Annotated in this window: 112 protein-coding genes, 5 tRNA genes and 1 other RNA gene (2 of these 118 only partly in view); 59 read left to right on the forward strand and 59 right to left on the reverse strand. The window is 52.9% G+C overall.

Translation table 11 applies throughout. The features are described from left to right. Window positions 1-1192 carry the 5' portion of a molybdopterin oxidoreductase family protein gene (locus ABJV08_RS12110; protein ID WP_348038007.1) on the reverse strand. It extends 908 nt beyond the left edge of the window, so only the first 1192 of its 2100 coding nucleotides appear in the window; it begins with the start codon at window positions 1190-1192; the stop codon falls past the left edge of the window. 146 nt (window positions 1193-1338) lie between these two features. Between ABJV08_RS12110 and ABJV08_RS12115 the strand changes: the two genes are divergently transcribed. The 9 genes from ABJV08_RS12115 (at window position 1339) to ABJV08_RS12155 (ending at window position 9304) form a co-directional block, all read left to right on the forward strand. Further along, window positions 1339-2286 (forward strand): TraB/GumN family protein, encoded by a 948-nt coding sequence (locus tag ABJV08_RS12115; protein ID WP_348038005.1) that lies wholly within the window; start codon window positions 1339-1341, stop codon window positions 2284-2286. A 52-nt stretch (window positions 2287-2338) separates the two neighbouring features. Further along, entirely contained in the window at window positions 2339-3253 is a 915-nt protein-coding gene (locus tag ABJV08_RS12120; RefSeq protein ID WP_348038003.1) for a TraB/GumN family protein, read from the forward strand. 11 nt (window positions 3254-3264) lie between these two features. Beyond that, window positions 3265-4062 carry a thioesterase family protein gene (locus tag ABJV08_RS12125; RefSeq protein ID WP_348038001.1) on the forward strand — a complete coding sequence of 266 codons (798 nt, stop codon included), beginning with the start codon at window positions 3265-3267 and terminating at the stop codon, window positions 4060-4062. 136 nt (window positions 4063-4198) lie between these two features. Next, window positions 4199-4876: a 50S ribosomal protein L25/general stress protein Ctc gene (locus tag ABJV08_RS12130; protein ID WP_348037999.1), complete on the forward strand. Its 678-nt coding sequence runs from the start codon at window positions 4199-4201 to the stop codon at window positions 4874-4876. A 109-nt stretch (window positions 4877-4985) separates the two neighbouring features. After that, window positions 4986-5555, forward strand: coding sequence for an aminoacyl-tRNA hydrolase (gene pth / locus ABJV08_RS12135; protein WP_348037997.1), 570 nt, complete (start codon window positions 4986-4988; stop codon window positions 5553-5555). A gap of 80 nt (window positions 5556-5635) precedes the next feature. Next, the gene (locus ABJV08_RS12140; protein ID WP_348037995.1) at window positions 5636-6310 is read left to right on the forward strand and encodes a hypothetical protein; all 675 of its coding nucleotides are present in this window, start codon (window positions 5636-5638) and stop codon (window positions 6308-6310) included. A 121-nt stretch (window positions 6311-6431) separates the two neighbouring features. Beyond that, window positions 6432-7532, forward strand: coding sequence for a redox-regulated ATPase YchF (gene ychF, locus ABJV08_RS12145; protein WP_348037993.1), 1101 nt, complete (start codon window positions 6432-6434; stop codon window positions 7530-7532). A 47-nt stretch (window positions 7533-7579) separates the two neighbouring features. Beyond that, the gene (locus tag ABJV08_RS12150; RefSeq protein WP_348037991.1) at window positions 7580-8830 is read left to right on the forward strand and encodes an ectonucleotide pyrophosphatase/phosphodiesterase; all 1251 of its coding nucleotides are present in this window, start codon (window positions 7580-7582) and stop codon (window positions 8828-8830) included. 9 nt (window positions 8831-8839) lie between these two features. Further along, complete coding sequence (locus tag ABJV08_RS12155; RefSeq protein ID WP_348037989.1) at window positions 8840-9304, forward strand: MaoC family dehydratase; 465 nt, start codon at window positions 8840-8842, stop codon at window positions 9302-9304. A gap of 48 nt (window positions 9305-9352) precedes the next feature. On the opposite strand, the gene mutL is transcribed toward ABJV08_RS12155, so the two are convergent. After that, window positions 9353-11158, reverse strand: a complete 1806-nt coding sequence (gene mutL / locus ABJV08_RS12160; RefSeq protein WP_348037987.1) for a DNA mismatch repair endonuclease MutL — start codon at window positions 11156-11158, stop codon at window positions 9353-9355. Window positions 11159-11309: 151 nt separating this feature from the next. On the opposite strand from mutL, the gene ABJV08_RS12165 reads away from it, so the two are divergent. The 6 genes from ABJV08_RS12165 to ABJV08_RS12190 all read left to right on the forward strand — a co-directional run bounded on the left by ABJV08_RS12165 (window position 11310) and on the right by ABJV08_RS12190 (window position 17019). Further along, the gene (locus tag ABJV08_RS12165; protein WP_348037985.1) at window positions 11310-12347 is read left to right on the forward strand and encodes a rod shape-determining protein; all 1038 of its coding nucleotides are present in this window, start codon (window positions 11310-11312) and stop codon (window positions 12345-12347) included. Window positions 12348-12396: 49 nt separating this feature from the next. After that, window positions 12397-13299: a rod shape-determining protein MreC gene (mreC, locus tag ABJV08_RS12170; RefSeq protein ID WP_348037983.1), complete on the forward strand. Its 903-nt coding sequence runs from the start codon at window positions 12397-12399 to the stop codon at window positions 13297-13299. Next, window positions 13299-13814, forward strand: a complete 516-nt coding sequence (gene mreD, locus ABJV08_RS12175; protein ID WP_348037981.1) for a rod shape-determining protein MreD — start codon at window positions 13299-13301, stop codon at window positions 13812-13814. The genes mreC and mreD overlap by 1 nt, the downstream gene beginning before the upstream one ends. Then, window positions 13811-15766 carry a penicillin-binding protein 2 gene (gene mrdA, locus ABJV08_RS12180; protein WP_348037980.1) on the forward strand — a complete coding sequence of 652 codons (1956 nt, stop codon included), beginning with the start codon at window positions 13811-13813 and terminating at the stop codon, window positions 15764-15766. The genes mreD and mrdA overlap by 4 nt, the downstream gene beginning before the upstream one ends. A gap of 3 nt (window positions 15767-15769) precedes the next feature. Next, window positions 15770-16882 carry a rod shape-determining protein RodA gene (gene rodA, locus ABJV08_RS12185; protein ID WP_348037979.1) on the forward strand — a complete coding sequence of 371 codons (1113 nt, stop codon included), beginning with the start codon at window positions 15770-15772 and terminating at the stop codon, window positions 16880-16882. Window positions 16883-16943: 61 nt separating this feature from the next. Further along, a tRNA-Lys gene (locus tag ABJV08_RS12190) sits at window positions 16944-17019 on the forward strand. Between the two features lie 213 nt (window positions 17020-17232). Here the strand turns inward: ABJV08_RS12190 and ABJV08_RS12195 are convergent. The 8 genes from ABJV08_RS12195 to ABJV08_RS12230 all read right to left on the reverse strand — a co-directional run bounded on the left by ABJV08_RS12195 (window position 17233) and on the right by ABJV08_RS12230 (window position 25208). After that, window positions 17233-17505, reverse strand: coding sequence for an HU family DNA-binding protein (locus tag ABJV08_RS12195; RefSeq protein WP_176279529.1), 273 nt, complete (start codon window positions 17503-17505; stop codon window positions 17233-17235). Window positions 17506-17756: 251 nt separating this feature from the next. Continuing rightward, window positions 17757-20186: an endopeptidase La gene (gene lon / locus ABJV08_RS12200; RefSeq protein WP_348037977.1), complete on the reverse strand. Its 2430-nt coding sequence runs from the start codon at window positions 20184-20186 to the stop codon at window positions 17757-17759. A 98-nt stretch (window positions 20187-20284) separates the two neighbouring features. Then, the gene (locus ABJV08_RS12205) at window positions 20285-20620 is read right to left on the reverse strand and encodes a YbaB/EbfC family nucleoid-associated protein (protein ID WP_348037975.1); all 336 of its coding nucleotides are present in this window, start codon (window positions 20618-20620) and stop codon (window positions 20285-20287) included. Window positions 20621-20622: 2 nt separating this feature from the next. Next, window positions 20623-22371, reverse strand: a complete 1749-nt coding sequence (locus ABJV08_RS12210; RefSeq protein WP_348037973.1) for a DNA polymerase III subunit gamma/tau — start codon at window positions 22369-22371, stop codon at window positions 20623-20625. Between the two features lie 152 nt (window positions 22372-22523). Next, window positions 22524-22618: signal recognition particle sRNA small type (ffs, locus tag ABJV08_RS12215), an RNA gene on the reverse strand. A gap of 59 nt (window positions 22619-22677) precedes the next feature. Beyond that, on the reverse strand, window positions 22678-23019 hold the full coding sequence (locus ABJV08_RS12220; RefSeq protein WP_348037971.1) for a 2Fe-2S iron-sulfur cluster-binding protein: 342 nt from the start codon (window positions 23017-23019) through the stop codon (window positions 22678-22680). Then, entirely contained in the window at window positions 23016-24125 is a 1110-nt protein-coding gene (locus tag ABJV08_RS12225) for a cysteine desulfurase family protein (RefSeq protein ID WP_348037969.1), read from the reverse strand. Before ABJV08_RS12225 ends, ABJV08_RS12220 begins: the two co-directional genes overlap by 4 nt. Before the next feature lie 6 nt (window positions 24126-24131). Beyond that, window positions 24132-25208 carry an aminotransferase class V-fold PLP-dependent enzyme gene (locus ABJV08_RS12230; protein WP_348037967.1) on the reverse strand — a complete coding sequence of 359 codons (1077 nt, stop codon included), beginning with the start codon at window positions 25206-25208 and terminating at the stop codon, window positions 24132-24134. A 143-nt stretch (window positions 25209-25351) separates the two neighbouring features. On the opposite strand from ABJV08_RS12230, the gene ABJV08_RS12235 reads away from it, so the two are divergent. Next, on the forward strand, window positions 25352-26008 hold the full coding sequence (locus tag ABJV08_RS12235) for an alpha/beta hydrolase (RefSeq protein WP_348037965.1): 657 nt from the start codon (window positions 25352-25354) through the stop codon (window positions 26006-26008). A 2-nt stretch (window positions 26009-26010) separates the two neighbouring features. On the opposite strand, the gene ABJV08_RS12240 is transcribed toward ABJV08_RS12235, so the two are convergent. After that, complete coding sequence (locus tag ABJV08_RS12240) at window positions 26011-26187, reverse strand: hypothetical protein (RefSeq protein WP_348037963.1); 177 nt, start codon at window positions 26185-26187, stop codon at window positions 26011-26013. 210 nt (window positions 26188-26397) lie between these two features. Here ABJV08_RS12240 and ABJV08_RS12245 point away from each other — a divergent pair, with 210 nt between their 5' ends. Next, window positions 26398-27144, forward strand: coding sequence for a hypothetical protein (locus ABJV08_RS12245; RefSeq protein WP_348037961.1), 747 nt, complete (start codon window positions 26398-26400; stop codon window positions 27142-27144). Window positions 27145-27151: 7 nt separating this feature from the next. Here the strand turns inward: ABJV08_RS12245 and ABJV08_RS12250 are convergent, their stop codons facing one another. Beyond that, entirely contained in the window at window positions 27152-28747 is a 1596-nt protein-coding gene (locus ABJV08_RS12250) for a phosphoenolpyruvate carboxykinase (RefSeq protein WP_348037959.1), read from the reverse strand. A 242-nt stretch (window positions 28748-28989) separates the two neighbouring features. Between ABJV08_RS12250 and ABJV08_RS12255 the strand changes: the two genes are divergently transcribed. From ABJV08_RS12255 to ABJV08_RS12290, 8 genes are read left to right on the forward strand one after another with little or no spacing between them, the layout of a single operon-like run. After that, entirely contained in the window at window positions 28990-29694 is a 705-nt protein-coding gene (locus tag ABJV08_RS12255; protein ID WP_348037957.1) for a response regulator transcription factor, read from the forward strand. Further along, complete coding sequence (locus ABJV08_RS12260; RefSeq protein ID WP_348038218.1) at window positions 29678-31252, forward strand: ATP-binding protein; 1575 nt, start codon at window positions 29678-29680, stop codon at window positions 31250-31252. The genes ABJV08_RS12255 and ABJV08_RS12260 overlap by 17 nt, the downstream gene beginning before the upstream one ends. Further along, complete coding sequence (locus ABJV08_RS12265) at window positions 31249-31704, forward strand: HPr kinase/phosphatase C-terminal domain-containing protein (protein ID WP_348037955.1); 456 nt, start codon at window positions 31249-31251, stop codon at window positions 31702-31704. The genes ABJV08_RS12260 and ABJV08_RS12265 overlap by 4 nt, the downstream gene beginning before the upstream one ends. Further along, window positions 31701-32636 (forward strand): RNase adapter RapZ, encoded by a 936-nt coding sequence (rapZ, locus tag ABJV08_RS12270; RefSeq protein ID WP_348037953.1) that lies wholly within the window; start codon window positions 31701-31703, stop codon window positions 32634-32636. The genes ABJV08_RS12265 and rapZ overlap by 4 nt, the downstream gene beginning before the upstream one ends. A gap of 5 nt (window positions 32637-32641) precedes the next feature. Next, the gene (locus ABJV08_RS12275) at window positions 32642-33046 is read left to right on the forward strand and encodes a PTS sugar transporter subunit IIA (RefSeq protein WP_348037951.1); all 405 of its coding nucleotides are present in this window, start codon (window positions 32642-32644) and stop codon (window positions 33044-33046) included. Then, window positions 33043-33321: an HPr family phosphocarrier protein gene (locus ABJV08_RS12280; RefSeq protein WP_348037949.1), complete on the forward strand. Its 279-nt coding sequence runs from the start codon at window positions 33043-33045 to the stop codon at window positions 33319-33321. The genes ABJV08_RS12275 and ABJV08_RS12280 overlap by 4 nt, the downstream gene beginning before the upstream one ends. Window positions 33322-33325: 4 nt before the next feature. Then, a complete protein-coding gene (locus tag ABJV08_RS12285) occupies window positions 33326-34123 on the forward strand; it encodes an RNA methyltransferase (RefSeq protein WP_348037947.1) in 798 nt (265 codons plus the stop codon). A gap of 55 nt (window positions 34124-34178) precedes the next feature. Next, the gene (locus ABJV08_RS12290) at window positions 34179-34586 is read left to right on the forward strand and encodes a hypothetical protein (protein WP_348037945.1); all 408 of its coding nucleotides are present in this window, start codon (window positions 34179-34181) and stop codon (window positions 34584-34586) included. Between the two features lie 3 nt (window positions 34587-34589). Here the strand turns inward: ABJV08_RS12290 and rmuC are convergent, their stop codons facing one another. The 4 genes from rmuC to recR all read right to left on the reverse strand — a co-directional run bounded on the left by rmuC (window position 34590) and on the right by recR (window position 40654). Beyond that, a complete protein-coding gene (gene rmuC / locus ABJV08_RS12295) occupies window positions 34590-35969 on the reverse strand; it encodes a DNA recombination protein RmuC (RefSeq protein ID WP_348037943.1) in 1380 nt (459 codons plus the stop codon). A gap of 189 nt (window positions 35970-36158) precedes the next feature. Then, window positions 36159-36725 carry a peptide deformylase gene (def, locus tag ABJV08_RS12300; RefSeq protein WP_348037941.1) on the reverse strand — a complete coding sequence of 189 codons (567 nt, stop codon included), beginning with the start codon at window positions 36723-36725 and terminating at the stop codon, window positions 36159-36161. A gap of 115 nt (window positions 36726-36840) precedes the next feature. Further along, window positions 36841-39750, reverse strand: a complete 2910-nt coding sequence (locus ABJV08_RS12305; protein ID WP_348037939.1) for a TonB-dependent receptor — start codon at window positions 39748-39750, stop codon at window positions 36841-36843. 301 nt (window positions 39751-40051) lie between these two features. Beyond that, a complete protein-coding gene (recR, locus tag ABJV08_RS12310) occupies window positions 40052-40654 on the reverse strand; it encodes a recombination mediator RecR (protein ID WP_348037937.1) in 603 nt (200 codons plus the stop codon). Window positions 40655-40719: 65 nt separating this feature from the next. Between recR and fmt the strand changes: the two genes are divergently transcribed. Further along, a complete protein-coding gene (gene fmt, locus ABJV08_RS12315; protein WP_348037935.1) occupies window positions 40720-41670 on the forward strand; it encodes a methionyl-tRNA formyltransferase in 951 nt (316 codons plus the stop codon). Further along, on the forward strand, window positions 41667-42425 hold the full coding sequence (truA, locus tag ABJV08_RS12320) for a tRNA pseudouridine(38-40) synthase TruA (RefSeq protein ID WP_348037933.1): 759 nt from the start codon (window positions 41667-41669) through the stop codon (window positions 42423-42425). Before fmt ends, truA begins: the two co-directional genes overlap by 4 nt. Here the strand turns inward: truA and ABJV08_RS12325 are convergent. From ABJV08_RS12325 to ABJV08_RS12380, 12 genes are all read right to left on the reverse strand, one after another. Next, a complete protein-coding gene (locus tag ABJV08_RS12325) occupies window positions 42411-44306 on the reverse strand; it encodes an XrtA/PEP-CTERM system amidotransferase (RefSeq protein WP_348037931.1) in 1896 nt (631 codons plus the stop codon). The genes truA and ABJV08_RS12325 overlap by 15 nt on opposite strands. Before the next feature lie 10 nt (window positions 44307-44316). Continuing rightward, window positions 44317-45870, reverse strand: coding sequence for an exosortase A (xrtA, locus tag ABJV08_RS12330; protein WP_348037929.1), 1554 nt, complete (start codon window positions 45868-45870; stop codon window positions 44317-44319). Continuing rightward, window positions 45867-47090 (reverse strand): TIGR03087 family PEP-CTERM/XrtA system glycosyltransferase, encoded by a 1224-nt coding sequence (locus ABJV08_RS12335; RefSeq protein WP_348037927.1) that lies wholly within the window; start codon window positions 47088-47090, stop codon window positions 45867-45869. Before ABJV08_RS12335 ends, xrtA begins: the two co-directional genes overlap by 4 nt. Next, window positions 47090-48157: a FemAB family XrtA/PEP-CTERM system-associated protein gene (locus tag ABJV08_RS12340; protein WP_348038216.1), complete on the reverse strand. Its 1068-nt coding sequence runs from the start codon at window positions 48155-48157 to the stop codon at window positions 47090-47092. Before ABJV08_RS12340 ends, ABJV08_RS12335 begins: the two co-directional genes overlap by 1 nt. Before the next feature lie 2 nt (window positions 48158-48159). Next, window positions 48160-49062 carry an XrtA system polysaccharide deacetylase gene (locus tag ABJV08_RS12345; RefSeq protein WP_348037925.1) on the reverse strand — a complete coding sequence of 301 codons (903 nt, stop codon included), beginning with the start codon at window positions 49060-49062 and terminating at the stop codon, window positions 48160-48162. Beyond that, window positions 49037-50308: an XrtA/PEP-CTERM system-associated ATPase gene (locus ABJV08_RS12350; protein WP_348037923.1), complete on the reverse strand. Its 1272-nt coding sequence runs from the start codon at window positions 50306-50308 to the stop codon at window positions 49037-49039. Before ABJV08_RS12350 ends, ABJV08_RS12345 begins: the two co-directional genes overlap by 26 nt. Before the next feature lie 35 nt (window positions 50309-50343). After that, window positions 50344-51966 carry a hypothetical protein gene (locus ABJV08_RS12355; RefSeq protein ID WP_348037921.1) on the reverse strand — a complete coding sequence of 541 codons (1623 nt, stop codon included), beginning with the start codon at window positions 51964-51966 and terminating at the stop codon, window positions 50344-50346. 3 nt (window positions 51967-51969) lie between these two features. Continuing rightward, a complete protein-coding gene (locus tag ABJV08_RS12360) occupies window positions 51970-52887 on the reverse strand; it encodes an AAA family ATPase (protein WP_348037919.1) in 918 nt (305 codons plus the stop codon). A gap of 10 nt (window positions 52888-52897) precedes the next feature. Then, complete coding sequence (locus tag ABJV08_RS12365; RefSeq protein ID WP_348037917.1) at window positions 52898-54442, reverse strand: XrtA system polysaccharide chain length determinant; 1545 nt, start codon at window positions 54440-54442, stop codon at window positions 52898-52900. Between the two features lie 38 nt (window positions 54443-54480). Next, window positions 54481-55125, reverse strand: a complete 645-nt coding sequence (locus ABJV08_RS12370) for an XrtA/PEP-CTERM system exopolysaccharide export protein (protein ID WP_348038214.1) — start codon at window positions 55123-55125, stop codon at window positions 54481-54483. A 184-nt stretch (window positions 55126-55309) separates the two neighbouring features. Next, window positions 55310-56545 carry a pyridoxal-dependent decarboxylase, exosortase A system-associated gene (locus ABJV08_RS12375; protein ID WP_348037915.1) on the reverse strand — a complete coding sequence of 412 codons (1236 nt, stop codon included), beginning with the start codon at window positions 56543-56545 and terminating at the stop codon, window positions 55310-55312. Further along, a complete protein-coding gene (locus tag ABJV08_RS12380) occupies window positions 56542-58086 on the reverse strand; it encodes an acyl-CoA ligase (AMP-forming), exosortase A system-associated (RefSeq protein WP_348037913.1) in 1545 nt (514 codons plus the stop codon). Before ABJV08_RS12380 ends, ABJV08_RS12375 begins: the two co-directional genes overlap by 4 nt. A gap of 32 nt (window positions 58087-58118) precedes the next feature. Between ABJV08_RS12380 and ABJV08_RS12385 the strand changes: the two genes are divergently transcribed. The 4 genes from ABJV08_RS12385 to ABJV08_RS12400 are packed head-to-tail and all read left to right on the forward strand — an operon-like array spanning window position 58119 to window position 60998. Next, window positions 58119-59168: a GNAT family N-acetyltransferase gene (locus tag ABJV08_RS12385; RefSeq protein ID WP_348037911.1), complete on the forward strand. Its 1050-nt coding sequence runs from the start codon at window positions 58119-58121 to the stop codon at window positions 59166-59168. Window positions 59169-59203: 35 nt separating this feature from the next. Next, a complete protein-coding gene (locus ABJV08_RS12390; RefSeq protein WP_348037909.1) occupies window positions 59204-59476 on the forward strand; it encodes an acyl carrier protein in 273 nt (90 codons plus the stop codon). After that, window positions 59473-60180 (forward strand): hypothetical protein, encoded by a 708-nt coding sequence (locus ABJV08_RS12395; RefSeq protein WP_348052423.1) that lies wholly within the window; start codon window positions 59473-59475, stop codon window positions 60178-60180. The genes ABJV08_RS12390 and ABJV08_RS12395 overlap by 4 nt, the downstream gene beginning before the upstream one ends. Then, window positions 60165-60998: a hydrolase 1, exosortase A system-associated gene (locus ABJV08_RS12400; protein ID WP_348037905.1), complete on the forward strand. Its 834-nt coding sequence runs from the start codon at window positions 60165-60167 to the stop codon at window positions 60996-60998. Before ABJV08_RS12395 ends, ABJV08_RS12400 begins: the two co-directional genes overlap by 16 nt. On the opposite strand, the gene trxB is transcribed toward ABJV08_RS12400, so the two are convergent. Then, window positions 60999-61964, reverse strand: a complete 966-nt coding sequence (trxB, locus tag ABJV08_RS12405) for a thioredoxin-disulfide reductase (protein ID WP_348037903.1) — start codon at window positions 61962-61964, stop codon at window positions 60999-61001. Window positions 61965-62477: 513 nt separating this feature from the next. Between trxB and ABJV08_RS12410 the strand changes: the two genes are divergently transcribed. Next, window positions 62478-64409 carry an EAL domain-containing protein gene (locus tag ABJV08_RS12410; protein ID WP_348037901.1) on the forward strand — a complete coding sequence of 644 codons (1932 nt, stop codon included), beginning with the start codon at window positions 62478-62480 and terminating at the stop codon, window positions 64407-64409. A gap of 82 nt (window positions 64410-64491) precedes the next feature. Here the strand turns inward: ABJV08_RS12410 and ABJV08_RS12415 are convergent. Further along, window positions 64492-64568 (reverse strand) — tRNA-Met (locus ABJV08_RS12415). A 179-nt stretch (window positions 64569-64747) separates the two neighbouring features. Between ABJV08_RS12415 and ABJV08_RS12420 the strand changes: the two genes are divergently transcribed. Beyond that, entirely contained in the window at window positions 64748-65983 is a 1236-nt protein-coding gene (locus ABJV08_RS12420) for an FAD-dependent oxidoreductase (protein WP_348037899.1), read from the forward strand. Here ABJV08_RS12420 and ABJV08_RS12425 read toward each other — a convergent pair. Beyond that, window positions 65980-66498: a 2'-5' RNA ligase family protein gene (locus tag ABJV08_RS12425; protein ID WP_348037897.1), complete on the reverse strand. Its 519-nt coding sequence runs from the start codon at window positions 66496-66498 to the stop codon at window positions 65980-65982. The two genes, ABJV08_RS12420 and ABJV08_RS12425, sit on opposite strands and share 4 nt — an antisense overlap. A 76-nt stretch (window positions 66499-66574) precedes the next feature. Continuing rightward, window positions 66575-67114 carry a peroxiredoxin gene (locus tag ABJV08_RS12430; RefSeq protein ID WP_348038212.1) on the reverse strand — a complete coding sequence of 180 codons (540 nt, stop codon included), beginning with the start codon at window positions 67112-67114 and terminating at the stop codon, window positions 66575-66577. A 169-nt stretch (window positions 67115-67283) separates the two neighbouring features. Here ABJV08_RS12430 and ABJV08_RS12435 point away from each other — a divergent pair, with 169 nt between their 5' ends. Beyond that, window positions 67284-67715: a hypothetical protein gene (locus tag ABJV08_RS12435; RefSeq protein WP_348037895.1), complete on the forward strand. Its 432-nt coding sequence runs from the start codon at window positions 67284-67286 to the stop codon at window positions 67713-67715. Between the two features lies 1 nt (window position 67716). Here the strand turns inward: ABJV08_RS12435 and ABJV08_RS12440 are convergent, their stop codons facing one another. Continuing rightward, window positions 67717-68544, reverse strand: coding sequence for a queuosine precursor transporter (locus tag ABJV08_RS12440; protein ID WP_348037893.1), 828 nt, complete (start codon window positions 68542-68544; stop codon window positions 67717-67719). Between the two features lie 105 nt (window positions 68545-68649). Between ABJV08_RS12440 and ABJV08_RS12445 the strand changes: the two genes are divergently transcribed. Beyond that, a tRNA-Arg gene (locus ABJV08_RS12445) sits at window positions 68650-68726 on the forward strand. Window positions 68727-69199: 473 nt separating this feature from the next. Here ABJV08_RS12445 and ABJV08_RS12450 read toward each other — a convergent pair. Continuing rightward, window positions 69200-69760, reverse strand: coding sequence for an HD domain-containing protein (locus tag ABJV08_RS12450; RefSeq protein WP_348037891.1), 561 nt, complete (start codon window positions 69758-69760; stop codon window positions 69200-69202). A 93-nt stretch (window positions 69761-69853) separates the two neighbouring features. Next, window positions 69854-70702: an NUDIX hydrolase gene (locus ABJV08_RS12455; protein WP_348037889.1), complete on the reverse strand. Its 849-nt coding sequence runs from the start codon at window positions 70700-70702 to the stop codon at window positions 69854-69856. Between the two features lie 104 nt (window positions 70703-70806). On the opposite strand from ABJV08_RS12455, the gene ABJV08_RS12460 reads away from it, so the two are divergent. Beyond that, window positions 70807-71394 carry a DUF4126 domain-containing protein gene (locus ABJV08_RS12460; protein WP_348037887.1) on the forward strand — a complete coding sequence of 196 codons (588 nt, stop codon included), beginning with the start codon at window positions 70807-70809 and terminating at the stop codon, window positions 71392-71394. A gap of 54 nt (window positions 71395-71448) precedes the next feature. Here ABJV08_RS12460 and ABJV08_RS12465 read toward each other — a convergent pair. From ABJV08_RS12465 to ABJV08_RS12480, 4 genes are all read right to left on the reverse strand, one after another. Further along, window positions 71449-71525: transfer RNA gene (locus ABJV08_RS12465), tRNA-Pro, on the reverse strand. A gap of 105 nt (window positions 71526-71630) precedes the next feature. Further along, window positions 71631-71707: transfer RNA gene (locus tag ABJV08_RS12470), tRNA-Ile, on the reverse strand. A 109-nt stretch (window positions 71708-71816) separates the two neighbouring features. Then, window positions 71817-72803, reverse strand: a complete 987-nt coding sequence (locus ABJV08_RS12475; protein WP_348037885.1) for a polysaccharide deacetylase family protein — start codon at window positions 72801-72803, stop codon at window positions 71817-71819. 80 nt (window positions 72804-72883) lie between these two features. Further along, window positions 72884-74557 (reverse strand): histidine kinase dimerization/phospho-acceptor domain-containing protein, encoded by a 1674-nt coding sequence (locus tag ABJV08_RS12480; protein WP_348037883.1) that lies wholly within the window; start codon window positions 74555-74557, stop codon window positions 72884-72886. Between the two features lie 179 nt (window positions 74558-74736). On the opposite strand from ABJV08_RS12480, the gene ABJV08_RS12485 reads away from it, so the two are divergent. Then, window positions 74737-75210 (forward strand): Lrp/AsnC family transcriptional regulator, encoded by a 474-nt coding sequence (locus ABJV08_RS12485; protein ID WP_348037881.1) that lies wholly within the window; start codon window positions 74737-74739, stop codon window positions 75208-75210. A 47-nt stretch (window positions 75211-75257) separates the two neighbouring features. Here the strand turns inward: ABJV08_RS12485 and ABJV08_RS12490 are convergent, their stop codons facing one another. Next, complete coding sequence (locus ABJV08_RS12490) at window positions 75258-76553, reverse strand: hypothetical protein (RefSeq protein WP_348037879.1); 1296 nt, start codon at window positions 76551-76553, stop codon at window positions 75258-75260. A gap of 188 nt (window positions 76554-76741) precedes the next feature. Here ABJV08_RS12490 and yaaA point away from each other — a divergent pair, with 188 nt between their 5' ends. From yaaA to ABJV08_RS12510, 4 genes are all read left to right on the forward strand, one after another. Next, window positions 76742-77500 (forward strand): peroxide stress protein YaaA, encoded by a 759-nt coding sequence (gene yaaA, locus ABJV08_RS12495; protein WP_348037877.1) that lies wholly within the window; start codon window positions 76742-76744, stop codon window positions 77498-77500. After that, the gene (locus ABJV08_RS12500; RefSeq protein ID WP_348037875.1) at window positions 77497-78201 is read left to right on the forward strand and encodes an SDR family NAD(P)-dependent oxidoreductase; all 705 of its coding nucleotides are present in this window, start codon (window positions 77497-77499) and stop codon (window positions 78199-78201) included. Before yaaA ends, ABJV08_RS12500 begins: the two co-directional genes overlap by 4 nt. A gap of 106 nt (window positions 78202-78307) precedes the next feature. Then, window positions 78308-81058, forward strand: a complete 2751-nt coding sequence (gyrA, locus tag ABJV08_RS12505; protein WP_348037873.1) for a DNA gyrase subunit A — start codon at window positions 78308-78310, stop codon at window positions 81056-81058. Continuing rightward, entirely contained in the window at window positions 80991-81890 is a 900-nt protein-coding gene (locus tag ABJV08_RS12510; RefSeq protein ID WP_348037871.1) for a TauD/TfdA family dioxygenase, read from the forward strand. The genes gyrA and ABJV08_RS12510 overlap by 68 nt, the downstream gene beginning before the upstream one ends. Here ABJV08_RS12510 and ABJV08_RS12515 read toward each other — a convergent pair. Next, window positions 81881-82561, reverse strand: coding sequence for a lysoplasmalogenase family protein (locus tag ABJV08_RS12515; RefSeq protein WP_348037869.1), 681 nt, complete (start codon window positions 82559-82561; stop codon window positions 81881-81883). The genes ABJV08_RS12510 and ABJV08_RS12515 overlap by 10 nt on opposite strands. A 94-nt stretch (window positions 82562-82655) precedes the next feature. Here ABJV08_RS12515 and trmFO point away from each other — a divergent pair, with 94 nt between their 5' ends. Then, on the forward strand, window positions 82656-84008 hold the full coding sequence (gene trmFO / locus ABJV08_RS12520; RefSeq protein WP_348037867.1) for a methylenetetrahydrofolate--tRNA-(uracil(54)-C(5))-methyltransferase (FADH(2)-oxidizing) TrmFO: 1353 nt from the start codon (window positions 82656-82658) through the stop codon (window positions 84006-84008). 9 nt (window positions 84009-84017) lie between these two features. Here trmFO and ABJV08_RS12525 read toward each other — a convergent pair whose 3' ends face one another. After that, window positions 84018-84485 (reverse strand): hypothetical protein, encoded by a 468-nt coding sequence (locus tag ABJV08_RS12525; protein WP_348037865.1) that lies wholly within the window; start codon window positions 84483-84485, stop codon window positions 84018-84020. Between the two features lie 30 nt (window positions 84486-84515). Then, window positions 84516-85181 carry a hypothetical protein gene (locus tag ABJV08_RS12530; protein ID WP_348037863.1) on the reverse strand — a complete coding sequence of 222 codons (666 nt, stop codon included), beginning with the start codon at window positions 85179-85181 and terminating at the stop codon, window positions 84516-84518. A gap of 132 nt (window positions 85182-85313) precedes the next feature. On the opposite strand from ABJV08_RS12530, the gene ABJV08_RS12535 reads away from it, so the two are divergent. The 3 genes from ABJV08_RS12535 to ABJV08_RS12545 are packed head-to-tail and all read left to right on the forward strand — an operon-like array spanning window position 85314 to window position 88614. Next, window positions 85314-87287: a pilus assembly protein TadG-related protein gene (locus tag ABJV08_RS12535; RefSeq protein WP_348037861.1), complete on the forward strand. Its 1974-nt coding sequence runs from the start codon at window positions 85314-85316 to the stop codon at window positions 87285-87287. Then, entirely contained in the window at window positions 87284-87889 is a 606-nt protein-coding gene (locus ABJV08_RS12540; RefSeq protein WP_348037859.1) for a TadE/TadG family type IV pilus assembly protein, read from the forward strand. The genes ABJV08_RS12535 and ABJV08_RS12540 overlap by 4 nt, the downstream gene beginning before the upstream one ends. A 17-nt stretch (window positions 87890-87906) precedes the next feature. Beyond that, window positions 87907-88614 (forward strand): TadE family protein, encoded by a 708-nt coding sequence (locus ABJV08_RS12545; protein WP_348037857.1) that lies wholly within the window; start codon window positions 87907-87909, stop codon window positions 88612-88614. A 39-nt stretch (window positions 88615-88653) separates the two neighbouring features. Here ABJV08_RS12545 and ABJV08_RS12550 read toward each other — a convergent pair whose 3' ends face one another. The 5 genes from ABJV08_RS12550 to ABJV08_RS12570 all read right to left on the reverse strand — a co-directional run bounded on the left by ABJV08_RS12550 (window position 88654) and on the right by ABJV08_RS12570 (window position 93039). Continuing rightward, the gene (locus ABJV08_RS12550) at window positions 88654-90021 is read right to left on the reverse strand and encodes a pyruvate dehydrogenase complex E1 component subunit beta (protein WP_348037855.1); all 1368 of its coding nucleotides are present in this window, start codon (window positions 90019-90021) and stop codon (window positions 88654-88656) included. After that, window positions 90021-91106: a pyruvate dehydrogenase (acetyl-transferring) E1 component subunit alpha gene (pdhA, locus tag ABJV08_RS12555; RefSeq protein ID WP_348037853.1), complete on the reverse strand. Its 1086-nt coding sequence runs from the start codon at window positions 91104-91106 to the stop codon at window positions 90021-90023. The genes ABJV08_RS12550 and pdhA overlap by 1 nt, the downstream gene beginning before the upstream one ends. 117 nt (window positions 91107-91223) lie before the next feature. Then, window positions 91224-91535 (reverse strand): septum formation initiator family protein, encoded by a 312-nt coding sequence (locus ABJV08_RS12560; RefSeq protein ID WP_348037851.1) that lies wholly within the window; start codon window positions 91533-91535, stop codon window positions 91224-91226. 98 nt (window positions 91536-91633) lie between these two features. Continuing rightward, window positions 91634-92911, reverse strand: a complete 1278-nt coding sequence (gene eno / locus ABJV08_RS12565) for a phosphopyruvate hydratase (protein WP_348037849.1) — start codon at window positions 92909-92911, stop codon at window positions 91634-91636. Continuing rightward, window positions 92908-93039 carry a hypothetical protein gene (locus tag ABJV08_RS12570; protein ID WP_348037847.1) on the reverse strand — a complete coding sequence of 44 codons (132 nt, stop codon included), beginning with the start codon at window positions 93037-93039 and terminating at the stop codon, window positions 92908-92910. The genes eno and ABJV08_RS12570 overlap by 4 nt, the downstream gene beginning before the upstream one ends. A 76-nt stretch (window positions 93040-93115) precedes the next feature. On the opposite strand from ABJV08_RS12570, the gene ABJV08_RS12575 reads away from it, so the two are divergent. From ABJV08_RS12575 to ABJV08_RS12595, 5 genes are read left to right on the forward strand one after another with little or no spacing between them, the layout of a single operon-like run. Continuing rightward, window positions 93116-93664, forward strand: a complete 549-nt coding sequence (locus ABJV08_RS12575) for a hypothetical protein (RefSeq protein WP_348037845.1) — start codon at window positions 93116-93118, stop codon at window positions 93662-93664. A 35-nt stretch (window positions 93665-93699) separates the two neighbouring features. Next, the gene (locus ABJV08_RS12580) at window positions 93700-94110 is read left to right on the forward strand and encodes a phage holin family protein (protein ID WP_348115305.1); all 411 of its coding nucleotides are present in this window, start codon (window positions 93700-93702) and stop codon (window positions 94108-94110) included. 8 nt (window positions 94111-94118) lie between these two features. Further along, complete coding sequence (locus tag ABJV08_RS12585) at window positions 94119-94433, forward strand: hypothetical protein (protein WP_348037841.1); 315 nt, start codon at window positions 94119-94121, stop codon at window positions 94431-94433. 3 nt (window positions 94434-94436) lie between these two features. Next, window positions 94437-94976: a hypothetical protein gene (locus ABJV08_RS12590; RefSeq protein WP_348037839.1), complete on the forward strand. Its 540-nt coding sequence runs from the start codon at window positions 94437-94439 to the stop codon at window positions 94974-94976. After that, window positions 94973-95209, forward strand: a complete 237-nt coding sequence (locus ABJV08_RS12595) for a DUF4170 domain-containing protein (RefSeq protein ID WP_348037837.1) — start codon at window positions 94973-94975, stop codon at window positions 95207-95209. Before ABJV08_RS12590 ends, ABJV08_RS12595 begins: the two co-directional genes overlap by 4 nt. On the opposite strand, the gene ABJV08_RS12600 is transcribed toward ABJV08_RS12595, so the two are convergent. The 6 genes from ABJV08_RS12600 to carA form a co-directional block, all read right to left on the reverse strand. After that, complete coding sequence (locus ABJV08_RS12600; RefSeq protein ID WP_348037835.1) at window positions 95206-95841, reverse strand: rhomboid family intramembrane serine protease; 636 nt, start codon at window positions 95839-95841, stop codon at window positions 95206-95208. The two genes, ABJV08_RS12595 and ABJV08_RS12600, sit on opposite strands and share 4 nt — an antisense overlap. A gap of 11 nt (window positions 95842-95852) precedes the next feature. After that, window positions 95853-96326, reverse strand: a complete 474-nt coding sequence (greA, locus tag ABJV08_RS12605; protein ID WP_348037833.1) for a transcription elongation factor GreA — start codon at window positions 96324-96326, stop codon at window positions 95853-95855. Window positions 96327-96440: 114 nt separating this feature from the next. Then, window positions 96441-99776: a carbamoyl-phosphate synthase large subunit gene (carB, locus tag ABJV08_RS12610; protein ID WP_348052433.1), complete on the reverse strand. Its 3336-nt coding sequence runs from the start codon at window positions 99774-99776 to the stop codon at window positions 96441-96443. Further along, window positions 99776-100153, reverse strand: coding sequence for a ribonuclease E inhibitor RraB (locus tag ABJV08_RS12615; RefSeq protein ID WP_348037830.1), 378 nt, complete (start codon window positions 100151-100153; stop codon window positions 99776-99778). Before ABJV08_RS12615 ends, carB begins: the two co-directional genes overlap by 1 nt. A gap of 49 nt (window positions 100154-100202) precedes the next feature. Then, window positions 100203-100535 carry a hypothetical protein gene (locus ABJV08_RS12620; RefSeq protein WP_348037828.1) on the reverse strand — a complete coding sequence of 111 codons (333 nt, stop codon included), beginning with the start codon at window positions 100533-100535 and terminating at the stop codon, window positions 100203-100205. Next, the gene (gene carA, locus ABJV08_RS12625) at window positions 100532-101737 is read right to left on the reverse strand and encodes a glutamine-hydrolyzing carbamoyl-phosphate synthase small subunit (protein WP_348037826.1); all 1206 of its coding nucleotides are present in this window, start codon (window positions 101735-101737) and stop codon (window positions 100532-100534) included. Before carA ends, ABJV08_RS12620 begins: the two co-directional genes overlap by 4 nt. 132 nt (window positions 101738-101869) lie before the next feature. Here carA and ABJV08_RS12630 point away from each other — a divergent pair, with 132 nt between their 5' ends. The 7 genes from ABJV08_RS12630 (at window position 101870) to ABJV08_RS12660 (ending at window position 109614) form a co-directional block, all read left to right on the forward strand. Further along, window positions 101870-102322 carry a GatB/YqeY domain-containing protein gene (locus tag ABJV08_RS12630; protein WP_348037824.1) on the forward strand — a complete coding sequence of 151 codons (453 nt, stop codon included), beginning with the start codon at window positions 101870-101872 and terminating at the stop codon, window positions 102320-102322. 60 nt (window positions 102323-102382) lie between these two features. Next, window positions 102383-102772 carry a DUF559 domain-containing protein gene (locus ABJV08_RS12635; protein ID WP_348037822.1) on the forward strand — a complete coding sequence of 130 codons (390 nt, stop codon included), beginning with the start codon at window positions 102383-102385 and terminating at the stop codon, window positions 102770-102772. Beyond that, complete coding sequence (gene dnaG, locus ABJV08_RS12640; protein WP_348037820.1) at window positions 102769-104637, forward strand: DNA primase; 1869 nt, start codon at window positions 102769-102771, stop codon at window positions 104635-104637. Before ABJV08_RS12635 ends, dnaG begins: the two co-directional genes overlap by 4 nt. Window positions 104638-104660: 23 nt before the next feature. Beyond that, window positions 104661-106673: an RNA polymerase sigma factor RpoD gene (gene rpoD / locus ABJV08_RS12645; protein ID WP_348037818.1), complete on the forward strand. Its 2013-nt coding sequence runs from the start codon at window positions 104661-104663 to the stop codon at window positions 106671-106673. Between the two features lie 105 nt (window positions 106674-106778). Next, the gene (locus ABJV08_RS12650) at window positions 106779-107465 is read left to right on the forward strand and encodes a hypothetical protein (RefSeq protein WP_348037816.1); all 687 of its coding nucleotides are present in this window, start codon (window positions 106779-106781) and stop codon (window positions 107463-107465) included. A gap of 106 nt (window positions 107466-107571) precedes the next feature. Beyond that, a complete protein-coding gene (locus ABJV08_RS12655; protein WP_348037814.1) occupies window positions 107572-108417 on the forward strand; it encodes a MoxR family ATPase in 846 nt (281 codons plus the stop codon). 15 nt (window positions 108418-108432) lie between these two features. Beyond that, entirely contained in the window at window positions 108433-109614 is a 1182-nt protein-coding gene (locus ABJV08_RS12660) for a VWA domain-containing protein (RefSeq protein WP_348037813.1), read from the forward strand. A 3-nt stretch (window positions 109615-109617) separates the two neighbouring features. Here ABJV08_RS12660 and ABJV08_RS12665 read toward each other — a convergent pair whose 3' ends face one another. Genes ABJV08_RS12665 through ABJV08_RS12680 form a run of 4 tightly spaced genes read right to left on the reverse strand, consistent with a single transcriptional unit; the run spans window position 109618 to window position 111922 of the window. Next, the gene (locus ABJV08_RS12665) at window positions 109618-109920 is read right to left on the reverse strand and encodes a hypothetical protein (protein ID WP_348037811.1); all 303 of its coding nucleotides are present in this window, start codon (window positions 109918-109920) and stop codon (window positions 109618-109620) included. Window positions 109921-109978: 58 nt separating this feature from the next. Continuing rightward, window positions 109979-111175 carry a DUF1343 domain-containing protein gene (locus tag ABJV08_RS12670; protein WP_348037809.1) on the reverse strand — a complete coding sequence of 399 codons (1197 nt, stop codon included), beginning with the start codon at window positions 111173-111175 and terminating at the stop codon, window positions 109979-109981. Then, the gene (locus ABJV08_RS12675) at window positions 111172-111723 is read right to left on the reverse strand and encodes a DOMON-like domain-containing protein (RefSeq protein ID WP_348037807.1); all 552 of its coding nucleotides are present in this window, start codon (window positions 111721-111723) and stop codon (window positions 111172-111174) included. The genes ABJV08_RS12670 and ABJV08_RS12675 overlap by 4 nt, the downstream gene beginning before the upstream one ends. Window positions 111724-111766: 43 nt before the next feature. Continuing rightward, window positions 111767-111922 (reverse strand): hypothetical protein, encoded by a 156-nt coding sequence (locus tag ABJV08_RS12680; RefSeq protein WP_348037805.1) that lies wholly within the window; start codon window positions 111920-111922, stop codon window positions 111767-111769. Here ABJV08_RS12680 and tyrS point away from each other — a divergent pair. Next, window positions 111921-113150 (forward strand): tyrosine--tRNA ligase, encoded by a 1230-nt coding sequence (gene tyrS / locus ABJV08_RS12685; RefSeq protein ID WP_348037803.1) that lies wholly within the window; start codon window positions 111921-111923, stop codon window positions 113148-113150. The two genes, ABJV08_RS12680 and tyrS, sit on opposite strands and share 2 nt — an antisense overlap. A gap of 95 nt (window positions 113151-113245) precedes the next feature. Further along, the gene (locus ABJV08_RS12690; RefSeq protein WP_348037801.1) at window positions 113246-113563 is read left to right on the forward strand and encodes a PilZ domain-containing protein; all 318 of its coding nucleotides are present in this window, start codon (window positions 113246-113248) and stop codon (window positions 113561-113563) included. A 2-nt stretch (window positions 113564-113565) separates the two neighbouring features. On the opposite strand, the gene recG is transcribed toward ABJV08_RS12690, so the two are convergent. Beyond that, a protein-coding gene (gene recG, locus ABJV08_RS12695) for an ATP-dependent DNA helicase RecG (RefSeq protein WP_348037799.1) crosses the window boundary here: on the reverse strand, window positions 113566-114699 show its 3' portion. It continues 924 nt past the right edge of the window; 1134 of the gene's 2058 nt are visible here — the last part of the coding sequence; the start codon falls outside the window, past its right edge; its stop codon occupies window positions 113566-113568.

Below are 114699 nucleotides of genomic sequence, written 5' to 3' on the forward strand. Positions count from 1 at the left end.
CGCCATCGGGCGCCGACAAGACCGGATTTCCGGTCACCACAAATAAAGAGCGAACCCGCTCATTGTCATCGCGCAGCAACTCATCGGCAAAGGTCACCATTGGCAGCTCGCTCATCACCGATGGCATTTCTCCGCGGACCGTGTCTTCTGTCCGCACAGACCCCCTGCCCACCAGATTAATCGTGTCGAGCGCCGGTTCCGGTACCATCGTTCCGCCCACCCGGTCCAGATTGCCGGTGGCGATATTGATCACCTGGATCAACCACTGGTTCAGGGTACCGAATTCGCAGACCGACACGCCCATCCGGCCATAGATGGCAGCGGGCTGGTCCGCAGCCAACTCAGCCGCCATTTCCTGCATGACTTCGACGGCGATACCGCAATGGGCCGATAATTCATCCATAGCAAAGCCGGCTATCGCTGGTTCAATGGAGGCCCAGCTATCATCGAGAATGTCATCCAACCGCGACGTATCGACCTGCCCTGCGTCAAAAACCGCTTTCAATATACCGATCAAAAGCGCCGTGTCCGTCCCCGGTTTCACGAAATGATGCGCATTTGCCAATTTGGCGGTTTCGGTACGGCGCGGATCGACGACGACCATCTTCCCATCTCTCGCGCGCATTTCTTTCACCCGTTTCTTAAAGTCGGGCACCGTCCAGATGCTGCCGTTGGAAGCAGCCGGATTGCCGCCAATGATCAGCAGATACTGGCTGCGGTCGATATCGGGTACGGCCGCAAGACTTACATGGCCATACATATGATATTGCACGACATGATGCGGGATTTGATCCAGCGTTGAAGCCGAATAGACGTTTTTCAATCCGATCGCGCGTCGCAATGTACCGATCTGGGTAGAGATCCCGTAATCATGCGCGCTGGGATTGCCCATATACATGGCAGGTTTGGCACCCTCTCCTTTGAGCGCCGTAAATTTTGATGCAATCTCCGAGAAAGCCTGCTCCCACCCAATTTCCTGCCATTGGCCGTCCACTTTTTTAACGGGTTTGTGAAGGCGGTCAGGATCATCCTGGAGGTCGGCAATGGCCGTCGCCTTGGGACAGATATGTCCCCTACTCAGGACATGGTCCGGATTGCCCTTGATCGAGAGTATCTCGCGGCCCTCGACCTCAATCAATACGCCGCAATTGGCTTCGCAGATATGACAGGTGCGGGCGTGGATCGTGCTCATCAAAAACCTCCTAGATTTAATCATCCGGCTAACAGATTCGACGGACGGTTGCCAGTGGTGCTTTATAGCCACGCACATTTTGCTGGGCATTTGCTGTCAATTGTTGGATGAAGCTCGCCTCAATTCTTTGTCGGAGCAATTTTTTCATGGCGCGTCGCTGGCTTTCCAACACTCTCCTGCTTCCCCTTTATCTGTCTCTCACCGCCTGCCCATCAACGGAGAAGGAAGCTGCGAGCGCAGGCAGCGATGCAGCTCCTGCCGTCAACAGCACTGCAGCTGTCATGCCGGATGATCCAGACCCGGCGCTCTGGGAGATCAAGGACGAAGACACGACCATTTACCTGTTCGGCACGGTCCATATCCTCAAACCCGGCATGAGCTGGTTTGACGACGCAGTAAAAGACAGTTTTGATGCATCCGACGAATTGGTCATCGAAATGATCAAGCCCGATCCTGCAGATATGGTAAAAATCGTCACCGATCTGGCTATCAATAAGACCGGTGTGTCGCTGCGCGAAAAATTGACCGCGGAAGACCGGACTCATTATGAAAAAACACTGACCAAGCTTGGCTTGCCTCTCGCTGCGTTCGACCCGCTTGATCCCTGGTTTGCGAGCGTCAACATTTCGCTGATACCGCTGATCAAAAACGGATATGCTACTGATCAGGGTGTAGAGGATGAATTGCTGTCCCATGCAAAGGCTCGGTCGCTCAAGGTTTCCGGACTAGAAACACCAGAACAGCAATTGGGGTTTTTCGACAATCTTCCCGAAGATGTCCAAATCAGGTTTCTAAACTTCACCGTCGATACAATTGATGAGGCTGCCGAAGGCATGGAGCAAATGGTTGCCCATTGGGCCAACGCCAATGTCGACGCGTTGGGCGAACTGATGAATGCCGGCTTGGAAGATAAGGTCTTGTACGAAACATTGCTGGTAAATCGCAACATCACTTGGGCCGAATGGGTCGATCAAAGGATGGACAAGCCAGGCAAGATATTCCTCGCCGTCGGTGCGGGCCATCTTGCGGGAGAAAGCAGTTTACAGGCACTGCTCGCCAAAAAAGGGATAGTTGCGAAACGGATCCAATATTGAAGTTTCTTGCGTTCGGGCTTTCTTTTCCCGTCAACCACACCAAATAGGTCCCATGCGTATCATCTCTATCATCCTGTCGTTCATTGCGTCCCTCATGCTGACCGCATGCAACAGCGCGCCGGATCCCGTCACTTTGAATACCGTCAAAGTTGGCAATCCAGCGCTATGGAAGCTTAGCGGCACCAAGCCGGAACAAAAGGGCGTCGTCTATATGTTCGGCACGATCCATATCCTGCCCGATGACGTACAATGGCGTACCCCGGCCCTGGATTCCGCGATTGCCAAATCCGACACATTGGTGATTGAAGTGCTAGGGCTGGATGATACGCAAGCTGCAGCAAAAATATTTTCACGATTGGCGATATCACCGGGACAGGAAAAACTCGACCAACGCGTAAAACCCTCGCTCCGCGATGACCTCGACCGCATCATCGATGAATCAAACATACCCGAACGGGCGCTGAACCGCATGGAAAGCTGGGCCGCAGCCCTGTCATTGGCATCCGCCCAGACCAAGGGACTGGGGCTGGATTCCGGTGCTGGCGTAGAGAAGCAATTGAGCGCGCAATTCAAAAAAGCGAAAAAGCCGATTGAAGCATTGGAAACGATTGAGTTGCAATTGGGATATTTCGATAAGCTTCCTGAAGCGCAGCAACGGCAAATGCTGACCAGCGTGGTTGAAGAATCCGGCGATGCCCAGCAGGCCTTTGAGCAACTGTTCAACGCCTGGATGACCGGCGATATAGAGCAAATAGAAGAACTTTCCGATAGCGGCATATTGACCGATCCAAAAACGCGTGAATATCTGCTGGTTGCGCGCAATAAGGATTGGGTGGAGCAATTGGACAAACGCTTACAAAGCCCGGGCACATCCCTGGTCGCGGTTGGTGCAGCCCATCTCGCCGGACCGGATGCGGTGCAGGCAACTCTCGAAAAGCGTGGTTATAAAATTGAAAAAATTCAGTAGTCGGGCGTTATATGACATTTCTATTTGATCAAGAGACGGCACTCGTTCCGCTGGAAGACGGGATATTCACCATTGAAGCAAGCGACATCTATCGGAATCCGACAGGTGCGGCCTTCGGAGGCTGGGTCAGCGCGATTGCCGGTCGGGCCGTAGCCATGCACCCGCAATGCAGCGGGCCGCTGGTTTCACAGCAGATGATATTCGTGACTGGGCTCGGAGCCGGGGACGTGCGGATATCCGTGAAATTGCTCCGCACCGGCGCTTCCACTCAATTTTGGCGCGTGGAATTGACGCAAAACGGGTCTCTGACCAATGCGGCCGATATTGTAACCAGCACACGCAGGCCAACGGATCTCAACTATCAGTTGGACATGCCCCAGGTAAAGTCACCAGCGGATTCTGTATCCATCCAGTCGGTCAATCCGATGGCGCCCGAGTGGATTAAACATTATGATCAACGCATCGCCATTGGCATGCCATTTACCGACGAGGAATCGACTGAATCAATCGCCTGGATAAAAGAAAGCGATGGCCGCCCAGTTGATCGGATCAGCCTCTTGTCCATATGCGACACCCCTCTGCCTCGAACATTTTTTGTCTCCAAAGAATTTCATCCGGGTTCGACCGTTTCCATGGCCACCTATATTTACGCGAGCGAGGAGGATTTGGCAGAAGCGGGCAGCGATTATATGCTGTTGCGCGTAACAGGCGCATCGGTCCGGAACAGCGCTACAGACGGCCGGGTCGAGCTTTGGTCTCAGAACGGAACTTTGCTCGCCACAAGTTCGCAAATCGGGTTTTTTCGATAGGTCGTGCCGGCCACGCTAACCGTCGCGCAAATTCCTTGCTTTTGCGTCAACTCGACCTTATAGCGCCCTCTTTCCGACCATGAGCACCCTGGAGGCGTGGCGGAAAACTAACAAAACCTAATTTTGGAGCAACATTATGAGTGATCAGCTGACTATTTCAGCCGAGCCACGCGAACGGGCTGGCAAGGGAGCCTCCCGTGCACTGCGTCGCGAAGGCCGTGTCCCCGCCGTTATATATGGCGATAAGAAAGAAGCCGTAACCATTCACGTCGAAGCGCGTGAATTGAACAAACTCCTTGGAACTGGCGTTTTTATGAACTCGCTGGTTCAAGTCGAGCTTGATGGCAAAAGCACGCGGACACTGCCAAAAGATGTTTCTTTTGATCCGGTCACGGACCGTCCACTCCATGTTGACTTCTTCCGTCTCGCAAAAGGCGCGAAGGTACAGGTCAATATTCCTGTTGTCTTCATCAACGAAGAAGAGTCACCTGGTCTGAAACGTGGCGGCGTCATGAACGTTGTGCGCCATGAGCTCGACTTGATGTGCGACGCGGATCATATCCCTGACCAGATCGAAATCGATGTTACCGGTTTGGAAATTGGCGATTCTATTCACATTTCTGCCGTCACTCTGCCCGAAGGTTCGGAAAGCGCGATCACCGATCGTGACTTTACCATTGCCGGCGTGGCCGCACCATCTGCACTGAAATCTTCTGAAGATGAAGCTGAAGAAGGTGAAGGCGAAGAAGGCGAAGGTGAAGAAGGTGCTGAAGGCGAAGCAGCCGAAGGCGAAGAAGGCAGCTCCGAAGGCTAGACCTTTCCTTATAAAACAATGTAACGAAAAACCGTTCATGCCAACAAACCGGGCATGGACGGTTTTTTTGTTAGAGAGAGCTCGGAACGAGCGGGAAGCGCGTTAGAAAATGCAACTATGGGTCGGTCTTGGCAATCCGGGTACGCAATATGCGATGCACCGGCACAATGTCGGCTTCATGGTCATTGACGCGCTGGAAGAAGTACACAGCTTCCCTGCCCCAAAACAGAAGTTCAAAGGCTGGACCATGGAAGCGCGTCTGGGCGGCGAAAAACTGATCCTGCTCAAACCGGCGACCTTCATGAATGAAAGCGGGCAATGCGTTCGTGCCGCATTGGATTTCTACAAATTGCAGCCAGAGGATGTAACCGTCTTCTACGACGAGCTTGATCTGGAACCCTTCAAGATAAAGGTCAAACACGGGGGCGGTGCAGCGGGCCATAATGGCATCCGATCAATGATCGCCCATATTGGCCCGGAATTCCGCCGCGTGCGGATCGGCATTGGCCATCCGGGGCATAAAGCGCGTGTCACCGGTCATGTATTGGGCAATTTTGCAAAAGCAGAAATTGAGGATCTCGCCCATATGCTGGGCGCAATTGCTTCTGAATCCGATTGGCTTGCCAAGGGAAATGATCCTCGCTTCATGAGCGAATATGCCATGCGGATGCAGGATTGACCGGCAAACTAGAAAAATTCCAACATTCGCGTTAGAATAGACATCTCAAACTGATCGGGTCCGGATCTTTGGAGATAGGCATGACAGAGGATAGCGAACCGGTAGCGCCTATAAATGCGGGCGCTAGCAAGATGAAATCTTGGCTTATGAAGCCAACCCTCGCAGTGCTGACGGCGTTCGGAATGGCATTTATCGCTTATTTTACGGGACTTATCCCCAAATTTCTCGACCCATATTTTGGCGACATTCCAAAGCATGAAATAGCAATTGCCGTCACCCGTGACGCCGATGGGCTTGGCATTGATGGCGGACAGGCTTCGATCAGCGAATTCGGTGTTACCGGAGATGATAGTGACAAAGCCACGCTAGACAGCAAGCCGCTCAAAGACGGGGATGCTAAGCTTTTGGCGGAAACCGCTTCAAAAAATGGGCGTCTGGATATCCGCTATGAAACGAACGGGACCATATATCGCTATCGCCAGACGCTCGATTATCGTGATCTATCGATCGTCTCGTTGAAATTTCCCAGTGACTTTGACTATGAGGGCAAAGACAAACCTTCGGAGCAGGTCGACACAAGGCTGTTGCAGCCGGGAGAGAGTATTACCGGCCTATCCGGCAGCAATGCAGCGGTCGGCAATAAGAAGGAAAGTCTCGACAATGCCTTTGGCGAGGCCGCATTGTCTCTGGATGACATAACGGCCCAGATGCGCAAAGCCAGAGAGGCCAGAGAGGCCGCAACGCCTAGTGAGTAGTCCCAAGTCCTGCCATAGCGCCAACCTCCAGACTTGATTCAATGGCCAAAGCGTATATGCGCATTTTTTCAATCACTATCAGATGTAATCGCGGGACAATCCTGCGCGACGGAGTTTCCAAATGGGTTTCAAATGCGGTATCGTTGGCCTCCCCAACGTCGGCAAATCAACGCTTTTCAATGCACTGACGGAGACACAGGCGGCGCAGGCTGCCAATTATCCGTTCTGCACGATTGAACCAAATATCGGCCAGGTCGCCGTGCCGGACCCCCGTCTCGACCAAATTGCCAAAATTGCAGGCAGTGCCAAGATCATCGAAACCCAGTTGGCCTTTGTCGACATCGCCGGTCTCGTCAAAGGAGCTTCCCAAGGCGAAGGTCTGGGCAACCAGTTTCTGGGTAATATTCGGGAAGTCGATGCGGTTGTTCATGTGCTGCGTTGCTTCGAGGATGGTGACATCCAGCATGTTTCCAACAAGATCGATCCGCTCTCCGACGCAGAAGTCGTAGAAACCGAACTGCTGCTCTCTGATTTAGAAAGCCTCGAGAAACGCGTGCCGGCTTTCCAGAAAAAAGCCACCAGCGGCGACAAGGAAGCCAAGATTGCCGCCAATGTCCTGGGTCAGGCTCTGGAATTGCTGCGCGAAGGAAAGCCTGCACGGCTCACCGAGCCCAGCGACGAAGAAGAACAACGGATTTTTGATCAATCCCAGCTGCTGACAGCCAAGCCCGTTCTTTACGTCTGCAACGTCGACGAAGGCGATGCGGCCGAGGGCAATGCGATGAGTGCAACGGTGTTTGAAAAGGCCAAAGCAGAGGGCGCGGAAGCGGTCATTGTTTCGGCTGCAATCGAGTCTGAACTGGTCGACATGGAACCGGACGAGCGCACGGAATATTTGTCTGAGCTCGGACTGGAAGAATCTGGCCTCGCACGAGTCATCCGGGCTGGTTACCAACTGCTCAATCTGCAAACCTTCTTTACCGCTGGCCCTAAGGAATCACGGGCCTGGACCGTCCATAAGGGCGCAAAAGCGCCAGAAGCTGCGGGAGAAATTCACAGCGACTTTGAACGCGGTTTCATTCGGGCGGAAACGATTGCTTTTGATGATTTTGTGACCCTTGGCGGTGAAAGCGCTGCCCGTGACGCCGGAAAACTCCGTCAAGAAGGCAAGGAATATGTCGCAAAAGATGGCGATATCTTCAATTTCAAATTCAATGTCTGAATTGTCACATAGCTGGGCTAAGCTGTGAAAAACTAGGAGTCGTCAGCATGATTCGAGCCATATTTTCACTAATATTGACTGGTTTCCTGCTGGCTGGCCCGGCTGCCTATGGCAGCACAACACCCGAACAAGGCGCTTTAAGCTCCGAAAGGTCGGATATACGGCTTCCCGTCACAATATTGATTTCGATCGACGGTTTCCGACCCGATTATCTGGATCGTGACATCACGCCGAATCTGAACGCCATGGCGGCTGCGGGCGTATTTGGCCCGATGCGCCCATCCTTTCCAACCAAGACCTTTCCCAATCACTGGACATTGGTGACCGGAAAAACCCCGGACCACCATGGCATTGTCGGCAATACGATGGAAGATGTCACACGGCCCGGCGAAATATTCAGAATGTCCAACAAGGATCCATTCTGGTGGAACCAGGCCGAACCAATCTGGATTACAGCGGAAAATCAAGGAATCCGGACCGCCACAATGTTCTGGCCGGGATCTGAAGTCGAATTCAACGGTGTCCGCCCTTCAAACTGGTGGCCGTTCAACCAAAAGCTATCCAATGATCGCCGAGTCGACGCAGTGGTCGACTGGATGCGGCGTCCTGCGGAAACCCGCCCCCAGTTGATTACGCTTTATTTCGACACGGTAGACACTGCGGGGCACTTTTTCGGCCCGGCGCTCAGCAAAAAACTGAACGCAGTCATTGCTGCTGCCGACACCGAAATAGGCCGGTTGAAACAGCAGCTCGATGCCTTGTCACAACCAGCAAATTTCATCATCACTTCGGATCACGGCATGGCGGAAACATCGCCCGACCGGATCATCCATCTCGACCCGATCATGCCCCGCGATCAATATCGCTTGGTCGTGGATGGCAATTATGCAGGCATTGAACCGTTGGAAGACAATGAGGCTGCCGTGCTCGCAGCCTTTATCCGACCGCATGACAATATGGAATGCTGGGCCCGCAAAGATATTCCCGAACATTTTGCATATGGCAAAAACCGGCGAGTGCCCTCTATATTCTGCCTGCCGGAAAGCGGGTGGGTCGTCTATCAGGATGTACCGGAATGGATGACCGGTATAGGCGGCGGCCATGGATATGATCACAGAGTCCCGGATATGACGGCATTCTTCCTAGCAAGCGGGCCGGCGATCAAAGCGGGCGGCAAGCTACCGATCTTTGACAATGTCAGCATCTACTCCCTAGTGGCAAATCTGGCCGGTGTTAAACCGCAGTCGAGCGACGGCAGTCTCTCCCCTTTTGAGCCGGCACTGAAACAGGACAATTAAAGGGCAAACATGCTCCACTATGAGGATATTGAAATCGGCGTGGTCCAGAAATTTGGTCACTACGAGGTCACGCGTGCGGAAACCATCGAATTTGCGACAAAATATGATCCGCAACCCTTCCATCTTGATGATGATGCAGCGGCAAAAACCCACTTCGGCCGACTTTCTGCCAGCGGATGGCATAGCGCCGCGATGACCATGCGGATGATCGTCGATAATCTTAAGAAAAACGAACAAGCCGGGCTAGGTTCGCCTGGTGTCGAAAATCTGCGCTGGCTAAAACCGGTCTTTCCAGGCGATACGCTGCGCTGCGAGAGCGTGACCTTGAGCAAGCGTCGCTCTAAAAGCCGATTGGAGATGGGCATATTGCAAGGCAAAGTCACTGCGTATAATCAAAATGATGAACCGGTTTTGATCATGGAAAGCGCCGGATTGATTGCGGTTCGCGATCCGCAAGCCCCGCTTGCAGAATAACGAGCAAGACCCCGCTCCAATGAGCGGGATTGGCAAGAATAAACCGATCTATTTACGGCCGAACAGCTTTTCAACATCTTCAAGGGCCAGCTTCACCCATGTCGGGCGGCCATGATTGCACTGGCCGCTGTGAGGGGTCACTTCCATTTCTCTCAGCAGCGCGTTCATTTCCGCGACATTGAGCACCCGCCCTGCCCTTACCGAACCATGACAGGCCATAGTAGACGCTACATGGTCAACCCGTTCTTTGAGGCTAAGCGCTTCATCATAAGCCCCGAGTTCATCGGCCAGATCTGTGACCAGTTCTTTCACATCCCCGGACCCCAGCATCGCAGGTGTCGCGCGCACGAGCATTGCCGACGCACCGAACCGTTCCAACTCTAGTCCGAATTCTGACAATTCGGTCAAGCGCGATTCAAGTCGATCACAGGCATTTTCATCCAGCTCTACCACTTCAGCCATTAGCAACGCCTGAGAAGCGACTTTGCCGCCCTCAACAGCTTTGCGCATCCGCTCGAGCACAAGCCGTTCATGGGCAGCATGTTGATCCACGATCACCAGACCATCCTCGGCTTCCGCGACAATATAGGTTTTGGCAACCTGTCCGCGCGCAATACCGAGTGGATGGCGTCCGGCTTCTGGTACCGGTTCAAAAGCCTCTTCTGCTTTGCCCATCAACGGCGCGATATCTTCGCTTGGATCAAACCCCGCGAAAGCGCTGACACCATCTTGCACAGCGGCAGATGGATATGGTTGCTGTGCAACATGCGCCCTGCCCTGTGCGGTGAAAATATTGGTTTGCGGATCCGGAGCTGTCGGCTCGCTCTGCCAATTGGCCAGCGCCGATTCCGCAGGTCGCTGAACCGCCCGAAACCCGCCCTCATCCAAAGCTTTCCGCAAGCCGCTGACGATCATGCCGCGGATCATTGCGGGTTCGCGAAAACGCACCTCGGTTTTCGCCGGATGCACGTTAACATCGACCAGTTCGGGTGGCATATCGACAAATAATGCGACGACCGGATGACGGTCCCGCGCCAGCATCTCTGCATAAGCACCGCGAACAGCCCCGACCAACAGCCGATCCTTTACCGGGCGACCGTTGACGAACAAAAACTGATGGTCGGCAACGCCCCGATTATAGGTCGGCAATCCAGCCACACCTGTCAGGCGTATATCTTCTCTCTGCAAATCGACTGCGACGCTATTTGCGCGCAGATCGCGGCTGGTCAACGCAGCAACCCGCTCCGGCCCGGTTTCTCCGCCTTGAACCGCAATCGCTTTGCGTCCTTGATGCTCAAGTGTAAAACCGATATCGGGCCGCGCCATCGCCAGTCGCCGGACAATATCGGTGCAAGCCGCATATTCGCTACGCGCCGTTCGCAAGAATTTACGTCTAGCCGGCACTTTGCCAAAAAGATTTTCAACTCGCAATTTGGTGCCTGGCGGAATGGCAGCTGGTCCTTCGTGCACCAATTCACCATGATCGATAATTCTTGACCAGCCATCGCTATCAGTCGTCCGGCTTTCTATCGTCATCCGTGCCACGCTGGCAATCGACGGCAGCGCTTCCCCGCGGAAACCCATGGTCGTCACCAGTTCGATGGCTTCATCCGGTAGTTTCGAAGTTGCGTGGCGTTCGAGCGCCAACGCAATGTCTTCGCGGCTCATGCCGCAACCATTGTCAGAGACCTGCACCAGATCCAAACCACCTTGTTCAAGGCGAATGTTTATCTGGCTTGCTCCGGCGTCGATTGCATTTTCGACCAGTTCCTTCAGAGCGCTGGCCGGACGCTCGACAACCTCGCCGGCAGCGATCCTATTTATCAGGCTATTGGGAAGTCTTCTTATTGACATATTGTCGTTCCTAGCCCAAGCGATCTCGTCAAGCGACCCCTGATTTACTGGGCGATTCCCATGATTGGTTTCATGGCCCGTTCAGCTTAACAAGCGCTATGATCAATCGTTGCAGCTACGTCTGCAAGTACAAGAAATTACGGACAAAAATATGTTTGAAAATCTGTTCAAGTTCCGTTCGCAAGATTTGGCGATCGACCTCGGCACCGCGAATACAGTTGTCTACGTGCGCGGCCAAGGCATTGTTCTAAACGAACCATCCGTTGTTGCGATCGAAACTCACAACGGTATAAAAAAGGTCAAAGCCGTCGGCAATGATGCAAAGATGATGATGGGCAAGACCCCAGACAGCATTGAAGCCATTCGCCCGCTGCGTGATGGTGTGATCGCCGACATTGATGTCGCCGAACAAATGATCAAACATTTTATCCAGAAAGTGAACGGCAAGACCAAGCTGTTCAGCTATCCTGAGATCGTTATCTGCGTCCCCAGTGGTTCCACTTCGGTAGAACGGCGTGCCATTCGTGATGCGGCATCCAATGCCGGCGCTCGTCAGGTGTTTTTGATTGAAGAGCCCATGGCAGCAGCCATTGGCGCAGATATGCCGGTGACCGAGCCTATCGGATCCATGGTTGTAGACGTAGGCGGCGGCACCACCGAAGTTGCCGTGCTTTCGCTGCGCGGTCTGGCCTATACGACGTCGGTTCGCACCGGCGGCGACAAGATGGACGAAGCGATTGTTTCTTATGTTCGCCGTCATCACAATCTTCTGATCGGTGAAACAACCGCTGAACGGATCAAGAAAGACTTTGGCGTGGCGCAGACACCTGCCGACGGCGTTGGCCACACGATCCACATTAAAGGCCGTGATCTGGTAAATGGCGTGCCGAAAGAAATTTCGATCAACCAAGGGCAAATCGCGGAAGCATTGAGCGAGCCTATCGGAACGATCATCGAAGGCGTTCGTATCGCTCTGGAAAATACTGCCCCAGAACTGGCTGCCGATATTGTCGATCAAGGCATTGTCCTTACCGGCGGTGGCGCTCTTATTTCTGGTCTGGACGCGGCTCTCAGCGATGAGACAGGCCTGCCTGTGACGGTCGCAGAAGACCCGCTAGCCTGTGTCGCAATCGGCACCGGTCGCGCGATGGAAGACCCAATGTTCAGGGGCGTCTTGACCACTGCTTGATACCGAGCATATGATGTAATAACGATTGGAAGCGAAAGGATAAACCGATATGGCGCCGCCAATAAATCGGCGTCCAGGATTTTCCAAGCGGGCGCAATATAGTATATTCGCCAGCTATTTACTGGGCATATTAGGAGCGATCTTGGGTCTGCTTCTCCTGCTTATATCCTTCCTTGACCCTCAAGGCTTTTCCGCGCTTCGCACAGTTGGCGCCGAAACTATGGCTCCGGTAAGCAAATCATTGTCGGAAGTCGGCGGAGCGACCGGAAATGCCGGCGATCAAATTTCTGCCTATTTCAACGCAGCGTCCAAAAATGCGGCGATGCAGCAGGAACTAGAGCAGAATCGCATAGAAATTTTGGAAGCCAGATCGCTCAAGCAAGAAAATGAACGCTTGAAGCGGCTGTTGAAGCTGAGCGGAGAAATTCCCGATGCCATCGCTATGGCGCGGTTGATCAGCTCAACGGCCTCTAGTTCCCGTCGCATTGCGACGCTCGGCGTGGGCAGCTCCAGTGGACTATTGCCCGGCCAACCTGTCCGATCGCCAGAAGGCCTTGTTGGTAGAATATTGGAAACCGGCCCCACAACGGCCCGCGTTTTGCTGGTGTCGGACAGTAAGAATGTCACCCCTGTACAGCGCGCTGGCGATAGCCTGCCCGCTTTCGCTACGGGCCGCGGCAATGGGACCGTCGACATTCAGCCCATCAATATCGGCACCAACCCGTTCAAGGGCGGGGACCTGATGATCACTTCCGGCAGTGGTGGCCTATACAGCCCGGGCACGCCGGTTGCCATTGTCATTCGCAAAACGGAATCCGGCGCAATAGCCCGTGTTTTAGCCAATCCTGCCAAGGTTAGCCATGCGATTGTCCAACCCATTTTCCAAGCAGAAACAATCCGCGCGATCGAACAAGCCCCTGAATCTGACACCGTAGCGGAATCCGGTGAATAGTGGCTAGACCTCGTCATTCCCAGATTGGGCGGCGACCGTCCCAGTTGCGGATCAAGCTGGTGCCGCCGTTGACGGTTATCATTGGCTCCATGATCACAGCCTTGCCGATCATAACCGATTATCCGATTTTACCGCCGATGGGATTGCTCGCTGTATTGGCCTGGCGTCTTATCCGCCCTGGTTTCTGGGCGGTATGGGCGGGTTTTCCGTTGGGATTGATCGATGATATTTTCAGCGGACAACCGCTGGGCAGCGCCGCATTCCTGTGGTCAGTCATATTCATCCTGCTTGAAGCCATCGACAGGAAGGCGGTGCGCCGTGATTATTGGCAGGATTGGCTTATCGCCTCCATTGCCACGATAATTGTGTTAATAGGCGGAATGCTGGTGGTCGATATTCAATCCAATATTCTGCGACTTGATTTGCTGTTGCCGCAAATCCTGCTTTCGATCCTGATTTATCCGTTTGTCGCTCGGTTCATTGGGGCGATTGACAATTGGCGTGTGGCAGCATGAGGTCTCCAAAAACAACCAGCGGCGCGATGCAGGAATTGACCTTCACACGTAGGGCCACGGTAATTGGCGGATTGCAAATCGGTGTCGGCGTCCTTCTGGCTGGTCGGATGGCTTATATTTCGGTTGCCGAGAACGAGCGGTACAAGCTTCTGTCGGAAAGCAACCGGGTCAATCTCACGCTCGTCCCTCCCCGCCGGGGCTGGTTGATCGATCGCAATGGCAAACCGATTGCCAATAACAAAACCGACTTTCGGGTCGACATCATTCCCGACCGGCTGCGCGACAAGGACAAAACCGTTGCGACTCTCGCCGAACTGCTCGCCCTCGATTCCGAAGAGCTTGCACGGATCAACAAGGAACTGAAGCAAGCCACTAGTTTTCAACCCGTGCAGGTGGCGACGGGATTGGATTGGGAACAATATGCAGCGGTCAGCGTCCGCCTGCCCGATCTTCCCGGGGTCTCGCCGCGCCAGGGTTTTTCCCGCAACTATCCAAGCGGTCAGGCAATCGGGCACCTGATAGGCTATGTCGGCATTGCATCGGCAGAAGATTACCAAAAAAACCCAGATCCGATATTGATCACTCCCGGATATAAAATCGGCAAAGACGGTCTGGAAAAAAATTTCGAGGAACGCCTGCAAGGAAAACCGGGCGCAAAGCGGGTTGAAGTGACCGCCCGCGGCAAGATTGTAAGAGAACTCAACACCCGACCCGATATTCCGGGCAAAGCCCTGCAATTGACCCTCGATATCGACCTGCAGGAATATGCCGCACGCCGACTGGGTCCTGAATCAGGCTCCGTGGTCGTCATGGATTGCCTCAGCGGTGACATTTTGACGATGACGTCGATGCCATCCTTTGATCCGAACAGTTTCTCTAAAGGCATTGGAGTCAGCGAATATGGGATGCTTCGGGAAGATGATCATGTTCCTCTCCTAGACAAATCCCTCAAAAGTCTTTTCCCGCCGGGATCAACGGTAAAGCCCATGGTTGCCCTCGCCTTTCTTGAAGCGGGCCTCAGCCCGGACGAGACCGTCAACTGCAATGGAGGACTGCGGGTAGGCAACCGCCGCTTCCGTTGCTGGAACCGCCACGGCCACGGGCGCGTCGACATGGCCAAGGGCATCTACCAGAGTTGCGACGTCTATTTCTATCATTTTGCCCAGAAGATCGGAGTCAATCCGATTGCCTTGATGGCCAATCGACTGGGCCTGGGACAAAAATATGCGCTGCCGGTTGCGAGCCAGTTTTACGGCACGGTTCCAGATCCGGCCTGGTTGCGCAAAAAATATGACCGGCCATGGGAGGCTTTTGATACCGTCAACACCACTATCGGTCAGGGGTACATGCTGGTGAACCCGACCCAGCTCGCGGTCATGACGACACGGATTGCAACCGGGAATAATGTGGTTCCGCGCTTGGTGTTGAATCAGGAAAAACCAACGCTGGAGACGTTGAATCTAAACCCCGAACATCTTGTCTATGTCCAGAAAGCGATGAGCGATGTGGTTAATGGTCCCGGAACGGCCGGACGCGCACGCTTGCCCATCAAAGATGTCAAAATGGCGGGTAAGACGGGTACCGCACAAGTGGTCAATCTTGATTTTGGGCGCGGCGGCAAAGACGTCGCCTGGAAATATCGTGACCATGGCCTCTTCGTATGCTTCGCTCCTCTGGATAATCCCCGCTACGCAGCCTCTGTGGTCATTGAACATGGCGGCGGCTCCGGATCAGCCTATCCCGTCGCACGCGACGTCCTGACGTTCCTCTACGACCGTCAGAAAGCTATGGAGCGCCTAACCAGTCTCGAAAAGTCATGGGGTGGCACCATGCAGGAACGCATGGACAAGAAAATGGCAGCCTATCGCGCCAAGAAAGATCTCGAAAAAGCGATAGCCGAAAACCGGGTTTCCCCCGATGGAACGCCTATCGAAGCCGATGGCGGAGAATAGACGGTGAGCAATTTCGTCCCAGCACCCATTGCGCAGCTTCCGTGGAAGACTATCCTGCTTCTATTCGTCCTCGCTACTTTTGGCTTTGTCGTTCTCTATTCCGCAGCTGGCGGCAGTATGACCCCCTGGGCTGGCTTGCATATGGTTCGTTTCACAATTTTTGTGGCCATGGCGATTGTCCTGTCTCGATTTAAGGAATCATTCTGGAAAGCCATGGCTTTCCCGATATATATCGCCGTCGTTCTCATGCTTCTCGGCGTGGAATTGATCGGAGCGGTAGGAGGAGGAAGCCAGAGATGGCTGAACCTCGGTGTCATCAGGCTGCAGCCATCAGAGTTGATGAAAGTCGCTATCATCTTGGCAGTCGCGCGCTTCTATGACCTGCTGCCGCCAAGTCAGATCCGGACATGGGGAGCCATTTGGCCGCTATTGGCCCTATTGGCGGTTCCGGCAGCACTCATCTTGCTGCAGCCGGACCTTGGAACCACGATCACGGTCGTCGCGGGCGCTCTAACCATCGCCTTTTTGGCCGGATTGCCGCTCAGGCTCTTCATCGGAGGCGCAGCGGCCATCGCGATACTCGCGCCACTGGCCTATTTCTTCGCGTTGGAAGACTATCAGCAAAGACGGGTCAACACGTTTCTAAACCCCGAAAATGATCCTCTCGGGGCCGGTTATCATATCAGCCAATCCAAGATCGCTATTGGATCTGGCGGGCTGTTTGGCAAAGGCTTCTTGAACGGAACCCAAAGCCATCTGGATTATCTGCCTGAGGGGCACACCGATTTCGTATTTGCAACCATGGCTGAAGAATGGGGGTTAATGGGCGGGGTAATCATTCTTTTCTGTTTTTTCTTGCTGTTCCGTTGGGGGCTGCGCGTGGCAATGAAAGCAAAAACCCGCTTCTCTCAATTGACCGCCGCCGGTTTGACCGTAACGATATTCTTCTATGTCGCGATCAATCTCATGATGGTGATGGGGCTGGCGCCCGTGGTAGGCATCCCCCTGCCGTTTCTAAGCCATGGCGGATCATCAATGATGACCATCATGATCTGCGTGGGTATCCTGATGTCGATAGAACGGCACCCCGGTCGCCGGGGCGGCACATTTGGTTGACTATACCAACCAAGATGTTGCGTTCGAGAATTCCGGCCCTATATAGCCCAATATACCATAAGGACGCTTAGCTCAGTTGGTAGAGCAGCTGACTCTTAATCAGCGGGTCGTGGGTTCGAACCCCTCAGCGTCTACCATTCCCCCGATCAGAAAAGTCACAACGCGGTTTGCCAACCGTGTGCGACCCGATTGGTGGTCATATTCCTATCAAAGCCATAGTGGAACGAACAGCGCCACAACATAACCCAATCACCCATAGAAAAAGGCGGGCCCCTGTTGAGGTCCCGCCTTAAAATTCTAGAGCAAAGCGCGAAAAAAAGGGGAGCGATACGCTGCTCCCCGGTTTGTTTTTAGTTGACGGCGTCTTTCAAGCCCTTGCCGGCTTTGAATTTCGCTTGTGTCGATGCAGGAATCTGCATTGGTTCGCCGGTGCGCGGGTTGCGACCGGTTGAAGCTTTACGCTTTGATGTTGAGAATGTGCCAAAGCCAACGAGACGAACTTCGCCGCCGCTTGACAGTGCGCTTGTGATGGATTCAAATACGGCATCTACCGCTTTGCCGGCATCGCTTTTGCTGAGACCGCTGTGATCTGCAACGTTACTGATAAGATCCTGTTTATTCATAGTGGGTATCCCCCCTTCTCTGGTGGCAATTCATTTTGAATCGCGCCTTTGTCTGTGAAACAGTAATGCGAAATTATCCGAGTGAGTCAAAGAGAAATCGCTGAATTCTGGGCCAAAGCAGATTATTTTACGTCAAAACATCGTTAATGGCCCCAATATCGGGCTTGCAGGCCTTTTTTGATAGTTTCAAATCTCCGTTTCACTCAAATTTCTGCAAGATTCCATGCCCGCGAATCGCATATATGAGCCGTTTAATGGCGTGCAGCCGACCCGGCATCGTCCGGAATCGGAGCTGTGGCATGGCTTGCAAGCTCATCCGCATCGCTCCATTCAATCGGCTCCACCTTGTCTGCGAGCGCCTCTGCAAGCACTTCATCCACATGGCTCAATGGAATAATTTTCAGTTGAGAAGTGATATTGTCCGGAATCTCGACGAGGTCTTTCTCGTTATCAGCCGGGATCAACACCGTTGTGATCCCCCCCCGAAGCGCAGCCAGGAGTTTTTCCTTCAATCCGCCAATGGGCAAGATTCGACCGCGCAAAGTCACTTCCCCGGTCATAGCAACATCACGTCGCACTGGAATGCCAGTCAACGTTGATACGATCGCGGTAACAAGCCCGACACCCGCTGACGGACCATCCTTTGGCACCGCGCCTTCGGGCAAATGGATATGAATGTCTTTGCGGCTGAAGATACTCGGTTTGATGCCATAAGAGGGAGCGCGAGCCTTCACGAAGGATAGCGCCGCCTGAATGGATTCGGTCATGACCTCACCCAATTTGCCCGTCGTCTTGATCTGGCCTTTGCCAGACACGGTAACCGATTCAATCGTCAGCAATTCGCCTCCGACCTCTGTCCACGCCAAACCAGTTACGGCCCCGACCTGGTTTTCTTCTTCGCTTACGCCATGCCGGAATTTTTGAACGCCTGCATATTCGGAGAGATTGTCAGGCGTGATTTCCACGCTCTTATATTCCCCTTCAAGAATACGCCGCAACGCCTTGCGCGCCAGCTTGGCAATTTCACGTTCCAGAGTCCGGACACCGGCTTCCCGGGTATAGTAGCGGATCAGATCACGCAGAGCATCTTCGCGCAGCGCAAATTCGCCTTTTTTCAAGCCATGGGCTTCAATTTGTTTATCAAGAAGATGGCGCTTTGCAATCTCGACCTTCTCGTCCTCTGTATAGCCCTCCAGACGGATGATCTCCATCCGATCGAGCAACGGCTGAGGAAGATTAAGCGAATTGGCGGTTGTCACGAACATGATGTCCGACAGGTCTATATCGATTTCAAGATAATGGTCCTGGAATTTGTCATTCTGCTCCGGATCCAGCACTTCGAGCAGCGCTGATGCTGGGTCGCCGCGGAAATCCTGTCCCAATTTGTCAATTTCATCGAGCAGGAAAAGTGGATTGGACGTACCTGCCTTCTTGAGATTGGAAACAATCTTGCCAGGAAGCGAACCGATATAGGTTCTGCGATGGCCACGAATTTCGGCTTCATCACGCACGCCACCGAGCGATTGCCGCACGAATTCGCGTCCGGTCGCCCGCGCAATCGAACGTCCAAGCGAGGTTTTGCCGACGCCAGGAGGTCCTACGAGACATAGGATCGGGCCTTTCAGCTTGTTCGTGCGCGTCTGGACGGCAAGATATTCAAGGATACGCTCTTTGACTTTCTCGAGCGCGAAATGATCGTCATCCAGAACCTTCTCGGCCTGTTTGAGATCTTTCTTCAGCCGCGATTTCTTGCCCCAAGGCAGCCCCAGCAGCACGTCCAGATAATTGCGGGTTACGGTCGCCTCTGCTGACATCGGTTGCATGCCTTTGAGCTTTTTCAGCTCGGCGCTTGCCTTGGTTTTCGCTTCCTTGGAAAGCTTCATTTCCTTGATTTTCTTGCCAAGGTCGCCGAGTTCGTCGCCTTCACCCTCTTCGCCGTCGCCCAGTTCTTTCTGGATCGCTTTCATCTGCTCATTGAGATAATATTCGCGCTGGGTCTTCTCCATCTGACGCTTGACGCGCCCGCGGATTTTCTTCTCGACCTGCAACACACCAAGCTCGCCTTCCATGAAGGCAAAGACCATTTCTAAGCGTTTGGTAGCATCGCTTTCGATCAAAAGGCTCTGCTTGTCAGAGACTTTCACATTGATATTGGCTGCCACAGCATCTGCGAGGCGCGATGCATCATCAATCTCGCCCAATTGCACGACGGTTTCCGCCGGCATTTTCTTGTTCAACTTGGAATAGTTTTCAAATTGGTCAACCACGGAACGCATCAAAGCTGAAGCCTCGGTGCTCTCGGTAGCCTGCTCCTCGAGCAAATCAACCGCAGCCAGGACATAGCCTTCGGACTGATCTTCAAGCGATACGTGCCGAGCGCGCTGCTTGCCTTCAACCAACACCCGAACCGTACCATCGGGAAGTTTCAGCAATTGCAAGACCGTCGCAACCACACCAAGATCATAGAGTTGATCCCGCGCTGGATCATCTTCTGCTGGATCAAGCTGTGCGACAAGGAAGATTTCCTTGTCTGAATCCATCGCCTTTTCAAGCGCAACCACAGATTTGTCGCGACCGACAAACAGCGGCACAATCATGTTCGGGAACACGACAATGTCGCGCAACGGCAGAAGTGGCAACGAATTGGACTTAGGGGCAGGATTGGCTTCGGTTTTGGACATTTTTACTCCAACATACTGCGCTGCAATGGCGCTTCTGACTACTATATGGTGCCTGTCGGAGCCACTTCAAGCGTAATGCGTCGGATTACGCGAGCCGCCTAAAATGGCAGTTTAAAACCTGGGGGTAACTGCATGCCGCTGGTCATCTTACCCATTTCCTCACCGCTCACTTCATCGGCCCGATTGCGCGCGTCATTGAAAGCCGCCGCGACCAGATCTTCCAGAATCTGCTTGTCTTCTGCCTTCATCAAACTGTCGTCGATGTTCACCGACAGAATACGACCTTTTGCGGTCGCCTTAACCTTTACGAGGCCGCCGCCGGCTTGGCCCTCGACTTCAAGGCTATCCAGCTTCTTCTGTGCATCTTCCATCTGGGTCTGGACCTGTTGCGCCGCCTCCTGCGCGGCTTTCATCATTTCTTCCATCGATTTCATAACTATGCGCTCCTTGATTCTTGAGGGCTAGGATCTTCATTTTCCAGCAGTTGGGCATCAGGAAAGGCTTCAAACGCAGCCTTCACCATCGGAGCATCCAATATCGCCTGACGTTCAGCATCCAAAGCCTGTTGTTCCTGCTCGGCCAGACTTGGCTGAGCTTCGCCCGGCCCTTCGGTGATTGTCCAATCTCGACCGGTTTCCTGCTTCAACGCATCAGTGATCTTCCGAATATCCGCATCGGCGATGGGCCGGGCTGGCTGAAAAATAATTTCTGGAGCATTCAATGAAACCACGCGCATGTCGGCGATCAATATGCTTTCCAAAACCGCCGAGACGCGGCCGACAGCAGCGACAATGTCGGTAAATTTGTTCGGCAAGACTGCGCTGTCGGATGCTTGATCAGGAGCAGGTTCTGGATGCGCGGCCGGAGGAGTGACGATCGGCGCCGGAACAACTTGCGCCACCGGCTCAGCAACAGGAGCCGGAGCCGCTTCCACAGCAGTTGCATTGGATACGCCAGGAGCGCCTTGCTCCAGCAACTTCGCAAGTTTTCCGGGATCAGGCATATCCGCTGCGCAAAGCACGCGCAGCAGAGCCATCTCACATGTCTCGCGGGGCAAATGCGCTTGCTGAACTTCTTGATACCCCTTCAGAAGAAGCTGCCATAACCGATGCAGAACCGGGAAAGAAAGCTGCTCCGCCCAATCAGAAAATTGCTGTTTGGCTTCCTCCGACAATGTCGGATCGCTGGCTCTACCCACCTTGAACAAGGTCACTTGGTGCGAAAGCGAGAGCAACCCGTTCATAAGAGATAGAGGCTCCACACCGACGCGATATTGGTCAGCAACCGAATCAAGCAGCGCAGCAGAATCGCCTTCGAGCAATTTCGCAAATAGCCGGCGAATAGCACTTCGGTCCGATAGACCAAGCATATCCCGGATCTGGACCGCTTTGACTTTTCCGTCACCATCCATATCAGCATGGGCAATTGCCTGGTCGAGAATCGAGAGGCCATCGCGAACAGAACCTTCCGCCGCCTGGGCTATCAAATCCAGTGCTTCTTGTTCTGCCGTCACGTCTTCTTTGCCAACAATCATCCCGAAATGATCGGATAGCTGTTCCGCACTGATCCGCTTCAGGTCAAAGCGTTGGCAGCGAGACAGAACTGTAATCGGGACTTTGTTGACCTCAGTGGTCGCGAAAATGAACTTCACATGCGCCGGCGGCTCTTCAAGCGTTTTCAGCAACGCATTAAAGGCATTTTTCGACAACATATGCACTTCATCGATGATGTAGATTTTATAACGCGCTGAAACCGACGAATAGCGCACTGCCTCGATGATTTCGCGGACATCATCAACGCCGGTGTGACTGGCAGCATCCATTTCGATGACATCGATAAAACTGCCTTCTGCGATACTGCTACACGGTTCACATTCGCCGCAGGGATCGATTGTCGGACCGCCCTGCCCATCAGCGCCAATGCAGTTCAGCGCTTTCGCAATCAGCCTAGCCGTAGATGTTTTTCCGACGCCGCGGACACCGGTCATCAAAAATGCATGCGCCAACCGATCCCGCTTGATCGCGTTGCCCAGCGTCTGGACCATCGCGTCTTGCCCGATCAGTTCGGAAAATTTTGATGGCCGGTATTTGCGCGCCAACACGCGATAGGGCTGCGCCGCTCCGGGCGCGGGTTGCTCGGGCGCATCCACACCGCCAGCAGCAAATATATCTTGTGAATCGGACATCGGAGATCAGTTTAGGCGAGAGCCATCCGCTTGTCGAAGGCTATTAAGCCTCATATCATGGTCCATGTGAAAATTGATGCAAAACCAGTGCAAACAAGCGTTTTTTAGCATGGTTTGAAATCTGAGACCGCTTTCTATCCAGGCGGTGTTACAGAGTAGGAGCCGGGCGACCCGCAGAAAAATCGTTGCGGCTGCTTCCTTCCGGACCTGACCGGGTTGGCGACAACTGCGTCCACCCGACTCCCGCTGCGCATATGGTGGGAGTTTTACCAAAATGCAAGCCGTTAGATAACCGCCTTCCAGGCGCTAGAGTATCTGCATATTGCGGCTTTCAATCGGCATATGCACCGTCAGGCCATCCAATTCGGCCGTAAGCGTGATCTGGCAAGCCAATCGGCTAGTCCGCCGCGCACCGGCGGCGAGATCCAGCATATCTTCTTCCATTTCCGTCGCATCCGGCAATTTGTCGAAATCAGCAGCTTCAACAATGACATGACAGGTAGAGCAAGCCATCTGCCCTTCGCACGTTCCCTCAAGGGGTTGGACATGGATTTGCGCGACAGTCAGCAGATCGTCGCCTTCCGAAGCCTCGGCGGAAACCGTCTGTTCACCATCGGAACTAATAAAGTGGACCGTGAGCTTCGTCATGACAATTGATTCTCCGCCGCTTGATTGATCAAATCCGCCGCCTGTTCCACGTGTTCTATGCTATTATAGCGCCCGAAACCCAGTCGAATGGATGACTTTATTTGTGCCGCTTCAAGACCCAAGGCAGCCAGAACGTGGCTGGGACGTCCCGATCCGCTCGCGCATGCCGAGCCGGCAGAAAAAGCCACACCGCGCACCTCCGACATCAAACGGGCAACATCGAGCCCGTCGCGGCGGATATTCAAATTGCCCGGATAGCGTTGGTCAACGGAGCCATTTACAGTCCAGTCACCAAAAAGGCCAAGCGCCCTGTCCGCCAAATTGCGGATATGGTCCATATCCTCTTCCCAGCGCTCCGCACAGATATTCGCGGCCACGCCTAGCCCGACACATAATGCGGGCGAGAGCGTCCCCGACCGCACGGCCTGCTCTTGGCCACCGCCATGGATCAAGGGCGGCAGTTCGATGCCATTTCGCACCCAAAGCGCGCCAATGCCTTTTGGACCATATATCTTATGCCCCGACAATGCGATCAGATCGGCTTGTTCCGGAATGGCGATCCGTCCGAATCCTTGCACGGCGTCGCAGAGCATCAGCGCCCCGCTTCGATGCGCCATGGTCGCAATATGATCGACGGGTTGAATGGTACCGATTTCGTTGTTGACCAGCATCGCTCCTACGAGCGCCGTCTTTGCCCCCAAACATGCTTCCAATTCTTCCATCACCACCAGACCATGTTCATCAACCGGGAGCAGTCTGGTTTCAAAGCCTTGTAACCCATAGAAAAGCGCAGTGTCACGGACGGCCGCATGTTCGGTATCGGCAACAGCGATCTGATTGCGTCCCTGGCCAGACATTTTGCGAACAGCCCCCAGAGCCAAGTTGATCGATTCGGTTGCACTGCCTGTAAAAATCACGCGCCCGTCCTTGGGAAGCAACGCAGCAACCTGTTCCCGCGCGGCTTCGATGGCCGCTGCCGCCTTCCTGCCCATCACATGAGGGCTGTGCGGGTTACCAAAATTGTCTCTCAACCATGGCACCATGGCATCAAAAGCCTCGGGCGCGAGTGGCGTGGTCGCCTGATTGTCAAGATAGATGACGGCCATCAATCGCTATCCGCTTCGCCTGGATTCCGCGTAAATCGATTTCCATTTGTCGATGAAGGCATAGATATGGGTCCTAGTGGTATCGCGCCCGATACTCACGCGAATCACCTCGCGCGCAACCTGCGAATCCGTGCCCATCGCCTCCAGCACATGACTGGTCTTGAGCGTCCCGGACGAACAGGCGCTGCCTGCTGAAACGGAAAACCCAGCCATATCAAATTTGATCAACTGGGTATTGGCTGCGACACCCGGCATATGATAGCTGGCGATTGTCGCAATACGGGGCGCCTTCTCCGCGATAACAGTGCCGCCTTCTTTTTTGATAGCATCATCAAGATGCTTGCGGAGTTCCGTGGCTCGCCCGGCCCAATTGGTCGGTGCCTCCAGGGCTGCGGTCATACCCATGATATAAGGCAGGTTCTGTGTCCCGGACCGATAGCCCTGTTCCTGCCCTCCGTCGGGCTGCAGAAGCTTGAGGTCCTTGACGAGAAGTGCACCAACCCCCGGAGGTCCTCCAAATTTATGCCCTGCCACAACGATCATATCGGCATCCGGTAGCGGCATTTTACCTACAGATTGTGAGCAATCCGCCAACAGATAGCTCCCCCGATCGCGAATGACTTTCGCCAGCGCATTGAGATCCTGCATCACACCCGTTTCATTATTGACCGATTGAATAGCCACCAGAGCGGGTTCTTCGGCGCTTTTCAGCAAGTGGTTCAGGTTCATGGGAACAATCATACCGCTCGTATTGACCGGGATCATATGTGCATCGCGCTCGAATCGCAAAACCACGTCATGCTCTACCGGCGAGATAAATTGTTTCGCCAGCTTGGACTTGGTGAGCGCGATTTGAATGGCTTCGCTGGCACCGCTCGTGAAGATAACGTCACCATCCCACTCCAGAACATCCTTGAATCTCCGCCGGGTATTTTCCAGCATGGCCTGCGCCGCACGCCCGTCCCCGTGGGGCGAAGATGGGTTGGCCCAATGGTCGAACCCTTCGATACAAGCCTTTTTGGCCTCGGCAAGCATCGGTGCTGTGGCAGCATAGTCGAGATAGATACGTTTTGAGTCTGTCACGATATTGGCAAAATCTCTCTGGCTTGCGGGATTGAGTTGCGGATTTGTCCACTCTCTCTATATAGGCGCAGCATCCAGCGCAAAAGCTATTCTAATTTCTCTTGCTCTGGAAAATGTAATTTTGATCGAAGAATTGAAAATCCATGCCAGATGTAATTTTTACCGGACCCGAAGGCCGCCTAGAAGGTCGCTTTAGCCCTGGACCCCGTGACCGCGCTCCGGTTGCCATGATATTGCACCCGCACCCGCAAGCGGGCGGAACGATGAATGACCGGATCACCCAGGCGATGTACAAAACCTTCGTAAAACGGGGCTTCGCGACTTTGCGTTTTAATTTCCGCGGTGTTGGTCGCTCTCAGGGCACATTCGACAATGGCATCGGCGAATTGTCCGATGCAGCAGCTGCTCTGGACTGGGTGCAAAGCTTCCATCCCGAAGCTCAGACAACCTGGATAGCGGGCTATAGTTTTGGCGCATGGATTGGCATGCAACTTTTGATGCGGCGTCCGGAAATCCGTGGTTTCATCTCGGTTTCTCCACCAGCAAACATGTATGATTTCAATTTCCTGGCACCCTGCCCTTCATCAGGCATCATCGTTCAAGGCGTGAATGACGAAGTCGTAACTCCAAGCGCGGTCCAGAAACTGGTCGACAAGCTTCGGACGCAAAAGCATATCACGATTCACCATGACGAAATCCCACGCGCCAATCATTTCTATGAAAATGAAATGGAATTGTTGATGGGATCGGTAGACAATTATCTGGATATGCGGCTCGCGCCGGACTCACCTATCAAATAGGCTTAGTTTCCCGATTGCTCTGCCACCGGTTGATTGTTCTGCGCTATTGGAATCGATCCAATCCACACATTGCCGAACATGACCGCTGCTGCGACCAGCATAAGCAAGCCTTGCCTTTTGTTGACGCCTTTGCGGAGCACATAGATTCCGCCAATCAGCAGCGCGGCTCCAGCTAGCATCAGTACTGATAAGATCAGATTCGACATGACCAATCAGTTACCGTTGCATTGAGAAGCTGACAATCATTTGTTTCAGCAATAGAGCGGACGACCAACTCTCCTGACGGCCTTCGCCCAAGCAGGCATGAACGGGATTGCAAAATCCTTGGTGATTGACTAGAACATATAAAGAACATTAAGGCAGAATATTCGAGAAACGGAGCCGGTAGCATGATTCCTGAGCCTCCCTTGCTGATAATTGCACCAACCGCTGATGAGTTTGACTTGTCTCACCTGCCTTTAGGCGATGTCGCAAACGACAATATTTCAGTCAATTGCGCCAAGTTCCAAGAGATGGATCTGGTTGAAGTCATTGTCGATGCCATGCCCTTTCTTCTATCTCGCTTTACCGCACCGGAAACGGCTCAGAAAATCGCTATCGAAAAATGTGAACGACTCTTCTGCGAACCTCCATCTCCGAATGACTGTGGTATAGGCATCGCTCCAAGAGACAATATAAGTAGCGCCAAACACATGCTGCAGGTCAACCATCGCTTGCTCTTGCTGGGCAAATGGATCGGCGAGAGCTTGGGTGCAACAGCAGCCGCATGGATGCCGTCACGCAGGCTCGCAAACTTTCAATATTTCACCGAATCTGTAGAAGAATATTTGGTCGACGGGTCCTTCCCCGCCTTGTTTCAAACCTCTTTTCTGGAGACTGAAGACGGTTCTTTGGTCACCACGGGGCTGCGCTATTTTTCCGGACAAGAAATCCACCTGACCGCCCCGCCCGATTATAGCAAAACCGAAGTTACGGAGCGCATGGTGCGCATCATCGATGACATGGTCAACCATGGAAAAATAGACAATCCTGCCCGGTCAGATGGTATGGTCCAGGGAGAGACGTTATTCTTCTCCCCCCGTGATGACCTCCAACAGGTTGATATTTTGATTCAAAAGAACCGGATAGAAGAGTAGCCGAAGGCTAGGCCGCCGTAGGTGCGGCTTCCCGTACGTTCTGATCAACATGCTCAGCAAATTGCTCGAAATTGTCGATGAACAATTTGACGAGCTTTTGAGCTGTTTCATCATAGGCGTTGGCGTCTGACCATGTTGAACGAGGGTCTAGAATCCCACTGTCCACGCCAGAGACGGCAACAGGTACTTCAAAGCCGAAATTGTCATCCAAGCGGAAATCGCCATCATTCAGACTGCCATCCAGAGCAGCATTCAACAATGCGCGGGTCGCCTTGATCGGCATCCGGCTGCCTTCGCCATATTTGCCCCCGGTCCAACCCGTGTTGACAAGCCAGCAACGAACGCCACCTTTGGCAATTCGTTCTTTGAGGAGGTTTCCATATATCGATGGATGGCGCGGCATGAACGGGGCGCCGAAACAGGTAGAGAAAGTCGCCTCTGGCTCCGTTACACCAATTTCAGTGCCAGCAACCTTGGCTGTGTAACCAGACAGGAAGTGATACATTGCCTGCTCAGGGGTGAGCCGGGATATCGGAGGCAACACACCAAAAGCATCAGCCGTCAGCATGATAATATTCTTGGGCACGGGACCCATGTTGTTCTCAGAAACGTTAGGAATGAAATCAATCGGATAGGCACCGCGAGTGTTCTCCGCTTTGCTGTTGTCGTCCAGATCCAGCTCCCGGGTCTCCGGGTCCATTACGACATTCTCCAATACGGTTCCGAAGCGGCGTGTTGTTGCAAAAATTTCCGGCTCGGCTTCTTCTGACAGACGGATCATCTTGGCGTAACAGCCGCCTTCGAAGTTAAACACTGCGGTGTCAGACCAGCCATGCTCGTCATCGCCGATCAAAACCCTGCTGGCATCAGCCGACAAGGTTGTTTTTCCGGTTCCGGACAGACCAAAGAAAATGGCCGTATCGCCCTCAGGTCCGATGTTGGACGAGCAATGCATCGGCATGACCGAATCCAGCGGCAGCAAATAGTTGAGCAACCCAAATACCGATTTCTTCATTTCACCGGCATAAGCTGTGCCGCCGATCAAAATCAGCTTTTCGGTCAGGTTAACCGCCACAACGGTTTCACTGCGTGTGCCGTGACGTTCCGGATCGGCCTTGAAACTCGGCAGATCGATGATGGTATATTCAGGCGCAAAGGCCGCCAGTTCTTCAGCATTCGGCCGAACCAACATGGTCCGAATGAACAAATTGTGCCAGGCCAGTTCATTGATGATGCGTACATTGACCCGGTGCTCAGGTTGAGAGCCACCAAAAAGATCCTGGACGAACAGCGTGTCTTTCTTGCCCAAAGCAGCCAGAAAATCCTCTTTGAGCGCAGCAAAATGCTCTGGCGTCATCCCAACGTTGGTTTTTCCCCACCATACTGTATTCTCGGTCTCGGAATCCCGCACGATGAACTTGTCATTGGCCGAACGGCCGGTGTGCTTGCCCGTTTCGACAACGAGTGGGCCATCTTTTGCCAAATGGCCTTCGCCGCGAGAAACGGCGGCTTCAACCAGAGCGGGGGCACCCAAATTCCAATGCTGCTCGGCAGAATTGGAAAAACCTTGATCATTTAATGAAACGGACGAAACATTTGGCACTGATAAATCCCCTATGGCTTGAAACAGGTTGAGGTCACGCCGATCTGGCGAATTTGATTTGGCGCTTACTCAACCCTGTCGAGTCGGTCAAATTTCTTCCCAGTGAACATCAGAATATTGCAAAATGAACCGCTGGGCGATGACTCTATGGTGTTGCGGTTCATACCAACATGCTATCTTGTCACATACTATCCCATCCACTAGGTCTCATCCAGCGCGAGGGGCAAAGGAACGCAAGAATAATGGCAGCGAATATCGCTCTTGTTGACGATGATCGCAATATATTGACCTCCGTGTCGATCGCGATGCAGGCAGAAGGATTCGTTACCCGAGTCTATTCAGACAGCGAAGTGGCCCTCCATGCGATCTTGGAGAATCCTCCGGATCTGGCCGTATTTGACATAAAAATGCCGAAAATGGATGGCCTCGAACTGCTGCGAAGAGTGCGCGAGAAATCCAATTTGCCTGTCATATTCCTGACATCGAAAGACGAAGAGCTGGACGAGGCGCTCGGCCTGGCAATGGGTGCTGACGACTATATTAAAAAGCCATTTTCTCAACGGCTGCTTATTGCTCGCGTGCGCTCCATTTTGCGCCGCACTGAGCTTATGAAGTCATTGGACCAAGGCCAAGACGATGAATCTGCCGAACCGTTGATCCGTGGAAATCTCGAGATGGATCCTGCGCGCCACCTGGTGAATTGGAAAGGCATCAATGTTACCCTTACCGTCACGGAATTTATGATACTCGAAGCGTTGGCGAACCGGCCCGGCGTTGTGAAAAGCCGCAACCAGCTGATGGATGCGGCCTATCAGGACGACGTGTATGTCGACGATCGCACGATCGACAGCCATATCAAGCGATTGCGCCGGAAGTTTCGCGAAGTAGATTCTGAATTTGATGCAATAGACACGCTATACGGAGCTGGATATCGATACACGGAATGAAGGCGGCCAGGATAGCGAAACCGGCCTGTCACTCCGTTGGTCAGCCCGTCTTTCGCTCACAACCCGCATATTGGTCGTCAATGTCTTGGCGATTGCGCTGTTGGCTGGTGGCCTCTTCTATCTCAACAATTACCGCGACCGACTGACAGAAGAACGCCTGACGCAAGCAAGAATGCAGCTGACGATCATTTCGGATGCGCTGTCCTCCGGCGAAGCCCAACAGAGGGAAGAGCTTGTCCGTCAGTTTTCCAGCCATCTCGGCGCACGGTTGCGGCTCTATGCTCCAGATGGAACCAAAATCATTGATAGTTTTGGACTAGCCGAACCGACCTACAAATTTATCGATCCTGAAACCGAACCGTTGCGCAAGGACGCCGCCCGTACATTAGATAGAACCATTGAAAGCTTGGTTCTCAGCGCTCCCATCCCGAACTATAGTGAACCGGCAAATGATATTGCCAGTGCATGGGCAGAGCTCGAATCTGCAACCCAAAAATCGGGTGCTGTAAGTTCGGTCCGCTTTGCGCCCGATCGCACGCCAGTCTTGACTGCGGGAAAACCGCTGGCCGATGGGACCGGCTCCATCCTTCTCACTGCAAATGCGCGCGATATTACGCGCATTGTTAGGGCAGAACGCTCCAGTGTATTGCTCGTGATATTGGTGGCCGCCACGATCTCGATTTTGCTCTCTCTCTTTCTTGCCCGGACTATTGTCCGGCCAATCAGAAAACTGGCCCGCGCCGCCGTGCGCGTTCGGATGGGCCGGTCTGATGAGATTGCAATTCCCAGAATGCCGGGACGACGGGATGAGATAGGGCAATTGAGCCGAGCGCTATCTGATATGAGCGCCGCTCTCCGCCATCGCATCAACGCTACGGAAGCCTTTGCCGCCGATGTCAGCCATGAAATTAAAAACCCCCTCGCCTCGCTACGATCGGCCTTAGAGGGTTTAGAACGCGTAAAAGACCAGGATTTGCAAAAACAGCTTCTGGACGTAGCCAATGACGATGTCCGCCGGATTGATCGTTTGATCAATGATATATCGGATGCATCGCGGGTCGATGCCGAACTGGCCCGAGCAAAATTCGAACCCATTGATATCGGCAAGATGCTGGAACAATTGCTCGCAGCCCGCGAACAACGAGCCTCCAATCTGGGTGTCCATATCGCTTTTGCGCGACCGGCGAAGGATGTTGCAAAAGTGATGGGTGATGGAGGCCGTCTTGAGCGCGTTTTCAGCAATCTTCTGGACAACGCCGCCTCATTCTCCCCTGATGGCGGTCTGGTTGAGATATTGGCAACCCCGGACGGCGAAGACATCGTAATCCATGTTGCCGATGAAGGGCCCGGTATTGGCCCAGAACAGCGGGAACAAGTTTTCCAAAGATTTCACTCAGATAGACCTGAGGGGGAGGCATTTGGCAAGCACAGCGGATTGGGGCTAGCGATCGCCAAAACCATCATAGAAGGCCATGAAGGTACAATTCACATCCTGGACCGGCCAGGCGGAAAGCCCGGCGCATGCTTTGAAATTCGCCTTCCCAAGGCACCGGCATGACAAACGAATTCGATGGGAAAGATCAGCTCAAAGTCCACGCAACCGCCGTCGAAATTGCTGGTGCTGCTATTATGGTTCGCGGACCATCTGGTTCTGGAAAATCAGACCTAGCACTGCGTCTGATCGACCGGGGCGCGACTCTGATCAGCGATGATATCGTCAATGTCACGCGACAAGACCAAAAACTGCTGCTTAGCCCGCCAGCTAGGCTTGCTGGCAAACTAGAGGTCCGCTCACTCGGAATTTTGGAATATGATCACATATCCGGCATCGCGGTACATTTGATCATCGATCTGAAGAAACATCCCGATCGTTTTCCGCTGGAAAAACAAGTCAGTATTTTGCTGGGAATAGCGGTTCCATCCTGTACATTAAACGCTATGGAGACCAGCGCCGCAATCAAGGCAGAATTGGCCTTACAACAGGCAACGCAGGATACAGTTAAATCATGACCGACAGTATCGCTAAACGAGTTTTATTGGTCACCGGCTTGTCTGGTGCAGGCAAGTCCACCGCTCTGAACACGCTTGAAGATATTGGATGGGAAACGGTCGATAACTTCCCGCTGAGATTGGTTGAAGGTCTACTGAATACGCCACCTTCCAGTTCGCGAGGAGTCAATGATCTCCCCTTAGCCCTGGGCTTCGACAGCCGGACGAGAGGTTTCGAACCCGAAAAACTAATCGAAACCATGAAACGGTTGCAGCAGACGCAAGGCTATCTAATCTCAACGCTCTTCTTGGATTGTGCCGGTGGAGAATTGGAAAGGCGTTACGCAGAGACCCGGCGGCGGCACCCGTTGGCTCTGGATCGCCCGGCCAAGGAGGGCATTGCTCTTGAGCGAAACTTGCTCGAACCATTTCGACGCTGGGCAGACTATGTAATAGATACCAGTAGTTTGACGCCCAATGATCTGCAGCGCGAAATCCGGCAAGATTTTTCACTCGATGAAGCCGCAGCGACGACCATAACTATCACTAGCTTCGGATTTTCCCGCGGGCTCCCCAACAATATCGACCTGCTGTTCGATGTGCGTTTCCTGGCAAATCCATTCTGGGATCCGGACCTAAAGCATATGACCGGCCTGGATCAGGAAGTAGCGGAATATATCGGCAAAGACCCTGCCTATCCCGAAGCAATTGACAAAATACTGGATATGCTCAAATTCCTGCTTCCCCGCTATCAGCAAGCAGGCAAGGCCTACGTCAACATCGGTATCGGTTGCACTGGCGGTCGTCACAGATCGGTACATGTAGCAGAGCGCCTGAGCAAAGACTTGCTTGCCGCGGGGTTTTCGCCCAATGTCTTGCATCGCAATTTGGCATCGAGGCCAATGGAAGCGCTGGAATCAATGAAGAATTTGAACGGAAACAGGGGAATTTAATCAGGATGATTGGATTGGTTCTTGTGACACATGGGCATCTGGCAACCGAATTTGTCATTGCGATGGAACATGTCGTCGGCGCGCAAAAGTCGATCGCCGCAATCGGCATTGGCGCGCATGATGATATGGAAGAACGCCGGCAGGAAATTGCCGACTGCATCGCAAAAGTGGATTCCGGCGAAGGCGTCATTATTTTGACTGACCTGTTCGGAGGAACACCTTCTAATCTAGCCATTTCCTTGATGGAAAAGGGTAAGGTCGAGGTTATCGCTGGTGTGAATCTGCCGATGCTCATCCGCCTCGACGGCGCGCGCAAATGCATGGACATTGTTTCTGCCATCTCGGCCGCCAAGGAAGCTGGTCAGAAATATATCAGCGTCGCATCTGAAATTCTGGGAAGCGACGCGTGAGCGAATTTCGCAGAACCGTTGAAATCACAAACAGCCGCGGTTTACACGCCCGGGCAAGCGCAAAATTTGTTACCTATGTCAGCAAGTTGCCTGAGGGCCTGCACGTTAAAGTGGGCAAAGATGGAACCGAAGTGACCGGTACGTCCATCATGGGCCTGATGATGCTTGGTGCGGCCAAAGGCGATAGCGTCGAAATCATCGTGTCAGGCGATCAAGCGGAAAATGCGCTCGAGAAACTCGCCGGCCTGGTTTTCGACGGCTTCGGCGAAGACTGATCCTATGCGCCACCAGATTACCGGCTTTTCCAATCCGACCATAAAGCGGCTCAAAAGCCTCCGAGACAAAAAGCATCGCAAACGGGAAGGGCTTTTCCTTGCTGAGGGTCTGCGGATTCTGACTGAGGCGCTGGACAGCGGCAGAACTCCCAAGATTTTGGTAGTTGTCGAAGATACTGACCTTCACCCCCTCGCCCAAAAAATCGAGGAAGCAACCATCGCTGCTGGCGGAGATGTTATCGAGACGAGCGAGGCAATCATCGCCAAGCTCTCAGGAAAGTCCAATCCCCAGTCAATTATTGGCATCTATCCTGATCATCCGGTGGCACTAGAAGAACTGGATCGGTCGAAGTCCAATATATGGCTGGTGGCGCAAGCTTTACGCGATCCGGGCAATCTCGGGACAATATTGAGGACTGGCGATGCCGTCGGAGCAGGTGGACTAATCCTTATCGATGATTGCGTCGATCCTTTCTCGGTCGAGGCGGTTCGCGCCAGCATGGGAGCGGTTTTTACACAAGATATTGCACAAGCGCGTTGGCCGGAATTCTTAGCATGGCTCCGCAGTGGCGCGGGTGAGCTGGTTGGAACCAGTCTCAACACAGAGAATGATTATCAAGCCGTCCGCTATCAAACACCGACCTTCCTGATGGTCGGCAATGAAGCGCAAGGGCTGCCCGAGGAATATGAAGCCGCGTGCGACACGTTGGTCAAAATGCCGATGATGGGCAAAGCCGATAGCCTAAACGCAGCCGTCGCGGCCTCTGTCATGGCCTATGAGGTGCTAAACCAAAGCCGATAGAGATTATTGGAGTTCCAACCTCCCCTATGATAGCTTCATCGCGGAGGGGGAATTTATGAAAAAATTAATATTGCTAGCACCGCTTGCAGCGCTAACGCTCTCTGCTTGCGAGGAAACGGCTGAAGAACCCGTCACCCAGGACATTTTGGGGGACTATAGCGCCATTGGTACCGAACCGGGTTGGACCGTCGAAATCAAGGGTGAGGAAATCGCATTCACGTCCCAAAATGGCGCTGATTTCAAGCTTGCCACAAAACGGATGAAGAAGACGGATGATGGTTGGGACCTCAAAGGTTTTTCCGATAGCCACAATATCAACATCTACATCACCAGCGGCACCGAGTGCAGCGATGGCATGAGCGATCGGACTTATGCTGATACTGTGAAGGTCGAAGCCAGCGATCACGGCACATTAAATGGTTGCGGCGGTGCAATTACCGAAGGTCCAGATGGTCCGCCCTAAGTCCTATTCTGTTGTTTCTGAACTGACACCGCGATCATCTTCGATCAGTTTTTCCGTCATATCGTCACTATAGCGGGGAAGCGCTTCCACGGCGGCCACCGGCTCCAGGTCTTTTTTTCCTGTTTCGATCTGCAGCTCGGCAAATTTGCGCCCGGTGGCCATGATATTGCGTTCAAAGCTGCCGACAAATTTGTTGTAATTGCCGACGGCACTGCCAAGACCAGAGCCCATACGTTTGAGATGCTCTCCTGCGACAGCAAGACGGTCATACATTTCCTTGCCCAATTGGCCGATCTGCTTCGCTTCGGCCGCCATTTTTTCCTGACGCCAGACACCGGCAACGGTCCGCGCAATGGCAACCAGATTGGTCGGGGTCGCCAGCAAAACCTTCTTTTCGAATGCATGGTCCCATAATGTCGGTTCATGCTCCAGTGCCGCAGCAAGAAAATGCTCCCCCGGTACAAACATGATGACATAATCGGGGGCTTCTTCGAATTGGTCCCAATAAGCCTTTTTGGAAAGACCATCGATATGCGCCTTCATGCTGTTGCAGTGGCGGGCCATGGCAAAGCTGCGGGCATCTTCTTCCTCTGCCTCAAACGCATCCTGATAGTCATTGAGCGAGACCTTGGCATCAATCACCAGCTTGCGACCGCCCGGAATGCTGATAACCGCATCGGGGCGCAAACGCCCCTCATCCGTGTCGATGCTCTGTTCGGTGACAAAATCTGTATGTTCTGAAAGTCCGCAGGTTTCTAGGACATTTTTCAACTGTTGCTCGCCCCAGCGGCCACGAGATTTTGGCGCGTTGCGGAGTGAATTCACGAGCCGGGAGGCTTCTTGTTGCACCCTGTCCTGCCCTTGCCTGACCTGCTCGATGGTCGCGGTTATCCCAGCGTAGGATTCGGTGCGTTCTTTTTCAATCTTGGTGATCGAGGCTTCATAGGTTGCCAGACGTTCGTGTACCGGCTGCAGAAGCTTGGCGATCTTCTCGCCTCCCTTTTCATTGGCCTGATCAAATCGTTGGTCGGCCCTTTCCAGAAATTGCCGCTGTGCGGTTTCCAGCATTTTGGAACCAATTTCCGAAAATTGCGAAGACAAAACCTCTTTCGCGTCCATCAGCTGCTGCATTTGCTTATCATGGTTTCGGGCATCCGCCTGCAGGGCTGCCAATTCGGTTTTCGCTGCATCACGTTCATCACGCACACCGTCTAGCGTGATCCGCAACGCATCGGTTGCTTGCGCCGCTTCTTTAGCGGTTTGGACAGCATCTTTGGTAGCCTGAGCAGCATCCTTGGTGGGTTTGCTGCCGATGAACCAGCCAAGGGCAAGGCCGCCCAGAAGAACGACAACAATAGCTATGACGGTAAATATCGGGTCCAAAACACTCTCTTTCCAATAAGAACGAAAAGAGAACTTAGGACTGTTGTCTGCAATAGGCAATACTCGTCATGCACAACCCGTTTCATATTCCAAAGCCATCGCCAAAGCATAGATAGGGTCGGTTCAATGCATTTTGAAACCAGTTCAATATGGGGAAGTCAGCAATTTCGGAAATCGCAGAAAGGGTTCCTAGGCCGCGATACCGTGTTCTTTGCGCAATTTCGCAAGCTTTTTCAGCACCATCTGCCGTTTGAGTCGGGAAAGATGATCAATGAACAATATCCCTTCGAGATGGTCCATCTCATGCTGTAGACAGGTCGCTAGTAAACCGTCGATCTGCTCTTCAAACTGCTTGCCCTCTTCATCTTGCCAGCGTGCAGTAATCGCCGCAGGTCGCTCCACATCGGCATATTGATCAGGAACGGATAGGCAGCCTTCGCTGTAGAGATTAACATCCTCAGAAGGATCGAGGATTTCAGGATTGATGAAAACGCGCGGGTCGTTGATCACACCGTGATCATGATCGCAATCCTCACCATGATCATGATCGTGCGGAGCCGGCTCCTGCAGATCAATCACCAACACCCGTTTCGGAACGCCGATTTGGATCGCCGCCAATCCGATGCCCGGGGCATCGTACATTGTTTCAAACATGTCCTTGACCAGTGCTTTGAGATCGTCATCGAACATGGTGACGGGTTCGGAAACAGTTTTCAGGCGCGGGTCGGGCACCTCTATGATTGGTAATATGGCCATGGCTCAAATTTAGGGATTCCGGCGAGATTCGTCAACCATTGGCGTTGCTTGTCCCGGTCAAAAAAAAGGGCCCGCCAAAACACTGGCGGGCCCCCGATAATTTTGTGATCAGACTTTAGAAGCCGATTTTCGCTCCAAGACGGAAAACGCGTCCCAAAGTGTTACCGATGAAGGGATTGTAACCCAGCGGCAACCGAGCCGCAGAAGCTTCTTCATTGGTGAAATTCTCGATCGAGAACTGCAACTGCGCATCAAAGGAACTAATTGGCAATTCATAGGCCGCATGGAAGTCATGCTGCATATAGCTTTCGATGTTCCGGCCAAAATTGGTGCCACCAAAATTGGTTGTGGCACAGAATGCCAAACCATCGCACCGCTCGTCACGAACGCCCGCGATATAGGTCGCTCCATAGCGCAAATTCAGACCGACAACATTGTAGTTGATGTAGGCATTGGCCCGCCAAGGAGAGATTGTGCCCGGCAACCGGTCGAGATTGGCTAGGCCAACTGCACCGAAACCAGGGCGCAACAGCACGCCGTCCAGGATAAAGTCACCCACTTCATATTTCAAAGTATGGCTGGCATTCACGCCGATCGAATAAACGCCGGGTCCAATGTCCGTGGTATAGCTGGCTGCGAAATCGAGGCCAGATGTCTTGGTTTTCGGACCGTTGACCCATTGCGTCAGGACACGCGAAATATTCGTTCCATTTGTGGTTCCCTGCACACAGGCCCCGCCATCAAATGTGATGAGGTTGGCAAAGGGGCTGGCGCAATTTGCCAATCCGCCCGCCGTTGGAACCACGCTGCTGGCGATAGCCTGTGCATCGGTGGTTGTGATTTCGTCTTTGAAATCAAAGCTCCAATAATCCACCGAGAAGGTGAAACCGTTGAAGTCGACAACTGCACCGAGATTATAGCTGAACGCTTTTTCCGGCCCGAGGTTTGCCGGGTTACCAGCAATATCGACCGCCTTAAAGTTGCCATTTGCTGCGTTGATCGCCGCTAGAGCGGTATTGGCATTGTTAGAGACCTGCGCTGCCAGTGGGCCACGGAAGGTTGTGCCAACAGAGCCGCGAAGAACCAGCCAGTCCATGGGTTCCCAACGAACCGCGCCTTTGGGATTAAAGGTCGAACCGATGGATCCGCCATAATCTTCAAAACGCGCTGCTGCGGTAATTTCCAAAGTGTCGCTCAGTGGAACAGCAACTTCAGCAAAAACAGCTTTCACGTCTTGGCTCAATGATTCAGGCCGTGAACCGCCAAGGAAAATGAATGAACCGGCTCCATCAAGAGAACCACCCAGACAGCTTTGGTCGCCCAAAATTACGCAAGGGTTGAGATCCAGGTTGGATTCGGACCGCAAGGGACGGGATAGGAAATCAAGTTTGCGATATTGCGCACCCGCTGCCCAGCCAATGTTTCCGCCGCCGAGATCTAGTCCCATTTCGCCAGTAAAGATCAAGTCAACGACGAAAGAATCTTCTGTCTCTTCAACCCCGTTTTGAACCTGGAGAAATTCAACCAGTTCGGTCGAGTTTTCATTGCCGGGGACATAGAAAGGATTGGTCAGCCCCAAAGAAGGATGGCCGGGGCCAGCATTGATGAACGGGTTGAACCAAAGACATCCGCCTGCTCCCGGTGTACCGGTCGCCGGATTACAATTGGCACCACCCAAACCATTCAACGCATCTTGCAGACGCGAGCCGACAACACCTGGAGAACTCCGGCGGCGTTGATAATTTGCCCAAGTCATCGACAATTGACCGGTTAGGCTATCGGAGAAGTCTTTCTCCAACGTACCGGATATTCGGAAAGCCTTGTTGTTGGCCGTCTGACGTCCAGAACCCCTGCCGGGATCCGTCGGATTGCCGAGGTTACCAAAAGGCCGCCATAGAAACACACCGATGGGCCCCGCGATAGGCGCTGTCAGACCAATTTGATTGGCGAAGACTTGCGCACCAGGGTTTGCTGGATCAATCGTAAAGCCACCGCCCAGTCGTGCACCACCTGGTCCCTGAAGCGGGGGATAGCCCGGCGAGGTGCCGATGCTATCCAAATCGGTTTGAGCATAGGTTAGTTCACCGTGAAAGCGGAATGTATCCGTCAAATCGATATCAGCTTGCACATAGCCTTGATAACGATCCTCTTCTTCGACCAAATTATCGAAGGGAATGAAACTGAAACGGCAAATGCCATCCGGGGTCCCGCCCGTTTCAGCGCAGCCCGCATCGGGCCGTGCGCCTACGCCTGGAATGATGAAAAACCCGGGCGTTGCCAGTGCGGACCATGCAGAAGGATTTACCGCATAAGGCTGGAATCCATAAGAGCGATCGGTTGAAGCCAGTTCGGAGCGATGCTGCCAACCGAAACCTGCCATGATATTGAGATCGCCAAAATTCTGGCCGACCAGAATAGAAGCCGTGTGGTTTCCGTCAGAGCCTTTGATGAAGTCATAGTCACCCTGTATCTCAACGCCTTCAAAGCCGGTCTTGGTTACAAAGTTGGCCACGCCTGCAATGGCATCAGAACCGTAAGTAGCCGCTGCGCCATCTTTCAGGATTTCGACCCGGTCGAGTGCGAATAGTGGAATCGCATTGGTATCACCAAAACCGCCACCAACAGCGCCCGGCGCCGTCAAAGTCCGCCGGCCGTTGAACAATACCAAGGTCCGAGTTGGCCCAAGGTTACGCAAGTTAATCGAACCAAAGCCCTGATTGGCCTGTGCCGCAGTCGAAAACTGGTTGGAATCCCCCAAGACACTACCGACTTCGGGAAGGTCTTTGATAAATTCGAGCGGCGAAGACACGCCGTTTTGCGCGAGATCAGCGCTTGTGTAGACATCAACCGGAACGGCCGCATCTTCAGGAGTTCCGCGAATATAAGAGCCAGTGACAACGATAATATTCTCTGTTTCCGCATCATCTTGTGCATCTTGCGCATGTGCGATTCCGGGAGCAATCCCCATGGCCATTGCCAAGGCGCCAAAGGCGCATCTGTTACGTAAAATGGATTTTTTCATCATGCTCTCTCCTGGTTATCTGTCTGTTTATATCTTGGGGAAGACCGACATTGTTTTTATATTCCGCAGTGTGACCAATATACGACCAAAAGGTCAAGGGTATTTAATCAAACACTTAACAGAGACAATAATCCCTGCAAATTGGCCACTTATCGAACTGCTCCCCTATATACTCCGATCGTAAGACTTATTAATTGGTACCTTCAAGCCACAGTTCACACAAAGATACATATGAGCTCAAATTCCCTATCAACTTGGATTCGTTACCAATCCCAAAACGATTAGTAGGCTTGATTGCGGCGTTTCAATCCTGATTGATCGGCCGTCGGGCGCGCAATGCCTGAGCCAAAGTACCTTCATCTAGATAGTCCAATTCCCCTCCCACCGGTATACCGTGGGATAGCTGGCTGAGGCGAAGCGGATAATTTTCTAGCCGTTCCGCAATATAGTGAGCGGTTGTCTGGCCTTCCAGCGTCGCGTTCATAGCCAAAACAACTTCTTCTATCTCGCCCTGCTCGACCCGGACGATCAGCTTATCAATTGCAATGTCTTCCGGTCGCACGCCATCCAGTGCGGACAACCGGCCGCCCAGCACATGAAATTTTCCCGGAAAAAGGCGTGACTTATCAAGAGCCCAGAGATCAGAAACTTCCTCGATCACGCAGAGGGATTTGGCATCCCGCCGAGGGTCCGTGCATATTTGACATGGATCCTGCGTGTCGACATTGCCGCAAATACCGCATGTCACAAGCCGTTCATCGACAGTTGTCATTGCTGCCAAAATAGGTTTCATCGCCGTTTCCGGACGTTTGAGCAGATATAATACCGCACGCCGCGCCGAACGCGGACCAAGGCCGGGGAGTTTGGCGAGGGCCTGAACCAGATTTTCGATCTCTTGCGATGCCATGCATTGACCTTTAGGGACTAAATCCGTCGCCTGCCAAGGGCTTAGCCACACACAAGCGAGAAATTATGCGTTTAGCCTTCATGGGAACTCCGGATTTTGCCGTTCCGGCGCTACAGGCCCTGCACGATGCAGGGCACGAAATCGTTGCGGTCTATTCGCAACCGCCCAGACGCGCGGGTCGCGGCAAGAAATTATCGCCCTCGCCCGTTCAGCAATTGGCGGAAAAACTATGCCTGCCCGTACGAACGCCGGTTTCCTTGAAAGGAGCAGACGAACAGGCAGGCTTTGCCGCACTAGATCTGGATGTAGCAGTGGTCGCGGCTTATGGCCTGATCCTTCCGCAGGCGATTTTGGATGCCCCGAAAATGGGATGTCTCAATATTCACGGGTCACTCCTCCCGCGCTGGCGCGGAGCGGCGCCAGTGCAGCGCGCCATAATGGCCGGCGATACCGAAACCGGAATCACCATCATGCAAATGGAGGCGGGACTGGATACCGGCCCAATGCTGGCAAAATTATCAACCCCGATCTCCAGCCTATCCATTGATTCAGCCGGCTCGATTACCGACGAGCTTTCGAAGGTCGGCGCTCATCTCATCGTGGAGGTGGTCGAAAATTTTCAAAACTATGCGCCAGTTCCACAACCTTCGGAGGGCGTGACTTATGCGAAAAAAATCGAAAAACATGAAGCGCGGATAGACTTTTCACAAACGGCGGTTTCCATTTCCCGCAAGATACAAGCGTTCAACCCTTATCCGGGCGCCTTTTTCGAATATGAAGGACAAAGGATTAGAATTCTCGAAAATGATGATGATTTGCGGATCGATGGAGAAGATGAAGTGGACGATGAGAGAGTTTATGGCTCTCCCGGAACCATAATCGACGATCGTCTCCTGATAGCCTGCGGCAGCGGCGTGATTCGGCCCAGCCTGATCCAGAAAGCCGGTAAGCCTGCCATGGACCTTAAGTCATTCCTCAATGGTGCAAAAATCCCCGCAGGAACAATCCTACAATGACTCGCTTTGCCCTCACCGTAGAATATGATGGCCGCCCATTCATGGGTTGGCAGCATCAGGATCACGGCCCCAGCGTTCAACAGGCTTTGGAAGAGTCCATAAAATCAATCACTGGTCAGACCATTCGCGTCTTTGCTGCTGGAAGAACCGATGCTGGTGTCCACGCTCTGGCGATGCGCGCGCATTTTGATATCGAGACCACGCTGACAGCCTTTCGGCTGTGCGAAGGTATCAATGCAGGCTTGCGCCCGAATCCGGTGGCTGTGCTCGCCTGCGAACCCGTTGATGAAAAATGGCACGCGCGCTTTGCCTGTATCGGTCGCCGCTACCTGTTCAAGATCACCAACCGCCGCGCGCCTCTAACTTTTGATCGGGGGCTCAGTTGGCAAGTCTCTCAGAATCTCGACGCGGAAGCGATGCACAATGCGGCGCAGGTGTTGCTCGGGCAACATGATTTCACCACATTCCGCTCCGTCCATTGCCAGGCAAAAAGCCCAATCAAAACGCTGGACAGCATTTCAGTCAGCCGGTTTGGCGAGGAAATTGAGGTCGAGGTTTCCGCCCGCTCGTTTCTGCATCATCAAGTACGATCGATTGTCGGATGCCTGAAACTGGTCGGCACCGGACGATGGAGCAAGGCGGATCTGGAAAAAGCACTCGCGGCAAAGGATCGCAATGCGCTTGGATTCAATGCGCCACCCGATGGCCTCTATTTCGTCGAGGCCCTTTATCCGGAAGCGTCAGAGGCCGAATAGCCGCTCCATGCTTTTGTCGAGCATCAGCAATTGCCACAATAGACGACTGTTATCAGAACGGCCTGCAATATGTTCGTCTGCCGCTTTGCGTAGAGACTTGCTATCGAACCATCCGGTTCGCGCCAATGCGCCGCTCGTTGAGATATTCCGGGCCTGATCAGCCAACGGTCCGCGGAACCATTGTGCAATGGGTGTTACAAAACCCATTTTCTGGCGATAGAGTATGTCCTTGGGCAGATATTGCTCCATCGACTTTTTCAGCAGATATTTGCCCTGCCCCTTGTGCACCCGCAAATTGGCCGGGAGCTTCGCAGCAAATTCCATCAGACGATAATCGAGCAACGGTTCCCGCGCTTCAAGCCCCACAGCCATGCTCGTTCGATCGACTTTCGTCAGAATATCACCCGGAAGCCACATTTTCATATCGGCATATTGCGCTTGGTCGAGACCGTTTTGCGCTGGCGCGTTTTCCATCAGGTCGATCATCCGCTGTTCGGCGTAATAGTCACCCAGGTTTTTCTGCATGGCATCAGAATAGATTTGCCGGCGGCCCAACGGCGTTGTGACACCTACCGCTTCAGCATAGCCTTCCGGGCCGGTTCTCGCCAGAGAGAGCAATGTGGACTTGGCGCGAAACGGCCGCGGTGCCCAATCTGCTTTTGGGTATACTGAACCCAGCCACCCCAATACCGGCCCACGGAACGATTGCGGTAACATGCCCCTCACCCGCTCTTCAGCATGATGGAACACATGACGACGATAGCCCGCCATAGCTTCATCTGCACCGTCTCCGGAAAGGGCCACGGTGACAGTTTCTCTCGCCAGTTCACTCACGCGATAGGTTGGCAAGGCAGAAGCATCTGCAAAGGGTTCATCAAAATGATCTGCAAGCGTGTCGATTAAGCCAAAATCATCGGCGGCGACAATCCGTTCGCGATGATCGGTCTGAAAGCGGTCGGCGATTAGTCTTGCATAGCTTGTTTCATCGAGTGATTCCTGATCGAATCCGATCGAACAAGTCTTGACGGCTCTCCGGCTTTTTTCTGCCATCAAGGCAACCACTGCGCTGCTGTCGACACCACCGGATAGAAAGGCTCCCAAGGGCACGTCTGCGATCATGCGCGACCCCACGGCTTCCTTTAGCAAGGCAACCAATTCGTCTTCCAGAACATTGGCGAGTGCCTTGTGGCGCTGACTGAAATCCATATCCCAATATTGGACAGAAGCAGGCTCTGGCTTGCCTTGCTCCAGCAACAGATAGTGACCGGCAGGAAGTTTCTTCACACCCTTGAGCATGGATGTTTGATCTGGCACGTAGCCAAAGGCCAGAAAGTCATCGACCGCTGAAATATTAGGATCCCGGCGGAGCAAGGGATTGGCCAACAGGGCTTTCAATTCCGAGCCGAACAATATGCTGCCGTCGGATACACGCGCATAGAATAGCGGCTTCACTCCCAATCGATCGCGTGCGAGAAACAATTGCCGGGTGCGCTGGTCATAGATTGCGATCGCAAACATACCGTTTAGACGTTTCAGGCAGTCAACGCCCCATTGCCGCCAAGCATAGAGAATGACTTCGCTATCGCTATCCGTTTGAAATTGATGGCCGCGGCTCTCCAGTTCGGAGCGGACTTCCTGAAAATTATATATCTCACCATTGAAGCTCAGCACCTGTGCTTCGTCGGGGGTGAGCATGGGTTGCGCGCCGCCTTCTAGATCAATGATGGAAAGCCTGCGATGCCCAAGCCCTACGCCTGGCGCAGTCCAGATTCCGGAACCGTCCGGTCCGCGGTGCGTCAGACTGTCCGTCATCTTGCGAAGGCGATCAGGATCGACCGGCTTGGCCGTCTCCAAATGAAATATACCTGCTATTCCGCACATATGGTGCGCCCTAGCGCAGCCCCGCCGTCTCGTCAGCCAATTTGTCGACCGGCCCCAAATCAGAGAGAAATGCATCCATCGAGACAAGGGGGGATTGCTCGCCCTTCTTTTCTGAGGACACCAATATCGCGACCGCCTGCTGGGGACCTCCGAGAATTTTGCTCTTCAAAGTCTCCAGTTTTACAACCGAAGCGCTGCCGGTAAGCTTCCCGCCGATCCTGTAAAAAGATGCCACGTTCCGTACCACTGGACCAGGCGCGATCAATTCGACCGCAACCGCGCCTTGCGGAGCGTCGAGGTCTCTGCTCCAAGACCATTGGGTATCCGGAACAAGAGCACCTTGACCGTAACCGACGATCTCTCGCCCATCTTCCTGACGGTCATATACAGCGATTGAAAGATCAACTTCTGCGCCCGATTTTTGATTGCGGTAACGACCGAGGATTTGGTGACTGGCGCCATCAAAGCGAGGCTCCCATGCGTACAGGGGTTGATAATCCACAATCTGCCAACCAGCGACACTTGGCAGCGTCACCTTTTCCGGAACCGAGGACTCCCTGGCGGCAAGGGCTGTCGTCCAAATCACCGGAACAAGAACGATGGCTGCCATAATGGCCATAATTTTTATCGGCTTTTGCGCTGAATTGGGCGGTGTCTGCTTCCGGCTTAAAGCATCTCCATCAATCATCGGCTCATCGATTTTGCGATCAAAAAAGGGCCAACCGATGGCCATGACCAAGATCAAGACAAAGGCAAAAAAGAACCAGCCATAGAAAATATGATCAAAGCCTGTTGCAAAATCGAGCGACGTATGGTGCGCAATATAGATCGTACCAAAGGCACGGATTCCATTGGCGATAACCGGCACAATCACGGCGGCCAACATGAACAATATCCGGCGATTCCAGCTGTGAAAACAAACGTTGCTGACCAAGGTTCCATAAGCGAGCATCGCGATCAGGAATTTGATTCCGGAACATTCTTCGGCAACTTCAAAATAGCCGGTTGGGGTTGAGATAAACACCCCGTCGATGAAAGCGGGAATATCGGCCCATGCGAGAAAGATCATCGACAATTTCGCAGTGAACATCTGCAGAAACGGGACGAGTTCTTCGCCAAACGGCACAAGGAAGAAGCTGAAAGCGAGCGGGAAGATCAGGCCTCTTGTAACGTTTGGCCCCAGCAAAGTGACCACCGCGCCTTGCAACATCATCAGCAGACCGAGCTGGCGCGCGAAGGCAACACCAGCCGCCTCACCCAACAACCAACCCAAAGAAGCCAGGCCCGTCAAAAACAAACCGGGCAACCATATTTGGGGTGTTAGCTTTGCCAGTTCATCCTGACGCTGCTGCACCAACCAATAAAGAATAGGAATGATCAACAGGCAATGGTTATAGGTGGAAATTGACCACCATGTCTGGACCATGTCCACGCCATCGCGCCAGAAAACTGCCAAAATTACGGCAGAGGCAATCGCCAGCAATTTTAAGTGTTCAGACCAGACCGACGGCACAGCCGCTGGCGCTTGCTGGTTTTCGAAATCATGGGCCGTGGCGCTCGTCATGCCGCAGCCTCTTTAGCAACTGGTTCAGACAGCCCGCACAGGGAAGGCAAATCGGCTAACTGTGTTTCCCACGAATAATGCGACGCAATCAAGGCTTTGGCGCGCGTGCCCATTTGCTGGCCTTGGTCCGGGGCCGCTAGCAGTTCACACACCATGCCGGCCTCGAGATCGATAGTATCGGCAACCATAAAATGTTCGCCATGGTTCGCGTTTATACCTTCTGCAGCGCATTGCGATGCAACCACCGGCTTGGCCATGGCCATCGCTTCAAGCACCTTGTTCTGAATGCCTCTGGCTATCCTAAGAGGCGCGACGACAACATCTGCAGCCTCGATCCAGCTACGAATGTCATCGACGGAGCCTGTCACGACGGTGCCATTTTTCTGATCGAGCTGTTTAACCTTTTCGGTGGGCGCTCTCCCCACAATAGCAAAACGCGCATCGGGAAAGCGTGAGAGAACTTCCGGCATTACGGTGTTGCTGAAACTTTCAACGGCTTCAACATTTGGTTGATAATCCATTTGGCCGGTAAAGAGGATCAACGACTTGCAACCTTCGAGCTTGGCAGGTGCCACATCGAGGGCGCTATAGAAAGCGCCATCAATACCATTGCCGACTGCCTTCACTTTTTCATCAGACAATGCTGCACGCTTCCGAAACAGCTCGGCTTCGGCTTCACTCACGAAAAGACTATAGTCCGCCCGTTCGGCAATATTTTTCTCAAACTCTTTCAGCAACCGGCCCTCACGGTCATTGATCCAGGCCATCGGTCCGGCGCCTGCATCTGCATAGCTTTCAAATTTTGTGCTATCGACATCGGCGAAATCCATCACCACACGACCGGTGAAATTCGACGGAATAAATTGCGCCATTTGTCCAGAGAATATGAAGATGCAATCAATTGGCCGGGTCGCGACCAAATGCGCCACATAGGCGCTGATTTTCGCGCTTTCGAAAGAGGTTAGCGAGACGGGCTTGCCAGACAGGATCGCCTCAATACCGGCTCGCCACTTAGGCTTCTCTCGCACGACAATTTCACTGGATGCCAGTTCTGCTTTTCGGATCCAATCGGTCTGCTGTTCCATCTTGTCATCGGCGAAACACGCAACATGCACAGCTGCACAATCCATCAATTTTTGTAGAAAATGATGCGAACGAATCTTGTCTCCGCGATTGGGAGGCCATGGCACGCGGTGCGCCAAAAACAATATTTCAGCCATCAACCAAGACCCTTGGCGATCATGGGCCCGATCCGGTTTGCAACAGACAAAGGCAATCGCTGCCACAGCGCTACCTTGGCTTTATACTTAGGGCTCATCGGATTGACATCACGGGATTCTTCACCTTCGACAGTCCGGGTAGCATAGGATAAAGGCTGCGGTTCGAAGCCCCAGTTTTTCTTGAACGAAAAGGCTCCGGTGCCAAATTTGGAACGGCCGAAGTCAAATGTATGACATCCCCGTTCACGCGCATGATTCATCAACGAATAATACATCACATCATTGGCTCTAAAGCGACGCGCATCCCATGTGCCGCCACCCCAATATGGCATGACCGTTTGTTGATGGTAGAGGCTCAAGACGCTGGCCACCGGTTTGCCGTCGCTGAATACGGTCAAAATGTCGGCATCCTCACCGAAACCATTCAACACTTCGTCGAACAGCGCTTTTGGAAAAACAGGTGTCCCGAGATTGCGGACGCTTTCGGCATAGACCGCATAATGGTCGGCGCGATCCTGCGTATCGGAACCTACGCGCACGATAAGCTCGTTTTTCAGCCCCTTGCGCACTTCTGCCCGCTGTTTGCGTGGAATCGCCAGGAGCTGTTTCTCATCATCCTCAGCCAAAGAGGTCACAAAACCGGCATAAACCCCGTCTTTTTTGACCCACTGCTCATCTGGCGCAGGTCCCCCACGCAATTCGACAGTTGGAAAGCTGTGGCGTTCGGCGAACGCCCACGCTTCGTCCGCCAGTATCTGGATAGCTTGGTGATCCTCCGACAGGATACCGCCACCCACTGCAAATCCGGAAGACACCAAAGCCCGTCCAAAGAGCGGGGAGTGGATGAGGTTCAGTGGAAGAATGGCTTGCAATGCTCCTTCCCCATCTTCGGCGAGGAGATAGCGCCACTCATGACCGCAAGCCTTGCTCACGGACAGCACCCATGCTGGACGATGAAAGGCTGTCCCTTCCGCAGATGCGGATATGAAGGCGTCGATCCGAGCCAATTCATTGGCCTCAGGACGGTCAAGAACGCGAACCGACAAGGATTTGGGCTTGAAAGCCATATTCATCTTATCAGCTCCGCTTCCAATGCAGCCAGTTCATCGACCCGACCCCATTTGTATTGTTGTCCAACGCGCAGCAGTTTAGCGCGCATAGCTTTCAATTTCGTATAGTGTCGGATTTTTGATCGAACCGGTGCATTTTTGACGCGCGGCTGATCCGGATCGATTTCCCACGGGTGGAAGTAAAATATGGCTCCCCTGCCGTCATCACGATGCATTTTTCCGATGGATCTTTTGTATATTTCATACGGCAATAGTCGAAAGAATCCGCCGCCGCCGGCAGCGAATGTCCGACTGCCCATCTTCACCGTCGTCACAGGCAATTCAATCAAATCGGCTCCGTCAACGGGCTTCCATGCGAAACGCGGCGACCCTGCCCAACCGTAGTGATCATGGTGGATCGGAGCGACACTGGAAGAATAGGTATAGCCTTGCTCGGCCAATATTTCATGGGCCCACGGCGTCCGTTGATCAATCGAGAAGCTCGGCGCGCGATAGCCGATAACCTTTTGACCTGAAGCATCTTCCAATATTTTCCGGCTGCGTTCGAGATCGATGCGAAATTGATCGGGAGACATCGTAAACACACGGCTATGATCATAGCCATGGCTGGCCACTTCATGCCCTGCGGCAACAATTTGTTGCATCAACGCCGGATAGCGTTCGGCGACCCAACCCAAAGTAAAAAATGTCGCCTTGATTTTCGCTTCATCAAACAGCGCAAGCACCGCATGGGTGTTGCGTTCTACCCGCAACTCTAACTGATCCCAGTCAGCACGATCGATAACCGTTTCAAAGGCTCCCACCTGAAACCAGTCTTCGATATCGACCGACATGGCGTTGAGCAAAGCATCCGCTTTTCCCGCCGATTTGAAAGATTCAGGCCGCGCGTCCTGCATTGACATAGCTTTCTTTGCTCCGGACATCGCTTTCGACCCATTCCACGAGCATCGTCAAGATGCGGTGCAAATTTTCTTCCTGATCGTTCATTCGCGTTTCCAGCAAGGACAGTCGTTTGAACATAGTGTCAATCTGCTGTGCATTTGCTTTGTCAGCCATCGGTTCTGACACGGCAGATTCCAAGCCCTCGATCTTAGCGGCAATCGATTGCTCGACCGGCGCTTGATGCGATTGTTTGGGAGCTTCAGGAGTCCGAAGACTAACGACTTCATGATCCGGACTGGATGCCCGCTGGTCCTGCAGATCAACGGCTTGTTCAGGAACAGAAGCAAATGTTTCAGTCGCTTGTCCGGCATTTGCACGGTCGGCTTTTTTAGGCTTTTCCCAAAGCGGGTTTTTTGGTTCAGAAGGCGCCGTTGGCGGTGCAGCAATTTCTACATCTTCACCGTTCAAGTCCGCCAGAACACGCGCGACCAAAGCCTCGTCGATCATTTCTGTTTGTTCGATTGAACCCATCAGCAATATTCGGCTCATCAGCGCATTGATTTTGCGAGGGACACCATTGGTTTCCGCAAAAAGCATACGGAATACGCCGGCGGTGATCTTAGGTCGCCCTGACCATCCGCTTTTGGACAGTCGATGCGTGATATAGGGTTCTATCTCTTCAGCAGACATAGGCTCAAGATGGTGGTTCGCGATCACGCGCTGACGCAATTGTTCCAGCTGGTTGGAGTTTTGCAGCATATCGCGAAACTCTGGCTGGCCGAGCAGGAATATTTGCAACAATGCCTGTCCGCCAAGCTGGAAGTTTGACAACATCCGCAATTCTTCAAGCGCGCCTGCCGGAAGGTTCTGAGATTCATCAACAATCAGCAGACAACGACGGCCGGCTCGCGCTTCCGAATGAAGAAACTCTTCAAACGCGCTCAACAATTGTGCCTTGTCCATATTGTCGGTGTTGATATCGAAATGATTGGCTGCGACGCGCACAATATCCTGGCTGTCGAGTTTGGTCGTCACGATATTCGCGGCCGTCAGACGGGCTTTGTCGATTGTCGCCATCAAATGACTGACCAACGTGGTTTTACCCGCGCCAACATCACCGGTGATGACTATAAAGCCTTCGCCCTGCGCCAGGCCATATCCGAGATAAGACAGCGCTTTGCGGTGCGTCAGACTTTCAAAATAATAATGCGGATCCGGGGTCAGCTGGAACGGCCGGCCATTTAATCCATAAAATATATCATACATACGCGTATCTCCGATCAACGGCGTGGTTGATGCTTTTAAAAATCATATCTGAGGCCCAGCAGAGCAGATGCCGTGAGCTCGCTGTCAAATCCATCTTGCTGGAAGCTGTCGAGACCAACAGCGGCCGTTCCTTGCAGGCCTGGCAAAATCTGGCGGTAATAAGCTGCGTTTGCACCGAGCCCCAAGACATTGGGAGCACCAGCAAAGCCACTATCCAACAGATTTGCATATACGTTGGCGTCAAAGCGAGAATAAGCATCCAGCTCTTTGCCGATCGTCAGGTTGGCATAATAGTTTTCATCGACCAGTCCATCGACTGCGGCAACCGCACCCAATTGCGAAGCGAAGAAGCGACGACGTGCATATCCGACACCCAGACCGGTTTCCCAACCACCATAATTATAGGTCAGCTGTCCATTGACACCCCGCGCCCGGAACGAAGATGAAGCTGCTGATTGCAGGACATCGTTAAAGCAAAGACCGCTCGATTGACCGAAGGCACAACCGTTTAGTTCGCCGCTCAAAGGATTCCGGGAGCTAGAAAAACTGGTACCCAAATTGGCCAGGTTATCGTTGAGCAAGTTACCGAAACCAGACACCGTGTCATAGACAGAGATGTTCAGCGCGGTTCTCTCATTCGGTTGATACCCAAAGCTACCGAAATAGGTTTCACTGCCATAGCGTTGACCAACCCGCGCTTCCAACGAAGTTCGGCGGCTTGGGCGCCACATGACACCAGCATCCCAGATAATTCCGTCCTGATCATAGGATAGCAATCTTGGCGATGCTTCGTCCGTTACCAGGCGACCATCATTGTCAACAATCGGGTCACCATTGCCATCACGCAAAGCATCACGTTCTGAAATTTCTATATCTTCATAACCAACACCACCAACCAGTGCCACGTTCGAAGAAACCGGCACTGTAACGTCCGCGCGAGCAAATTTTCCTTCATAGCGCTGGTCGAGTTGGCCGGCGTCTTCACGCTCATAGCCAGCGCTGACAGACCAACCAACCGGAAGCTCGCCCGGTTGCATTCCAACGCTGACGCTGGCCGAATGGCTCACGCTGTCATCGAACACATCAATCGGCTGCTGACCCGGAGGCAATATGCCTGTGTCTTCGCTATCGACCTTGGTATAGCCCAAGCGATAATTGGCATTCACATCCAGCGCGCCAACATTTGTCGACAGGTTCGGACCGGCATAAACCGAGTAGACCTGCGTCACATTATCAATATTCCCGACCGCATTGGACGGTGATTCACCGCGCAAATCAACCCGGCTGCGCGTCGCAAGGGCACCGGCTTCCAATGACAAGACATTGGGAACGATCTGGATGCCACCACGCGCGATACCGGTAATAATATCTTCATCGCCAAGATTGTCAGAATAGAAGAACCGTCGTTCATAGCGCAGATTTACCTGGGCTTCTGCCCCGCGCGTCTGGATTGATGCATCAACACCGGCTGCGACCGACGTGTAGGTGAGAACATCCGTGCCATCTTTCAAATCTGCAACCAATATTTGCTGGACCTCGAGATATGGTGCAATTTCTGCGTTGCGTTCACGCGCCTCGGCGGCGGTTGCAGCAAATCCCAGCAACGGCAGCATTGCGGCACCATATTTCAAGGCGCTAAGTTTGGAATGCGAAGTCATGGTCTATTCTCCATATCCGTAATAGGATCCGAAACGTCTTCCCGTTGGCGAAAATTTGGTGCCGTTCAGGAGCAGTTGGATATGTTCACATCCAACCATGAGGCTCAACGCATCGCGCAGAGCAGTTTCGGTTGTTTCGTCAGCTTTCACCACCATCAGAACCTGTCCGACATGCGTTGCCAGCACCGAAGCAGGCGACGCCGACAAGGCGGGCGGAGAATCAAATATAACAATGCGATTGGGGTTATTCTGGGTCAGACGGTTGAGCACTTGCTCGGTCCGTGAAGACGCTAGATATTCCGTATCGGCATTGGTTTGATCACCAGCGGGCAAGATTGCTAGCCCAGCAATATCAGTGTGGATGATGCAGTTTTCGACCGGCAAATCTGGATCAGCCAAAGCATCCATAAGACCCTTGCTGCCTTCCAGGCCAAGGCTCGATAGGATGCTAGGTTTTGCAAAATCTGCATCGACGAGCAGAACTTCGTTATCCTTCTCCGCAGCAATCGAAAGCGCCAGGTTTAACGCGCAGAATGTCTTGCCCTCGTCCGGATGGGCAGAGCAGATCAAAATACGCTCGCCATGCCGCACCGGTGCGACTTTATCGTTGCCTTTAGCAGCCAGAAGCAGCTGCCGCTTGATGATCCGGAATTCTTCCGAGATCCCGGTAACAGGTCCGTCAGGAACGATAAAACCCGCTTCCCGTAATTTATCTCGATCGACAATGACGCGCGGCCCATCATAGACCGAGACAGGTCGCGGCGCAGACGGTGTAATCTGGTTTACAGGATTCTCGCGCCGCATCGGCTCCCGGGAAACGCCCTGCGTTTCGCCGGTCCGGACAGCGGGAATATAGTCATAAATTTCCCCTGCCCTTTCGAGCAACGAACTTGATTTTCTGGGAGGACTGTATTTGTTCATATCTAATCCCTCAGGCGACCATGCCGCGTTGGATAAATTCGACGATCATCAGCATTCCGAAAACACCAAAGAGCGCGACACTTGTGCCGTAAAACACACGCAGTTTTTTCTTGCGCAAGCCCCGCTGAGTGTTGGTCAGAATCTGCGACACAGAACCGATCACCGGAAGGCCACTGGCTTTCTCCAGTTTTGCTGCGGTCGGATAGCTGGTTTGCAAATGGCCCAGGGCAAATGCTGCGCCGACACCGCCGCCAATGCCAGCAAACAAGACCATAGCGAGCAGCAGCGGCCGGTTTGGCGCGGCTGGAGATCGCGGACTGGATGGCGGATCGATAACCAGAAATTTGACGGAATCGGTTTCTGATTCAACCTGACCGCGCAGTTTTATTTGCTCCCGGTCCGTTAGCAGCTTGTCATACTGGCTTTTCAATACTTCATGGTCCCGGTTGATCCGTGACATTTCTGCTGCGACACCCGGCTCCATTGATTGCTTAGACACCAATTCTGTCATGTCAGCCTGCAGCGCATTTTTCCGCGCTTGTAATGCTGCAACAGATGCTTGCCGTTCCGCACGCATGCTTTGAAGCGAACTATAAGCGGGATTTGGCGTACGATATCCGCCGCCGCCACTGGCTGGTTGTTTGGCAGCTTGAACGCGAAGGGCCGCAATTTCATTTTGCATTGCGACAATATCGGGATGGCTATCTGTCCAGCCCCGCGCACGAGCGGAAGCGAGCTTGCCTTGCGCCTGTGCGAGTTGGCCGCGAGCACCGCCAGCGCTAGGACTTCTGAAACCTGGCGTCGAGATTGACGATGGGGTGCCAGCAAGCTGGCCGTTCAAAGCAGCCAAAGAGCCCGAGGCTTGACTAAGCTGCGATTCGATCTGCCCCAATTCGGCGCGAGCGGCAGCAATCCGCTGACTGATCGATCCGATTCCTGGCAGCAAACCCAGATTTTCAGTCTCAAACTGGACCCGTTTCTGCTCCGCTTCCTGAAGCTCTTTTTCCCTCTGGGCGAGTTGCGCGTCGAGGAACTTGATGGTTTGACTTGTTTCAGCGCGGTCACCGGAGAGGTTTTCTTCGACAAATATGTCGATCATTTTCTGAACAATGTCGCGCGCTAGAACCGCGTTTTGCGCATCGGAGAGATTGCTCGCAGAGGATGTTGCCGTAATCTCGAACAGATTGTCTTTTTCAGACTTGATCGTGATATTTTTCCGAAGCATTTCGACTTTGCCCGCCAACTCCCGGTCGGTTGCAACAGACTGGTTCAAAGCGGTTCCGCGAACCACTTTTTCAAGATTGATGGTTGAAGTCAGCGTCTCTTGAATACGCTCCATATTCTTTTTGCGCTCGCGCGCGTCCACACCGACCTTATCAGACAATATGGATTGCATCTCGGCAGACACCCGCGCTTGTGATTCATAGCTATTGGGAATCAGCGCGACGACAAGCCAGCCCACAAGGCAAAGCCCCCATGCGACAGCCAGCGCTAACCAACGCCGGTTCCAGACGCTGTGCACTGCTATTCTAAATTCGTCATAAAGGCCGTTCATGGGTCTTTTCAATTCCTGTTAGATGGAGCGGAAACGGTTCAAAACATGCTTTCTGGAATGATGATGACATCACCCGGACGCAGCATGACATTGGCGCGGGTTGAGCCCTTCTTGAGCAAATCACCAATGCGCAGTGCATATTCCTGTTGCTTGCCAGTGCCGCGATTGAAGCGAATCAAACGCGCTTTGTTTCCAGAAGCAAATTCGGATAGTCCGCCAACCGCGATCATCGCGTCGAGCAACGTCATATTGGCACGATATGGAATAGATGCCGGTTTCTCAGTGGCACCGACAACACGGATCTGCTGCGAGAAAGTGCCAGAGAAATTGTTGACGATAACCGAAACCAACGGCTCATTGATATATTGAGACAGTTGCAGCTTCAGATCTTGCGCCAACATCGCGGGCGTCTTCCCAACCGCGGGCATATCGGTGATCAAGGGCGTGGTAATACGTCCATCCGGTCGGACCTGGACCTTCGCGCCCAGTTCGGGATTGCGCCAAACAAAAATTGTTAGCTCGTCCAGCGGACCGATTACATATTCTTCTCCAGGACCTTCCTGCATGGATACAAAGGAAGCGGGCGGCAATTGTGGGCCGCTAGAATTTCCTGAACAACCCACAACGGCAAGGGATGCCATTCCGGCACCGACCATCAATTTAGCCAAGCGATTGTTTTTAATAGCAGAACGCATTGTACTCACCTCGTTTTTAATCTTTGGAAAATGCTCGAATTCCAACGGAAAACGGGCAATTCGCACAAAGTCACGAGATGGCTATGCTAGAAAATAGTGAATATAGCGTTAGGATTAGATGAATTTGATATTAACGGAATCAAACATGTGACGGCAGCTAAGACCGTTGTAACTATTCAACTAATATCTCTTCCGCCGGCCCCTGACCGAGGAAATTTGCGGGACTTGCCGTGGCTCCGTAAGCACCCGCGCAAAAAATTGCGACGACGTCACCGACGTCAGCTTTTGGCATTGCAGCATTGTCGCTCAATCGGTCCAAAGGGGTGCAAAGGCAACCGACTATGGACACGGTTTCGTCGGCCTGTGCGTCAAATTTACTGGCGATCGCCGCTGGATAGTTGCGCCGCACCACCGTTCCAAAATTGCCGCTGGCCGCCAATTGGTGATGCAATCCCCCATCAGTCACCAGAAACACCTGACCTTGGCTTTCCTTGCGATCTACAATCTGAGTCAAGTAGACACCCGCTTCACCAACAAGATAGCGCCCCAGCTCGATGGCAAACTGTGTCGAAGACAAAATGTCCGGCAGTTGCTTCAACTTGATTGCAAGAGCTTGTCCGACCTTGGCAATATCGACCTGTTCGTCACCTGGAAAATAAGGGATGCCGATTCCGCCGCCTAGATTGATATGCGCCGGCGCCTGTCCGATGGCCGTTGCCAGACGGGCAGCAAGGTCCAATGTTTGTGCCTGGGTTTCGATAATCGCATCCGCGCTCAATGCCTGTGAACCGGCAAAAATATGAAAGCCGCGCCAAACGGCTCCAGCTTCCAATATCCGTTTGACCGTTGGAGCAACCAATTCAATGTCCATCCCGAACGGTTTGGCACCACCCCCCATTTTCATGCCTGACCCTTTGAGGTCAAAGTCGGGGTTAACACGGATAGCAAGGCGTGGCTTTTTGTTCAGCCGTGCGCCGATAGCCAGCGCCCGATCGCATTCGGTGGGGGATTCTATATTAATCGTCACACCGGCCTGGATCGCTTGCTCAAGCTCATCATCCCGCTTTCCGGGCCCTGCAAAACTGATTTTTTCCGCAGCGGCTCCCGCATCCAGCGCAATCCGCAACTCGCCACCCGATGCGATATCGATACCATCGGTCAATGGCAGCATGTGACGGAGCAAAGGCGGGAATGGATTGGCTTTCATCGCATAATGCAGATCAAGTTGGTCTGGCATTGCCGCTCGCAATTGCGTCATCCGCATGTCCAGCGCCTTCTTTGAATACACAAATAGCGGGGATCCGTTTTCTGAAACCAGCGCACTGGCTTTCTGCCCGCCAATGGCTAGTTCACCGTCGACAGAGGAATATCCCGATGGGATAGGTCCCGTTGGCTTCGTTTTGATCATTCGATATCCATGCTGGTCAATGCGTTGCGATCCAGCTTTCCATTTGGGTTTTTGGGAAATTCAGAAAGCGGGACAATATCCCGTGGATGCATAAAATTCGGTAAATTTTGCTTCAGATATTTTCCAAGCTGCTCCTTGATTGCAGCATTTTCCTCTTCTGCTTCGATCGGTCTAACAAACAGTCGAATCGCATGGCCTAAACGTTCGTCCGGCACGCCTAGGGCTACCGCTTCCGCTATCATTCCGGATTCCACAGCTATTTCCTCGATCTCCGTCGGGCTAATCCGGTTGCCCGAGCTTTTGATCATCGAGTCGTCCCGGCCGACGAAATATAGCAACCCATCTTCACCGCGCTTGACGGTATCTCCAGAGAAAACCGCAGTGCCATCATATTGCGATACCGCCGGCGCGTCCTTAAATCTTTCTGCTGTCCGTTCGGGATCGTTCCAATAGCCTTTTGCCACCAACGGCCCACAATGAACCAGTTCACCCGGCTGATTCGGCGCTGCGATTGCACCGTTTTCGTCAACCACCAGAATTTCCGCGAAAGGAATAGCAGTCCCCATGCTCGTAGGATTATCGTCGATCAGAGCGGGTTCAAGATAGGTTGATCGGAAAGCTTCCGTCAGTCCGTACATCGCATAGATATCCGTGGTTGATCCAAATATGGCCCGCAACTGCTTGACCAATGTCGGGGTCAACGCACCACCGCTATTGGTCAGCCGACGCATCGACGACGCCGCTTCCTCGGGCCATTCATTCTCCACCAATTGCACCCAGAGCGGCGGGACAGCTGCCAAAGTCGTTATCTGTTCTCGTGCGCATGCCTTCATGACGTCACGTGGTGTCAGATAGTCTAGCGGCACCGCACATCCGCCTGCGGCCCAAGTGGAAAGCAGCTGATTTTGTCCATAGTCAAAGCTCAGGGGTAAAACGCAAATGGTGCGGTCGCCGGCAGACAGTTTCAGATATTCAGCGACGCTAAGCGCGCCCAGCGTCAGATTGGCATGGCTTAGCATCACCCCTTTGGGACGCCCCGTGGAACCGCTTGTGTACAAGATTGCTGCCAGATCATCGGTATCGGTCGTCGCGGCGCTGGGCTCCAATGGAGTCACAACGGAATCGAGCGATTCCGAAACAAATTTATCCTCCAAAAGGCTGCAATCCTGAGCGATCTGGCTGTCTGCCAGCGTTTTCAACCGACCAGCATTGCTGATCAACAGCTTCGCGCCACTATCGGCAATGATATGCACAACCTGAGCTGGCTTGAGCAGCGGGTTTACCGGGACGTGGACCAACCCAGCGCGCGCCGCGGCGAGCGGCATGATACAGGCCAATTCGGTCTTCGGCAGCCATGTCGCTACACGGTCTCCCTGGACGACCCCCTGCCCCTGCAACCATGCAGCCAACAAACCAACACGATGATTTAACATTTTATAGTTAAGGGTGTTCGCACGCGTCACGAGGGCGCTTGCTTGTGGATCCTTTCCAATCGCCAGATGGTCCAAAGGAAAAGCAGCGTTTTTGGGATCAATGTTCAATTGCGTTGACCTATAGGAAAAAGAGTAGATTTGTGACAGACACGACCTTAGCCATGACCAGCGAATATCATAGTAATTTTCAGTCTGTGCAAGCCATTGCCGGAGAAAAATTGGGCCGCTCGGTCCAGAAATCGCTGTTTGATAGGATCGAATGGCTCCGGCAACTTCATGAACTCTGCCTGCCTGACAAAGCTCCGTTGATTGTCCATAGCCGTGAAGGCGAAGCCGAGGCGTGGATGTTCCTCATCAAAACCGGCCTGCGCAGCCACGCGGCTTTGGCCAATTGGTACAATTTCACCTTTCGCCCAATTTTTCCGGGTGAATATGATGAAGTAACCAAATTGGCATTGCTGACAAAAATCGCAAAAGAGCTGAAATCCAACTCCCATCACATTGAAATTACACCGGTTCCGGACGAAGATTCGGCAGCCAGCCTTACCGAGCGAGCCTTTGAGCAAGCCGGTTGGGTGGTGTTCCGGTCAAAGGCCGATGATAACCATATTTTGAACGTCAACGGCCGTACATTTGATCAATATTGGGGCGATCGTCCGGGCAAACTGCGCAACACCGTGCGGCGTAAGGCCAAGAAAAACCTGGTGTCCGTTAGAATTGAAAAGCAATTTTCCGACGAGGATTGGAACGACTATGTTTCCGTCTATGAGCGCAGCTGGAAGCCCGAAGAAGGCAATCCGGACTTTCTGAAAAAACTTGCGCAGCATGAAGCCGCCGCCGGCTGTATGCGTCTCGGCCTGGCCTATATCGATGGCGAGCCGGTTGCAGCGCAATTTTGGACGGTGGAAAATGGCGAAGCCTTGATCCACAAGCTGGCACATATCGAAGATGCGACAAAATCGTCGCCTGGAACCTTACTTTCTGTCGCTATGTTCCAGCATGTGATCGATATCGACCACGTCAACCTCATCGACTTTGGCACCGGCAATGATGGCTATAAACGCGAGTGGATGGAAGATGTCCGGGATCGCTATCGGCTAGAGTTCTATTGGCCCAACAATCCATTGTCCTGGCTACCAATTTTGAAACACTACGCCTCTGGCCTTGCCGGAAAGCGTGCTTCGCTCTAGGGAAACGCCGTTATCCGGAATTCGGGGGTTTATGAATGCAAAATGAGGTCGAGTTAACGCCGGAAGCCGCCGTGCGTGCCGTAATGCGGGACATTTTGGGTCTGAGCGAAGAGCAGGTTGCGGAATTCACCGCTGAAACCGAGCTTTTCGGTGCTCTCCCGGAGTTGGATAGCATGGCCGTTGCCGGGTTGTTGACCGAATTGGAAGATCGTCTCGATATCATGATCGAAGATGATGAAGTCGACGGTGAACTGTTTGAAACCTTTGGCAACCTGGTCGCTTTCGCTGAGACGAAAGTCACAGAGTGAACCCGGTTCCCGCATTCGTCTCTTACGAATTTGCGGGCCGCGAAGAACTTTGCTTGTGCGCCGGGGCCCAGTCTCTGCGCCGCATCCTGCTCGTTCCACCCCTATTTGACGAAATGAACCGCATGCGCAAAATGCTGGTCGATGTCATGCACTCCCTCGAAGCGCTCGATATCGGAAGCTTTCTTCCTGACCTTCCTGGCACCAATGAGAGCTTTGTAGCCCTGGAAACGGTCACCCTGTCCGACTGGCAAAACGCCGTCAAAGCCTGCGCACAACAAAATGATATTTCCCATATTGCCTCCTTCCGGGGCGGAGTTCTGGCGGTTGCCGGCCTGCCATCTGCCAGTCACTGGATTTTCAACCCGGTAAAAGGCGCGACGCTCCTGCGAACGATGCTTCGAACCAAGGTTGCCTCTGATAAGGAATCCGGGTTCAGCACAAGCGTCGCCGAACTGACCAGTCGAGCCGAAGCAAACCCTCTCGAACTCGCGGGGAACATAGTTGGCTCCGACCTCTTTAAACAGCTCAATAGCGCCGGAATACCGGCATTGGCAAAGCAACGGATCGTCCGTCTGGATTCGGACAACAAGCCCTGTGACGGACAAATCCAAGGATCGGCTCTATGGCTCCGCGCCGAACCCGATGAGGATCCCGCCATGTCTGCCGCCATCGCTCAGGATATCAATGAATGGCTAGGCCTATGACGCGCAGCTTTCATCATTATCCATGCGGAGAAGACACGCTTGGCGCAACTTTGGATTCCGGATCAGAAACAACCGCATTGTTGATCGTCAGCGGCGGCAATGAAATTCGTTCCGGGGCTCATAGCGGTATGGCCCAATTGGCCTTGCAGGTCTCGGAGCAAGGGTTTCCTGTTCTTCGCTATGACCGGCGCGGGATTGGCGAAAGCACCGGTCACAATGACGAGTTTCTTGGCAGTGCCAAAGAAATTGCGGTGGCGGTTCGATTTTTCCGTGAGCAACAGCCACAAATCAAGACCATCCTCGCGTTCGGCAATTGTGACGCAGCAACCTCCTTGGCCTTGTTCGGCCCTGATGCTGGCGTTGATGGCTACATATTGGCCAATCCATGGGTCATCGAAACTGACAATGAACCAGAGACGGAAGCAGCGGTTCCGTCTGCTGCTGCCATCCGCTCGCGATACTGGGACCGGATCAAAAACCCGAAGACAATCATTGACCTTTTCTCAGGCAAAATCGACCTTAAAAAACTTCTCAAAGGTTTGAGGCAGGCCTCTCGTTCAGAAGAAAATAGTGGGCTATCCTTACGATTGCGCGATGCTCTTGTCGCGTTGAACGGTAGAGCAGATCTATTGCTCGCAAAACGCGATACAACCGCGCGGGCTTTTCTCGCCGCTTGGAACAGCAAAGATTTCGAAGCACTCCGCCGGCAATCCAGCATCTCAGTCGAGACGCTCGACAGCGCTTCTCACAGTTTTGCGGATGTCGAAGCCAAAAATTGGCTCACGCAAAAATTATTGGAACGCCTGCGGTCCGTCTGACTATTCTGCTGCGATCAGTTCAAATTCCTGTTCCGCCAGAAACCGCTCCGCATCCAGCGCTGCCATGCAGCCGGTGCCCGCAGCCGTCACGGCCTGACGATAGATATGATCCATGACGTCACCGCAGGCAAATAGTCCTGGAATTTGGGTTTTCGGAGTCCCCGGTTCGACTTCAATATATCCGCCGTCGATCAAATCGAGATGGCCTTTGAAAATCTCTGTTGCTGGCGCATGCCCTATGGCCACGAAGGCACCATCGACTGACAAATGGCTTTTGTCACCGGTCTGAGTGTCAACTAGATCGAGTCCAACAAGGCCAAGAGGATCGCCGCCGCCAACAAAGCGCTCGACATTATGATTCCACAGCACAGAAATTTTGGGGTTGGCGAATAGCCGGTCCTGCAGAATTTTCTCGGCTCTCAGGCTATCGCGACGGTGGATCAGCGTCACATCATCGCTATGATTGGTCATATAGAGCGCTTCTTCCACCGCCGTATTACCGCCGCCAATAACCGCAACTTTTTTGCCGCGGTAGAAAAAACCATCGCAGGTCGCACAGGCCGAAACGCCCTTCCCAGATAATTCTTCTTCACCTGGAAGACCCAGCCATTTGGCCTGCGCTCCGGTTGCGATGACCAGAGTGTCGCCTTCATATATGTCGCCGCCATCGCCAGTCATCCGGAACGGACGTTTGGAGAAATCGACGTCTACAATCGTATCAAAAATGGTGCGTGTTCCGACTTTCTCGGCCTGGGCCTGCATCTCTTCCATCAGCCACGGTCCCTGGATGACATCACGAAATCCGGGATAGTTTTCGACATCGGTGGTGATGGTCAACTGACCGCCAGGCTGCAGACCTTGGACCACAATCGGCTCCATCCCGGCGCGGGCACCATAGATGGCGGCCGACAATCCGGCGGGTCCAGAGCCCAAAATGAGCATTTTAGTGCGATGCGTTTCAGCCATAGTTCATTCCTGATGATGATTCTGTCATTAGCAAATAGGGATGCCCACTACCGGTAGGCAAGACCTATCACGAGCTAGATATGCCAAGAATATATTTGGGCAGGAAAAGGAACTTTTCCAATCCAACGATCTAATCCCATTTTGAACCGGAAAATAGGAGGACAATCATCTATTATTCTAGCTGGCCGCGGGGCTTTCGACAAAAGCCTGATCGAGAGCGATCTCTGGTTTCGGTCCAGTTTTCGCCGCTGTTGGTCAAATTTGAAGAGCTTTGGGGCACATAGGATTGGACGTCTTTTGCAAACCTCTGCAGTTCAGAAACGTACGTATCAACATAGATCAGTTTATCTCCACATGTAAAACCTTGTTCTCTCCCAAGTGCTTGTTAATTATTTGAGGATATCGGTCCTTTCGAACCGGAGACCAGACGGGTTTGACTTGTTGCAGAGATGATCCGCAACTTCATCGCAAAACCAATACTCTGGAAACCCGTGTGATGAGGGAGGGTGGCACATGTTTGGACAATTTATCGACAACGCGCCGTCCTCCAACGGTTCGGATACGGATACGATCGTTGCCCAGACATATAGGCCCATAATCCGGGGCTATTTTGGCGTCGCTGCGGTCTACTACCTGATTATGACTGCCGCCCATTTTTTGGCGCTTGACGGAATCAATCTCGTGATCTTGGCGGCAGCGTCCATAACCGCCAGCATTGCTACCATATTCGCGTGGTACATCTTGCGGGAACCGTTGCCGATCGAGAAGATGGAAGCCTTGACCTGCTTTATCAACTTGCTCGTCCTCACCAATGTCATGATTGCGCTGCAAATTGAATTTGCGCAGGCGAAGCTCATTTATTTCATCATGATGGCCATGGTCTTCGCTTTTGCTAGCGTCAGCATGAGACAGGCCATCCTGTCGCTCACTTCCGTGCTTGGCGGACTATTTTATGAGCTTCTCATCCACGACATTAATCAGCTCGCAGTCTATGGATTTATTTCCTTTGCGGCAGCGCTCAGCGCCGTTGCCATCACATTTTTTTTACGGCGATCCATCGGCTTGGCCGTTTCCGCAAAGCTCGAAGCCGAAATCGGATTGAAAGAGGCACAAAAAATTGGTGAAACCATGCGTCAGAGATCACTCTCGGACAGCTTGACCGGGTTACCAAACCGAAGAGCTTTTTTTGAAACGCTCACGACATATAAGCTGGAATCGGATACAACCGGCGGTTCCTGGTTGATCTTGCTCGATCTGGATGGCTTCAAAGCCGTGAACGACGGCTATGGTCACATCATGGGTGACGAGCTGCTAAAGGCGGTGGCATCGCGATTGCGAGACTATTGTGATGGCGATGCCCATGTCAGTCGCACCGGCGGTGACGAATTCAATGTTATTCTATTCAGTGATGCCAAAAAAGAAATCGTCGAATCCTGGTGCCAGGGCCTGCTCGAAATCATTGCAGAAATCTATCAGATTGAAGACCGGCTTATTCAAATATCGGGATCGATCGGTTGTCATCAGATCATCCCAGACCTTTCCGACACGCAAATAATCCGCAACGCCGACTATGCACTTTTGCACGCCAAACGACATGGCAAGAACCGGGTGATCGTTTTCCGGGAAGAACATGCAAAGGACGCGGCAGAACGTTTTAAGATTGAACAGGCGTTGCGCGTTGCAGATTTTGATGCAGAGATTGAACTGCTCTTCCAGCCACAATTTTCATTGGGACAGAATGAAATTACCCGCGCTGAGGCTCTCGCCCGTTGGGATAGCCCCATATTGGGTGAAATAGGGCCCGATCGTTTCATCAAAATTGCAGAAGAAAGTGGCTTGATTGCAAGCATTACGTTGTCAGTGCTTGAGAAGGCCATCGCGGCACTCAAAAGCTGGCAAGCGCCCATCCCGCTCTCGATCAACCTGTCCGGCCATGATCTGATTTCCGATCAGATCATCAATCAGATCATTCAAATGATCAAAGACAGCGACCTTGAACCCTCATTGCTTGAATTTGAAGTGACCGAAACGGCGATGATGGCCGACACTCAAAAAGCCAGCAACAATCTGCTGCGTCTGACGGAACTTGGCCATCCCGTCGCGCTTGACGATTTCGGGACCGGATATTCCAATTTCAACTATCTGAGAACATTGCCGATAAGCAAGCTCAAGGTGGACCGTTCCTTCATGCAAAACCTAACCGATCCGATGACCGAGAAAATTCTGCATTCCCTATCAGGAATGGCAAGAACACTGGATGTTGAATGCCTTCTTGAAGGTATCGAGAATGAGTTGGAGTTGATCATGGCCAAACGCGTGGGTGCCCAGTCTGTACAAGGGTATCTCTTTGGCATGCCGATGAGCGCCAACGAGCTGGTTGAATGTTTGGAAGCGCAATCGATAGAGAACCAACTGCAGGATTTGAAAAAAATTGCAGGGAAGTAAAGCCGAAGCTTCACGACGCTTGAGCTAGTTTAATCGAGAATAATCTCTGCCCAGCATAGGCGAATTTCTGCCATTTCTAAAATGGTAGCGGAGGAGGGACTCGAACCCCCGACACATGGATTATGATTCCACTGCTCTAACCACCTGAGCTACTCCGCCATCCGGTCTCGGCGATCATCAAAATCGTCACGAAACGCTGTCTGGACGGCGGCGCTATAGTCACAGCGTCCGGTCTGGTCAACAACATGAAGACAGAAATACGCTAAAACTTGCACGGCCAATGCTATCCGCGCTAACAGCACGTTTTATAGGCCGATATGTGGCACCAAGGGGCAAAGATGAACGCATTTTATGACATATTGATTGTTGGCGCCGGCCACGCAGGCGCACAAGCCGCCATTGCTTTGCGCCAAAAGAAGTTTGAAGGTTCTATAGGTCTGGTCGGAAACGAGAAATATCCGCCCTATGAACGCCCTCCCCTTTCCAAAGAATATCTTGCTGGCGACAAGCCATTTGAGCGGATTTTGCTGCGGCCCGAGAGCTTCTGGGGCGAACGCAATATTGATCTGCTGACAGGTCGCAGAGTATCAAAGCTCGATCCTGTCGGAAAAAAGGTCACTCTGACGTCGGATGATGAGATTAGCTATGACAAGCTGATCTGGGCAACGGGCGGTTCTCCGCGCATGCTCGATTGTCCCGGCAGTCAGGCGCGCAACATCCATGCTGTCCGTTCCCGCGCCGACGTCGACAAGATCATGTCAGCGTTGCCGACGGTCAATAAGGTCGTCGTGGTCGGCGGTGGCTATATCGGGCTGGAAGCGGCCGCTGTGCTGACCAAATTGGGCAAGCAGGTCACGATTGTGGAATCCCTCGACCGGGTTTTGTCCCGGGTGGCTGGCGAAGCGCTGTCTCGCTTCTATGAAAACGAGCATCGCTGTCATGGCGTCACGATAGAATTGGAAGCAACTGTCGCTGGTTTTGAAACCGGCGAGGATGGCATCGCAACCGCAGTGAACCTGGCGGATGGACGATCGTTGGACGGCGATATGTTCGTCGTTGGCATTGGCATCATTCCCGAAACCGGACCGCTCGTAGCGGCAGGCGCGGCGACCGGAAATGGCGTAGATGTGGATCAGCATTGCCGAACCAGTCTGGCAGATATTTATGCTATCGGGGATTGCGCGGCGCACAGCAATCCATTTGCCGACGGCGCGATGATCCGCCTGGAATCGGTCCAGAATGCTAATGACCAGGCGAAGGTCGCTGCCTTAGACATTCTCGGTGAAGAAACCGAATATAATACGGTGCCGTGGTTCTGGTCGAACCAATATGATCTAAAATTGCAAACCGTTGGTCTTTCAACCGGCCATGACAGCAGTGTCGTACGCGGAGATCCCGATTCACGCAGTTTTTCAGTCATCTACTATCGCGATGACAAAGTTGTGGCGCTTGATTGCGTCAACGCTACCAAAGACTATGTCCAAGGCCGCAAAGCCGTGATCGAGGGATTGAGCCTCGACAAGGAAGAAATTGCCAATAGCGATATTCCAATCAAGGAAGTCGGGACAAGCTAGCGCCCGCGGAAGGACCAGTCTCCGATGATCTGCCAAGGGCCATCGAGATAATAATGCAGCCCAATGCCTTGAATGATAAAGGACCGGGGTTCAAATTCGGCGGATAGCTCTTCGAACAAATCCTTCGCCTCTCTGGGAATCACCTTATTTTGGACGGTGATATGCAATCTTGGAGTTTGCTGATCTTGGGCCACGAGCAATCCTGCAAAACGATCGGCCAGTTCCATTCGCATCGCCAACAATTGTGGTGACTCCAAACGATAAGCAACACCGCGCCCCAGATGTATCAGGCCGGAAAGCCGTGCGTCAGGCTTCGGCATGCTGCTGGTCAATTCAACGATAGATGATTTGATCTCATCCAAAGCTTGCGGCGGCAGATGGTGGAAAAGCGTGATATGCGCCGCAACAACGTTGCGTTCCGGCGGGAAATAGCATTTGCGCTGGCTATCCGCCCAAGCGGCATCCGCCTTGCCCATTTGCGCCGTCATGATGATAGGTTTGTTAAGACGCTCCATAAGCTCCGCTCATGGCATAATAGAAAACCGCGAGCAATTTCTCGCTCGCGGTTCGTTTGTTTTGCTGGTCAAAGCCTTAAGTTGAAGCGTTTTCATCCAACCAGTTCAACAGATTCTCCGGCGTTGATTCGACATAGGGATCATTGTCGACACCATCGTCGTTGATACCCGGCTCTTCAAACCATGCGCTGATCACGCCATCGTCGGCAATCATCGAATAGCGCCAGCTGCGATCGCCAAAGCCGAGATGGTTTTTCTTGATCAACATGCCCATGCGGCGGGTAAAATCGCCTGATCCATCAGGAAGCAGTTTCACCTTTTCCAGCCCCAGGGACTTGCCCCATTGATACATCACGAATGCATCGTTGACCGAAATACAATAGACCTCGTCAACGTCACGCGCCTTAAACTCGTCATAGAGACGTTCAAACGCCGGACATTGCTCGTTTGAGCACGTCGGCGTGAAGGCGCCCGGAAGAGAGAAGATCGCGATCCGTTTGCCAGCGAACAGGTCTTTGGTGTTCACATCCTGCCAGCGAAAAGGGTTTTCGCCTTCCACAGATTCATCGCGAACGCGGGTTTTCAAAGTAACTTGGGGGACATTTCTACCGATCATCATTAACTCCATTTGTTTCGATAGCAGATCAATAGCAGCAGATTTTCCATCGTCTAAATTGATTTATATTGCCATACTGATTGCTATAATCACTTACAGACTGGTTTCATTTGATGCTTTTCAGGCATAACGTCAGAATGAAGAAGAACGAGGGGATGGGAGCTATATTATGCAGGAAACAAACAAAGCACCAATCTGGTTTTGGGTATTTGGCGTCGTCGCACTGATATGGAATGCCTTGGGCGTATTCGCTTATTTCCAACAAGTCACCATGAGCGCCGAGCAGTTCGCGGCCCTGCCAGAGGTTCAACAAGACTTGCTTGCCAGCCAGCCTGTCTGGGTATCAGCGGCATTTGCCATAGCTGTTTTTGCCGGCCTGGCGGCTTCCATAGCCTTGCTTGTGCGCAAGCGCATTGCGGTTCGCCTGTTTCTCGTTTCGTTGCTCGGGGTGCTTGTTCAGGTCAGCAGCTATTTCATCATTGACCGTTATCGGGAATTTATGTCCGAACAGGGTTGGACAATGCCAATATTGCTTGCTGTTCTTGCGCTAATTTTTTTTGTGATTTCGCGGTCCGCAGAGAAAAAGAGCCTATTGCACTAAATCAAGACGACGTGCTGAATGGCGTAAAATTGGTATCTTCATCATAGACGTCAACGCCTTCGCGCTGCTTAAGCCATCCGACAGCTATATATGTTACCGGTGTCAACAGCGCCTCCCAAAGCACTTTCAAAAGCCAGTTGGTGACCATGACTTTCACGACCGCCGATGTTTCCCACACGCCCAAAAAGGCCAGCGGATAGAAAATTAAACTGTCGACACCCTGCCCGACAAATGTCGAACCAATGGTGCGACTCCAAAGCGCTTTGCCCTGCGTCCAAACCTTCATCCGCGCCATCACATAGCTGTTCACAAATTCACCGGCCCAGAAAGCGACGATCGAGGCGATAACGATCCGCCAGGCACTGCCGAACACAGCTTCGTAATTCTGCTGGCAGATCGCGCCCTTGTTATCCGGCATGGTGGGATCGGCGAACCGCAGTGCGTCGCTGGCGGGCGGGCATAGCCATCCGTCAAACGGCGGCAGTTTGACCACCACCCAGCTCATCAGCGCGAGAAACAGCAATGCGGCAAAGCCGGTCCAAATAACCCGCCTGGCTCTCGCAAAGCCGTATATCTCGGTCAGCACATCACCAATGACATAGCCGATAGGAAAGAAAAGTATGCCGGCTCCATAGATGAAAAGACCGTCGGCCGCCGGCCACCATCCGTCCGGCCACCAGGATATCTGCAGATAGGTCAGTTTCGCCGCGCCGATAATATTGGAGAGCAGCAACACCGTCACAAAAGCTGCCATCACGAAATCATAATATCGGAACCGATGGCCGGTCTGGCTGGAAGCGGATGTCCGTTGGATAGGGTTATTGTTCATAGACTGTTCTTAACCCAGCATTGCGACAATTCAACATTTATGGCCGACCCACGCAGATCAAAGTTTGCAGCCGCTCAAAAGACCGCTAAAGCGCTCTCTGATTGTGCGCCCGTAGCTCATCTGGATAGAGCGCGAGACTTCTAATCTTGAGGCAGCAGGTTCGAGTCCTGCCGGGCGCACCATCTCTCCCTGGTACACAGAAACATTATGAGGCTTCAGCCGATTTGGATCCGTTAATCCAGCTCGCCAACGCTCTCCGGCAGGTTGTTGGTCCAAACAGGGCGGTTTTAGGGATTGAAAAGATCAATGCCGAGTATCCCTGGGGCGTGAATTCAGTTCCCGACGGTGTGAGCCGCATGGCTATGCTGGATCAAAAAACCAGAGGCATCATAGTCGGAGTGATTATAGCCATCCCTCCACGAATCAGATTCAACAAATGGTTCGTGAGGAGCATTAGTCAGCTGTATTTTGTTAGAGAAAACCATCGATGCTGCGTGACTATAATCTGTCTCTTTGACCCGAACAGAGTCAATTCTTCATGTCGATTCAACAGGTTGAACCGCTGCATCAATATCAATGTGGAGAAACCGTCCATTGGCAATCAACGGTCAACTGAATATGGCTCAATTCAAACTCAGAACGCCCGAAAGCTGGACTATCCAATCGCAATCGGATTGTCGTGGAAGACCTTCCGCATCAAAGGTTCGAAGCTTTCCAGTGAATCGACCTCGAAATCGGGATCAAAGGCCGGGGCATCCCATTCATCGACCAGCTTAACGGCCAGATCATACCATGGCTCATCGACCCACTGCTTTCTCAGGTCCGTCGGCGCGCCCATATAATGATAATAATGTTCGCCCTGAAACGCCTGATGGTTGCGGATTACCTGATAGCTGCCTTCACTAATATATGGCCGCATCATCTCCGCAGCGATAGGTCCATGATTGGGGACGTTCACTGCTTTTCCAATATCATGGCAAAGAGCGATAACGATTTCCTCATCACTAGCCCCTGCCCGGCGAGCAAGCGTGCCCGTCATCAAGCAATGTTGCAGCTGATCACAGGCAAAGCCAAGCGTGTGCTGCTCTAGCGACTTCAGCATATCGATAAAGCGATCCGCGGTATTCTTAAATTCTTCTTTGTGGGCTGCGCCAATAATGTTCCACTCTTCGTGTGTTCCATCTTGCATCTTGGTAAAGGTTGCCTGAGAAGCCATGTCGCATTTTCCTTCTATTTTTGATCCCACATAAGGTCTGTATAATTTATCGGTATGACAAGTCCATAGATCAATCTGCGCTTTTGCGTCAGACTATTGGCCCTCTTTTGGACCGCCTTGCTTGCTAAAACCCCGCTGAACGGCCTCCATAGCCTCTGACGTGATCGGATAGCCAATGCCTTCCGGAATGCACAGATGGACGCCATTCTCGCGTTTTTCGATATGAGGAGAAACCATGACCGAGGGATAATCCCTCGTATGGCCAACGGCCTCGTCAAAGGATCCGAATTGGGCAAGCCGCTCAAGATTCCGTTTAGTCGGAAAGATGATCTTCACTTCCCCGGCTTCGGCGCGATCCAGCACGGATTGGGCATTGCCCCAGAAAAGATTGTAATTTTCGGTTTCATCAACCGTCGCCTGCGCCTGATGATCATCATGGGATATCATGTAGAAGCGGGTATCAAAAACCCGCTTTTCCGCAAATGGCGGGCACCAGCGGGAAAATGGTATGAGTTTTTCAAGCTCCAGCTGCCAATCAAACTGGCTGCATATCTCTGCGAGTATCGTGCCGTCATGCAAAGCATTGCGAGCTTCCAAAACGCGCTTGGCATCAAGGTTGCCGTCCACTGCGACCGCTATCCCGGTTTCCTCAATCGATTCCCGAATAGCGGCAATCCGCGCGCCATATTCCTCGTGATCCTCGTGACCGAGCGCCTTAGCGAAATCAAAATCTGCATCATCGACCCGCCCCCCCGGAAAAACAGCGGCACCGGCAGCAAAGACCATTTTTGCCGACCGTTCGACCATCAAGAGATCAGGTGCACTGCTCCCTGGCTGATCACGGAATATGACAAGCGTTGATGCGGGAATAGGCCTAGGCATCGGTTTGCCCGTAATTGCATCCATGGCGGGCGCGTCGCTGTTGCTATTTGATGTGTCCATATATTCATATGACCAGCAAGCAGCTGCTTTGCCAAGTGTTTTGATTGATAGCGCGAGGCCGAAACCAATTTGCCAAATTTCTGCCAACATGGCAGGGTCGTTATATGGGGATTGTAGAGCTATTGGGTTTGGCCGGCAGCGTTAGCTTGATATCAGGCTGGCGCCTCTATCTGACCGTTTTTATAACGGGCCTGGCGATGCGGCTTCAATGGATTAGTCTACCCGAAAACCTGCAAATCCTCGACGCCCTCGCCAACCCTTGGGTCTTAGGCATTAGCGCCCTTGGCGCAGTGGCCGAGTTTTTCGCTGACAAGATTCTCTGGCTCGACAGTGTTTGGGACACGATCCACACCGCGATTCGCCCTCTGGGTGGTGCCCTTTTGGCACTGGCAGTGGTGGATGCCGGCGACCCGGTTTGGCAGGTTATAGTTTTTTTATTGGGTGGTGGCGCTGCGTTGATGAGCCATAGTGCTAAGGCTGGTGCCCGCGCCATCGTCAACACCAGTCCGGAACCTGTGAGCAATGCCGTCGTCTCGACCGGCGAAGACATTGCAACCGGCGGCTTGCTTTTCCTGGCATTCGCCAATCCCATCGTGGCGCTGGTGATAGCCTCGGTGCTATTATGCCTGTGCATAATTTTGGTCTATAAAGGATATAGGCTCTGGCGGAAAATGGTATCCAGCGGCAACTAGCCAATAATGTGGCTATTGCCATGGAAAACGGAGCGCAGCATTCCGTTTAAAAAATGGTCGGGGAGACAGGATTTGAACCTGCGACCCCCTGTACCCAAAACAGGTGCGCTACCAGGCTGCGCCACTCCCCGACGCGCGCTTCCCCTAGGCGGTGCTTTTACGAAAAGCAAAGGGTTTTTCACGCTTCTTTTTGCCGCTGCTCACAAGGCGAGCGATTCACGGCATCTGAAAAAATATGGTGGGCCCGGAGGGACTCGAACCCCCGACCTAGCCGTTATGAGCGGCCAGCTCTAACCAACTGAGCTACAGGCCCTTATGAGCAGCTTTTCCAGGCAAATCTCATTGGAACGGTCCGATAGCGGAAGCTGTTATGATTTGGCAAGAACGATCATCGCGATTCGTCGGTTTGATGGTGTTTATATCTAAACGCCGGATGCAGCCTTCACCAATCGGTCGATATCAATCGGTTTCACGCCCCGCATCTCGAGATGTTCTATAACCTCGCGCCACCAATCATAAAAGCCATCAAGATCTTCTGCCGTCCGGACATAGGGCGTATGTCCAGGGGACAGAGAGGGAGAATGAAAGGAGAAAACCAACAGCCGCAAGCCATCGTCCAACGCAATATCTATCGCTTCCTTGGTCTCGCGGGCGGAAACCCCTTCCGGCGTCAACGGAATGCGCCCGATCATCTGCGTTTTAGACAAAACTGCCGAAATCAATGGCGACTTTTGCATGATCGGCGCCGCCAAGCGCCCTTGCTTGCGCAAAAGACCGGAATAGACCGTTGTCAGAGGCACTTCGAGAAGTTTGTTGTCACCTCCCCACCAGAATGGCTCCGAGCCAACCCCCAAAAAGTCCGGGCCGCCCTGACCACTATAGTCAAAACCCGACCGGATACTGCTATCCATCACAAAACCATGTTTGAGCAAAAGGTCCATTGTATGTGGACCAATGCCATATCGTCCGGCACGATAAATGGTCGGCGTGACACCGATTTTATCGCGAATCACATCGCGCAGTGCCACAAGCTTTTTTTCTTCCAGTTCTTTCGGTAAATTACCCGCAAAGCTGTTGTAATTGTTGACCTCTTCTTCAAACGGTGGATTGATCCAGGGATGAAGGTGAACGCCGATTTCGGCGGATTCATTCTCCGCGACGGCCCGAAGAAAGGATGCGGCATCGTCATCTTCGACGATCGAATAATCGATAAAATAGACCGGTTTGATTCGATATTTCTCGATAAATTCTTGGAATTTTTTCAACATCGGAACCGAAATGGTCGTGTGCCCATCACGCTGGAACGGCGCATTCCAGTCAAATTCTTCTTCCGTGTCGATCGAGATTAAAAAATGTCTGCCAAATTTGTCTGGCCATATGACATGCTGGTCAGGGCTATCGATTTTCATCGGCTTGCTTTCCCGTGCAGAAGTATCTGACAGCGACTTCTCGTCCAAAACAGTCAAAAACTGTGCTGCTTACAGGTTGTCTATTCTAGTTCGGTTTCCCGAATATCGGCTTTGCTAGTCGCCGCTGCCGGTAGGGTCAAGGCAATGTTGTCTTCACTAATGGTCAGCGAACCGCCCGCCGATTGAGCCAGATTCCGTACGAGCCGTAGAGAGAAACCAAGCCCCAAAAGCGAGGATTCACCGCCCTCGTCGTCAATACCCTGTGATGGGTCAAGCAAGATATTTTCTGCAATATCCTTGATCCGCGATGGCCGCGATAATGTGAACTGGTTTGTTGGCTGGACGCCGATTCGTGTTCGCAATTCGCCGTCCAGAGACTCGCCATTTTCACACGAGATTATCGCAGCGGACAACAATCGGGCAAAAATCCGTTCAACCGACTCGCCGTCTAGCGCGAATGGCCGAACCGGTTCTGCTTTGTTGATATTGAGGTCGACCACTTTGCTCTGGGTTAGCCCCTGCAATCGCTGGGTCATCCGGTCAAAAAGCCAATCCGCCTGCGTGGTTCCGGCGACTTCTGATAATTGTCCTGAATCGACCTTTACGGCTATGTCCAGATCTTCAAACCCTGCCAACAGTCGTCGCGCTTCGTCCATGATGTTGCGCGCCAGTGAGCGATATTCATGGGATGCCGGCCCGAACAGCTGTTGTTCGATAATCTCGCTAAACCCGATCACGGCATTGAGAGGCGTACGCAATTCATGGATCAGCTGCTGCAACTGTTCGCGGCGCTCGACATCAATACCGTTGTGACCGGCGTCTTCTGCCACGTTCGGGCGTCGCATAATGCCGCGATAGCCCTCGAAACGTCCGGTTTCTTCACTAAAATACGGAATTGCACTCATCCGCCAATTGCCCGCGACGATAGCCGCCCCGCGCAACCGCATACGGGCATTTTCCATCGGCATGCGTTGCCGAAAGGCTGCCGCACCATAAGCGTCTGGGCCAGGCCCTTCATCAAAAGCCGGTTGGGCTATGGTAACACCCACAATGGCGCCCTTGGGCGGTCCTTCTGTCCAGACGACAGTTCCTGTTTCGTCGGTTTCAAATCTAATGGACTCTAGCGACTCAACAAAGAAGCTCTTGTTGCCGCCATTGTCGATCGGCGCGCTTGGCGGATCGACCGGTCGATTTTTCTGATAATCGGCAATTTTTTCGACCAGAGCTCTTATCTGGGATCCTTCTGGATGTTCGGCGGGATCACTATTGGCAATTTCAGTAGAATCGATTGCAATGTCCTGACCCGAACTTTGCTCCACCGGAGGCGTCTTGTGTTCAACAACAGGAGGTGCCTCATCCGACTGGTCATCGACAATCGCACTGCCCTTGGTTTGCAAACGTGCTTGTGCCCGCGGCGACAGTCTAGGAAACGCATCGGCACAAATTTCCGGCGTCAAATCTGCCGATGTCATTGCCGCATCGCAAACAGCATCGGTATCAGCGCTTAGATAGACCAGCAAGGGAGCGGATCGCAGACGACCGGCCAGTGATTGCACCGCAGACAGCCGATCCTGCTCGGAAACATGGTCATGCAGGTCACGTAATCGAGTCAAACCCAATTGTACGTCCTGATTGCCCAAGTCGCCAGGTTTCTGCGCCAATAGATCGATCACCTGCCGCCATTGCATCGCTGCGGCAGGGCCTTCCGGCAGGCTCCCCTTGAGCACGGTATTCAGACGGTCATCGAAGCGCAATTTTAGATCCTGAAAATCGTTGTTTTTGTACAACTGTTAACTGGGTGATAACCTTTTCATCGATCGACTGGAAGCAAACAAAATGTCGCGTCACAATGTGGGACAAAGGAGAAAGCATTGCTTGGTCTGCTTATTATATTATAACGATCAAATGATTCGCGAACGGATATTACACCTCTATGGCTGATACAAACCTCGATGAAATTGATCTGAAAATTTTGCAACGCCTGCAAGATGATGGTCGCATTACCAATGTAGAACTTGCCAATAGCGTTGGCTTAACAGCGCCGCCTTGTCTGCGGCGCATGCGCGCACTGGAAGACGAAAAAGTAATAGAATCCTACCACGCAGCCATAAATCCAGCCAAAATGGGTTATACAATCACGGTATTCGCGATGGTTAGCTTGAAGAGTCAGGCCGAAACGGATTTGCAGGCTTTTGAAGACCATGTGCAAGAACTACCCGAAGTGCGCGAATGCTACATGTTGAATGGTGAAATTGATTTTATTTTGAAAGTCGTCGCGAAAGACCTGCAACAATTTCAGAGTTTTCTGACCAGTCAACTGACTTCGGCCCCCAATGTGGCTAGCGTCAAAACATCACTCACGATCCGGTCTGCCAAACATTTACCGGGCGTTCCCATTCAGGAATAAAAAAGGGCGCCAAAGGCGCCCTTTCTATAATAATCTCACTCGACAGCTTAGGTAGCTGGTTCCGCTGCTGGAGCAACGGCCGGTGCGGCTTGAGCCGCTTGCTGGCCGATCCAGGTCTGCCACATGGCAGCCAGTGGTGCACGGGTGCCCGAGACTTTAACAAAGGACTGCTTTGCCGCTGCGAGATCCCCGGCATAAGCATGGGCAGTACCAATGCCCATATTGCCGCGATTGATATCCGCGCCAGGCTTGGCAAGTCCGGCTTCATAAAAAGCCACAGCTTTGCCGAAGTCTTTGTAGCCCAGCCAAACGTCAGCAAAATTCATCATCACAGAGCTGCTGCCGGATCCACGGACACCCGAAGGTTGCTTCGGAAGCGACGCCCGGTCTGCCGACAATTCACGCCTAGCAGGAGCCAGAACTTCAGAGATCAGCGGGTTAGACGAACTGATCAAGCCCTTTTTTTGCCCTTCTTCCAAGACGGCGACCACTTCACCGAACAGATTTTTGCGCTGAGCCTCTTCGGCAAATTCTTGATAGTCACGAGCCGTTTTCAGCGAATCCGTGGCTTTCATAAAACGTAGAACTTCAAGGTTCTGAACGCTATCAGATTGCGATGTCCGACGACTTGCCGCGACCGCATCACCCCAGGAATCTCCAGAAGGATATGCTGCCGCCCATTTTGCAGCCCAAGTTGCATAAAGCCCCTTGTCGCCGCTTGCCAGCGCCCGGTCACGAGCCAGACGATACCATGATTCTGGCGGCTTGGTCGCAGAAGCATTGGCATTGTTGAGAATCTCGTCCCATTTTGCCAAACCTTGTGGATAGAGTTTCCGTTTAAAGAAGGTCTCCGCCATCAACGGCTCGATATTGTTCGCGCGATAACCAAGGTCATAGGCGGCCTGGAACCGGGTTGCGGCATCAGCCCAACGCTCTGCACCATATGCAAAATTACCGGCAAAAAAGTTAAACGCTGGCAACTGCTCAGCGGCGGTGCGGCCGCTGTCAAGAGAAGCAATTATGCCTTGCTCCTGCAATGCCGTGTCTTTCAATTTACCGCCAAGCTGAATAGCCAATTGCCCGGCCACAAAGCGATCATCAGCAGCCAGAGTTTCCGCGAGCAGCGCTGTGATCAACGGCTTCGCGGTCTCGGGCGTTTCTGTCGCCATTGCGGTCTGAATTTCTGCCACTCTTGGCCGAATTTCTTTGCTGATTTTGATCTCAGAGCCTTTGTCTTTTTTCTTCTTTTTGGCGGCTTGAGCATCCTGTGGCATCGCCGTTAATGCGAGCGTGCCAGCGGTTGCCAACGCAATGGCCATGGAAAAATTAGATAAAAAACGCATGAATATCCTCCGGATGATTTACAAATTGGGAGAAACGGGTTCTCCGGAATATGGTTGCACCATATAATCTTGGCCCTATTACCAAGCTTTCACCGCTTTTCTAGGGTAAATCCGCTGAATAGGGGTTGAACAATTGCCGTCCAGGGTCGCTGTTCAGCACCCCATATCGTATAATGAGGTAAAATCGCGTGCTTGCAATCATTTCTCCCGCCAAATCTCTGGATTTTGAGTCCGCCATTCCTGCGACAGCGTCGACAAAAAACCGCTTTCCTGCAGAAACGGAGAAGCTCGCGAACGCGATAGGCAATCTCACCAAGAAGAAGCTCCAGACCATCATGCCGGTCTCCGACAATTTGATCGCCCTCAACCGACAAAGATATAGTGCATTTTTCGATCAGCCAGAACGCCCTGCGATCTATGCCTATAATGGAGACGTCTATTCAGGGTTTGAAGCGCAGAGCCTGGGCGAAGACACGATGTCTTTCGCACAGGACCATTTGCGTATCCTCTCCGGCCTCTACGGGCTGCTCCGTCCTTTCGACCCCATTCGGCCGCATCGCTTGGAAATGGGCACAAAATGGGCCCCGCGCTACAATAAGCTTACGGATTTCTGGAAAGACAAAATTGCCCAAGCTTTGGCAGCGGACCTTGAACAAATTGGTAGCGAAACCATCGTCAATCTGGCGAGCAATGAATATTGGGCTTCTGTAAAACCCCATGTCGCAAAGCTGCTTGGGCGAGTGATTGAAGTGGATTTTCGCAAAGACAGCCCGGATGGCCCCAAGTTCATAAGCTTTGAAGCCAAACGCGCGCGCGGAATGATGGCACGTTATATATGCGAGAACCATCTCACCGATCCGGACGCGCTCAAGGGATTTGACCATGACGGCTATCGCTTTGATGCAGAGAGTAGTACCGATAACAGCCTCCGCTTCATCCGCAGATGATCGGACAATCCGCCGTCATTTTCGGCGCAAACGGGGGTATTGGTTCCGCCGTCGCCGATGCGCTTGCAGCGGATTCCCGATTTGACAAAATTATTCGCTTCTCCCGCTCTGAAAAAAGCCCCTTACCTGTCGATATAACGTCAGAAAAAAGCATCGAAGAAGCAGCCATATGGTTGCAAGATCAGAACATTACGCCATCTATTGTTTTTGTCGCCACCGGCTTGCTCCACGACCATAGCAAAGGTCCGGAAAAAAACTTCCGTCAATTGGATGCTGACTGGTTGTTGAAAAGCTATCAGGTCAATGCCGTTGGCCCTGCCCTCATTGCCAAATATTTTCTTCCGCTCATGGTACGAAAAGAAGCCATAAGATTCGCCGTGCTTTCGGCCAGGGTCGGCAGCATATCAGACAATCATCTGGGTGGCTGGTACGGCTATCGGGCCGCAAAAGCCGGGCTCAATATGATGATCCGTAATCTGTCGATCGAATGGTCACGAAAGAACGACCGATCCATAATCGTGGCTCTGCATCCGGGCACGGTCGACACAGCGCTCAGCAAACCATTCCAAAGCAATGTTCCGGACGAGAAATTGTTCGATTCCAATCGTGCCGCACAGCAGCTTGTTGATGTTCTTGATGCGCTAAGACCCGCGGATAGCGGCAAAATTTTCGCATGGGACGGAGCCGAAATCCAACCCTGATTTCTGCCGCGGAATATTATTGTAAAATTGACCCGAAAAGCTGGCTTTTGCTGGCCCGCTCCCCTAGAAGAATCGCCAAGAAAAAACCTATGAAAAAGGCCCGTTTGTGAACGAACAAACCACCCCACCGTCGCCATCGAATATCGAACCGGTAGACATCGTCGATGAGATGAAAACCAGCTATATGGATTATGCCATGTCGGTCATCGTCAGCCGCGCGCTGCCTGATGTGCGCGACGGCTTGAAACCTGTCCATCGGCGCATATTATTTGCCGCTCAAGAAGGCGGAATGGTCGCGGGACGCCCTTATCGAAAATGTGCAAAAATCGTCGGTGACGTGATGGGCAACTATCACCCCCATGGCGACAGCGCGATTTACATGGCTCTGGCCCGGATGACCCAGGACTGGTCCATGCGGGTACCCTTGATCGACGGTCAGGGTAATTTCGGTTCAATGGATCCGGATATGCCCGCGTCCATGCGGTATACAGAGGCGCGGCTGAACAAGGTTGCGAATTTCCTGCTCAACGATCTCGACAAAGATACGGTCGATTTCATTCCCAATTATGACGGCAGTCGGCAAGAACCCAATGTTCTCCCGGCCCGATTCCCCAACCTGTTGGTCAACGGCGCAGGCGGCATCGCGGTCGGCATGGCCACCAATATTCCTCCCCATAATCTGGGAGAGGTTGTCAACGCCAGCCTCGCCTATATCGAAAATCCGGGAATAACGATCGACGAATTGATCGAGATTGTTCCCGGACCGGACTTTCCGACCGCACCGTTGATTTTGGGACAATCCGGCGCCCGCGCGGCCTATAAAGATGGCCGTGGATCGATCATCATGCGCGCGCGTCATGAAATTGAAGAGGGGCGCGGCGACAAACGGTCCATCGTCCTGACATCCATTCCTTTCCAAGTGGGCAAATCCGGCCTGGTCGAAAAAATCGCTGAAGCCGCCAAGGACAAGCGCATCGAGGGTGTTTCCGACATTCGTGATGAATCGAGCCGCGCCGGCGTGCGGGTGGTTATCGAATTGAAACGCGATGCGACGGCCGATGTCGTGCTTAACCAGATTTGGCGCTTCACCCCGGCCCAATCGAGCTTCCCCGCGAACATGCTGGCGATTCGCGGTGGTCGACCGGAAGTGTTGACGCTTCGTGACATCATCGAATCCTTCGTCAAATTCCGCGAAGAGGTGATCACCCGGCGTACGAAATTTGAACTGAACAAAGCCCGCGAGCGCGCCCATATTTTGCTCGGCCTTGTGGTGGCTGTGACCAATATGGATGAAGTTGTCCGCATCATTCGTGGTTCAGCAACCCCTGTCGAGGCACGGGAATCCTTGTTGGCTCGCGAATGGCCCATTGCGGAGATCGCTGCCTATATCCGGCTGGTCGAGGCTACCGAGACAGATATTGAGGGTGACAGCTATAAATTGTCTGCCATCCAGGTGAAGGCGATCCTGGATCTGCGTTTGCAAAAACTGACGGCGCTCGGCCGCGAAGAAATAGGCGACGAGCTGAAGGAACTGGCCGCGGCGATCGAGGAATATCTGGCAATATTGGCGGATCGTGCGAAGCTTTATGCGGTGATGCGTGAAGAGCTTGAAGAAGTGCGCGACGAATATGCAACGCCGCGTCTGTCGGAAATCACCGCTGCATGGGACGGCCTGGAAGACGAAGACCTCATGGAACGGTCCGAAATGGTCGTGACGGTTACCCACGGCGGTTATATCAAGCGGACACCGCTAGACACCTTCCGTGCACAGCGTCGTGGCGGCAAGGGCCGCGCCGGCATGGCCACCAAGGACGAGGACGCGGTCACCGAATTGTTTGTGACGTCGACGCACACTCCGGTCTTGTTCTTCTCTACCCAAGGCAAGGTCTATCGTCTCAAGGTCTGGAAATTGCCGGAAGGCGGGCCACAAACCAAAGGCCGCCCTATGGTCAACCTCCTGCCGCTCGCGGAAGGTGAGACGATTTCCACGGTCCTTCCCTTGCCTGAAGACGAAGCGGAATGGGCTGCGCTCCACGTTATGTTTGCGACAGCCAAAGGCGGCGTCCGGCGGAACAGCATGGACAGCTTCACCAATGTGCCGTCCAATGGCAAATTCGCGATGAAGTTTGACGAAGAGAGCGAAGATCGTCTGATCGGTGTAGAATTGCTCTCCGAAAATGATGACGTTTTGCTCGCAACCAGAAGCGGGAAAGCCATTCGCTTCGCCGGTGACGCAGTGCGCTCCTTCCAGAGCCGCACATCCACAGGTGTTCGCGGCATTGCGCTGAAAGGCGACGACGAAGTGATCTCGCTGTCCGTCTTGCGCGGCTTTGAAGCATCAACCGAAGAGCGCGACCAATATCTCAAGGCCGCTCCCTGGAAAGACAATGAAAATGCATCGGAATTGTCCGCAGAGCGCATGGCTGAATTTTCCGAGAATGAAGATTTCGTTCTGACGGTCTGTGCCAATGGCTATGGCAAGCGCTCCAGTGCTTATGAGTATCGCCAGTCAGGACGCGGTGGCCAAGGCATTCTCAATATCGACAATATCAAACGCAACGGCACCGTTGTTGCCAGCTTCCGGGCAACCGACGACGAGCAAGTGATGTTGGTAACCGACCAAGCCAAGCTGATTCGCATGAAAGTTGCGGATATGCGAGTGATTGGACGGAATAGCTCGGGTGTTAGATTGTTCGACGTCGCCGATGGCGAAAAGGTCGTGGGTGCCGCCAAGATTGATGAAGAAGAAGAGTCCGAAAACGAAGCAGAAGATATGGTCGCGGACGAAAATGGCGAACCAAATGCTGCCGAAGGCGAGGCTTCTCCCCCCGAAGCACCAGAAGGGGAATCTGATTAGGATTACGCCATCCGGACAGGCCTGCGGGGCTCAGGTAACAGGCGTTGACCTGACCAAACCGCTTTCTGACGAAACCGTCGCGGCCATTCGATCCGCTTGGCTTGAACATCATGTCCTGTCCTTTCCGGATCAAGCGATGTCTGACGATGATCTAGAGCGGTTTACCCGCTATTTCGGTGATTTTGGACATGATCCCTTTTTTGACCCGATTGCTGGCCGTGAACATATTGCCGCCATCCGGCGTGATGCCGACGAGAAAAGCCCGCTATTTGCAGAGAATTGGCACAGTGACTGGAGCTTCCAGGCGCATCCACCAGCAGGAACCTGCCTTTTCGGAATCACCATTCCTCCAGTCGGTGGTGATACTTGGTTCGCCAATCAACATGCTGCGCTGGATGCCATGCCCGATGATATGCGAGCTCAATATGAAGGCCTTACGGCGATTCATAGCGCCCAAATGGCTTATGCGCCCGATGGCGCCTATGGCGAAAAGGACGAGGGCCGCAGCATGGCGATCCGTCCCGATGAGTCTGCGCGTGAAATTCAAACACATTCTTTGGTTCGTGAACATCCCGAAACCGGGCGTCCTGGATTGTTTAGCTGCATGGGCTACATCATTGGCTTTCAAGGCATGGAGCAGCAGCAAGCCCTGCCCTTGCTGCAGCAGCTATACGCTTGGCAAAGCCGGGACGAATTTGTCTATCGCCACCAGTGGCAAGCCAATATGCTGACCATGTGGGACAATCGATCGGTCTTGCACTGCGCAACCGGCGGCTATGATGGCCATGATCGGTTGTTACATCGAACAACGATCTCTGCCTATCAGGCGTGAACCGGGTCAGCACTATCGGCAGCCATTTCATGCCGTAACGTGCCAACAATGCCCGTCACGATCATGAACTGACCAAAATAATATAGCGGCCAGACCAGCAGCTCCGGAATGATGCTCGTTTCCAATGGCCCCATTCGAGCGAAGATCAGAAAATCCGAGATCAGAAACAATATCGCCCCCAATCCCACCTGATAGCGAGAGAAACGGCTGGTCCATGCCATGGCAGCCATCGCCGATATGGAAAGGCAATAGAGACTCACAAGCACAGCGTCTGACCTATCAGACGGCAATGTCCAGGCGATCAACATGGACAAAGGCACCAAAAGGATCGCGAACATCTTCTGACTGAAGGCAAGTTTATGGCGTCGAAAGCGGGAAAAGAAAAGGATCGCTAGCAGATTGCCGGCCATGAATGCAGCGGCGCCCAGCATCAGATCATATTCCAGAACCATATCCCCGATCGCGCCCAACGCCATGATCGCGCCGACAATCTTGCCATCTAGCCGGTGTAGGCGAACCAACGCATAAATTGCCAGAAATCCAACACCAGCGCCTTTCCAAGCCATCAGATAAAGGCCAGGAATATTACTGTCTTTGACGAAGAAATAGCTGATACCGAACAATAGGCTCAGCAACAAAAATGGTCTGGATTCAGCAAATGCACTTTTCATTGGAATAAACCTGTCCTCTTTTTTCCGCTTCTATCATGCAACCCACACGACTGCCAGATTGACATTATAGCCTTACCACAACACTAAGGCGCGCATGACAGATGTACATATTATTGGCGGCGGACTCGCCGGTTCAGAAGCGGCATGGCAATTGGCGGAACAGGGTGTAAAAGTACGCCTTTCCGAGATGCGGGGCAGCGGCGACATGACGCCCGCGCACCAAACAGATGGTTTGGCGGAACTCGTTTGCTCGAACAGTTTCCGGTCGGATGATGCCGATCAAAATGCCGTCGGTCTTTTGCATCAAGAAATGCGCCGCCTAAATTCGATCATCATCGGCGAAGGCGACCAGCACCGGCTACCCGCGGGCTCTGCCCTCGCCGTCGACCGCGATCATTTCTCCGATGGCGTGACAAAACGACTGAGCGAACATCCCAATATCGAGATTGTGCGTGAACGGATCGATACATTGCCTGAAAACGGACTGACCATTGTTGCGACCGGTCCCCTCACCGCAATGTCCCTCGCCGAGAGCATTGGCGTAGCGACCGGTGAAGACTCTCTTGCCTTTTTCGACGCCATCGCGCCGATTGTCTATAAAGAGAGCATCAACATGGACATCGCCTGGATGCAGTCGCGCTGGGACAAGGTGGGACCGGAAGGTGATGGCAAAGATTATATCAACTGCCCGATGGACCACGATCAATATGTAACCTTCATCCAAGGCCTGCTGGATGGCGAGAAAACCGACTTCAAGGAATGGGAAAAAAACACACCCTATTTTGAAGGCTGTATGCCGATTGAAGTCATGGCGTCACGTGGGCCGGAAACCTTGCGTTTCGGACCTATGAAGCCGGTAGGCCTGACCAATGCGCACACCGGCGAAAGCGCTTATGCCGTCGTGCAATTGCGACAGGATAATGCGCTGGGCACGCTTTGGAATATGGTCGGGTTCCAGACCAAATTGAAATATGGCGCGCAAGCCGACCTCCTTAAATCAATCCCTGGCCTTGAGAACGCAGAGTTTGCGCGCATGGGCGGCCTCCACCGGAACACATTCATCAACGCACCGAAATTACTCGACAAAGAAATGCGCCTCAAGAAAGCGCCCCATATTCGCTTTGCTGGTCAGATAACCGGCTGCGAAGGCTATGTCGAAAGCGCAGCGGTCGGATTGATGGTCGGTCGGATGGTTGCCGCTGAAGTCAAAGGGGAAGCCTTCGCCCTGCCCCCGGAAACCACCGCCTTTGGCGCCTTGCTTTCCCATATAACCGGCGGTGCAGATGCCCGGGACTATCAGCCAATGAACGTCAATTTCGGCCTTTTCCCGCCGTTTGAACAGCGCATCAAAAAGAAAGAACGCAAAGCCGCCTACACTGCGCGTGCGCGGGAAGATTTCTCACAATGGCTGCTACCCCTTTCCGAACAAGGTCTGCAACTCGCCTAGCACCTGTTTCTAGCATTTGCAGCGCGGGGTCGATCGTTTGGGCCTTGTGGTCCGAAATTCGGTGCGGGTCAGTTGAAGGTTGCCATCCCTGTCCGCGCCGGCGAAACGGTCACTGGTTGCGATGGCCCATTCCTCGAACGAAAGAAGATTATTACCATCCTTGTCGAGTTTCCGAAAGGAATCGGTGCGGCTGCTCATCATCTCCAGACGCGTAATGACCTCATCACGATCGCGATCATAGCGGTTAAAGCGCATTTCCTCACGCGAGGCTTTATAGGCTTTGGGTGGCGTTGGAGGTGCTAACCCAAATGCTTCCGCGTCAGACTCCGCCTCAGGCAGAGTTTCCAGCGGAGCCTGCTTCGGCGGTGGCGGTGCTTCGGGTATGGGGACATCTTGACCCTGCGCGCCGATCCAGATGAACAGGCCAGCGGTCAGCATCAACATCATACCGGCAGCACCGGCTGCAAATTTCTTCATAACGGAACCCGCGCATTGGCGGCTGACGGTCTAGCGTCCAGCGATACCGTGCCACATAATCTGCGCGGCACTCGCCGGGCTATAGAGATCGGCAGCCAGTTGACCTTTTCTAGCATCACGGGCCATCAGTTTGCAGAGGATTGAGAGCGGCCGACCGCTTCTGTCAAAACTCGCCTTTGGCTGCGATTGCAGGATTTTCTGACAACGCTCGAAAGCAGACCGCCGCATAGCTGCATCTGAACAATGGCGGGCAAAGTCCCACAGAGCCCAGGCCCGGGCTTGTTCAGCCTCAGCTTCGGTCATTGACCGCGCCAACCCGGTTTCGAATAAGCCGCCCCCGCGAGACGCCGCATAATTGTCAAACTCGCGATCCTCCCACGGAAAATCATCTAGCAGAACTTCCCAGCCATCAAGCAGAGTCAGAAGCGGAGCGAAGCTCTCGCCCTTTGCCTCCAGCAGGTTGATCTGCTCGATCAACGGTTCGCCGGACGGCCTTTCAGTTGCAGGTTTGGTTAAGACATCGCGCCACCAGGTTAACCGGATCTGTCCAATCAATATTTCCGACGTAGAGCGCAATATCTCTGCGAAGCGGGAATCAAGTGCAAAAAGCAGCGCAAAACGGCTGCGGTCGCTAGGTTTAGCATAAGCTACAATCAATCGTTGCAGCGGTTCCAGCTCTTGCAAAGCATCACTCATGCTGCTGCGGTCGCTAGTTTCCCGCGGAAAATCAAGGTAAACTTCACCTTAACCATTCCTGTTGGGCCAGCCCTAACCCTTTTCTCCGTATTCGGCACATTCGAATTGGGTAATTTCAGGGGGCCGAAGCATATGCTTGGCAAACGAGTCGAAAAATCAGCACGCACCCTTCTAGGGGCATTACGGTCGGATACGGCCGGTAACGTCTATGCTATGGCGGCAGCGGCAATGTTCCCAATCGCCGGTGTGATTGGCGGCGGGGTCGATATTGGCCGAGCCTATATGGCACAAGCTCGTTTGCAACAGGCTTGTGATGCCGGCGCGCTGGCTGGCCGTCGCTCGATGTCAGGGGCATTCATGTCTACTGCCGATGCAGTGGAAGCCCGGAAATTCTTCGATTTCAACTTTCCAGCCGGCTCTTTTGATACAGACCCATTTGCTTCGGTGAATGGCAATGCCAATCCACGGTTCGTGGATGGCCCAGGCGACAAGACGGTAAACGGCTATGTCGAAACCACCTTGAACACCTCGATCATGAAGATTTTCGGTTATAAGAAAATGACGCTGAAGGCCGATTGCACCAGTCGCCTCGACATTGGTAATGTCGATGTGATGATGGTGCTCGATGTTACCGGATCGATGGATCGCAAACCGAACGGATATAGCACCAGCAACCAGTCCGAGAAGAAAATCACCGGCCTAAAAGACGCCGTGGAAGATTTTTATGACATTCTCGGCAGCGGTGGTGGCGCCCAAGGTAGCCAGATCCGCTATGGCTTCATGCCCTATAACGCCATGATCAATGTCGGTGAGACCTTATATGATGAAAATCCATCATGGCTCGTCGGCGGCGTTGGTACGGCTGAAGAGGATGAATGGAACTACCAGACGCGGCGCGCTCACTGGCAGATTCCCGGGACCGGTTTGACAACCACTTATGAACAGATAAACGTTGCCGGTGCTAGCGGCAATGATCGCTGGGCGTGTGAAAACAAATTTGGTAAGAATCAGTCCACTCCGCCACTTTGGAACCCAAGCGACGATGGTTACGGCTCCGGCACACCATTGACCCAAAATGGCTATTATTACGAGTTCAGCTATTACAGCTACCGCCGGAGAAGCCGGAATAACAAAGAGTGCATACGCCAAGTGGACCGCTATGATTCACCTCCGGTAAAATCTACCGAATGGCAGCCGGGTGCCGTGTTTGATTTCTGGGAATATGACGAGTTCGATCATGATGTATCGGCCTATGTCGAATCGATCAAATCGAGCAATCCAGCAGCAGTGCGTCCTACACTTTATAACAATCCGTCAGATGATACTGATGGACCAAGTGATCGCTGGAATGGGTGTATCGAAGAGCGCGACACCTATCAGGATATTATTTCTACGACCAATGCGATTCCGGCAAACGCATATGATCTTGATATTGACCTGTTGCCAACCAACAAGGCTACCCGCTGGCGGCCATATTGGGACGACGTACAATATTCTCGAAGTGGAGGTGGCTTAAGCTCCTCCTCATGTCCTGCTGAAGGAAGAAAGCTGGCCGAATATGCCAGTTACGATTCCGACCCTGGGCTCGATTCCACCGGGAGCACGATATATTCAGGAAATCTGGAAAGCTATATCAATGGACTTAGCCCGAATGGATATACCAACCATACTATCGGTATGACTTGGGGAGCGCGATTCCTGTCGCCAACCGGTTTGTTCGCTACGGAAAACTCAACTTCCAAGAACGGATTCAATATCTCTCGGCACCTGATATTCATGACGGATGGCGATTTGAACGTAAATCCCGACATTTATAATATTTACGGATTTAACGAACTGGACGGACGCCTCGGGCCGACAAATATCAATAAAACTGAGTATATGGCTCGCCAAGCTCAACGCTTCCAGTTGATGTGCAGCGCGGTCAAGGCACAAGGCATAACCGTCTGGGTCATTCAGTTCACCAATAGCTCGACCATCCAATCGCATCTATTGAGCTGCGCCACCAGTTCGAGCCATGCCGCCGCTGCGACCAGCAACACTGCGCTTCAAAGTGCATTTGGCGATATTGCGAAAACCATTGGCGGACTGAGGTTGTCGAAATGATCAAGAGACTGCTGAAAAAACGTCGCATTCTTGAGGATCAAAGCGGCGCGACATTGATGGAATTCGGGCTCGTCGCCGCGCCGTTTTTCCTGATGCTGCTTGGCATCATGGATCTCGGTTATCGCGGTTATGTCGATACCGTATCCAAGTCCGTTTTGCACAAGGTTGCGCGCGATGCTTCTACCGGCGAAATGACGGTTGCCGAAATTGAGCAGGCTGTGACCGACGGCCTGGATACACTTATACTGAAAAATGCGTCGATCGATGTTACCACCCAGAGCTATTTCGATTTTACCAATATTGGGAAACCGGAAAAGCTGACAACTGACGTGAACGGCAATGGCACCGTTGATCCGGGTGATTGCTTTATCGATAACAATGGCAATGATATTTTTGATACCGACTATGGCATCGCGGGCACTGGTGGCCCTGATGATATCGTGAGTTATAAAATAGATGTAAACTCGCCGCGCCTATTCCCACTCGCATCGATGATCGGCCTGAGCGACACGATGACCGTCTCAAACAGTACAGCGGTTCGCAACCAACCGTTTGGTGCACAAGTTGATCTGGTCGAAACATGCGTTTCGACACTGGATTAGAACAGGGCTAATTGGACATGGAAAAAGCATCAAAAAAGAGCAGATCCAAATGGATCGACCGGTTCAAGACATTGCCCATTGTCGAGGACACAAGTGGTCTCGCGATTCTTGAATTTGCCTTTACCGCTCCGATCATGCTTCTTGTTGGCATGGGAGGCATGGAGACGGCCAATCTTGCCGTTGCCCATCTGCAGGTCAGCCAGATAGCCATGCTCGTCGCGGATAACGCGTCTCGGGCCCGTGAATCCATCGACGAAGCCGATATTCGTGAAATTTTTACCGGCGCAGACCTTACCGGTAACGCGATCGATTTCTCGCCAAACGCACGGATCATTCTCTCCAGCCTCGAGCATAATGGACAATCCGGGTCCAGTGAAGGTCAGTGGATACGTTGGCAGCGCTGCTATGGTGGCAACACCAATTTCACATCTTCCTACGGCGATGAAGGCGATGGGCAAAATAATTCCAGCCTTGCGGCAGGAATCGGCCCCAGTGGCAAGAAAATTTCGGCATCCGGATCGACCGCCATCAACTTTGCTGAGGTCATTTATGACTATCGGCCGCTCGTCTCCGACAAGTTTTTCGGAAACACTATCATCCGCTACGAAAGCGCATTTGTGGCGCGTGAGCGCGACGACCATGTTCTGAAAAACGGCAGTGCCATCCCGACATCGCAACAGTGGCGCTGCAATGTCTATGCGACAATCGATAATCCGCCCAGCTAAGCGCCCGAGCAGATTCTTTCGGATCAGCCCATATAAAAGCTAACGATAACAGACTTTCTTTACGGCAGTGACGATCCGTGCGCTGTCGACCAGTGCTGCTTTTTCCAGATTGGCTGCATATGGCAAAGGCACATCTTCGTTGGTCACACGCATCACCGGTGCGTCTAGATCATCAAAGCCTTGTTCCATGCACAAAGCCAAAATTTCGCTCGAAATCGAACAAGCCGGCCAACCTTCTTCGACAACAACCATCCGGTTTGTTTTCGCAAGACTCTTCAAAACGGTTTCCGTGTCAAGCGGCCGCAATGTCCGTAAATCAATGACCTCCGCATCAATGTCTTCGCTAGCCAGGCTGTCCGCTGCCTCGAGCGCCATACCGACGCCAATAGAATAGCTGACAATCGTCACATCGCTGCCTTCGCGCATGATCCGCGCTTTGCCGATAGGAAGCGTATAGTCATCCAGTTCCGGAACATCGAATGACCGCCCGTAAAGCAGTTCATTTTCCAGAAAAACAACTGGATCCGGGGTCTGGATCGCTGCTTTCAAAAGGCCTTTGGCATCGGCCGCATCATAGGGAGCAATCACGATCAGGCCGGGAACACTTGCGTACCAAGGGCCATAGTTCTGGCTATGTTGAGCGCCCACACGCGATGCGGCCCCATTGGGGCCACGAAATACAATCGGGCAACGCATCTGGCCGCCGGACATATAGTTGGTTTTCGCGGCTGAATTGATGATCTGGTCAATCGCCTGCATGGCGAAGTTGAAGGTCATAAATTCGACAATCGGTTTCAGTCCACCCATCGCAGCACCAGCGCCAATGCCGGCAAAACCATGTTCTGTAATCGGCGTATCGATCACCCGTTTCGCACCGAACTCATCAAGCAAACCTTGGGTAACCTTGTACGCGCCTTGATATTCGGCAACTTCTTCGCCCATGACAAAAACGGTTTCGTCTTTGCGCATTTCTTCTGCCATTGCGTCGCGCAAGGCTTCGCGGACAGTCAATGAGCCCATTTCTGTTCCAGACGGTACAGACGGATCATCGGCTCTTGAGATCGCGACCGGCGGCGTGGCTTCAACAACCTCGGGCTGTGGTTCTGCTACCGGCTCTGGCGCTGCGTCCGCCTTCGTTTCGCTAGATTCCTGACTGGCATCTTCATCTTCCCCGACCATTTCGGCGATGACCGTGCCAACCGCAACTTCATCGGTTCCTGCTGCCACTAGAAGTTTTGTGATCACGCCTTCGTCAATCGCTTCAAATTCCATCGTTGCCTTGTCGGTTTCAATCTCGGCCAGGATGTCGCCGGAACTGACCTCATCACCTTCTTTGACGAACCATTTGGCCAAGGTGCCTTCTTCCATGGTGGGAGACAGAGCGGGCATTTTCAGTTCGATTGCCATCAATATTGCTCCACCAAAATGTTGGTATAGAGTTCGGACAGTTCCGGTTCCGGGGATTCCTCGGCAAAGTCTGCCGCTTCCATGACCGTCTTACGGACCTTTTTATCCAACGCTTTCAATTCTTCTTCTTTCACGCCTTTTTCCAGCAAAGCCGCTTTCAGCCGTTCAATCGGATCGGATTTTTCGCGCACATCCTGAACTTCGTCCCGACTACGATATTTGGCGGGGTCGGACATGGAATGGCCGCGATAGCGATAGGTTTTGAGTTCCATCAACACTGGTCCGCCACCGCCACGGACATCTTTCAAGACTTCTTCTACAGCCCCACGAACAGCTAGGACGTCCATACCGTCTACCTGAACGCCAGGAATGCGAAAGCTTTCTCCACGACGATAAAGTTGATCTTCGGCAGAAGAGCGATTGACGCTCGTGCCCATGGCATATTGGTTGTTCTCGATAACAAAAATCACCGGCAACTGCCAAAGCTCGGCCATGTTGAAGCTCTCGTACACTTGCCCTTGGTTGGAAGCACCATCGCCAAAATAGGCCAGGCAGACACCACCGTCTTCCTTATACTTATGCGCAAAGGCCAAACCGGTGCCCAGCGAAACTTGCGCGCCGACAATGCCATGGCCGCCGTAAAAGCCATGTTCGACCGAGAACATGTGCATAGAGCCGCCCTTGCCCTTCGAAATGCCCGAAGCGCGGCCGGTTAGCTCTGCCATGACGATATTCGGGTCAATCCCGCAGGCCAGCATGTGGCCATGATCCCGGTAGCCAGTGATGACACTGTCCTTACCCGGGCTGATTGCAGACTGAAGGCCGGTCACAACCGCTTCTTGCCCGATGTAAAGATGACAAAACCCGCCAATCAAACCGAGGCCATATAGCTGACCAGCTTTTTCCTCGAAACGCCGTATGAGCAGCATCTGCTCATAGAAGTCCATCATCTCAGCCTTCGTGGCGCTGTAAACGGGAGCGGTAAATTCGCCGGTGCTGTTTACGACGGACTTGGCTTTGGCCGGTGCCCGTTTGGGCGCAGCTGTTTTTTTGGCTGGGGTGGTTTTCCGGGGAGATTTTGCCACGCGAGCGGGATCCTTTTTCTGACTAGCAAATAGCATAGCCAAAACTGGCTCGTTACCCAAGCACTTAGAAGCGTTGACAGACTAAAACTTGTGATTTTGCTGTAATATAGCCAATCACTATTTCAACGGAACGATAATCTCGTCCGGATGAACGACATTCACCTTCTTGCGCAGCAGTTCACCAATCAAATCCGGATCAGCGCCTTTTGGATCAAGCAGCAACACTCGGTTTTTCAATGAATCACGCTCGGTTTTCAACTGAGCCAGCTCAAGCCCGCGAGTTTCCAGCTGTGCTTGATAGTCTCCCCAAGCCAAAATGCCTGTCGGTCCGAGCACGGCATAGCCAGCGATCGCAAGCAGAGTCATCACTGCGAATCCGGGCCCAAGAGCCGCTTTGATCAAACCAGAAATTTTTTCGCGTTGCGCCATAGACCAGCCTTGAATCAGAAAAGTGATTCGCTGGCAAGCGCCTTAACGAATATTTTGAGCGATTGGCGACCAAGCGACTCAAAACAAAGAGGAATAGATTATGCGTTAAAAATGGAACGCCCTGCATAGCGCGCAACATTGCCCAATTCTTCTTCGATCCGGATCAACTGATTATATTTCGCTAAGCGATCCGAGCGGGCCAAACTACCGGTTTTGATCTGGCCGCAATTGGTCGCGACCGCCAGATCCGCAATCGTCGAATCTTCGGTCTCGCCGGACCGGTGTGACATCACCGCGGTATAAGATGCATTATGCGCCATCCGCACTGCCGCCAATGTTTCCGAAAGCGTTCCGATCTGGTTGACCTTCACCAGCAGGGAATTGGCCAGACCATCCGTGATGCCCATAGAGAGGCGCTCGGGATTGGTTACAAAAAGATCGTCGCCTACCAATTGGACCGTGTCACCAACCGCATCGGTAATCAGCTTCCAGCCTTCGAAATCGTCTTCCGACATGCCGTCCTCAATCGATTTGATGGGATAATCACGGCAAAGGGCGGCCAGATAGTCTGACATTTCCGCCGGGCTGAGCACCTTGTTTTCGCCAGAGATATGATATTTCCCATCGTGAAAAAACTCGGTCGCCGCACAATCCAGAGCAAGAACCACTTCGTCGCCAATTTTAAATCCGGCCTTTTCAACAGACGCCATGATGAAGTCGAGCGCTTCGCGGGTGGAACCCAGGTTGGGCGCAAAACCGCCCTCATCACCAACCGCTGTTGCCAAGCCTTTTTCCGACAGACCCTTTTTCAATGTGTGGAAGATTTCAGAACCCCAACGAACGGCCTCCGCAAGACTGTCCGCGCCAACCGGCATTACCATGAATTCCTGAAAATCAATCGGGTTGTCAGCATGTTCACCGCCGTTGATGATGTTCATCATCGGCACTGGAAGGACATGAGCGGAAACCCCACCAACATATCGATAGAGCGGCAAACCGCGGGCGTCCGCTGCTGCTTTGGCCGCTGCCAGGCTAACACCCAAAATCGCATTGGCGCCCAATTTTGCTTTATTGGGTGTACCATCAAGGGCAATCATGACGGCATCGAGCTCTTCTTGATCCTCCGCATCGAAATCAATTAGCGCGTCTTTAATATCACCGTTGACGGCATCAATCGCCTTAAGAACGCCTTTGCCCAGATATTTGCTCTTGTCGCCATCGCGCAATTCAACCGCTTCATAGGCGCCCGTTGATGCACCGGATGGAACCGCAGCCCGACCGAAGCTGCCATCCTCAAGCAATATATCGACTTCAACAGTAGGGTTGCCACGACTGTCCAGAATTTGACGGGCATGAAGGTCGATTATTGCGGTCATGATGATGCTCCGGTTGAAGTAAATTTGTTGGCAACGCCCTTATCGCGATGACCGGCTTCTTGCAATCCATTGAACTGCTTTTTCGTTGCTTTTCCCCTTGATTTCAAAGCAAATGATACCATTTCCATATATGGGAACTGCAAATCGATAGCTTTCGGTTTGCGGAATATTGGCAAGGGGCAATTTGAAGAAGGACGATTGAACATGGCAGAAGTCAAAAAGACGGCTGGAAAGACGACAAAAACCGCGGCAAAAAAACCTGCAGCGAAAAAGCCCGCCGCGAAGAAAGCCGCTCCCCGAAAAGCCGCTCCCAAAAAAGACACATCCGAAACGCGCACAACAAAGGCCCGGAAAGCGGCTCCTTTGAAAGCTGCGGCGACCAAAGCAGCCGCGAGCAGCGCCGAAACGACCAGTGATTTCAAGGAACGCGCGCTGTCAAAAGCCAAATCAGCAGCGACACAGGGCAAGGACCGGACCGGCGATGCGATCGAGAACCTCAGCCAAATGATCGAGGATAGCGCCAAGACCATCGACGAAAATGTCGGCCAACAATATGGGGATTATGCCCGTTCGGCAGCCGATGCGGTCTCGTCATTTGCGGAAAAGCTCAATTCCAAAGAAGTGGACGACATGGTTGAAGACGCGCGCGGCTATGTTCGCAAAAGCCCTGCCGTTGCAATCGGTGCCGCCGCTGTCGTAGGTTTTCTAATCTCTCGTCTGATCAAATCAGGGATGGATGATCGCGACGCATGAGTGTAGCATGCCGCCACCATATTTGCGGGTGACGAATGCCACAGGACAAGGAAACTCCAGTTTTGGATGACGAGCGTCTTCCCGAAGACATGACCGCCCCTGTTGCGGACGAAACAGACGCCAAGTCTCTATCATCCGAGGTTTCCGGTCTGATCGAGGACGTGCGAGTTCTTGCTCATGCCGAAGTCGAATATTATCGCACCAAATTGACGGTCAATATGGCAGCCACAAAACGCCTTTTGACGCTCTTTGCTGTTGCGATCATATTCGGAACCATGGCGATCATCGCGTTGATTTTGGGCGCCTTGCTTGTCTTGTCGGACTATTTTGGTCCTTTGGCAGCAACCGGCATCGTGACGGGTTCAGCGTTGTTGATTGCCACGGTGATGATGGGCATGGCGATTAAACGGGCTAGAAAACTACCGTTGGATGAAAATGATGCGTGAGAATGATAATGCCGAAAAATAATGACGATATATTCAGCCTGCGCGACCTGGCGATGGAACGGGATCAGGCGAGAGACATTTTGAAAAAAGACACGGCGGCGACCAAAGAACGGTTGAAGCCTTCCAATCTGGTGGCAGAGGCCAAGAACCAGGCCGCTGGACGGGTTAAGAAAGCCGGAACCAGCGCGCTCAATGGGATCAAGGCCAATCCGGGCATTACCGCAACCGTCGCGGCAACCGCGACTTTGATCGCAATGCGCAAACCCATTGCCAAGCTGATCGCCAAACGCAAGCTATCCGAGCCAGACAATATCGAGGAATAGATGATGAATAAATTGACCGATAACATAGACAAAGCCCGCGCAGCATCCCGGGAACGGCTTGAAACGGCGAAAGAAATTGCCAGCGATGGCTCTGTCGCTGCGCGTGAAAAAATGTCCGAAAGCAAAGCGCGCGCCGCTGCATTGCTTGGAGAAGGACGCGAGAAAGCAGCGGTCAGCGTGGCAGCAACCAAAGATGCCGCGAAAAAAGCGGTGGCAAAGTCCGAAGAGACGATTTCCAGTAGCCCGCTCGCAATTGTTGCTGGTGGCGCCGCCTTGGGCGTTTTGATTGGCGCGTTGCTGCCAAAGAGCAAAGCTGAAACAAAATTGGTCGGCGGCGCGGGTCGCAAAATCAACGAAACCGCGAAAACAGCTTATGAAGCGGCCAAGGATGCAAGCCGCGATCAGGTCAATGAAATGGGTCTGAACAACGACAATATGCGCGCACAGTTCAAAGATCTGTTTGGCAAAGCCATCGAGGCTGCTAAGACCGCGATGGTCGCAGCACAAGATGCGGTAAAAGAAGAGAATCAGGGCAAAAAATGAGCGAATCACGCAGCAAAATTCATCTGGTCATGGGCGGACGGGTCAAGGATCCACGCGGGCTGGAATTTGAAAATCTAGACCAGATCGACCTCGTCGGTGTCTATCCCGATTACGAGGAAGCCGAAGAAGCATGGCGCTCAAAAGCCCAGCAGACGGTTGATGATGCCGAGATGAAATATGTGGTCGTTCACATGCACAAGCTGCTCGAACCGGATCTGCCGGAAGACGCTTAAGCGCTTCTGAAACGCCACCCCAGCAGCGGTCTGGTCAATATCAGGCCCGCCACAAATCCGCCAATATGCGCGTAGATTGCAATGCCTTGCAGGTTGCCGCTTGTCGCGAATCCGACCAAAAGCTGGATCCCGATCCACGCCAGGGTCAGCCAGACGATACGGATAACATAGCCCGGGATCGGCCCAATCGGGTCGATCTTGTTGCGCGCAAATAGCAGAGCATAAGCCCCCAATATCGCAGAGATAGCGCCACTTGCCCCGATCATCGGCACCATCGAGCTGCTATCGACAACGGTTTCGGCTAGCGCAGCGGCATAAGCGCCAATCACGTATAGGACCGCCATGAGCTGCGGCCCCAGTGCCTGTTCAACATAACGGCCACAGAATAGAAGCATGAACATATTGAAGCTGATGTGCAGGATTCCGCTGTGCAGAAAGGCTGAAGACATGGGCGTCAACCAGGCCGGAACAAGCCACCCATATTCCGCTAAATCCAGAGGTTCACCGCTCAACCGGATCGGGAACATCCCGCCGCGCAACAATGCTTCCTGATCCCAGCCAAAAATCCAGACCACAAGGAAGATCACGACATTGGCAATGATCAGTCCGTTGGTCAGTTTTCCCGCCGGCATGTGCATCGGGTTTAGATAAACTCGATCTTGTCGAGCAGGAAATATTTGTCGCCTGCCGGGACGGTCACTTCAATTTCTTCGCCAACGCTACGACCGATCAAAGCCCGGCCAATTGGCGAATTGTAACTGATCATACCCGCCTTGGCATCGGCTTCTGCCTGACCAACCAATTGATATTTCACCGGCTTGTCATCTTCATCGAGCAAGGTCAGCGTCGCACCGAACACAGCCTTGTCGCCCGACAAGGTCGTCGGATCGATGACTTGGGCGCGGGACAGCTTGTCCTCAAGATCACCAATAGTGGCTTCCACCTGCCCCTGACGTTCTTTCGCCGCATGATATTCAGCGTTTTCCGACAGATCACCATGCGCTCGCGCGGTTTCAATAGCGTCGACAATGATCGGACGCTCTTCTTTGAGCGCCTTCAATTCGGCTTCCATTTTTACATGGCCCTCGACGAGCATTGGTACTTTTTCTACAGCCATTTTTTGGCCTTTCCTTACTGATACGCCGCCGATTTCAGCCGTGCAGCGTCAAAAACAGTTTTCCGGCGCGCCCCGTGATGAAGACCGCCCGCAGTGTGACAAAATGTCGGAAAATTAAGTCTGCGAAGCCTTATAATAGGACTGTAAGGCGCGAACTTCAAGAGTCTCGTCGCGCATGGCCTCAATTGCCTGCATTACAGCGTTGCTTGCGGTGGCGGTTGTGTAGATGGGAATTTTGCCAACCAGCGCCGCCGCCCGGATCGATTTCGAGTCTTTCAGCGACTGCCAACCCTCGGTTGTGTTGAAGATCAGATTGACCTCGCCATCCTTGATCAGGTCGACAATATGCGGCCTGCCCTCCGCCACTTTGTTGACTTTCTGGACCTTGATGCCCTTCTCCGTCAGATAATCTGCGGTTCCGGACGTGGCGATCAGCTTGAACCCCAGCTTGTCGGCCAGTCGCGCGCCCTGCTCTATCACCTTCTTGTCGGTTTCCTTGACCGAGATGAAGATCGTTCCGTTATCCGGTAGGCGGGTATTCGCGCCGAGCTGCGACTTGGCAAAGGCAATCGCAAAGCTCTGATCAATGCCCATGACTTCGCCGGTCGATTTCATTTCCGGCGACAGGACCGGATCGATCCCAGGGAAGCGGTTGAACGGGAAGACCGCCTCTTTCACCGCGATATAGTCAATATGCCGGTCGATGGCCGGCAAGTCCTTGAGCTTCTCTCCCGCCATCACGCGCGAAGCGATCTTCGCGATTGGCGTACCGATAGCCTTGGCAACAAAAGGCACAGTCCGGCTAGCGCGCGGATTGACCTCGATCAGATAGACTTCGCCATTTTTCACCGCGAATTGAATGTTCATCAGCCCGCGCACTTTCAGGCCGAAAGCCAGCGCTTCGGTCTGCCGTTCCATTTCCGCGATGATCTCGTCACTGAGATTATAAGGCGGAATGGTGCAGGCGCTGTCGCCCGAGTGGACACCGGCTTCTTCAATATGTTGCAGCACGCCACAGACGATCACTTCGTCGCCATCGCAAATTGCATCGACATCGACTTCAATCGCATCGCGCAGATATTGGTCTACCAGCACTGGCTGGTCGCCAGACACTTGCACAGCCGTATTGATATAATTTTCCAGCTGTGCCGGTCCATCGACGATTTCCATCGCCCGGCCACCCAGCACGAAGCTGGGCCGGATCAGCACCGGATAGCCGATACGTTCGGCGATGGTTACCGCCTCGTCGCGGGTCCGGGCCATGCCGTTTTCCGGTTGTTTCAGCTTCAGCTTGTTAACCAGCTGGGCAAAGCGTTCGCGGTCTTCGGCCAGATCAATCGCATCCGGAGAGGTGCCGAGGATCGGAATGCCCGCATCTTCCAGCGCCTGCGCCAGTTTCAGCGGCGTTTGCCCGCCAAATTGCACAACAACACCGACCAGTTCACCGGTCTGCTGTTCAACATGCAGGATTTCCAGCACATCTTCAGCGGTCAGCGGTTCGAAATAGAGTCGGTCCGACGTATCATAATCGGTAGACACGGTTTCCGGATTGCAGTTGACCATGATCGTTTCAAAACCCGCGTCCGAAAGCGCGAAACAGGCGTGGCAGCAGCAGTAGTCAAATTCGATCCCCTGCCCGATCCGGTTCGGTCCGCCGCCCAATATAACGACCTTCTTGCGACCGGACGTTTGCGCCTCGCACTCCGGAGCACCGAAAATAGGCGCTTCATAGGTTGAATACATATAGGGCGTCTTCGCTTCAAATTCCGCTGCACATGTATCAATACGCTTGAACACGGGCCGCACATCCAGCTTGTGCCGTAAGGCCCGGACATCGTCCTCGCTCGTCACACCAGCCATGGCGGCAAGGGCGTCATGAACCAGCCCGTTACCACCTGCGACCGCGCGCCCCGTTCCGCCTGCGACATGAACGGAATCAATGGCAAGCTTGGCGAGTCTCTGATCCGAAAAGCCCATGGATTTCAGCTTGCGGAGGCCTTGCGCATCATTGGGCAAGCCATTGTCCATGACATCCTGCTCAGCATCGATGATTTCGCGAACTCTGGACAGGAACCAAGGATCAAAGCCGGCAATCGCGTGGATTTCATCATTGGAGAAACCTTCACGCATGGCTTGCGCGGCCACCAACAGCCGATCGGGCGTGGCCCGGGCCAGTTCTGCCGCAATATCCTCACGCGGTGCGCCGATCAGCGCCTGCACGCGGTTGAAGCCGTCGAGACCAGTTTCCAGACCACGCAGGGCCTTCTGCATCGATTCATGGATATTGCGGCCAATGGCCATGACTTCACCGACCGACTTCATGGCGGTGGACAGCAATGGCTCCGCGCCCTTGAACTTTTCAAAGGCAAAACGCGGTATCTTGGTGACGACATAGTCGATTGTCGGCTCAAATGACGCCGGGGTCACACCGGTAATGTCATTGTCAATTTCGTCGAGCGTATAGCCCACTGCCAGTTTCGCGGCGACGCTGGCAATCGGGAAGCCGGTCGCTTTGGATGCGAGCGCAGAAGAGCGCGACACACGCGGGTTCATTTCGATGACAACAAGCCGCCCATCCTTCGGATTGACTGCGAACTGTACGTTAGAACCCCCTGTTTCGACTCCTATTTCTCTGAGCACAGCCAAAGAGGCGTTGCGCATGATCTGATATTCTTTGTCGGTCAGGGTCAGCGCCGGCGCGACCGTAATGCTGTCGCCGGTGTGCACACCCATCGGGTCCACATTTTCGATCGAACAGATGATGATGCAATTGTCGGCACTGTCGCGGACAACCTCCATCTCATATTCTTTCCAGCCAATCAGCGATTCATCGATCAACACTTCATTGGTTGGAGAGGCTTCCAGCGATGTCCGGATGAAATGGATGAACTCTTCGCGGTTATAGGCCACCCCGCCACCGGTGCCGCCCATGGTGAAGCTGGGCCGCATGATCGCTGGCAGGCCGATATCTTCCAATATCTCCAGCGCCTGCTCTTCGCTATGCGCGACCGCAGACCGCGGGCTTTCCAGACCGATCTTGTCCATCGCCGCCTTGAACTTCTCGCGATCCTCGGCCTTATCAATGGCTTCGGCATCCGCGCCGATCATCTGGACATTATATTTGTCGAGCACGCCCATTTTGTTGAGCGTCAGCGCCGTGTTCAGCGCCGTCTGCCCGCCCATTGTCGGTAGGATTGCGTCAGGACGCTCTTTTTCGATAATCTTTTCGACAATTTCGGGCGTGATCGGTTCAATATAGGTCGCATCCGCCATTTCCGGATCGGTCATAATCGTCGCCGGATTGGAGTTGACCAGGATGATCCGGTAACCCTCTTCCTTCAGCGCCTTACACGCCTGCGTGCCGGAGTAATCAAACTCGCAAGCCTGTCCGATAATGATCGGGCCAGCACCAACGATGAGGATGGATTTTATGTCAGTTCTTTTGGGCATTATGCAGGGTTCTCATCTGATATTTCGCCATTTTCGTTGCAGGCAAAGCAGCCCCAGCCATCATGGTCGATGTCATATTCGCTTTCGATCTCGAGGCATTTGCGGGTCAGTTCGCGGACCGTCTCGCGCTGCGTGTCCAGATCAATCTGCAACTCGATCACCCAGCCCTCATCCTCTTGCGAGACCAGAGCAGAACGAAAGCCCCATTTGGCGGCGTCATTCTTGAACTTGTTCAGGTCCGCGACCGCGCCAACAAATTGCACGTTAATTTCGCGCACAACATGCGACAAATCGCCACCGGCGGCCATATTTTGCAAGATTTCGTCATCAATTGCCCATTCTTCGGCAAGATGGGCAGGATCTATAGGTCCGCTCATTGGATTAGGCCAAGAATTAGCATTGGGGAGATGTTGGTTGTGTTCGGCATCAAATTGTCGATTCACTAGTAAGAAAAAGGTTAGTGAACGGTTCGAATGCTTCGTCAAATTTTTCAGAAGAGACCCGTTCCCAGCCTCCCATCTTTTTAACAGCTAATGACAGGTCTAATTGCTCGCCGTTGCAATCAAAAATTTCTGCAGTGGCACCACCAAATTCATGAAGGATCAATCTACCCATTCGCCCATCCACCGCTTCAAGGTCGATATATGCACTTCTATTTGAAGAGGCAGGTCCTACGGTGATCTTTGAAGCAACATCATCAGGCAAAGCCAACTCGAACTGCTTAAGCCAAGAGACGAAGGTTTCTACGTCGTTTTTCACCCCAACCCCCCGACAAATTTTGCGAAGAGATAGAAGCTATCCTGCGGCCCCGGACTGGCTTCGGGGTGATATTGTACGCCAAAGGCGCGTTTGCCGATTATTTCAATGCCGCAATTGCTGCCATCGAACAGGCTTTTATGGGTGGCGCGAATATTGTCCGGCAAACTGTCGCCATCGACCGCGAACCCGTGGTTCATGCTGGTGATTTCGACCAGCCCTTCGGTTTCATCCCATCCTCCGCCGATACGCTGCACCGGATGATTGGCACCGCGATGGCCCTGATGCATTTTGACCGTCTTGGCGCCCGCTGCCAGCGCCAGCATTTGATGGCCCAGACAGATGCCAAAGAGCGGCATATCCGCTTCCAGCAATTGTTGGATCACTGGGACCGCATAGGAACCGGTAGCCGCCGGATCGCCCGGTCCGTTGGACAGAAAGACGCCATCCGGCTTCAATGCCAAAATATCATCGAGCGATGTTTTAGCAGGAACTACAGTTACTTTTGCGCCAGCCTTAACAAGGTTTCTGAAGATATTGCGCTTCGCGCCAAAATCAAGCGCCACCACATGCGGCCGGGATGAAGATGCTTCCATCTCTTCCAATGGGGCATAGCCATGGCCCAATCGCCAGATGCCGGCACCCTGCCCTTTGCCGTCCCACAATTGTGTCTGATGGCCGGTCACATCTTTGGCCAGGTCCATGCCTTCCAGCCCCGCCCAACCGCGCGCTTTACCGAGCAATTCATCGATATCAAACTGACCATCGGGATCATGGGCGATCACCGCATTGGGCGCTCCCGCTTCGCGGATCCGCCGCGTCAAAGCCCTTGTATCCACGCCGGAAATTCCGATCCGGCCCTGCTCCGTCATCCACTGGTCAAACGGCTTCTGGTCGCGGAAATTGGACGGTGCCGTCACATCCTCGCGGATGATGCAGCCCAGAGCATGCGGGCTGTCCGCCTCAACATCCTCGTCATTGGTGCCGACATTGCCGATATGGGGGAAGGTGAAGGTTACGATCTGCCCGGCATAGCTCGGGTCAGTCATCACTTCCTGATAGCCGGTCATCGCGGTGTTAAAGCAGACTTCACCCACCGCAGAGCCGATTGCGCCAAAGCCCCTGCCCCAGATTATCGTGCCATCGGCCAATACCAATATCCCAGTTGCACCCTCGGGAGCGTCGGGATTATGGGCATTGGTCATGGCAGTTCCTTTCAGGACGTCTTGGGCGCAAAATTTCATGGGACCTAGGGCCAGATTTTTGACGTCACAATCTATGAAAAAAATTATCTTCCCGCTATGGTGGTCGCTTATTCCAAAAATATGAGGACCGCCATGATTCGCGATACCGTGAAAGCCGCGCAAATTGCCGCCATGAAGGCCGGCGACAAGGATCGCACCGCTGCAACACGCAGCATAATGGCCAAAATCAAGGACAAGGACATTGAACTGCGCACCAAGGGTGATGCGCCAGACGACGATGCGATGGTCACGGACGTGCTTCAGAAAATGGCAAAACAGCGCCGCGAATCGATAGACATGTTCGAAAGCGGCGGTCGGACCGAACTGGCCGCGGCAGAGAAAATGGAATTGTCGGTGATTGAAGAGTTTCTTCCCGCCCAATTGAGCGAGGAAGATACCGCCGCTTTGATCGATGGCATCAAGAGCGAACTCGGCGCTGACAGCATGAAAGACATGGGCCGGGTGATGGGCGAACTGAAAAAACGCCACGGCACCGAAATCGACATGAGCAAAGCCAGCGCCATGGTGAAGGCGGCTTTGGGCTGAGCTAAGAATCCCCCTCCCGCTTGCGGGAGGGGTTAGGGGTGGGACTGAAAAGAAATTGAAGTGGTAGCTTTCAAACCAAGAAACACCAATCGCGCCAAATCCCTGCGCAATCAGGCCACGCCGGCTGAACGAGAGCTATGGAAATATATATCCAAGAGGCAGGTGAGCGGACGCAAATTCAGCCGACAAATGCCCGTAGGTCCTTATTATGCAGACTTCCTCTGCCGTGAACTCGGACTGATTATTGAAATTGATGGATATTCGCATGAAACACAACAAGCTTATGATGCGAAGCGGACCGGCGATCTTGTGCAGCTTGGCTACAAGGTTCTCAGATTCGCAAATGATGATGTTTTGAGCAATGTTGAGGGAGTGATTGGACAGATTGAACGTGCTCTGAAGAGTAATCCCACCCCTAGCCCCTCCCGCAAGCGGGAGGGGGACATATGACCCTAACCCCGCAATGGCTTGAAGAACTGCGGTCGCGGGTGACGCTATCGACTCTGATCGGGCGGACGGTGAAAGTACAGAAGGCGGGCCGGGAATTTAAAGCCTGCTGTCCGTTCCATAACGAGAAGACACCCAGTTTCACGATCAACGACGAAAAAGGTTTTTACCATTGCTTCGGTTGCGGTGCCCATGGTGATGCGATCAGCTGGATGACCGAGCAGCGCGGGCTGGGCTTCATGGACGCGGTCAAGGATCTCGCCGCCGAAGCCCAGATGGAAGTCCCTGCCCCCGATCCTCAAGCGGCGCAGCGGCAGGAAACCCGTGCCACCCTTCATGACGTCATGGCGGCAGCACAGGATTGGTTTGTCACGCAATTTAACGGGATTGAGGGGACCGCGGCACGGGAATATCTCAAAAATCGCGGTATTTCCGAGAAAACCATCCGCGAATTCGGATTTGGCTTTGCCCCCAATTCCCGCGGGCGACTGAAAGAGGCTTTGTCCGTTCACGGCTTGGACCAGTTGATTGAGGCCGGCCTGTTGATCAAGGTGGATGACAAGGACCCCTATGACCGTTTTCGCGGCCGATTGATGATCCCGATCCGCGATCCGCGCGGTCGGGTGATCGCCTTTGGCGGCCGGATATTGGGTGATGGCGAACCCAAATATCTCAATAGCCCCGATACGCCATTGTTCGACAAAGGCCGTACGCTCTATAACCTGGACAAAGCCTCTCCTGCTTCCCGCAAGACGGGCCGGATATTGGTCGTAGAAGGCTATATGGACGCAATCGCTTTGGCGCAGGCCGGGTTCGAGGATGTTGTGGCTCCTCTGGGCACCGCGCTGACCGAACATCAGATAGAGCGCATCTGGAAAATGGTTGAAGCCCCCATTCTTTGCTTTGATGGCGATAACGCCGGCCAGAAAGCTTCTATGCGGGCTGCTTTGCGGGCTTTGCCAATCTTGCGGCCGTCGCACAGCCTGAATTTCATTTCCCTTCCTGCCGGACAAGACCCCGACGATCTGATCCGGTCGGACGGCGCACAGGCTTTTGCCGCCTTGATCGCGCAGCCGCAGATGCTCGACGACAAGATTTGGCAAGCGGAATATGATGCCGAACCGCTCAATACTCCGGAAACCAAGGCAGGCTTGAAGAAACGCCTGTCCGACCATGTGCGGGACATCGCCGACAAAGATATTGGTCAACATTACTGGCAGGTATTTCACGAACGTTATCAAGCCGCCTTTTTTGCGCAACGGGACAATCGTTCCGAGCAACGGCGCCCACAGAGCGTAAATCGTAAATTTCCGTCAAAATTTATTTCCCATAACCCGATGGACGACACAAAGTCCTTTTTGATCGAAGGCTATGATCTGCAGATTGCCAAGGGTATATTGGGAGGCCTGATCCGCCATCCATGCCGGATTTCCAGCCATTTTGAAGAGCTCAGCGCGATCAAATTGGCCGATTCGCCGCTCCAGGCCTTGCTGGGCGAGTTAATCAATGTCGCCATGAGCAAAGAAACGCTTGATATGAAGGGCCTTCTTACCATATTGGAGAAGACAGATTGTTATAATGTCGCAAAGGGGCTGTTACGGGCCGACGCGCTGAATTTCTCTTTCAACCGCAAACTGCCAGACGATGCCCCTTCGCTATTGATCGAACGGGCGCATCGGGATTTGGCAGAAGCGATAAAAGTGGTAACAGCGCGCCCCGGACTGGAAGCGGCTTTGGCGGAGGCAACACGGCGGGTGCAGGACGATCTTACGGAAGAAAGTTATGCCGAGCAGCAGCGCCTTCGCGAAGCGAAGCGGTTATTTCATGAGCGGTTGGTCGAGCTGACCCAGATCGACGATAGTATATAGTTTTTAATTAGGGGCCTCAGCCATTGGCAAGCAAAGCGAAGAATATCAAAGCCGAAGACGAACCGTTGATTGACCTCAACGACAGCGCCATCAAGAAATTGATCGCTCAGGGAAAAAAGCGCGGTTATCTTACGATTGACGAGCTGAACGAAGCCCTGCCCCAGGACCAGAATGAGCAGATTGAAGACGTCATGTCGGCAATCTCCGAAATGGGTGTCCGGGTTGTCGAGAATGACGAAGAAGCGGCTGAAGAAATGGGCGGCGAGGAAGTCGAATCCATTGACGGCAAAGACAAAGAGAAGAAGACGGCTGCAGCCGCTCCCAAGAAAACCGCCTCCGATCGTACCGACGATCCCGTGCGTATGTATCTCCGCGAGATGGGCGCTGTCGAATTGCTCAGCCGCGAAGGCGAAATTGCCATTGCCAAGCGTATAGAAGCTGGCCGCGACACCATGATTTGGGGGCTTTGCGAGAGCCCTACCACGTTTAACGCAATCATCGAATGGTCCACCGCGCTCAATGACGGCGAAATGCAGTTGCGCGAGATTCTTGATCTCGACGCCATGCTCTCCAAGGATCCCGTTCCGGAAAATCTGGAAGAGGCCGAAGAAGATGATGACGGCGAAATCAGCGAAAAAACCGCTGGTCCATCGTTCAAAGATGATGATGAAGTCGAAGATGCCGAGCCGGCTGAAGGCGACGAAGATGAAGAAGCCGAACTGACCGAACGCCGCACGAAACGTGTGGTTGAGGAGGAAGAAGAAGACAACACTCTTTCCCTCGCGCAGATGGAAGAGGCTCTGAAGCCCGATGCATTGGAAAAATTTGCTCTGATCACGTCGGTGTTCAAGAAATTCTCTAAACTGCAAACGATCCGTCTGGATTCTTTGGCAGCAGGCAAAGAATTCCCGAAAGCTTCAGAAACCAAATATCACAATTTGCGGGAAGAACTCACTGCATTGGTCGAAAGCGTGCAATTTCACGCCAACAAGATCGAGTTTCTCGTTGACCAGCTTTATTCCTTCAACCGCCGCCTGACCACATTGGGCGGGCAGATGCTCCGCTTGGCCGAGCGTCACAAAGTGCCACGCCGCGCCTTTCTCGAAAGCTATATCGGCAAAGAGCTGGATGATGGTTGGTTGGCTAGCATGGCTAAAGTCGACAAGAAATGGGCTGCCTTTGTAGAAAAAGAGGCGGATTCGGTAGACCGCATCCGTGCAGAGATTTCCGATATCGCCAATGCGACCGGTACCTCTCTCGTTGAATTCCGCCGGATTGTGAACATGGTCCAAAAGGGCGAACGCGAAGCGCGTATTGCGAAGAAGGAAATGGTTGAGGCCAATCTCCGCCTCGTAATTTCCATCGCCAAGAAATATACCAATCGTGGACTGCAGTTCCTGGATCTCATCCAGGAAGGCAATATCGGCCTGATGAAAGCGGTCGACAAGTTTGAATATCGTCGTGGCTACAAGTTCAGCACTTATGCAACATGGTGGATTCGTCAGGCCATCACTCGTTCCATTGCCGATCAAGCCCGAACCATTCGTATCCCGGTCCACATGATCGAGACGATCAACAAATTGGTCCGTACTTCACGGCAGTTCCTGCACGAGCAAGGCCGCGAGCCGACACCAGAAGAGATGGCTGAACGCCTTTCCATGCCGCTCGAAAAAGTGCGCAAGGTGATGAAAATTGCCAAGGAGCCTATTTCTCTCGAAACGCCAATTGGTGATGAAGAAGATTCGCATCTTGGTGATTTCATCGAAGATAAAAATGCGATCATTCCGGTGGATGCGGCCATTCAGGCCAATCTGAAGGAAACCGTTACCCGCGTGTTGGCAAGCCTTACACCTCGTGAAGAACGGGTGCTACGGATGCGTTTCGGGATCGGTATGAACACCGATCACACTCTCGAGGAAGTCGGCCAACAGTTTAGCGTGACGCGCGAACGTATCCGGCAAATTGAGGCAAAGGCGCTCAGAAAACTGAAGCATCCTAGCCGCAGCCGCAAAATGCGGAGTTTCCTGGACCAATAGTCTCACGACCAGGCAACTGGAAAACATGGTTTGTAAACTCCTAACAGCAGGTAAACCGGCTCTTTAGGATTATTCTGTATATCCCAAGATAGACGAAGGTGCTTCATGCATTTTCGCAACAAATCACGGGATATCGGAAACGCCATGCTAGGACAAAATGCACAATTGGCAGCTCAGCAAAGCCTTGCTGAGCATGGCAGCGACACAGCGCCCTATGTTCGGCTTATTGCCGAAGATTTTTCAGTGCTTTCGGGCGCCGATATCGCAGATATTGCACATTTCATGTGCATTTTGCACGGAAGCCATCCCGGCGTCATAGATCATGCCGCGACCAAAATAACAGAAGATGCCGCGCGCGAGTGGCTGATGCAGGCAACGGACGGTTTTGCAGCCGAACGCAGCTTCTTGACCAAGCTAACGGTCGCTGCCGGACCAATATCGGGTGTCAGCGCGGATGACCCAAGCAATGCAGCCGTGCTCGGTCAACGGAAAGCTCTTGAGATGCTATCCCAGTCAGATCGAAACGGATGTGCCATTGGTGCTGCCATGGCGTTGGTTTCAGACTGGCATTGCATTAGAAAAATCTTGGAACCGATCGCTTTGCGGCTAGGTGTTGAAGCCCGTTTCCCCATTTTGCCAAATGTTGAAAAAACTTCCGACCTGAAGCGTGAGTTGGCTCAGACCCCTGCTCTGGAAAGAGCATTGAATTTTGGGTCTGAACAATTGCTCAATCAGCATCGCGGTCTTTGGCAGCTTCTGGAAGCCCGCCGAAACACTCGCCTTTCCCATTAATCCTGGCGAAAAGATGCACCAATCTTAACTAAATGATTAACTTGCCTACAAACTTGGTTTTCCCTATCGCCTGTGCTTTGACGTTCACGGCAAGGAATAGAAAATCATGCGTTTTGACGGTACCAAAGACTATGTTGCAACCGATGATCTAAAGGTTGCTGTCAACGCTGCCATGACCTTGCGGCGCCCGCTGCTCGTCAAAGGCGAACCGGGCACGGGTAAGACGGTTCTGGCCTATGAAATCGCTAAAGCCATGGGCACACCCCTGATTGAATGGAACGTCAAGTCCACAACAAAAGCGCATCAGGGTCTTTATGAATATGATGCGGTGGCGCGCCTTCGTGACGGCCAATTGGGTGACGAACGCGTTCATGATATTTCAAACTACATCCGCAAGGGAAAGCTCTGGGAGGCCTTCACCGCTCCGGAGCTCCCGGTCCTGCTGATTGATGAGATCGACAAAGCGGACATCGAATTTCCAAATGACCTTCTGCAAGAACTCGATCGTATGGAGTTTCATGTCTATGAAACCAAAGAGACGATCAAAGCCGCTGAACGTCCGATTGTTATCATCACCTCGAACAATGAAAAAGAGCTGCCGGACGCCTTTTTGCGCCGCTGTTTCTTCCATTATATCAAATTTCCGGACCGCGAGACGATGCAAGACATCATCAACGTCCACTTCCCGGATATTCAAGGAATCTTGGTCAAGAAGGCGATGGATATATTCTATGATGTGCGGGATGTTCCGGGTCTCAAGAAAAAACCAAGCACAAGCGAGCTGCTCGACTGGCTGAAGCTGATTCTCAACGAAGACATGCCGCTTGAAGCGCTACAGTCAAAAGACAGCAGCAAAGCGATCCCACCGCTCCACGGCGCGCTTCTTAAGAATGAACAAGACGTGATGTTGTTCGAACGCCTGGCCTTCATGGCGAAACGCGAAGCACGCTAAGCAAAGGCAAGAACGATGTTCTTTAACTTCATGGACGAACTTAGGGCCGCCGGTATAACAGCGTCGCTCAAAGAGCATCTTGTTCTGCTCGAAGCACTCCAGAAAGACGTTATTCGGCGGACTCCGGAGGATTTTTATTTTCTTTCCCGGGCCACCTTTGTGAAAGATGAAGGCTTGTTGGATCGCTTTGATCAAGTCTTTTCAAAAGTGTTTAAGGGCATCGAGACCAGCTATGGTCTGCAGGAAGAGGACATTCCGCTCGACTGGCTAAAAACAGTCGCAGAAAAATATCTTTCTGAAGAAGAAATGGAAAAGATCAATTCTCTGGGCAGCTGGGAAGAGATTATGGAGACGCTGAAAGAGCGTCTAGCGGAACAAGAAAAACGACATGAAGGCGGCAGCAAGTGGATCGGCACCGGCGGCACCTCCCCTTATGGAAATTCGGGATACAACCCCGAAGGCGTCCGGATTGGCGGCGAAGGTGGTCAGAAAAAAGCTCTCAAAGTCTGGGACAAGCGGGAATTTCAAAATCTCGACAATACAAAATTGCTGGGAACCCGAAATATCAAGGTTGCTCTGCGTCGACTGCGCAAATTCGCGCGCGAAGGTGCAGCCGATGAACTTGATATCGACCGCACAATTGACGGCACCGCAAAAAATGGCTGGCTGGACATCCATATGCGGGCTGAGCGGCATAATGCAGTTAAGTTACTGTTGTTCCTGGACATTGGCGGCTCGATGGATCCTTTCATCAAGCTCTGCGAAGAGCTGTTCAGTGCGGCAACATCAGAATTCAAAAATCTGGAATTTTTCTATTTCCACAATTGCCCCTATGAGGGTCTGTGGAAAGACAATAGCCGTCGTTTTTCCGAGCGCACAAATACCTGGGACGTCCTCCACAAATATGGCCATGACTATAAGCTGATCTTCGTCGGAGACGCATCCATGAGCCCCTATGAAATCACCCACCCAGGTGGCTCTGTCGAACATTTCAATGAAGAAGCCGGCGTGACGTGGATGCAGCGCTTGACCAACACCTATCCCGCCGCAGCCTGGCTAAATCCGGTACCGGAAAAACAATGGGGCTATTCACAAAGCGTCAAAATCATCCGCGAATTGATGAATGATCGCATGTATCCGCTGACCGTTGACGGATTGAGCGATGCGATGAAAGAATTGACCCGCAAGCAGGGGTAATTGCTAGCCTTCCACCGCCAGCAAAGTTGTTCCGTCATATTTTTCGGCGGCCGGCTCGAATATCTCCGATCGCTCAAAGTGGATGTCTTCAACCCGAACATCTTTCAAGCCGGAAAGTTTGAACGTTCCGATTTTGATTTCCCGCGGCGGCAGGCCGTCTTTTTCCAAGGGTACGGCATCGACGTACATCTCGTCATGCCGTGTATAGAGAATATGCGGCGCAAGCTTGAACGTTGTATTGTTATAGGTCGCGGCCACACATTTTTTTAGCGCGACCCCCTCGAAGAATTCTTTGCTCGGTAACATTATCGCAAATTATCATAATTTTGACCGAATGCAATAATTATGTTGCAGTGCAACATGATTAATAGAGCAGAAACTCTCTCAACATCTCTCCCCACGCCCTTTCTCCAGGCGCAGTTATCGCTTCTAGATCATTTGCTATGGAAGACGGACTCTCGATCCATTCCCGCAAGCTTGGTCCACCATTGATGACATCAAAAGCCAACTTATCTTGTACATATTCGTATGGAAAGTCTCGCCATAATTCATAACCGAAGTAGAGTTTCCCGATCGCTTTCAGCGCCAGCGCTTGCAATCGCCAAGGCCGGAAAGAATGGTGATCATAGCTCGGACCTTCGGCATGGATCTGCACGCCGTTACACAATTGCCCCTGATGCTTGTGAAAGGTCGGTTCAAACCAAATTTCCCGAAGCACGCAGCCCTTCAACCATTGTGGCGCTTTGCGCTGCATTTCGGCAATAACAGCACGCGCGTCAATATCGGGCGCACCGAATAGCTCCAAGGGCCGTGTGGTTCCGCGCCCTTCGGAAAGCGTTGTTCCTTCCAGCATCACTGTCCCCGCATAGGCTCGTGCCATGTTGACATTGGGAGCATTGGGGCTGGGATTGATCCAGATATGATCTTCCGGCCAGCCAAATCCCGGACCTTCCGGTTTCCAGCCCTGCATGGGAATAACTTCATATTCGACATTGAGGTTAAAATGGCTGATCAACCATCGTCCCATTTCTCCCATCGTAAGACCATGTCGCATGGGCATTGGAGCTGCGCCGACAAAACTTTCCCAGCCTGCTTCAAGAATGGTCCCTTCAATCGGGCGCCCTGCCGGATTGGGCCGATCGAGAACCCAAACCGCCTTGCCATGCTCAGCCGCGGCTTCCAGCATATATCGCAGGGTTGTGATGAACGTGTAAATGCGGCAGCCCAAATCCTGCAGATCGATTAGAATGACGTCGAATGTATCCATCGATTGCGCGGTCGGCCGACGAACTTCGCCATAGAGACTAAAAACCGGGATATTGTGGATCGGATCAAGATAGTCAGCCGTTTCGATCATATTGTCTTGCTTGTCTCCCCTCAGGCCATGCTGAGGGCCAAAGGCAGCCGTAAGGTGGATTCCGTCTTGAGCGGCCAGTGCATCCAACGAATGCGTCAGGTTTCTCGTGACCGAAGCCGGATGCGCGAGCAACGCCACCCGTTTTCCTTCCAAAGGACGCCTGAATTCGGCTTCTTCAATCAGCCGGTCAATTCCAAATTTCATCGCGATTTTGCCACTTTCAAATTGTAGAGGAAGCAGTCTCTGCTGTGGAAGTCAGGACTACCCGAAGGGTGATCTAAAGCCCATAGTGATTTTCGTCCGCTTTTTTCTGCAATCACAGCGGTCAGCGCAATTTCCAGACTGCCGGCTTCCAATAGCGGTATCCCGGCGAGATCAACCCTTCCTGTAAGTTCAAACCTATTCGCAGTGCTAACAATTTCGACCCTGGGGTGGTGCCCAAGGTCAGGACTGCGCATGCCCTCCCGGTAACCATCAAATGCGTAGACCGCCCATTGGCTAGAAGGAGAAAGATTCAATTCCAGATATTCCGGAGCATCTTTCTTGCCAATGAAGGCTTCAAAGCAGGTTTCCTTCCAAAGGCCATCCGCTCGCTCCGGAATAGTTGCTTCCGGAAGCGCCAAACACTCAACAGCACCGATAACATTGTATCGCAGGATGAATGTTCCCGCAGGGACGAAATCAATTTCGACATCTATCCCAGTGATCGTATCGCTAGGAAAGTCGGGATGGCAGGACAGTGTATGGCGCATCGCAATCCTTAAACGCTTCAAATTTGGTATCGGACAGGAAATCTCAGAAAGCCCGGTTGTTCTCTCCCTCGATGCCGATTGCAATATCGAATATTGCTTTGAGCAACCTATATTCGATCACAGAAATTTGCCAATCTTTTGCGCATTCACAAACCGACAATTGCGCCAGACGGAACAAGTCTGTAACGACGCCATCCATGACCGAATATCAATCTGATCTGCTGCGCTTGATGAACGACCGTGGCTATATCCACCAATTGACCGATGCTGCGGCATTGGATTCACTTGCTACAAAATCGATCATCCCCGGCTATATCGGATTTGACGCTACTGCGGACTCGCTTCACGTTGGCAATCTCGTGTCGATCATGTTGCTTCGACGTCTGCAACAAGCAGGACATAAACCAATAGTCGTCATGGGTGGCGGCACAACCAAAGTTGGAGATCCTTCCGGTAAGGATGAAGTCCGGAAACTGCTCGATGATGAAGGAATTGAGAGCAACATCGCTTCGATTCGAGCCTGTTTTGAACGGTTTTTGACCTTTGGCGACGGCCCGACGGATGCCGTTCTTGTCAACAATGCAGACTGGTTGGACAAGTTGGAATATATTCCTTTCTTGCGCGAAGTCGGGCGTCATTTCACGATCAACCGGATGCTCACCTTTGACTCGGTAAAACTAAGACTTGAACGAGAACAGCCACTTACTTTTCTTGAATTCAACTACATGATCCTGCAAGCCTATGATTTCTTGGAGCTTTCTCGCCAATATGGTTGCAAATTGCAGCTCGGCGGTTCTGATCAATGGGGCAATATCGTCAATGGAATGGAGCTCGGCCGCCGGATTGACGGAACAGAATTGTTCGGCATTACGACACCGCTGATTACAAAATCCGATGGGTCGAAAATGGGCAAATCGGTCGATGGTGCTATCTGGTTAAACGCGGATCGACTCAGCCCATATGATTATTGGCAGTTTTGGCGGAACACCGATGACAGAGACGTCGGCAAATTCATGCGCCTTTTCACCGACCTAGACATAGATGAGATTAACCGTCTGGAATCAATGCAAGGATCGGACATCAACGAAGCCAAGAAAATTCTAGCTGATGCCGCCACAAGCCTGGCCCATGGCGAGAAAGCCGCAGAAGAAGCCGCGAAGACTGCTCAACAAACTTTTGAACAAGGCGGTGCCGGTGGCGAGCTGCCGGTCCATGTCGTTGAATCAAATGAAATATCTATGTTGGATGCATTGGTCGCCATTGGTTTCTGTGCCTCAAAAGGAGAAGCGAAAAGGCTGATCGCAGGAGGCGGAGCACGCTTGGATGACGAACCTGTAAGAGATGCCGGTCATTTGATTGTGCTTACCAATAAAGGCGTGAAGATTTCAGCGGGGAAGAAGAAGCACGGCTTGCTTCGTAAGGCATAAGCCCTTTGGTTTATCGGTTCACCAATTAGCATTTACCTTTTGTTCTTAATCAAAGCTTATTGTCGCGAAACACCATTTTACGGAGTTCGTGCGACATGACCAGTCTGTCGAAACAATCATCAACTGATTTACGCCGTGCAACGCGTTTTTCAGTCGATTTTGAAACAATTTGCGAATTCCACCCAAATCGAGAGATTCGTGTCCGGATTGCCAATATTTCTGCTCATGGCATGATGCTCGCCGATCCATTGGACATGGAAAAAGGTGCCCGGATCATAGTGCGCTTACCGGTTGCTGGACGGATTGAAGCCTATCTTGTTTGGTCACACCAAGGTCGATGCGGCCTTGAATTTGAGCGCGTAATCCGGGAGCCAGATTTTGTGGCTATGCTGGACAATATCAACAGCCTTTAGCGCTATCCGCTTCGCAATAGACTAACGCCCCAGTCGCGTTCAAACAAATAGAGCGCGACACGCGCAGCCTGTCCGCGTTCGCTCGCCAATCCGCCGTCGCGATCAAGCAACAACCGCGCATCATCCGTGGCTGATCCGATCAAATCATTGACCTGAGCTGGCGTGGCAATGCGGAAACCGGCATCCCCGGATTGCCTTGTGCCCAACAATTCTCCTGCCCCGCGCAGGCGAAGATCTTCCTCTGCGATGCGAAAACCATCATTTGTTTCACGCATCAATGTGAGCCGAGCACGCGCAGTTTCGCTGAGCTCCCCTCCGCGGATCAACAGACAGTTGGATTTGACACTTCCCCGCCCTACCCGCCCTCTAAGTTGGTGCAATTGGGCAAGGCCAAAGCGATCTGCTGCCTCGATGATCATCAGGCTGGCATTGGGCACATCCACGCCGACTTCAATGACGGTCGTGGCCACCAAAATCTTTATTTCATTCCGTTGGAAGCGTCCCATGACCTGATCTTTTTCGGGGCCCTTCATACGACCATGAACCAAACCTACCTGATCGCCGAACCTTGCCTTCAGGCTCGCGGCCCGGTCTTCTGCTGCAGCCAGATCGCTTTTTTCGCTTTCTTCAATCAATGGGCATACCCAGTAAGCCTGGCCTCCCGACGAGATGTGGCGCGCAAGGCCTTCCACCACGTCCAGCAAGCGTCCGTCAGAAATTACGCTAGTATCGATCGCTTGCCGCCCCGGAGGAAGCTCGTCGATGCGAGAGACATCCATTTCGCCATATTGGCTGAGCGTCAGCGTACGGGGAATGGGCGTCGCCGTCATGGCTAGCAAATGCGGCGTGTTTTCCGCTTTCTGCGTTAGCATTAGGCGCTGGGACACGCCAAATTTATGCTGCTCGTCAATGACCGTAACGGCTAGATTCTTATAGCGGACCTGCTCCTGAAAAATCGCATGGGTTCCAATCAATATATTGATGGACCCATCCATCAGCCCCATTAGCGTCGCTTCTCGAACCTTACCTTTGTCGCGCCCGGTCAAAATCGCAAGATTGACCGGCAGACCGACCAATAGCTTTTGCAAGCCTTCAAAATGCTGCCGCGCCAGGATTTCTGTCGGTGCCAAGAAGGC

This window comes from Parasphingorhabdus sp. (assembly GCF_039982395.1).
Lineage (GTDB): Bacteria > Pseudomonadota > Alphaproteobacteria > Sphingomonadales > Sphingomonadaceae > Parasphingorhabdus.

What these genes read in the sequence shown, in the direction of transcription:
- ABJV08_RS12205 (WP_348037975.1), bottom strand. Translation starts at nt 20,620, where the DNA reads ATGAAATCGATGGAAGAAATGATGAAAGCCGCGCAGGAGGCGGCGCAA.
- ABJV08_RS12670 (WP_348037809.1), bottom strand. Translation starts at nt 111,175, where the DNA reads ATGAAATTTGGAATTGACCGGCTGATTGAAGAAGCCGAATTCAGGCGT.
- ABJV08_RS12590 (WP_348037839.1), top strand. Translation starts at nt 94,437, where the DNA reads ATGAATAAATTGACCGATAACATAGACAAAGCCCGCGCAGCATCCCGG.
- ABJV08_RS12420 (WP_348037899.1), top strand. Translation starts at nt 64,748, where the DNA reads ATGAACGCATTTTATGACATATTGATTGTTGGCGCCGGCCACGCAGGC.
- ABJV08_RS12355 (WP_348037921.1), bottom strand. Translation starts at nt 51,966, where the DNA reads ATGACTTCGCATTCCAAACTTAGCGCCTTGAAATATGGTGCCGCAATG.
- ABJV08_RS12690 (WP_348037801.1), top strand. Translation starts at nt 113,246, where the DNA reads ATGACCAGTCTGTCGAAACAATCATCAACTGATTTACGCCGTGCAACG.
- ABJV08_RS12475 (WP_348037885.1), bottom strand. Translation starts at nt 72,803, where the DNA reads ATGAAAATCGATAGCCCTGACCAGCATGTCATATGGCCAGACAAATTT.
- ABJV08_RS12575 (WP_348037845.1), top strand. Translation starts at nt 93,116, where the DNA reads ATGGCAGAAGTCAAAAAGACGGCTGGAAAGACGACAAAAACCGCGGCA.
- ABJV08_RS12340 (WP_348038216.1), bottom strand. Translation starts at nt 48,157, where the DNA reads ATGGCTTTCAAGCCCAAATCCTTGTCGGTTCGCGTTCTTGACCGTCCT.
- ABJV08_RS12440 (WP_348037893.1), bottom strand. Translation starts at nt 68,544, where the DNA reads ATGAACAATAACCCTATCCAACGGACATCCGCTTCCAGCCAGACCGGC.
- ABJV08_RS12245 (WP_348037961.1), top strand. Translation starts at nt 26,398, where the DNA reads ATGATTCCTGAGCCTCCCTTGCTGATAATTGCACCAACCGCTGATGAG.
- def (WP_348037941.1), bottom strand. Translation starts at nt 36,725, where the DNA reads ATGGCCATATTACCAATCATAGAGGTGCCCGACCCGCGCCTGAAAACT.
- ABJV08_RS12435 (WP_348037895.1), top strand. Translation starts at nt 67,284, where the DNA reads ATGCAGGAAACAAACAAAGCACCAATCTGGTTTTGGGTATTTGGCGTC.
- ABJV08_RS12655 (WP_348037814.1), top strand. Translation starts at nt 107,572, where the DNA reads ATGCGTTTTGACGGTACCAAAGACTATGTTGCAACCGATGATCTAAAG.
- fmt (WP_348037935.1), top strand. Translation starts at nt 40,720, where the DNA reads ATGCGTTTAGCCTTCATGGGAACTCCGGATTTTGCCGTTCCGGCGCTA.
- ABJV08_RS12580 (WP_348115305.1), top strand. Translation starts at nt 93,700, where the DNA reads ATGCCACAGGACAAGGAAACTCCAGTTTTGGATGACGAGCGTCTTCCC.
- ABJV08_RS12485 (WP_348037881.1), top strand. Translation starts at nt 74,737, where the DNA reads ATGGCTGATACAAACCTCGATGAAATTGATCTGAAAATTTTGCAACGC.
- dnaG (WP_348037820.1), top strand. Translation starts at nt 102,769, where the DNA reads ATGACCCTAACCCCGCAATGGCTTGAAGAACTGCGGTCGCGGGTGACG.
- ABJV08_RS12225 (WP_348037969.1), bottom strand. Translation starts at nt 24,125, where the DNA reads ATGGCCGTCATCTATCTTGACAATCAGGCGACCACGCCACTCGCGCCC.
- lon (WP_348037977.1), bottom strand. Translation starts at nt 20,186, where the DNA reads ATGTCCAAAACCGAAGCCAATCCTGCCCCTAAGTCCAATTCGTTGCCA.
- ABJV08_RS12535 (WP_348037861.1), top strand. Translation starts at nt 85,314, where the DNA reads ATGCTTGGCAAACGAGTCGAAAAATCAGCACGCACCCTTCTAGGGGCA.
- ABJV08_RS12455 (WP_348037889.1), bottom strand. Translation starts at nt 70,702, where the DNA reads ATGGACACATCAAATAGCAACAGCGACGCGCCCGCCATGGATGCAATT.
- ABJV08_RS12155 (WP_348037989.1), top strand. Translation starts at nt 8,840, where the DNA reads ATGCTCCACTATGAGGATATTGAAATCGGCGTGGTCCAGAAATTTGGT.
- ABJV08_RS12285 (WP_348037947.1), top strand. Translation starts at nt 33,326, where the DNA reads ATGCGCCACCAGATTACCGGCTTTTCCAATCCGACCATAAAGCGGCTC.
- ABJV08_RS12390 (WP_348037909.1), top strand. Translation starts at nt 59,204, where the DNA reads ATGCAAAATGAGGTCGAGTTAACGCCGGAAGCCGCCGTGCGTGCCGTA.
- ABJV08_RS12235 (WP_348037965.1), top strand. Translation starts at nt 25,352, where the DNA reads ATGCCAGATGTAATTTTTACCGGACCCGAAGGCCGCCTAGAAGGTCGC.
- ABJV08_RS12130 (WP_348037999.1), top strand. Translation starts at nt 4,199, where the DNA reads ATGAGTGATCAGCTGACTATTTCAGCCGAGCCACGCGAACGGGCTGGC.
- ABJV08_RS12305 (WP_348037939.1), bottom strand. Translation starts at nt 39,750, where the DNA reads ATGATGAAAAAATCCATTTTACGTAACAGATGCGCCTTTGGCGCCTTG.
- ABJV08_RS12545 (WP_348037857.1), top strand. Translation starts at nt 87,907, where the DNA reads ATGGAAAAAGCATCAAAAAAGAGCAGATCCAAATGGATCGACCGGTTC.
- ABJV08_RS12615 (WP_348037830.1), bottom strand. Translation starts at nt 100,153, where the DNA reads ATGAGCGGACCTATAGATCCTGCCCATCTTGCCGAAGAATGGGCAATT.
- ABJV08_RS12325 (WP_348037931.1), bottom strand. Translation starts at nt 44,306, where the DNA reads ATGTGCGGAATAGCAGGTATATTTCATTTGGAGACGGCCAAGCCGGTC.
- ABJV08_RS12500 (WP_348037875.1), top strand. Translation starts at nt 77,497, where the DNA reads ATGATCGGACAATCCGCCGTCATTTTCGGCGCAAACGGGGGTATTGGT.
- ABJV08_RS12140 (WP_348037995.1), top strand. Translation starts at nt 5,636, where the DNA reads ATGACAGAGGATAGCGAACCGGTAGCGCCTATAAATGCGGGCGCTAGC.
- ychF (WP_348037993.1), top strand. Translation starts at nt 6,432, where the DNA reads ATGGGTTTCAAATGCGGTATCGTTGGCCTCCCCAACGTCGGCAAATCA.
- ABJV08_RS12120 (WP_348038003.1), top strand. Translation starts at nt 2,339, where the DNA reads ATGCGTATCATCTCTATCATCCTGTCGTTCATTGCGTCCCTCATGCTG.
- xrtA (WP_348037929.1), bottom strand. Translation starts at nt 45,870, where the DNA reads ATGACGAGCGCCACGGCCCATGATTTCGAAAACCAGCAAGCGCCAGCG.
- ABJV08_RS12275 (WP_348037951.1), top strand. Translation starts at nt 32,642, where the DNA reads ATGATTGGATTGGTTCTTGTGACACATGGGCATCTGGCAACCGAATTT.
- ABJV08_RS12560 (WP_348037851.1), bottom strand. Translation starts at nt 91,535, where the DNA reads ATGGCGCAACGCGAAAAAATTTCTGGTTTGATCAAAGCGGCTCTTGGG.
- ABJV08_RS12650 (WP_348037816.1), top strand. Translation starts at nt 106,779, where the DNA reads ATGCATTTTCGCAACAAATCACGGGATATCGGAAACGCCATGCTAGGA.
- ABJV08_RS12265 (WP_348037955.1), top strand. Translation starts at nt 31,249, where the DNA reads ATGACAAACGAATTCGATGGGAAAGATCAGCTCAAAGTCCACGCAACC.
- tyrS (WP_348037803.1), top strand. Translation starts at nt 111,921, where the DNA reads ATGACCGAATATCAATCTGATCTGCTGCGCTTGATGAACGACCGTGGC.
- recR (WP_348037937.1), bottom strand. Translation starts at nt 40,654, where the DNA reads ATGGCATCGCAAGAGATCGAAAATCTGGTTCAGGCCCTCGCCAAACTC.
- ABJV08_RS12680 (WP_348037805.1), bottom strand. Translation starts at nt 111,922, where the DNA reads ATGGATGGCGTCGTTACAGACTTGTTCCGTCTGGCGCAATTGTCGGTT.
- carB (WP_348052433.1), bottom strand. Translation starts at nt 99,776, where the DNA reads ATGCCCAAAAGAACTGACATAAAATCCATCCTCATCGTTGGTGCTGGC.
- pth (WP_348037997.1), top strand. Translation starts at nt 4,986, where the DNA reads ATGCAACTATGGGTCGGTCTTGGCAATCCGGGTACGCAATATGCGATG.
- rapZ (WP_348037953.1), top strand. Translation starts at nt 31,701, where the DNA reads ATGACCGACAGTATCGCTAAACGAGTTTTATTGGTCACCGGCTTGTCT.
- ABJV08_RS12220 (WP_348037971.1), bottom strand. Translation starts at nt 23,019, where the DNA reads ATGACGAAGCTCACGGTCCACTTTATTAGTTCCGATGGTGAACAGACG.
- ABJV08_RS12540 (WP_348037859.1), top strand. Translation starts at nt 87,284, where the DNA reads ATGATCAAGAGACTGCTGAAAAAACGTCGCATTCTTGAGGATCAAAGC.
- ABJV08_RS12660 (WP_348037813.1), top strand. Translation starts at nt 108,433, where the DNA reads ATGTTCTTTAACTTCATGGACGAACTTAGGGCCGCCGGTATAACAGCG.
- ABJV08_RS12400 (WP_348037905.1), top strand. Translation starts at nt 60,165, where the DNA reads ATGGCTAGGCCTATGACGCGCAGCTTTCATCATTATCCATGCGGAGAA.
- ABJV08_RS12150 (WP_348037991.1), top strand. Translation starts at nt 7,580, where the DNA reads ATGATTCGAGCCATATTTTCACTAATATTGACTGGTTTCCTGCTGGCT.
- ABJV08_RS12335 (WP_348037927.1), bottom strand. Translation starts at nt 47,090, where the DNA reads ATGGCTGAAATATTGTTTTTGGCGCACCGCGTGCCATGGCCTCCCAAT.
- ABJV08_RS12550 (WP_348037855.1), bottom strand. Translation starts at nt 90,021, where the DNA reads ATGGCAATCGAACTGAAAATGCCCGCTCTGTCTCCCACCATGGAAGAA.
- trmFO (WP_348037867.1), top strand. Translation starts at nt 82,656, where the DNA reads ATGACAGATGTACATATTATTGGCGGCGGACTCGCCGGTTCAGAAGCG.
- eno (WP_348037849.1), bottom strand. Translation starts at nt 92,911, where the DNA reads ATGACCGCAATAATCGACCTTCATGCCCGTCAAATTCTGGACAGTCGT.
- ABJV08_RS12290 (WP_348037945.1), top strand. Translation starts at nt 34,179, where the DNA reads ATGAAAAAATTAATATTGCTAGCACCGCTTGCAGCGCTAACGCTCTCT.
- ABJV08_RS12630 (WP_348037824.1), top strand. Translation starts at nt 101,870, where the DNA reads ATGATTCGCGATACCGTGAAAGCCGCGCAAATTGCCGCCATGAAGGCC.
- ABJV08_RS12450 (WP_348037891.1), bottom strand. Translation starts at nt 69,760, where the DNA reads ATGGCTTCTCAGGCAACCTTTACCAAGATGCAAGATGGAACACACGAA.
- ABJV08_RS12525 (WP_348037865.1), bottom strand. Translation starts at nt 84,485, where the DNA reads ATGAAGAAATTTGCAGCCGGTGCTGCCGGTATGATGTTGATGCTGACC.
- ABJV08_RS12195 (WP_176279529.1), bottom strand. Translation starts at nt 17,505, where the DNA reads ATGAATAAACAGGATCTTATCAGTAACGTTGCAGATCACAGCGGTCTC.
- ABJV08_RS12255 (WP_348037957.1), top strand. Translation starts at nt 28,990, where the DNA reads ATGGCAGCGAATATCGCTCTTGTTGACGATGATCGCAATATATTGACC.
- ABJV08_RS12410 (WP_348037901.1), top strand. Translation starts at nt 62,478, where the DNA reads ATGTTTGGACAATTTATCGACAACGCGCCGTCCTCCAACGGTTCGGAT.
- mutL (WP_348037987.1), bottom strand. Translation starts at nt 11,158, where the DNA reads ATGTCAATAAGAAGACTTCCCAATAGCCTGATAAATAGGATCGCTGCC.
- ABJV08_RS12675 (WP_348037807.1), bottom strand. Translation starts at nt 111,723, where the DNA reads ATGCGCCATACACTGTCCTGCCATCCCGACTTTCCTAGCGATACGATC.
- ABJV08_RS12240 (WP_348037963.1), bottom strand. Translation starts at nt 26,187, where the DNA reads ATGCTAGCTGGAGCCGCGCTGCTGATTGGCGGAATCTATGTGCTCCGC.
- ABJV08_RS12125 (WP_348038001.1), top strand. Translation starts at nt 3,265, where the DNA reads ATGACATTTCTATTTGATCAAGAGACGGCACTCGTTCCGCTGGAAGAC.
- ABJV08_RS12345 (WP_348037925.1), bottom strand. Translation starts at nt 49,062, where the DNA reads ATGTCAATGCAGGACGCGCGGCCTGAATCTTTCAAATCGGCGGGAAAA.
- ABJV08_RS12570 (WP_348037847.1), bottom strand. Translation starts at nt 93,039, where the DNA reads ATGGAAATGGTATCATTTGCTTTGAAATCAAGGGGAAAAGCAACGAAA.
- ABJV08_RS12585 (WP_348037841.1), top strand. Translation starts at nt 94,119, where the DNA reads ATGCCGAAAAATAATGACGATATATTCAGCCTGCGCGACCTGGCGATG.
- mreC (WP_348037983.1), top strand. Translation starts at nt 12,397, where the DNA reads ATGGCGCCGCCAATAAATCGGCGTCCAGGATTTTCCAAGCGGGCGCAA.
- ABJV08_RS12365 (WP_348037917.1), bottom strand. Translation starts at nt 54,442, where the DNA reads ATGAACGGCCTTTATGACGAATTTAGAATAGCAGTGCACAGCGTCTGG.
- ABJV08_RS12595 (WP_348037837.1), top strand. Translation starts at nt 94,973, where the DNA reads ATGAGCGAATCACGCAGCAAAATTCATCTGGTCATGGGCGGACGGGTC.
- ABJV08_RS12600 (WP_348037835.1), bottom strand. Translation starts at nt 95,841, where the DNA reads ATGCCGGCGGGAAAACTGACCAACGGACTGATCATTGCCAATGTCGTG.
- mrdA (WP_348037980.1), top strand. Translation starts at nt 13,811, where the DNA reads ATGAGGTCTCCAAAAACAACCAGCGGCGCGATGCAGGAATTGACCTTC.
- ABJV08_RS12360 (WP_348037919.1), bottom strand. Translation starts at nt 52,887, where the DNA reads ATGAACAAATACAGTCCTCCCAGAAAATCAAGTTCGTTGCTCGAAAGG.
- carA (WP_348037826.1), bottom strand. Translation starts at nt 101,737, where the DNA reads ATGACCAATGCCCATAATCCCGACGCTCCCGAGGGTGCAACTGGGATA.
- greA (WP_348037833.1), bottom strand. Translation starts at nt 96,326, where the DNA reads ATGGCTGTAGAAAAAGTACCAATGCTCGTCGAGGGCCATGTAAAAATG.
- trxB (WP_348037903.1), bottom strand. Translation starts at nt 61,964, where the DNA reads ATGGCTGAAACGCATCGCACTAAAATGCTCATTTTGGGCTCTGGACCC.
- ABJV08_RS12210 (WP_348037973.1), bottom strand. Translation starts at nt 22,371, where the DNA reads ATGTCCGATTCACAAGATATATTTGCTGCTGGCGGTGTGGATGCGCCC.
- ABJV08_RS12375 (WP_348037915.1), bottom strand. Translation starts at nt 56,545, where the DNA reads ATGATCAAAACGAAGCCAACGGGACCTATCCCATCGGGATATTCCTCT.
- ABJV08_RS12515 (WP_348037869.1), bottom strand. Translation starts at nt 82,561, where the DNA reads ATGAAAAGTGCATTTGCTGAATCCAGACCATTTTTGTTGCTGAGCCTA.
- ABJV08_RS12530 (WP_348037863.1), bottom strand. Translation starts at nt 85,181, where the DNA reads ATGAGTGATGCTTTGCAAGAGCTGGAACCGCTGCAACGATTGATTGTA.
- truA (WP_348037933.1), top strand. Translation starts at nt 41,667, where the DNA reads ATGACTCGCTTTGCCCTCACCGTAGAATATGATGGCCGCCCATTCATG.
- ABJV08_RS12350 (WP_348037923.1), bottom strand. Translation starts at nt 50,308, where the DNA reads ATGTATGATATATTTTATGGATTAAATGGCCGGCCGTTCCAGCTGACC.
- ABJV08_RS12165 (WP_348037985.1), top strand. Translation starts at nt 11,310, where the DNA reads ATGTTTGAAAATCTGTTCAAGTTCCGTTCGCAAGATTTGGCGATCGAC.
- ABJV08_RS12665 (WP_348037811.1), bottom strand. Translation starts at nt 109,920, where the DNA reads ATGTTACCGAGCAAAGAATTCTTCGAGGGGGTCGCGCTAAAAAAATGT.
- ABJV08_RS12490 (WP_348037879.1), bottom strand. Translation starts at nt 76,553, where the DNA reads ATGCGTTTTTTATCTAATTTTTCCATGGCCATTGCGTTGGCAACCGCT.
- ABJV08_RS12430 (WP_348038212.1), bottom strand. Translation starts at nt 67,114, where the DNA reads ATGATCGGTAGAAATGTCCCCCAAGTTACTTTGAAAACCCGCGTTCGC.
- ABJV08_RS12425 (WP_348037897.1), bottom strand. Translation starts at nt 66,498, where the DNA reads ATGGAGCGTCTTAACAAACCTATCATCATGACGGCGCAAATGGGCAAG.
- ABJV08_RS12510 (WP_348037871.1), top strand. Translation starts at nt 80,991, where the DNA reads ATGGCGAACCAAATGCTGCCGAAGGCGAGGCTTCTCCCCCCGAAGCAC.
- ABJV08_RS12115 (WP_348038005.1), top strand. Translation starts at nt 1,339, where the DNA reads ATGGCGCGTCGCTGGCTTTCCAACACTCTCCTGCTTCCCCTTTATCTG.
- ABJV08_RS12460 (WP_348037887.1), top strand. Translation starts at nt 70,807, where the DNA reads ATGGGGATTGTAGAGCTATTGGGTTTGGCCGGCAGCGTTAGCTTGATA.